The following is a 107,574-nucleotide window of genomic DNA, read 5'->3' as shown; positions in this document are numbered from 1 at the left end:
AGCTCGAGCAGAACCACTTGATGGTCATGAACTGCTGCCAGGCGCTCCCGTGCAAAGGGTGCGGCCAGGCCTTCAGCCTGAACCCCGTCCAGTTCCCCGGGCCACCCTTTACCGAGAAGTTGCCGACCATCATGTAGTCGACCGCATTCAAGAAAACCAGCGGCCTCTCGGTTGTGGTGATCGGCGCCGGGAAGTTGATGTCCGCCCACTGGATGAACTGCGCCTGCTGGCCGGGTATCACCTGCTGGCCGAACTGGAAGCTGCCACTGTGACGAACACTGAGCACTCGATTCACCGCATCGATCTGCATGCGGATGTTGTCGTTCCTGCTCCTGATGCCGTACGAGCCGGTCGCGGTGAACGGCTCTCCGCCCTGAGACAGGATCATCACTTGCCAGGTATTGGTGAGCGGCTGCCTCAGTTGCAGAGTGCCGGCCGAGTACCAGGCGGCAGGGGAATAAGTGAATTCCCCCCGGTCCTCCAGGGAGTCGACAACGACGAATGACTGCGCCTGAATCTCCGGAATCGAGATGTACTGGTCGAAGCTGCCATCACCGGTGACCGTCATCATCTTCAATGACCGAATAGGTGTAACGGAGGTGTCGAAAGTGACCACCCCCGCCGCGTCCTTGGTCCTAAATCCATACAGCGCCATCAGGTCATCCTCCCCACGCCTGCGCGCTCGATGTAGTTCAGGTCGTAGACATACAGGCCGTAGTTGTTGAGCAGCACCGAACCATCTGCCGTCTGTCCGCGCAATGTCAGCGTCCCAGCTGGCACGTTGATCTCCAGCAACGGCAACCCTTGCGAGTTGACCGCAGCAGAGCGCAATGTCATGCCGAGAACGATCTCCTTGATGAACGCCTGACTGATAAACGCCTGGTTGATGAACACCTGGCCGTTCTGCACCACAAACGGCACAGAGACCTGACCAGAAACTTCGTCCACCACCGCGAATCGCTGAGCAAGCGCCAGGATCTCCGATGTTTCCCCGTCGCTGCCAAGCGCCAGCCCGGCCATTACGGTTCTGCCGCCCGTTGTGGTTTGCGCCTTGATGGTCACCTGGGCGCTCACTTTCCCATCCAGGTTCACCACGGCCTGGCTGACCTGCTGAACCGAAGCGCTGGTCTCGCCGATCGAAGCCTCGAGCGTCTCGGACTTGCGAGCCAGGGCCTGATCGGCATCCGCCAGGATGCGAACATCGCTTGAGAACTTGGCCTGCGACTGCCAAGCATCCATTGCGCTCAACAGGTCACCCTCCCCCGTATCGTCCCGGCCGGCGGTGTAAACCGCCTCGACAGAGGTTCGTATCGAAGCCACGGCCTGGTCGGTTGTCACCTGCGCCTCGGACACCTCCTGAATGTCCGCCGCGTTGTCGTCGACCTCGGCCTTCAGTTGATCCAGGCGCGTGGCCGTGGCCTCGTTCTGGGTGGCCACCGCCTTTTCCAGAGTGGAAAGCCCGGCCGCGTTCTGCCCGACCTTGGCGTCAATCGCGATGAAGCGCTCAGCGGATGCCTGCTGCTCAGTTGCAAACACCTTGCGCTGTTCACTGATACCGGCCTGGGCGTCCCAGGCTGCGTTGGCGTCGGACATGCCGCCATCGTCGTCGACGTCAGCGCGCCAAGCTGCCTGCAGCGATTGCAGGCTTGTTGCCTGGGCGGTGACCACGCCACCCAGATCGGACAGGCCGGCAGTATTCTCCTGCACCTGCGCAGCAAGCCCGTTGGCGCTCTGCACCACCTGCCCGATATCCAGCCAGTACAGCGGGTTTGGTGGCGCATTCGCCCCAGAGGGATCTGCCGGTACCGGTTGCTTGGCCTGGTACAGGCGCTGGCCCAGGCGAACAGCGTCATCCTGCAGGTAGGGTTTCGCCGGGTCATACTCCAGAGCGTCAACCAGGTTGCCGATCTGCTCCTGCAGCTGCTCGTTGAGCTCGCCCAGGCGGTCATTCACAGAGCCTGGGCCGTCGCCGGAGATCTTCTCAATCTCCTTCAACAACTCCTGTCCCAGCTCGCTCTCGGTAATCTTGCCTGCCAAGGCCTGCAAGTAGGCGCTAACGTCGTTCGACGTTGATGCAGGGACAAACAGGAACGGACTCTTCCCATAGGCATTGGTTGAGCGGATGTAATAGAAGTAGTTCGTGAAGAACGCGAGGCCAGTATGAGTGAAGCTCAGGCCCTGCCCGAGGTAGACCGCGTCGCTGGAAGGTGCATTCGGGTTGGTCGTGAAGAAGTACTCATAGGTGCCGCCGTTCAAACCTGCCGATGGATTGCTCGGTATCAGCGTGATCGACTCAAGCGAGGACTGCACAGCGCAGAACTCCGGAATAGGAGGACCATTTACGCTGACATTGATGGTCGCCTCGCCTGAGCGGGCCATAGGCCCTATCGCTGCAACACTCATCGTATAGTTGCCAGATGGCAGCCCGCTGATCTGGCAGCGATTACTCGCTGCTTGGATGGTGTGAGACTGCACAACATTCACGCCCTGGCGGACGATCACGGCATATTCCGACACGATTCCGCCGCTTGGCGCCCAGGTCAGTACTCCCTGAACAACCTCGGCCCCCGTTTCTTGGACCCAGGCCAGACCTGTTGGCGACCCCAGCCCTCCAGAAGGCAGATTGATGAAACCAATCGGGTTGTACGGCTCGCCCACGGCGTCGTCGAAGATCGCCGCTTCATACTGCTGCACCTGGACGTTGCAACCCTCTTCGTCCCCCATGGACCAGTTGGTCACGATGAACTCACCGAGGATGTTCAGCGACGGCAGGTTCACGCGCACCACGCGCCCGGGGCGGCAGTTGTAGCCGGCGAAGTTCATCGGAATGGTGATCACCCCGCCAGCACGGCGCCGGCGAAGCTCGATGTTTGCCAGGCGCTGGGCCAGGTAGGGGTCTGTCACATAGGAGAATGTAAGCGTTTCCGCCGCCTCGCCGCCGTCCTGCGCCACCCACTCCGCGATGCTCACCTCTGGGTAATCCGTCTCGGTCCACGACTGAGTAGGGTCAATGAAGGTGCCGCGCACAGTGTTGATGGCAGCGTCGTTTGACGGCTCAGTGCTGCCGCCGATGGTGCCGATCACCATATCCTCGGTGATCTCGAAGTCGTAAGGGCCGTAGTAGGCCCCAGCCTGGAGCATCCACCGACCGCCGACGCGGATCAGCTTCCCGGCGCAGGCCGCCTCAAGCTTCTGCAACACGCCGGACTTCTGCTCGTCGGCACCGATGACGCAGGCAGTTCTGTACCGCGCACTTACCGAGCCGTCAGCATTGCCAACAGATTCATCGCAGACGTTCGCGGCACTGGCGAATGTCTCGAAGACAATCTCATCGTCAGGCACATTGCACCGGGCGCGCAGGTACCACAGCAGGTGCAGCGCGGTGTTGGCCGAGTAGCCGCTCATGCCGGTGCGTGGGTCGTACAGATCGTTTCGGCCGCGGACCACAAAGCGCGCGTCAGGAATGCCGGACGGAAACTTCTCGGCGCTGTACTGCAGAGAAAGCCTGACGTAGGAAAGGCCCCGCCCAATCTGGCTGTCTTTCCAGTCGGGGCAGTTGGCTTTGAGGAAGGCATTGACCTGAGTAGGGTTCACCACCAACTCATAGCTGGCGAACTGACCGTACGAGGCGATCGGCTCTTCGCCCAAGTAGATCTCCTCCAGCGCATCCACCGCACCTTCACACAGCACATACACCAGGTGCAGCCACTCCCCTTCGGACTGGGCACCAGGCTGCTCCTGGGCCCACACCAGCACACCACCGGTGGCAACCCGGCCAAGGATGAAACGGACCGGGGCCTTTGAGGAGCGTACGGTCTGCGCGGAGGGCTCGTTGTCCCGTAGCGGGGACTTGGTGTTCAGCTTCTCCTGCTGCTCGGCAGCGTAGAAGGCCAGGCCGGCACCAATTGCGGCGCCTACAGGACCACCCTGGACAAAGCCAATCACGGCCCCAACCACTACCTGGGCGAGTTTCTTGACGCCACCGCTCATTCAACCCTCCACGCGGCCAGAGGCTCGCACTCAATGCGGAAGACGCCGTCTTCGGTCGTCGACCAGTAGTCACCGGCCCAGAACACAGCCATGCTTCGTCCACCTGGTGCGTCGTACAGCACAACGTCACCGCGCTGGATAAACGCCAGCGACACCCTGGAAAAGCAGGCATCCCAGGCAGCCTCAAGGCTCCCGTGCTGCTTCTTCAGCTGACGCTTAGCACCGGTTTCCGTCTTGTACTTGCCGCGGTACTGCTCGGCTGGATCGACGCCGCAAACGGCGGCAGCGCAGTCCGCCGCAAACAGGCAGCAGTCAAATTCGCCCCATGAAAAAGGCCGCCCTTGGGCAGCCTTTATCACGTCGTTCAGACGGGTAGTCCAGTCTCGATGTCGCATCGCTAATTCCCGTAGGTAAACGCCGGCGCGTCCTTGCTGGAGCCCCAGTAGATTGGCCATTCGGACATTTGCGCAATGGCATAGAAGAACCGGTCATCCTGGTGGCGGGCCCGGTGGTTTTCATCGGTGAAGCGCTCGGTACCGGTTCGGCTCCACTCGGCCATCCGGTCTACGACAGGGACTGTGATTTTGTTGCCGTCCTGGCCGTTGCCGGCGAACGAGAACTTGGCGGCATCCATGCGGCCGGAGAAGAGGATGTCCGCGGCGTAGTTGCCGGCCTCATCGAAGACAATGAACAGGACCTTGGCCGCCCTGCCCCGGCACCCGCGAATATTGGTTTCCGACAGGATGTAGGCATCCAGGCCGCTCAAGGTCAGTTCCACGGACATCGGCGAGCCCGAGTTGTCGCTCTCCTGCGACTGGCTTACCTGGCCGAAGTTGCCCACGCCCTCATAGGTCACGCCGTCAACAACGAGCTGGCCGGTACCGGTATGCGCGAAGACCATGCCGTCGGCAAAATCGAGCTGAACGGCATACACCGGCATGAACTTGCCAGTGGCGATGATGTTCACCACGCTCTGGCTGAAGGGAAATACGGATGGCATCAGAAGGCCTCCCTGAACTGATAGGAACCATTGGCGATTACCGGGCGTACCGACATCGACCAGGTGTCGGAGGTCATGCGCATCTCGGAATATGGATTGAGATATTCGATCGCGGTGCCGGGCGTCAGTGATTTTCGAATGCGCTTGTTCAGCATCAGCGTTGCCTGGCCTTGGGCGTTCGACGACGCTGCATCAGTCACCTCGAACATCTCCCCTGCAATCGTGATGTAGTCGCCAGCGCTGAAAATGGCGGAGCTTGGCGCAGCCCCGGCGACCACCATGCTGCGCGCCTGAGCGTTGCCCGATATCACCGTCAGCGCGCCAATGCTGACCGTGCGCCTCCTGGTGAACGCCGGCATGTTGAACGTCCCAAACATCCCGTCCAGGCGCCCCAGGAACGACGACAGTTCGCGCTCCTGGGCCCTGTCCAGCAACCCGAACGTCAAGGTGCACTGCCAGTACGCCCCCGGGTAGCCCACGATCTGCTGAGCGTTCGACAGCGTTGAAGTAAACGCCCGGCTGTTGTTGACGATGCCCCATGTCATTTCTGACGGGCGCAGCGATGCAGGCCACGTGAGAGCCATGCGTTACTCCTTAAGCACTTAGCGCCGCGCAATAAGCTGGCGGATTGGTCCGTTCTGTTTGAGATCTCGCATGACCATCTCGTACCCGCCCTTTGCGCCCTGGTAGGCGGCATCCTTTACGAGGCTGATGGTTGCGTCGTCAGGCGTGCCCTGGAAATTGAACTGCTGGGTGATGCTCGGCGCAGATCCTCCAGCGGCAACGCTTTGCGTGACGCTACTGGATGCCGCGACTGGGGTTGGTGAGACGTAGCCTCCATCGGCATAGCCATTGGAGTTGGCGTTCATGCGCTCCAAGAACTCCCGAGCGCCTGGTTGACTAACCACCTCCTTGCGCACGACAAACTCACCACCGTGCACGACGCCTTTCGGCTCAAACTTGCCGCCGTCACCGGTGTAGCCCCCTGACGAGAAACCGACCCGAGAGATGGTTTCGCTGGTCCCGGTCATGGTGCCCTGCCCCACAGCTGCGCTCCCGCCGCTCATGAAGCTGAAGGCCGTGCTCAGAAAGCCGGCCGCCGCCTGACGAACCTGGATGCGGATCAGGTCCTCAATGACTCCATTGGCGAAGTCTTTGAAGGACAGCTTCCCGGTCTTCACGAAGTTCACCACCGCGTCTTCCATGTTGCTGAAGGCGCGAGTGAAAAGCTCACGTGTTTGCCCGGCGACGTTTGCAGCTTGCTCGGCATAGGTCTGGAAGGCCGAGAAAGCCCCTACTGACCAATCCGACTGCATCCTGTCCACTTCAATGTAATACTGCCCCTGCATCGCCAGGCGCCGCTCCAGGGCTTGGCGCAAGGCTTCGCTCTCCTGCTCGTATAGCGACTGGCTGATCCGGCCCTCGTTGCGCTGCTGGAGCAGATTATCCATTTGCGTCTGGTACTGCTGCTGGATGCTGAGCTGCTCCTGTAGCCGCGCCCGCTGCTGATCCCCCATGCCCATACCGGCTAGACTGTTGTCGAGACCGGTTTGCGCCTTGGCCAGCTGGCTGTTCAGGTTCTCCTGGAAGGCCAGAAGCTTGCGGGTCTCCTCGGTGGAGATCTTCTTGAGCTGGTTTTCCCGTTCAAGTGCCGCATTTTTCTTCAACTGGGCGGTGATCAGTTCCTGGTTGGCTACCAGCGACTTCTGGTCGGCAGTGAGAGTTTTCTTGCCCTTGATATCGGCGAGCTCCCGCTCCCACTTCACCAGGGCCTGGCCGACGGCGCCGAGCTTGTCGACCTCTCCCTTCTGTGCACCAATCAGCGCGTTCTGCTGCTGCAGGACGGCATACTGCTGTCGAGCCTGATCGAGCGCCTTCACACCGGCATCTTCGGTATAGGCCTTCGGCTTCGCTTGGCTCTTGTCATACTTAGCCTGGAGGCTGGCCACTTCTTTGTCGATCTCAGCCTGAGATCTGCCAGCCTCAACTCCAAGCTTCCTCGCGTCGGCGATATCCTTCGCCAGCTTGGCCTGATCACTCATGTTCTTCTTTGTGAAGTCGTACCACTTCGCATCAGCGGAGACGAGTTCCTTTTTCTCGCGAAGCTCTTGGCCGACTGCCTCATTCTTCTTGTTCTGTGTGTCCACAGTGGCTTGTGCCAGTCGTACCTGATCCTCCAGCCCCGAGATCAGTGCCGGATCACCAATCTCTCTTGCGTCGTCAAGTTGGCTCTGTAGGTGCTGGAGTTTGAACAGCTCAGGGCTTGCCGAGAGCCGTGACTTGATCTGGTTGTAGACCCCAGAAACACTGTTCTTAACCTCGTCCCATGCTTTCGCGAGCCCTCGGGTAGACTCCTGCATTTCCTTGTTTCGTCGGTTCATCTCATCGGCAAGAGTGGTGGCGAGGAGCTTGACCGCTCCCATCTTGTCGCCTTGCTCCTCAAGCGAACGGATCTGTTCGAACGTTGCTTTCGTCATGATCCCGTATTTGTCGCTGTACTCCTGCGCTAGGGAGGTGACGCTTGCCTTGGTGTTGGACAGCTGGTCAGCGACTTCAGACGCGCTCTTTCCTGTCGCCTCGGCAAGTTCTGTCGCTGCTCGAGCAACCTCATAGAAGGTCTCACCTGTAAGCCTGCCATTTCCTGCAAGCTCCATTACGGCCTGATTTGCTTCAGTGAAACTTCGGCCATTGGCAAGGGCATTGGCGAGATTTGCTAGTTGCCCAGCAGCGGAGCCTGCCGCATTCCCGGAGCCGATCAAAGCCTTGTTGAAGGCATTGAATTGGCTATGAGACGCAACAAGCACCACACCTAAAGACGCTACCGCCGCAGCTGCGACAGTAAACGGGTTAACCAGGCCCAGGATGTAACCCCCCATAGCCTGGGCTGCCGGACCAATCCCACCGAACATGTCCTTGAGCTGCCCGCCCTGCTGCAGCAACACCGTAAGAGGCGCCTGCCCACCCTGGAGAGATACGGCAATATCCGTAAACTGAGCAGGAACACCGCGGAGCGCGGCGGCTGTCGCTTTTGCAGACATCCCCGTTTTGCCCAGATCGCCATTCAACTTCGAGAGTGCGGCCCTTTGCGCTGTTATCGCCGTCGATTGGTCGCGGATGATCCCGGAGAACTCCTTGTAACCCGCCTCCCCTATATCGCCGCGCTTGAATGCGGCGGCCAGTTCAGATTGGCTTCTGGCCAGATCCGTCTGTTTTTTTCTTAATGGATCTAATCTGCCAAGCAGATCCTCGACTTCATCACGGTAGTAACGGTACGATTTCCCTGCTCTTTCCGCGCTCTTCCCTGCGCTCTCCATGCCGGCGCCAGCCTTCTCCAGCGAGGGCTTTACACGAATTCCGGCGCTCTCAAGTGCCTCCAGAGCTCTACGAGTGTCAGCCGCCTTCTGCTCCGCGTCTCGGCTATCGATCTCAAGAACTAGCCGTGATGTTTGGGCCATACTTTTCTCCAGGCATAAAAAAACCCGCAAGCGCGGGTTTTATTTGAATCTTCTGGCGTTAGCTGTTGAGGAGCTTGGTCTTTTCAGCCTCAAATTCAGCTTCCGAAAGGACGCCTTTCTCTTTTAGCTCGGCAATTCGCTCAATTTCGGTGTATTTGTCGGTTGGCTGAATTGGGGGCTTTGTAATTGCCTCCACCTTCGCAGGATCAATGCTCGACGCCGACCAGACCAGCGCGGCAACCCACCCTAGGAGGGTCCACCCCAGAAAAGTGTTCAACAACACGACAGGCGTGGTGTTCGGGTGATTGCGAGAGCCGGCAATGAAAGATGGCAGAAAGTAGATAACGAACGCGACTAGAAAGGCCACCACTGCCACTGTGTTTGAATATTCCTGCATTAGCGCTCTCCCTTTAAATTCGCGCGATCAATCATCAATTTCTGTACTTAAACGGCTCTGGAGAGGTAAGCATAGGCTCTGCCTTGTCCCAAGTTCCACGATAGCCGCGCACCTGGTAGGAATACCCAGGTTTCAGGTCCAGCAGCAGCCCTTTCAGATCTCCGCCGGCACAAGCCATCTTGTTCTTGATGCTCAACTGCGTAGGGCCAGGCTTGTGGTAGAGCTTCACGGACTCCCCGCTACTGGTCTCTGCGGCGAGTTTCTCATCGAGGAAAACCTGCATGCCCGCACCAAAGCAGCTCATAGCACCGGCGTCTTGGGTGAAGACGATCCTCGCGTCGTCAGGGCTGGTTGGCCGACTGAAGGCATAAACGTCTTCAGCAGATACCTGGCGCGCATGTTCCGGCGAAACTCTGGTGGTCTCACAACCAGCCACCGTCATGCAGGCCAACCCCAAAATCAGCAATCGTTTCAAATCGCGTCCTCCCTGAAATGATGATCAATCTACCACCGTCTACAGAAGGCGCCAAAGCCGGAGAGAAAACACTCTATGCGAGGGTCCGCAGCAGGTCAGCCACAACCATGAATCGCTTATGCAGGACATCTGGGAAGGCAAGATAGGCGGAGCCAATGATCGTGAGCGCGCCAGCAAGGATGATTGAACCAGACCCCCGCCCAAGTATTTTCGGCAGTGTCACTTCTTCGTGATACCGAATTTGCGCAAAGCAAATATCTACGCGACGGTCAGTGAACTTTTGCAGCATCCGAAGATTTTTCTCATCCTGAACTGCCACCCTTTTTATTTCATCAATCTGATCTTGGATGTGCTTAGTTGGATTCTGCGTATCCACACCCATCAAGCTAGCGGTGAACTTGAAGCTGTGCGATTGACCATCATCGACCTCAGGAAGAAACGACTCGTATTCTACTTTTTCTGCGTCCGCTGCCTTTCGCCCACCAAGGAACGCCAAAATCATCGATGTTGCGGCGGAGAGCACCACAATGACTAGTCCGAATACGAGAAACCAGCTCTCCCCTAAGAAACCAAGGCCAACTGAGACCGCTAAGACCAAGAGCATGGCGAGCGTTGAGATGTATACCAATTGACTTTCTCCATAAAATCGACAGCCAGTATCATAAACGTTATGAGTGCACCATCGAGTTCAATCTTCTTCACTCACCATGCAAACAGCATCTAGCGCGAACATCACATCGTCGACCTCTTCCCTGGCCAGAGGCGATGGGTGTGACTCCAGCCAGTCGGAGATCTCCCGGGCCGCCAGTGGCAGAGGGAAAACTCCAGCCATGCTGGAAGCGAACCGACGCCCGCGGCAGATATTACGGAAGAGGTTCAGCAGGTAGGCCGTGATGGGGTCGTTCGGCGGCTCGTCGGGCACTTGAAGCTTCAGCCTTTGGTAGACCGTGCGCCTTTTTTCCGAGTCGCCGCCCCATTCGCGCTCCCACTCGAAGCGGTCGACGGCTTTCCCACTGTCTCGGCCCGCTCTTGAGCGGTATCAGTCGCCGCCGCGGCGCCTTCACGCAGGACAAACACGAAGAATTCGATGTTGCTCTCGAGCAGCTCGGAAGCCACCGCGGGACTGTATTTGATCGGGTTGCCCTGGGCGTCCAGCACGCCAGACCAGTCCTTCACAATGAAGTGGCTCAGTAGCATGGCGTGGTTCTGGTGCTCGGTCAGCTCGCCGGCCACTACCCCGACCTGGCCCTCTTCGAACCGAGCATCGTTGCGCGCGATCCGGCGGCGCATGCGCTCCAGGCCCACCTGGTACTCGGCATTGTCGATGCCAGCCAGCAGGATCTTGGTGTCCTTATCAAACTCAACCCAGCGCTCGCCAACGGCGGGCTGGTTTTTTGCGGTCAGTTGCAAAGCCATGGTTGTTCCTCAACGCCACGCCAATAAAAGGGCCGCCCCGGCCGGCGTGAGCGCCGGGGAAGCCAAAGGTGATGCAGGGTTAGGCGGTAACCGTAATCGCCGCCGTGCCGGTCTTGGTGGGGTCGGAGACACTGGTGGCGGTAATGGTCGCCGAACCAGCGGAGATGCCCGTAACCAAACCGGAAGCACTGACCGTCGCCACACTCGGCGCCGAGCTGGACCAGGTGACGTTCTGCGCTGCCTCGGCCGGCAAGGCAGACGCTGACAGCTGGCGGGTGGCGGCCACCGCGATCGAAGTCGTCGCTGGGGTTACCGACACGCTGGCCACCGGCACAAACGGAACTCGGGTGATGGTTGGGCTGAGCTTCGCCACGGTGTAGTTGAGCGTCACTTCGATCAGGTCGCGCTTCCCACCGTTCGGCAGCTCACCGTCAACCTCGACGGCCGGGAAGTTGAAGGTGTACTTGTTGCCCAGGCTGTCGGTGATGGGGAAGACCACCGCAATCGGCGCGCGGGAGAAGGTGTTCTTCCAGATCTCCCATGCCCGCTTGGACCAGGCCAGAGTGATGCTGCCGGTGATCGCGGCCTCGGTAGCGATGTGCGCACCAGGGCCCAGGCGCTCAGACCCAAGGCAGCGCTGCGTTTGCAGGCTGTTGTCCAGGTTCACGCTCATCGCCGACACACAGGCCACACCCTCCAGCGACTGGCCATTGACCAGGATCGTGCCGACGTTGTTGTTCGACAGAAATGGCGTGGTGGTCGGGGCATTCGGCGAGACGACGATCGAGGTTTCGCTATCCTCGTAGTCCAGGCACGCCATGTTGAAGGTGGCGGTGATCTTTCCGTCGGACGGGATGTCGAGGGCGAAGGTCGAGACATGCGCGCCTTTGAATACGCCGTAGACACCAATGTCTTCGTAGCCCTTGGCGATACTGAAGGTCCGGCGGGTATCGCCTACGGACAGCACATCGCCGGTCCAAGTGCCGTAAAAAGCGGCTTCGAGCAGCTGATCGAAGGAGCCGAACGAGAGCTCTGCCGTCAGGTCGCCGCCGATATCGATGCTGGTAGCCACGGAGCCCTGGCTTAGCCGGGTATCGGTGATCTCATCGCTGGCCTGGGTGTTGACGGTCGGGGTCAGCGCGTTGCCGGTCAGGCGAAGCGTGTCCCAGGTTCCGGTCGGCGTAACGCCTGGCGCTACCTCTTTGATGATGTGCGAAACGACTTTTGCGCCGGAACTCATGGGTGAGTCTCCTATCTGCGGGCATAAAAAAACCCGCTCAGGGCGGGTGGATGGTGTTGCCTGGCTCAGCCGGCGCGGAACCGGATGTTGACGTTGATCTGGTAGAAGCCTTCGAACTCGCCTGCATCGACCTGAGTGGCTTCCATGCATTCAAGCTGGCCAGTCATCCAGTACGCAAAGTGCACTTCCAGCTCGCCGGCCAGCAGGTTGAGTTCCTTCAATCCCGTCCTGGCCCGGGCGAAGCATTGGATGCTTATCTGCCCTGGCTTGCGGGTATGCGGTCGGTCTGCCATGCCGGCCATGAAGGCCGTGGCGTACTGCAGATTCAGGCGACACCAAAGCCCGGTCGCCGGCGGTTTGAACACGCCGGAAGAGTCGATGTTTTCCGGCGGATACGGCGCATTCGGGTAGAAGATGCGCTTCTGCTCGATACCGCCGAACGACGCCATGCGCCCGACGATGGCCTCGCGAATTTCCTCGAAGGTCATTTGTAGGCCTCGCTTACTCCAATGAAGGCCAGGCCATAGACCCCGTCCGGGGCCTGGGTTGAATGTCCATTTTCCAGCGCCTCGGCGTACGGGAGATTCGTCTGGATGTAGATCACCGGAAAGCGGCCAGCGGACTGGATCACGCTGGTGCCCTCTGAAATGGTCGACAACCCTTCTGCGTCGACGCGCTCGGTGACGCTGAAGTCCGGCGCGCCAACGGAAACAATGTGGCTTCCGCGAAACCTGCCGCCCACATAGCCCTGGCCGGCGGCTTTCGCATCTACGAAGAAGTTTTCTTTGCGCTCGCGCTGGGTGAGCTTCTTGAACCTCTTGCCGGGGTTGCTGGCGTTTCGCGCATCGACGTTTGCGTCATAGGCATCAGCCAGTGCTACGTTCTTGGCGGTCAGTTTGATGTTGGCCTGCCACAGCCCTGGGTTGCCTACTGGCGACTTCAGCACCACCTCCTCCAGCATCTTCTGGGCGATGACTCGGGCCATCTGGCTGATGTCTTCTTCGGCTTGGTCGACGAAGTCCGTCAGGTTGGTGCTCCAGCCATTGGTAGCCATCAGACCTCCCTGAGCTGGATCTCGTAGTGGGCGCCAGCGGGATCGGTTTGCACATTGATCACGTCGAAACCATTGATCTTGTGGCCGACCTGCGGAACGCCGGTGGTCTCGTTGGTGAGGGCGATGAGCAACTGATCTGTGGCCTTGATGTTCATGCCGTCGATCAGTGCAATCTTGAAGGCATCGAACACCCCGCGGCCGGAGTAGCTGATCACCACCGGGTCGCCACCGGTCTCGGTGACTGGATCCCAGGTGCCGGGTAGCGTTATGCCGCCAGTGAACAGCTGCACCGCGTCTGCCAGGTCGGTATCAAAGGCCTCGGCCATGTCGGCTTGTATTTCTTCGCGCAAGCCCATGGCTACCCCCTTTTGACGGCAAAGGCGAACGGGTTACTCCGCCGGGGTGTGAGCAGTGCCAGGGCCAGCTGAACGCAGGAAGGTTGCGCCGCGGCACTGGTACGGTCGATGGCGCCGAAGGTCTTGCTCGTCGAGACCAAGCCGGCCTTGACCGTCTTGGCTTCGATCAAACCCTCGGTCTGCTGCTGGTATAGCTTGCCCTGTGAGGCACACTTGGCTAAGCGGGCGCCGGCCTGCTTCACGTCGTCGGGGATGTCGTCCGTGTCGATGCCCACCAGGTTGAGCGCGGTCAGGTAGGCATTCGCCTCGAAGACCGCCTCCGCCTTGGCCTCGTCAGGCGCCCAGGCTGGCCCGAGGATGCTATCCACGTCGGCCACAGTGATGTAAGTAGCCATCAGGCCTCCGCTTGAATGATTGGGGCCGCAGCCCCGGGTTTACTGGTTATCGAGCTCGGCAACCTGCTTCTGCAGCGACTCTTTCGAGGCATTGGCGCGGTAGTTAACGCCAGCCTTATCCAGGACTGCCTTCAGCGCCTCGATCTCAGGGTCGACAGTTGCAGCCTTGAGTGCCTCGACCTGCTTCAGCAGGTCAGCCTTCTCTTGCTCCAGGTCGATTACCTTCTGGACTTCGCCGTCGCGCTCGCGCTGCAGCCTGGCGATGCCGGCATTGACCGCTTCCAGCACCTGAAGCAGGCGGCCCGCGGTTTCGCCCAGCTCGCCCTCTGGGCAATCCAGGCTCTGCTCGGCAAACGACTCGACAATAACGCCGATGGATGCCAGCTCGGAGGCCAGACGCTTGAGCTCCGCAGGATCCGAGACATCGACGATAGTCACGCGCGTCGGCATATCGATGACGGATACGTCGGCGCCCGCCTTTTCATAGGCATTGACCACCTTCGGCCAGTCCCCGATCACCACGACCGACTCGACACCAGGCTCGGCTTGGTCAAAATGTCGTGGATTACGATAATTCCGGCCTGGCTCGAAGTCGTCACGCTGGGCTGTGTAAATCAATTCCATAGATTGCCTCCAAGGCAGGCCTACTTGACCCGCCTTTGCAGTTGCCAATTAAGGCGCGGACAGGTCGATGAGGACGCCGGCAGTAGCCTTGTCGCTTGTCGCATGCTTGCGCCAGTTCGCACCGGCCCCCAGGGCCGCGAGATTCGGGTTAACGCCAGCAGTGTCCTTCCAGGAATACCCCATGATGTCGACGTTGAAAGCGCCTTCCGCGCGATAGCCGATCGCCAAGTTTTCCTGGTTGTTTACTGGATAAGAGCGCACACCCGGTGCCTGGGACTCAGTTACCGAAACTGCACCCACCTGCAGACCAAAGATGCGCTCTTCGGTAACTTTGTCGGAGACGAGGACCGGTTTGCCCATGGTGCCAGGCGAGCCGCCGTAGATGACCACGCCCGCCTCTTCGTAGATTTTCTGGTCAATGGCGTCGTCGACCAGGTCGAAATAGGTAGCGGAGTCCATGGCAAAGAGCGCGATGCGGTTGAAGCGATCACCGAACTTGCGCATGCCCTTGGTCAGCACTTTCTTGTGGTCGACCGCGAAGGACCCGCTGGCAACCATATTGGCGTTTGCGCCAATAGCAGCGCCGAGGGACGCGAAGGCAGTCTGAATGTAGTAGTCCAAGGCTGCGTCGGCCATGTCCTGACCAACCAGCATGGAGAATTCTTCCGGGCTTCGCGCACGACGCTTGAACGCTTCCTCTGTAGTTTCGTACGGGCCGTACTTCCATGGGGTTTTTACGCCGACCGCTTCATCAGCACCAATCTTGATGCCGGCGACAACGGCGTCGGAGTTGACGTTACGGTGACCCAACGTGCCACCGATCTTGTAGAGCGAACGCTTACGCAGGTCGCCCTCGATCAGTTCGTTGCGCAGAATTAACGCACCGCCCGACGAGGCGTTAAACACTTCCAGTACGTCCTGCAGACGCTCCAGATAAGCGGTTTGGGCAAGATCGTTGTAAATGATCATGTCCGAGTTGACGGTAGTTGGCATGGGTTACTCCATTATTTGGGCAATTTCAGGTAGGCGTCCTGCCCGTGCGCATCAATAAACTCGCGCTTCTGGACAGAGCTCATTTCGGAACGCTTAAGTGCGGCCCCGCCGCCCTTTCCAGCACCACCGGCCCCGCCGCCTGATGCCTTGCTGCCAGCGATCAGCGGACCAAAGGCCGGATCGTTGGTGAATTCTGCTTTCAGCTCGTCCAGCGTTGCCGCCGAGAGCTTGCCGGACACGTCCAGCACGACGACAGTGGGCTTGCCGTCGCGCTGCTCAACGCTCAGCCGGCGTTCGATGTGGGGAAGCAATGCCTTGGCACTGCCCGGGATGGCCAGCGTGGTCGCGATCTCGGTAGCGGTGCGGCCCACGGTCAGATCCCGGATCTGGCCTTGCAGGGTGCTGTTGGTGCTTTCGAGCTGACCGGTAAGCTCTGCCTCGCGGCGCGCGTACTTCTCGGACCAGGACTTCTCGAGTTCCTCGACGTTGCCCGACTTGCGAGCAGCTTCTTCGCGCTCGAGCCGAGCGGTTTCCTCGGCCTCTTTGCGCGCCTTCTCGGCCGCCTTCTTCTCGCCGAGCAGTTCGTCGACCTTGGCCTTCAGGCCGGTGACGTCTTCCTGCTGCGGCAGGCCTTCGATGCCAAGAACGAACTTGCCGTCCTTCTCGGTGTACAGGGTTTTGGTGGAATCATCGAGGCCGTCGAGGCTATCCAGTTGAAATTTCAGCATTGCTGTCTCCCAGAGACGTTGAGCAGGCCCTGCCTGCGGATACAAAAAAGCCCCGGCTCAGCCAGGGCTAGGAAATTGCGCGCCACGAAATGACGGTGCAGTGTTTTGTGGCGCGGATCAGTTCATGCCGGCGCGCTCGAAGGCCATCGGCTCGCGCTCGCGAAGCTGCTTGAGGGTCAAGGTCCGGCCGTCGTCATCGACGAACCTGTCGATGGTCAACTCGCCTTTGCTGAACAGCTCATAGCGCGCCGGGCCGAGCACATCGCGCTGAAACGATGCAGGCTGCCGCGCAAGCCATTCGCTGTAGCTGGTCTTGCTGCTGACCTGCTCGACGCCGTCCGGGCCGATCGAAGGCCGAGTGGAGCCAGGTATCTCCCGGGCGAACTCGTCTTTCAATACCGGAATGATTGTGGTCCGGCACCGCCAGTGATACGGCGGCTTCGGCCCATCCAGCGGGATGATCGTCTGGTCGACGCTCATGCAGAACAGCGTGGTGCGGCTGTCCAGGGTGGCTATCCGGCGCATCCCTTTGAGGATGTCGTCATTATCCTTGAGCACTTCCACACGCGCCGTGGTGGCAATGTGGTTGGTCATGGTGTTGACCAGGGCCTGAGCCTGATCGCGTTGCTGGACGCCCAAAGAGGTCAACCGGCGGCTGATCTGCCCGGAGGTCTCGCCCAGCGCCGACCCCATGCGAATCTCGCTGATGATCTCGGCGCTCTTCTTGGTGCCGTACTGGTCAAGTGCGCCGTTGATGCTGATGCGTTGCCGGCCTTTGCCGACCTCCAGATCGAGCGGGTCGGCCAGCGCCGCGGCGGCGACCTGAGCAACCGACGGCCTGTTCAACTGGACCACGGCCTTCACGACCTTGCCCAGCAGGGTCATGTTGAACTCGGCCTCGTAGCCGCCGAACTCGGTCAGGTCGAGCACCACCTGCTGCTTCATGTCGCCGTAGATCGTCGCCAGATCACCCTGCAGCTCTCGGATCTGCCGCTCGTACCGCTGGGTGCCATACCGGCTCAATCCCTCCGATACGCGCGATTTGGCAGTCCCAATAGCCTTGGTGATGAACTTGGCCAGGCGCTTAAGACTGCCACCGGCGTAGCGCTGGACGTGCACCTGGTGGCGAGTCGCGGCGTCGGACAAGTAGCCATCACTGCTCATCGCCGCCATCTCCAGGGTCGTTGCCGGTCACCGGCGGCTGCTGAGCCAGTTCCTCGTCGATCAACTCGTCGGTACGGTCCGCTTCCAACACGCCGCCCTGGCGCAGGTTGGTGCGCAAGTCGGATTTAGCGATCAAGCCCTGTTGCCAGAGCTGGACCTGGGCCAGGATGTCCTGCGCGGTCATCGACTCATCGAAGAACGACTGGTTGAGCCAGAAGACAGTGCCCTCCTCGTCCGGCTCACCGATCATGAAGCGCTCGGCGTCGAGGATTGCCCGCTTCAGGGCCTCGGACACGTTGCCGGCGATGGTGCCCAGCACGCTGTTGTCAGAGCTGTAGCGGATTCGCACCGCCTCAGCCGTCTCGGCGCCGCCCGCCTTCTGGACGATACGGGCGCCGATCATCAGCATCTGCTCTTCCTTGTCCTTCAGCAGCGTGCGAGCCAGTTGACTCTCGGTTGCCTGGACAAGGGTGGCGGTACCGGACTTGCCGAGGTTGTAGCCCCGCGTCGAGCCGATATGCATGCCGTTCGGGTTCACCTTGGCGAACTCGTCGGCCGTGATATCGGTCGTGATGAACAGCGTCGGTTGGCTGCTGATGAACCCGCTCTCCTCCACCGTGGCGCTGTTGCCGTAATGCAGGATGTTCACGTCCGCCAGATCCTCGAGCGGTGACCGATCGACGCTGGCGTCGTTGTTCTGGGCGCCGTAGAAGCTGAACAGGATGTGCTTGAACGGCTTGCCCGCCTTATCGGTCGGCTCCGTCTCGGTGAAGGTCTTACCGTCTTCGGCATAGACGCGCTGGACGTATCGCCCATCGACCAACAGGAGCACCCGATACTGGGTGCTGGTTGTGCGCTCCAGGCTTTCTGAGCTGAACTCTGAAACGCACTCCAGCAGGCACACATAGACCAGGCGCTTCACGCCGTCGATCACCTGCTCGTCCCAGTCGATAATCGACTCGGCGCCGTAGTGATGGATCAGCGCGCGGCGACCCTGCAGGTCGGCCATCGAGGACACGCCTTCGACCTCGGGGAAGTCCACCAGAAAGCCGCCGCGCCCAGTGTCCAGGCACTCCCCTACGGAATCCTTCGACAGCTGCTCCAGGCTCGTCCCGTCGCCGCTGGCGTTCTCCTTGAGATACTCGACGCCCGTGGGCAACTCCAGCTCGGCAGTCTTGCGGAACACCGCGCCCAGCAGGCCGGTGCGCGTGCGCCCTGTGATATTCAGGAACATCGCCCGCTTCTTGTACTGCTTGTACCGCGCCAGGTTCTCCGGTGATTTGTTCTCCGGATCAGGCATGGGCAGGTAGATATCGTGCTTGCGCACCTCTCGGGCGCCCGCCACGCAGCGCTTGACCAGCAGCCAGCCAGGCAAGGCTTCCGAGTACTCTGCCCGGGGACTGAAATTCGGCATGGGTGGCCTCAGAAAGTGAACGAGATTGGAACGTGCTTGACCACGGATCGCTTGGTCTTGGCCACTGCGAAGTAACGGAAGGCGTCGGCCGGGTGGGATGACCAGTCGTGAAGCGGCTTGTCTTTCCAGCAGCCGCGCTTGTCGTCCCATTCCTTGCGGTAGCTCTCCAGGGCGGTGATCCCCTCCTCGCACTTGGCTTCGTCGAAGGCGCAGTTCGGGAGGATTTCCCGCGCCTGCTCGATGCCTTCGTCCACGCCAAGCTTCGGGACCACCTGGAACGTCATGCGGTACTTCTGCCCGTCGATCTCATAGCCTTCTCGGGCGAGTTCGCGGCGGGTCTTGCCATCGCTACCAAATTCTCGGTTGTCGATGTCATGCGGCCCCCAGTGCTCACCGTAGGTGTAGCCGCGATCCTTCAGCACCTTCATGTAGTGCCGCAGGCCTTCGCCGCTGTTCTGGTAGAAGTCGACTACGTGGTATTCCTCGCCAACGATCCGGACAAACCAGATCGCGGTCGAGTCGCCCACGCCGATATCCCAGAATGTGTGCACCGGCAGATGGCTGTTGTCGGGCAGCTTGCCGATGCGCTGGGCGGCGTAGAGCTTGGTGAACTGCTTGGCGTAGTACGCGCCCTCGATCGTCTGCTGGAATGCTTCGGCAGGGATCGACGGGTACTCACGCTTCATGTCATCGCCGAGGGTCTTCTCCTTGGCGGTGTACCAGGCTCGCTGACCCGGGTTGGTGACGATTCCGTGCTTGGCGGCCAGGTCGTCGAAATACTTTGTCAGCCGATCCGGGATGGTGACATCGGTCGGGTCAAGCCAGTACAGCGGGTTCCGCCACCAGCTGAAGAAGAAGAACTTCCAGTCCAGCAGGCCCAGGGGTACACCGGCCAGCTGTTGCTTCTCAGCGCTCTGCGAGTAATCGAAGAAGTAGCCCGCCCGCCCCTCCGCCGTCGACTCGATCGTGACGAAGCACTCTGCGGCGACAGCCTCAAAGGCGCCGGTGACGATCTCTCGGGCTTTGTGCGGAAACTTGGCGCAGATCTTCCCGAACTCGGATACGTGCAGATACCGTAAAGTCCCGCCCCGAAAGGATGTGGACACGTAGAGCGATCCACCTTTGCTGAACACAAGCTCACCAGCAGCATCATTGCGAGCAGGGTTAGCGGCGCGTATCTCCTTGGGAAGGTTGTCATACGCATATTTGACCTTCTCTCGAAACAGGCGCTTGGCGTCGTTCAGGGTGTGGGCGATAAGGGCGCACTTGGCGGCCTCGAAAAGCGCGGCGTCCAGCTGGACGATGCAGACCAGCGTGGTGAAGCCAAGCTGACGGGCCTTTAGGATGATGTTGCGAGTGTGCATCCCCTGGAAGTAATCGACCTGCTCCTGCGTCATGCGGAAGCGTACCTTCTTCCCCTGCTTGTCGGTGATGAAGTACAGGTTGTTCAGCCGCCAGAACCGGTCCCGGAGCAGTTTGAGGTGCTCGGGTTTCATGGGTCAGGCTTCCTTCGATAGTTCATCCATCAGCTTGGACAGTTCGTCCGCTTCGTCCGTCTTCTCCTTCTCGTCCAGGCCGAATGCCTGGCGCTCGAGCACCTGGAGGTTCTTCATTGCAGCTGACAGCTGGAACAGGGTCTTGGAGTTGCTTGGGAGGGCCACCGCGGCAAGCATCGAGGCGCGGCGCATGCCGTTGCTGTCCTCGGCGGTCTCTACGTCGATTGCCTCCTCAATTTCCTCCCGGCGCTGGATGGTGGTCAGCAGATCATCCATCAGCAGGTTCGCAAGGTTCGTGGCCTTGCGGATGTCGCGGCGGTGGCTGCGAACTACCTGCGCGCCCTCCTCTGCGGCCTCTTCGATGATTTCGGCATCGAGTTCGCGGTTCGCGCCTTGATCGTTGCGAACCTCGCCGCGAACCAGCTTGCTGCGAACCTCTTTACGCACCTGGTCAGAAAGGTCCCGCGTCCAGTTCAAGGCCTTGGCCTTCTTCCTGATCGCGGTGTCGCTCACGCCCTGGCGCTCAGCGATGGTTCTGATGGAAAGCGCCCCGGCCCGGTAGGCTCGTTCGATCGCCTCCCAGTCGGGTTGCTTACTTGTCATGATCACTCTCTGAGTCTTGAAGTAGTGGCGGGTTGCCGGTATTGGTAAGGGTCAACTCACAAGGATGAACCTAATGCCCGACAGATACAGCGTCGTACACTTGCCTCGTGTCGATCTCATCGCTATAGAAATTGGCACCCAAGTACCAGCCACTCCAATGGAGCAACTCTGTTATCAAATTGAAGACTCGCTCGAGGACGACTATGTCGGCGGGCCTTACTCAGACGAGCGCGAGGCAAACTGCGCCTGCGCTCGCCTGAATGCCGGGGTCGATATCCTCTACCTTCCCGGCTTCAATAGGCTGCTACTGGAGAAAAATGGAACAATAATCATTGAGTCTGGCAGGGAGATCTTTGTCGGACTCACCCGCCAGGAATCCGAAGAATATGTATCGCTTCACGGCCCCGTGGTATGCGACAGATTCATTGACCTGAATCGTAAGCATAAGCGCGCCTTGAGTGGAATCGAAGACCTGTAGGAGCCTTTAAGGCATAGCGCGCCTCATTCAATTGGGGTGCGCCCATTTTACTCACAACCCGCAGCGCTCTGATCTTCCCGCCGGTGTAGATGTCCCGCTTCATGGCAGCGCGCACCGCGTCTTCTGCGCTTGCACCCATATCCATTGCAGCCAAGGCATAGGCCGAGCCGCTGCCAATCGCATCGGGATTGGATGGGTCGAGTTCCTGCCGCCAGATACCAGTCTTGTCGTCATGCCCCACCATGAGCAGCCTGCCGCCATCGACGGCATAGCCTGAGCACTCCACAGGCACCGGCGAGGGAGTCCCGAAGTAGGCGGCGATCAGGGCCTTCTCGTCACACACGGCGCCGGACAGGAAGAAGCTGACACCGTCGACGACCTGGCACTTCGGGGAATCATCAGAAACGATTACTTCGCCCCGGGTCTGGCGAGAGTCGTAGGCGATCACGCCGTCTTTGTAGGCGATGGTAGTCATGGATGGATCTCAGTTGAACGGATCAGCAGGCTTGGCAATCGAGCGCACGAACCACATGAAGCCCTGCTGCAGGCTGGTCTTAGCCAGGGCGAGCAGGCGCGGGTCAATCCCCTCGATCTGGCCAATCTGTTTGAACAGCTCGCCGGCATCCGCTTCCAGCGCCTTGATCGAATTCATGCCGTCGATCTCGCTTTGGTTGAGGTCGCGGTAGCCGGTGATTTTTTTGTGCTGGTTATCCATGGGTAGCTCCTTTGCTCGATGACTCCTGGCCAACTCCACCCGTCGCCTATACCGAAGGTTTGTGGCAGCCATCCAAATGAGTGACTAATAGTTAAATCTCTGCCTGGGGAGGCACAAAAAATGCAACCAAGATTCGTTATCGTTCCAGCTGTTCCAATAGCAACGGAGTCGTTTCATTCGGGTGGGCGTTACTACGCCAATACTCTGTCGAGCGGCTTTGATGTTTACGACAACCAGGAAAAGATGCGACTCAAGCCAAGCTATGCAAACAAAGGCCTGGCAGGTGCGGCGTGCGCAAAGATGAACATGGAATCGCGCAATCCCACTGAGTTGTTCCCAGTGTTGAGGAGTGAGTGATCCGCCACGAAATGACGCACCTTGAATTTGTGGCGCGGTTTACTGCTCGGGATTACGTCCCGGCAACTTGAACCCAGTGAAGCGATCGGCGTAGGCGCGGATCTTGTCCACCCCTAGCAGGCCAATCATCCCGCCGACGATTCCAGCAGCCGACTGGGGGATGCCCAGCAACTCAAGCCCTGAAAGCATCGCCAGGGTGATACAGCCGCACAGCAGGCTTTCGAGGAAGGCTGCCTTCTTGGTTCCGCCGCCATAAATGATTCGTAACGCTGAGATCGACACGGCCAGACCGGCCGCATAGAACGCGGGTGCATGCTGGCTTAGCCACGCAAGCATAATGAGCCAGGTATCTGGTTTGTCTGGCATATGGGCCATTCCGGTTCCTCCCTTTCGGGGAGCTATAAATAAAAAAGCCCGCGTAAGGCGAGCATTGGCTACGTACTGTCGTTGTTGACGATGTTTGACCTGACCCCAAGCCAGTGGCAACCTAGACGGCTGCTTTAAAATCAGCGACAGAACTCTCTCTCAAGGCTTGCTTCCCTCGGATATCTGGTATGACTTCACAGCTCGAAATAGTCATCAACGCGACAAAGAAGCTCGAATCACTGCTGACCCTGCTGGGCGCGGACGGCAGAGGCCTTCAAGAAAAATGTGACTCTGTGGCTCACTTGTTACCGCCCGAGATAGTTGGGTCAGTCAAGTACCTCGCTCGAAATCGAAATAAATTGCTGCATGAAGATGGTTTTGAGCTCTCCGACTTGGGAGCCTTCCAGTATCAAGCGAGCTCGGCGATTGCTTATTTAGAAAGAGTTACTGCTCTCGATCAGAAGATCGAGGAGCCAGTAAGCAACGGAATCACGATCAAAATGCCTGACCGCGCTATTCACCCTGTTCCGATCGAGGAGCTGGAGTGGTTTTTAGCTCAGGAGCCAGTGTTCACTGAGCCCCATGAAAAAACCAAGGGCTGAACGAAAAAACTGACCTAATAGTCAGGTCAGTGATGATCCTTTGATGGATGCTTAAGCCTCGTCAGTACGTGGCTCGCCGCGGGGCTTAACTAGCTTCAGCTCACCGACGCCGTGGTCTGCCAGCATAGCCTGCACATCGCGTAGGTTACGAGCCAGCTCACCGTAGAGCGTTACCCCTCCAAGGCGCAGTGGCTCGACGGCAGGCTCAGCATCGATTCGGGCAACAATGTCACCCTTCTCCAAATCGCCGATGACCGTGGTGCCGGACGGCCCCTTGAGGATGAGCGAGCCCGTCTTCAGGTCGATGTCTACTTGCCCCGAGGTGCTCGAGAGCTCGCCTGCAGTCAGGTAGCGTGATTTAGTGGTCATGGGTGCACTCCAGATGCAAAAAGCCCAGCGCGACGGCTGGGCTCAGTGGCTTGTCAAATCTTAAATATTCTCTGCTCTGACTTGGCTATTTCAGCGACTTTGATCAGCGCAGCCTTCAGGCTTTCGTCTTCAATGCCGAGCTTGGCCAGTACGGCATCCGGATCATTCGTAAGAGGCGCCAAGGCCAACAACACATCGTAAGGCACCTGGGCGAGATCTCTGCCGTTCTCGTCTCTGTTCCTGAAACCGTATGTCATAACCATTCCTTGATCGTATCGAAGCGCGGGATTGCGCCCAGCGATTCTACAAAATCAGGAAACGGCGGCCCAGAATGAATGCTTGTAACGATCGCCAAAGCGGCACTTGATTTAAAACGGCCCCAGCAGCACTCCCAGCTTGGAGCAATGGGTGTGGCGGAGCCGAAAACGAAGAGGCCTCGCGCAATGGCGAAGCCTCAAAAGAATGTCTACCGTGCGCCACCGAACATAGCAGCGCACAGTAAATAAAGAGTTAAATGACTCATGTCGCTCAACGGCGAGGAGTTGGAGCTCGTGGCTCTCTTGGATGGGCGAAGTTTTCGTCCCGTTTAACATCGGCAATCGATAAAGCAGTCTCAGAGCACCAAGATCAGAACGCCCAGCTCCAGATATCCTTGGTTTTCCAGTTGCCGTTGTCGACGTTGATCAGTCGGATGTGGCGATAGGTGGGCTTGAAACCGAAGCGAGCCCAAACTGGCTTCTCTTGGAGGATCGCAACACCGCCGTTAGGCTGTAGCCGCAGGACCGCACCCGGTGAGCCTGCAGTGCCCGACTGCCACAGCACTGTGTTGTTTGCGCCATAAACTACGAAGTTACCATCCGCCTGGAAGACAGCGCGTTGGGCGCCGCGATTCTGGGTTTTGGTCGACCACACAAGAGCACCGCCCGGGGCGTAAGCGGCAACGTTGCCGTCCGCCTGGAACGAAATTTTGCTAGCACCAGCTTGGTAAACCTGGCCCTTTACCAATTCCGTACCCGCCGGGAAGACGACCGAATCGATCGATCCCGGAACAAGTGGAATACCACCAGTACCGTTCCAAAGCGCCAGCGAATCGACCAGGACAATGTTGCCGTCGTCTTGGAGGATCAGATGGGTACGGTTCCACTGATCCTTACTGGTAAACGTGCTGTTCTCAGTCAGCCAAACACGCATACGAACACGGTCGTCCAAGAACGCACCATACTGAACGTAGAAGGCTGTGGGGTCCTTCTTCCGTAGGCGAGTAGTCATACTGTATGGCTGACTTTCGTTGGCCACCCAGACGGTGACGCCTTTGTCTTGAATGACCAGGTTCGCATCTTGCTGCAGCAGCAACTTGAAGCGGCCGTTCGGAGAAAGCAGGAACTGGCCTGGGGACATGGTTTGGTAGGCAGGAAGAACCGAGGAACCGCTGCCGGTGAAAGGAACACGTGTACGAGCACCCATAATTTGTCACCTATTAAAGTCGAATGATTTGCGCGGCCTCTGCCGCATTCATGTCGCTCAAAGGCGATAAATCGAGACTCGAGGTCTTTACATGATTCAAGGTCGCGCATCGCGTGCACTTGATCTGGATCTGGCTGAACTCACCCACGCGGGCGAGTAGTCGGTTGCATTTTCCGCAACGAAATTCTTTGAACATCTGCAAGTCCGTTTGATTTTCTGCTAGGCTCCGTCCCGCTCGCGCGAGCAGTGAGGGCCTTGGCTGGCTTGCAGGTACAGTCTGCGATCTGGCGGCTACAGGAAGTGGCCTTAACACCTTCTGGAGTCGCCCTCTCTTTTCCATTCCGCGCAAACGAAAAAGCCCCGAACTGGTCGGGGCTTTTGTGTTTCTGGCGGGCATAAAAAAACCGGCTTGGGGGCCGGTTTCTTTCGAAATTCGCCATAGGCGAAATTATCACGATGGGGAAACTATGCCATCAGCCGCACGGGAACGCAATAGGCCCTCAAGCGGCACTCTTCATTTCGTAGATTGCGGCCGCCACCGGACTCAATGCCATCTTGTCCACGTCCTCGCAGCAGTCGAACGCCAAGCGCACGAAACCACCCCAGTCGCGCTCCCAGTTCGCCGACTCCAGCTTGACGCCGTAGTGAGCATCCAACCAAGCCCGAAACCCCTCCGGCGACGCCAGCGGGTCGTCGTTGGCCGACTGCCCGCCCTGGTGCATGTACCGGTACCGGGTCATTACGCCCTTCACCACGTACTCCAGCTTCTCACGCTTGGCGGCGGTCATGCGCGGCGATTTGCTCTGCACCAGGTTGAAGACCACCTCTTCGGCTGTCTCCCGGGTGTCGTCGGCCAGGCGCGGGTTGTACATGAAGTTGCCGAAGGCACGGACCTGGCTATGCAGCTTGCCGATCGCCGACTGCACTTGCCCGGCCAGTGCCTGGTGGACTGCATGGCTCGCACTTCGCTGCTTATCGGTGGTTTGCACCATGGCGCCCAACAGGCCCAGTTGTTCGATGAAGGAGCCCTGGCTATCCCAGGCCGTGTACAGGCAGTCGTGCCATGCTTGGCGAGCGCTGTTCAGCTGCATGGGCCGCCCTCCTCGCGCTTGCGCTTCATTGCGATCAGCTGGCCGCGCCCGAGGCACCAGGTGGATGCAATAACCATAACCAGCAGCAACATGCCGGCCGTATCAATGATTGTCCATGTCATGCTGCAGCCTCCTTGAGCTGTTTGATCTTTGCCCGGTATTCGGCCTTGATAGCCTTCAGGTCGTCGATGGTGTGCTTGCAGGCCTGATGAGGCCCTTCCAGCCAGGCTACCCGGTCGGCACCGATGCGCTGGACAAGACGGATGCGGTACTCGACCGCGTTGCCGGACAGGTTGCGATTGCACCTCACGCACTGGCGGTGCACGTTGAGCGGCTCGAAGCGCAGCTCAGGGCAGGCGCCCACAGAACGGTAGTGGCCGGCGTCCCAGCGGCTGCCGGTGATCAGGTCGTGATCGCTGGGCAGCGAGTCGCAGCTGATGCACGGCAGGTGCTGGTCGCGCAGACGGATGTAGGTGTTGAACTCAGCCTGGGCCTCGCGCATGTAGTCGCCGCGGCTCTTGAGCTTCTCCTTGCGGACCTTGATCTCGCGGCGTTCGCGCTGGTCGATGGCCTTCCGGGCTTTGTCGTGATTCACCGGCGCCAGGGCCAAGGCACACTTCACGCTGCAGGCCTTCTGGGTCGACAGGCTCGGCCGGAACTTCTCGCCGCAGGACTTGCAGGTCTTCTGCTTCACTTCCTTGAGAGCTGTCCTCACGCGGCCTCCTCCCCCAGCAGATCGTCGAAGAACACACCCTTAGCCGAGAACTCAGCCACAATGCGATCGGTGTAGGCCACTCCCTGAGCACGGTTGAACAGACTGGTGACCGGGAAGCCGTCCGGCCCGAACAGCTTGCAGCCGCCCATCATCGCCAGCTTCTCTTCGTACGGTAGGTGGCGCATGACCCGGTACCAGGCCTCGCGGAACTCCTGGTCATCGTTCAGCAGGATCTGCACGCCGAAGTGCAGCTTGCAGTAGCGACGGGCATCGGCCGGGTCACCGATCTGGGTCATCTCGGCAATGCGCTTGTAGAAAGCGAACCACAGGGCGTTCTGGTCCAACGTGCGGTCCTTGCCCGGGCGCAGGCTCACCACCACGAACTTTTTGTCGCGGTACATGGTGGTCAGGCAGGTGATGGCCTCGGAGAGCTTGGCCTGGCAGTTGACGCTGATGCGGTCAGCCATGGGCCACCTCCTGAAGCTGTTGCTCTGCCGCGCTCGCTCTACGAGTCAACTGCTGGATCTCTTCGAGCAGGCCCAGGGCAACCTCCTCCACTGTCAGCTCGCCGAGAAACTCGTCCAGCGCGTCGGTGTGCACCTGCAGGTCCTGGTCGCCGGCCCTCCAGGCGCCTACCACTGCCCACAGCAGGGGCTGCAGCTTCGATTTGTCGATGAGCACTAGAACCCCTCCTTGCCGCGCTGAGACTCCCAATTGAACGGGAGCACAATCACACCACCCTCACGGAGACGATCGGCAGAACGCTCTCCCATGGCCGCAGGCAGCTCCCGCACATCCAGGTTCGAAATCACAATTGTCGGCAGCATTCGCTCGTAGCGGCCGTTGATGATCGAGAACAGGCGGCTCAGTTCGAAGTCACTCGGGGCTTCCTTGCTTGCACCGACCTCGTCCAGTACCAGCAGAGTGGGACGCACCAAGGCGTCGAGGATGCTGCCTTCGGTCTGGCTGGAGCTGCCGTCGAAGGTTGCGCGGATGGACTGCAGGATTCCGCCCAGTGTGCGGTAGGCAGCGGTATGCTCGGTGGCGGACATAACGGCCTGAGCCATGGAGACGCCGAGGTGGGTCTTCCCGGTGCCGGGGTGACCGACCAGAATCATGCAGCGCCCAGCCGCAAGGTTCTGCTCGAACTGCTCGACGTACTGTCGGCACTTCATCAAGGCCTTGGCTTGGCCCGGATTCACTGCCTGATAGCTGTCGAAGGTCTTACCCTTGAAGCGCTTGGGCACCAGCGCATCACCGAGCTTCCAGGCCGGTTCGTGGCGCTGATGCTCGACAGCTTCCGCCTTCTCCTTCGCGACCTGAGCAGCCTTGCAGTGCGGGCATGGCGAACGGAACGTGCGGCTCAGCACCCGGGCAACAGTGGCCTGGTATTCGCCGTGCTCCTCGCAGACTGCGATCGATGCGACTTGAGGGCTAGCCATGCTGGACAGGTGAACCACTTTCTCAGAACGCATAGGTGCCATCCTCCCGTGGGATCAGCCCGGCTGTGTAGTCACGCTCAGCGAAACCGTGGTGACGACTGGTTGGCAGATGGTGGACGTTTGCTGGCACCGGCAACTCATCCTCCCAGCGCTTGCCGTTTAGCCAGGTAGCCGGGTGCGGAATGAACTGGCCGCCATCCTTCGCCCAATCAGCAGACACACTCCAGGCAGCCAGCGCGTCGGCCATGTGGTCGAACAGCGCCGAGTGGACCTTCAGCTTGGCCCAGGCCTTCTGCGCATTCGCCTTGCCCACCTTCCGCGGGTAGAGCTTCCAGAACCGATCGAACAGGTCCTCCGGTGATTCGCTCGACGGAGTGAGGGAATCAGGAATCAGGTTAAGGGAATCAAGAGAGAGGGAATCAGCAGGGAAAGAACTGTTCTCGCCCGGTGCTTGTCCGGTGCTTTCACCATGCTCACCCTGAACAGGTTGATGCTGGCCTTCTGCTGGAATGGTGCTTGCCGCCTCTTTTACGTGGGGGTTCTGGTGCTTGGACCAGTTCACCACCTGGATTGCCTTGACGCCTGAGGCTTCGTAGCGGCGAATGAAGCCCTTCAGCTCCAGCGCATCAAGCATGCCGTCGATATCGACATTGTCTGCAGGAAAGAGGGCCATCTTCAGGCGCTTTGGACGATCTTCCAGGCGCCCTTCCCGGTCGGCTTCGGTCCACATGCCGATGAACAGGAGGCGCGCGGCGAAGTCCAGGTCTGCCAGGTCTTCGTTGGAGAAGAAGCCCGGTTTGATATTTCTCGATCTGGCCATCATTGGGCCTCCAGGTTGTACTGAGCCCACAGGCCGGCCACCCAGGTGACGCCCTTCGGGGTAAATTTGGTTTGGTTGAATGCGTGACCACCGTCGGTGGTGCCGGTCTTGATATCGAACCGGCCGGCGTCAATGTGCTGCTGGTACGCCTGCCATTCCCCGCCCATGCGGTACATGATCTTCTTGTCGAGCAGGAACTCGCGGAAGCGGGCCTCATTAGCCCGTAGGAGCTTGGCGGTCTGGCGGAAGCCCTTCAGGCCTGTGGCGTCCACATAACGATCAACGAACTCAACCTTGGGCGCGGCAACGGCCAGGGCCTGGTTGGCGGCCTGCTGCAGCTCGTACTGCTCAGCCCACGCGCGGGCGGCGGCTGCCGGGCTGGAGAAGTCCGGCAGTGTTGCAATGACGCGTGGCGCTTCGAGGGACTTGAGCTTGGCCAGGACACTTCGACGGACAGCCTTCGACTCACGCATGCCAACCAGCATGCATTGATCCAGCGTCAGGCTGTAGGTGGCGACTTGGTTGCCGTAAACAGGGGTGTAATATTTTTGCACCCCCTCAAGCTCATCGCCCAGCTCGTCCTCGACCCGTGAAAGGAACTGGTCATTCCTGACTTTTGGCTCGCCAGCGGTAAAGCGTGCATCGTTGATGAGGTCTCGCAGTTCGATGCTGCTCATCGTGCGCGCCACGTTTTCGCCGTTCGCATTTTGAGGCGCGGCCCGCTTGAGGGCCTGTACACTTTGGGTCTGCATATGCATAATTCCCTTCAGAGTTTTGTGTTGCAGAGAGCCGGGGCGGAATCCCGGCTTTTTTGTGTCTGAAATTTGAGGCCCTCTTGAGGCCCGCCTTGAGACCCTCACCTATCCGGTAGAGGGTCTCTTCAGTCCCACCAGCGTCAAAACTGGTGCCTTGCGCCTACCAACGAAGACCGTCGCCCCCGAGGTGATCGCTTCGAGAAGGATCTCGTTTACCGCCTCCTCGAACGTCCACCCTCTAGCCTTCATGAGGCTGTGGATCTTGGCTCTGGTCTCGGGCGGCACGTTTTCTTCTGTAAATTCCATCGTGCCCTCCTGAGGGCCTCTAGCCCGCGATATCCTTCAGGTCGTCGGGCATGAGGGCTTCGATGCCACCATTCACGGCGGCCCACTCGAGCATTTCAAAAAGGTATGTCGCGTACTCGCGGCGGCTTTTGTGAGCTGCGCGCTGAAGCTGCCGATCGAGCAATGGATAAAGGCGAACCTTTCTGGCCAAGTCACGGCGCTGGGTCATTGGGTCTTTGAAGCCCATGAGTTACTGCTCCTTGCGGTTGGATGGATTAGGCGGCGGTTTGCTTGGTCGAGTTGGCAGGGTCGTCGCTACGGCTCGCGGTGAGCATTCCGGCGGACTCCTTCTCCAACACGCATTGCATTGGGTAGGAGAAGCCACCGGCAGATCGGCACTGCGAAACGCGGCTACGGGTGACGCGCAGGGCTTCACCGATGGCGCCTGGCGTGCCGAAGAATTGCAGGGCTTGGTCATAGGTCATTTAAGGTTTCTCCACTTCACTGCTGCCGAGTTTAGAAATATTAACAGAAAAGCGCAAGTTATCTAAACAGACGCTTGTTTAGAATCCTAAATATGAATTTCAGCGAACGATTGAATAGTCGAATGGAGGCCAAGGGCCTGCGCGCGACTGACATAAGCGAAATGACTGGCGTCTCTAGAGCGACAGTCTCTTTCTGGCTGGCTGGCACGAATGGGGCTAAGGGCAAGAACCTGCTCGCCCTGGCAAAAGCCCTGGATTGCTCGCCGGACTGGCTCTCAGATGGGGTGGGGTCTCCAGAGGCACATAAGCAGGTCTCGCTCAGCACTATTGAGACGTGGGACGACGAGACGCCGCTCGGTGAAGATGAGGTGTACGTACCATTCCTGCAGGAGGTTGAGCTGGCAGCCGGATCAGGACGATCTGCGGTTGAGGAAAGCGATACCGCTAAACTGCGGTTCTTCAAGAAGGACCTGCGCAATAATGGCGTTCAGTACGACAACGCCAGGTGCGTGATGATCAGCGGCAACAGCATGATCCCGGTGCTACGCGACGGCGCAACGGTCGGCGTGAATATGGGTAAAAACGCCCTACGAGACATAGTCGACGGGGAAATGTACGCCATCAGCCATAACGGCCAGCTTCGGGTGAAGCAGCTCTACCGCCTCCCTACCGGCATCAGGCTTCGCAGCTTTAATCGTGACGAGCACCCGGACGAGGACTACACCTTCGAACAAATCCAGGAGCAGCAGATTGTGATTCTCGGCCACGTTTTCTGGTGGGCGATGTACTCCCGCTGATCTCTCTTAAGAAAAGGACCTTCTATGAAACACCTCCTGGCTGCATGCTTGATCTCCACTGCTGTACTCAGCGGCTGCGCCGCCACCGTTGAACGCGGCGGCCTAGGTACGCTTGTGATTCCGGAGCCGGCCAAGCAGAACGTAACCGTCGCGTTCAAAGGAAACAGCAAGGTAGAGGCTAACTCTGACTGGTCGCTGCTCCAGCGAACCTGGGCTGAATCCCTGAAAGCTGAAGGCGCTGAAAAGGGATATCGCATTACCCAGACCGACCCTGAAACCACGCCACCTAAGCAAGACGGTGTTCTAGTGCTGGTGAGTGTAAGCAACTTCCGATTCCTCACCACAGGTGCTCGCTACGGCGCTGGCTCGATGACGGGTAACGCCTGGGTCAACTCCAGTGCCGATTTCGTAGACCTCACGACAGGAAGGAAGGTTGGCACGCGTACATACGACACGACCTCTACAGCGTGGGAGGGGGTCATGTCTGCCATGACCGAAAAGCAGGTTCGAGCGATTTCGAAGCAAATCATCGAAGACATCAAAAGCGCTAAGCCTAAATAGGGCAGCCCCGCTCACAAGCAAGCCCGCCTCAGTGCGGGTTTTTTTGTGCCTGAAAATCCCCCCCTTAAACTTTTTGTTAAGTTTTCTAAAAATAGGCCTTGACCGATCTTGTTAAGTTTTCTAAATTTGCCTCAACGCCGAATCAAGAAGGCGCTAGGCCCTCAAGCGGCCCCGTTCTTTAGCGAAACACCTTGCCGGATCACCACCGGCCAGCAACAAAGGCAGCGATGGACAGGCCTCAACAGTCCAGAGGGTTGGCAACTGACCCAGGCGTGCAGCGTAAAGCGCCAAGAACAGTTATCCGGCGGACCAGGGTCGCGGTCGGAGGAACAACGAGCGATGTAAGTCCAGGCTGCCGCCAGTAGCGAGCCTGGGCACTGACCAATCAGTCGCCTCATGCACGAGGTGATGTGAAGCGTCACCAAATAGGTTGGAAAGGGACATAAATAGTCTCCTTTCCCGCAAGCATGACGATTTCACTGGCTGGCCTTGGCGACAGGGCCAGACGGGAAATCAACCGGAGGGATTCACGATGTTCAACATGGCAAACATGGCGGCTGATGAATGCCGCGAAGACGCACAAGAGCGCGCCTACTACCGCTGGATCGACAAGGCATCCAAGTTGCTCGGTCAGCAGGTGACCCTGGGCTCGCAGGAAGAAAGCGACCTGGGCGACTTCTACGCCGATGGCTGCACCCCGGCCGAGGCCGTAACTGAGCTGTTGGCGCAGCAAGCGCTTGAGCGCGCAGCCTGAACAACCAGCGCCACGTCAGCCTGACGTTAACTGCCCGATGCCCTGCTCCCCATCGCAGGCTGCATCGGAGTGTGATCTGAATGCGCAGGCTGATGCGCGAACCACACCTCGTTTGGCAGCTACTGAGGCACATCGAGTTAGGCGCCAATGCCGGAGATCAGCGCCGGCCAGATCACACCCCGATGCAGATCGCATCACCGCAGGCGAATCCGGGGCCTTCCCGGCCAGACCAGATGCTTCCCGGGCAGCGCCGGGCGCCTGCCCCCCTTCCCTTCAAATCGACCGCATCGGCAGGTGCCAGGCCAGTCTCACGGCTGGGTTTGGTCACCCGCGCCTGGCATCTGGCCAATGCGGCCGCACAATCCAACTGGAGACGACCATGGGCGCACTTCGAAAAGCTCAGTTTGAGTACGACAACCGGCAGGCGCCTCCAGTGGTTGATGCCCGCGACTCTGCCCGCCAAGCATGGCTTGAAGAAGCCGGCGAGCAACTGGCCCGGGGCAGCGACATCAAGGTGCAGCGCCGCCTGCGTGCATCGCGCATCGTCACCTTCGCCGAGTTCAAGACCCACATTCAGCTGCTCTTGTTGAAGCGCTGGGAGAATGGCGAGGACAAAGGCGACTGGCTGGCAGAGATCGTCATTCAGGCGGCCTTTGGCGAGCCTTGCAGGACCACGGCAGCGAGCCTGCTGGGCGACGACAAGCCGGATCAGCACCTGATTGACCTGGCCGCAGAGTTCCTTGAGCCGCTGGCTGATGACGCGCTGATCGCCCAGGCCGAGGACGCTGAGTTATGAGCCCACACATCGCCATAGACCGCGCCCTGGACGACCTTGAGCAATCAGGGTCGAGGCTGTAGGAAACCCTAACCGAAGCCCTGATCGTCCGCCACTTCACTGCTGGCGGCATCAACGCCGACGAGTTCAAACACTACTGCGAGCGCGTTCGCCGGGTTGCCGAGCGGCGCAAGGAGGTTGCATGAGCACTGCACCGGTTAAATCGCTCATCGATGAGCAGGTTGAGGAAGTCATGGCTACCCAAGTCCGCGGAACCGTTCGGTTCCCAGTCGGCATGCGCGTTGCGGATCTGCCCTACCCGATCAAGGCTGACTGGCTGAAGCGCCGGCCGATTGCCAGGCCGAGGTCATGCCCATGACCTGCTACCAGCGCGCCAAGCGCATCGCCTTCTGGCGTGGGTCTGCTCTCACCCTCTTCCTTTGCACCGCCTGGATGCTTGCAAGCGCATTCGCCGGGAAGGTCACTCAGTAACTCATCAAACCTACAGCGCTGCTCAAAGCTGCGCATGGAGCTATCAATGTCCAGTACCAACATGCGCATTTGGGACCAGGTCGACAAGACCGATACCCGCTTCACTAAGAGCGCCGAGGTCGGCGGCCAGAAGATCACCAGCCTCAACGGAACGGCGATGATCATGAAGGCGACAGAAATTTTCGGCCCTGTCGGGATCGGGTTCGGCTGGTCGGTCATGGAGGAGCGATTCGACGAGGGCTCTGAAATGGTCAGCGGCGAAGGTGACAAGCGCCTGGTACTCGGTCGCGAGCTAAACCACACCATCAAGATTCGCTTCTGGTTTGAGCTGGATGGCAAACGTGGCGAGATCGAGCAATACGGCTGCACCCGCTACCTCTACAAATCCAAGTACGGCACTACGACCGATGGTGAAGCACCGAAAAAGTCGCTGACCGACGCCATCAAGAAAGCTCTGTCCATGCTGGGCTTCAGTGCCGACGTGTTCTTGGGCATGTTCGACGACCAGAACTACGTCCAGCAGCTGCAGGCCGAACAAGCCATTGAGCAGGCAGAGGATCGCGAAGCCGAAATTGAGCGGCAGAAGCAAGAGCGCCTCGACTACATCAAGTCTGTAGTCGACACCATGCAGGGCGCTCAGTCGCTGCAGGAGCTCAAGAAGCTTCACGACCACGCAGTACGCCGGCTGACCGCGCGCAACGACGACACCGCCATCAAGCGGATTGCCAAGGAACTGCGCGACCTCACGCCTAAGTTCACCCAGGAGAGCGCAGCATGAGCAGCCTCTACCCTCTCACTAAGCAAATGTTGGAGTTGGCCGAAATGGCCGACACCGACGACGAAGGCCTGAAGCAGGCCATCCAAGACACCATGGATGGAATCGAGGGCGAGTTTGGCGACAAGGCGGACAACATCGTCATGCTGCGCCGCAACATCGACGGCGAAATCCTGGCCATTGAAGCCGAGATCGAGCGCCTCGCCGAACTCAAGCGGGTCAAGGAGAACACTGTCTCGCAGATTGGCGACTACCTGCGCCGGAACATGGAGGCGGCTAACATCAAGTCGATCAAGCGCCCGCTGTTCACTATCACGCTCGCCGCGGCACCTGAGAAGGTAATCGTCGACAAGCCGGACGACCTACCCGACGACCTAGTCCGCGTGAAGGTGACGCAGGACCCGGATAAGAAGGCCATCGCCACCAAGCTCAAGGCTGACCGCGAGCATAACGAAGCAGTCCGTAAGCGCATCACCATTGGCGAGGACTGCGAACACGAACTGATCCCTGAGCCGACCTGGGCGCATCTGGAGCGCGGCGAAAGCTCGATCCGCATTAAGTAAGAGGAACCCATGCCAACACTTACCGATATCGGCCGCCTGGGCCGCGACGCTGAACTGCGCTACACGCCTGAAGGGAATGCCGTCTGCAACCTGGCCCTGGCCTGCGAATATGGCCGCAAAGGCCAAGGTGGTAATCGCCCCACCCAGTGGGTCGACGCCACGCTCTGGGGCAAACAGGCCGAAGCCATGGCGCCCTACCTGCTCAAGGGCCAGCAGCTGCACTTCACCATCGACGACGCCCACGTCGAGACCTACACAAAGGCCGACCACTCCCAGGGCGTGAAGCTCACCGGCCGCGTGATCATCATCAAGTTCGCCGGCAGCCCGCCGCAGCCGGTGCAGCAAGGTAGCCAGCAGCAACAGTCTCGGCCCCAGCATCAACGCCAGCAGAGCCGCCCGCAGGCCCAGCCGCAGAACCAGCAAGGCGCCCCGGGCCCCGACTACGACAGCTTCGACGACGACATCCCGTTCGCCCCGCTGCATCACCTGGCCGGGGCGTAGCCATGATCGCCACAATCGCCCAGCCCATCCCCGCAGTGAAGTACGCGGCGGCCATGGCCACGTCCACTGGTCAGCCCTGGGGCGTGTATCGCGGAAACAAGCGTCTACTAGTGGTCATGCCCTCTGGCTCTACGAACAAGAAGCCAATCGAGGTGTGCCACCCATGAGACGCATCCAGAAGATCACCCAGCAGCGCCGCCGGCAGCTGCATGTTCACTTGCCGCCCAGCGGATTAAAGGAGGCGTCATATGGCGATGGACCAGGCCGAGCGCGACCGGCGCAGGCGCGAGAAGTCCGCGAAGGTGCAGGAAGAAGATCTGCGCTTGAAGGTTCGACCAGGGACTAAGCAGGCCCTTCTGGAACTGATGGAGTGGGCCGGGATCGAGGAACAGGGTGAGGCGATGACGTTGATGATTCATCACCTGCATGGGCTTGGGCCGGGTCGAGCACTTACCCTGCTCACTCCGCCGCGCCACAAATACGAGGTCTCGCAATCTGTGGCGCTGGAGTTCAGCCGCAAAAGCATGCTGATGGTTCTACAGGAACCGGGTGATGAGATTATTCCGCCGGTTCATCTTTAGCAGCGGATAAAAGATAAGAGGTCGCTTCTGCAGATTCTAATTTTAGATCATGGTCAGAAACCCAGGTGTACATCGCGTTACCCAAAATACCAATCTTTGCTTTTTCAGCCAGTGCAGAAAGATCTATACCAAGCTTCTCGGCTTCACAGAGCATTGCCACTGCGGCTTGCTCGATAGCTATTTCTCTATTGCTTTGACCAGCCATTTGAATCCTCCTTGACCCGACCCCATGCCGGTCACCCGTAATACCCCATCCCAAACCAAATTGCCACCATGCCGCATCCGGCCACGGAGGGCGGCGCATGCATGGAGAAAGCCATGGCGAAGTTCTACTACCAGATCAAGGGACGCCGCCCGGCAACAAGCGCATACGGCGAGGCTGAGTGGGCCTGGCCACCAGTGTTCAGCGGAATGGTCGAGGCGCCCGACCGAAAGTCGGCTAAGGCAGTGGTCGAGGATCAGTACGAACGCCAGTTCCCATCGCGCGTGCTGCGCAAGGACATGGACGCGCACGAGTATTTGCTGCACATCCAGCCGATCGACGAGAACGACAGCTACCTGCTGGGGCGCTTCGAGAACAGGCCGTGCAAGGAGTGCGGCACCGTTTTCAAGTTGATCGACAAGTACAACGACCCGCACACCGAAACGAAAAGCCACGACTACTGCACCGAGAAGTGCCAGGCGGCCGCTAAGTTTCGTGACCTTTCGGAGTTCCGCCTGGCCAGCGAAGGCCGGTCGCCGCCAGTGATTTACCAGGTGCGGCAGAAGTCCAGCGGTCGGGTCTACGTCGGCCAGACCACTCAGCCGTTCACGCTGCGTTGGTGGCAGCACCTGAGCAACCCAACCAGCTGCAAGTTCCACGCGGCCTTGGGCGGATCGGACATAACCGACTGGGAGTTTTCCGTTATCGAGGTGATCGCTTACCCGGATGGTTGCACAAACCGGGCAGCCTACATCACCGAGCGCGAAAGCCACTGGATCGGGGTTTTATCGGCAGTAGAGACCGGGTTCAACACCGTTCGCCCTGCCGGCTCAGTTGATCCATCTCAGGTTCTGCTGCCTCTCGCGGACCCGGCCTGACCCTCCGGCGCTGCCCGCCTTCACTCGGTGTGCTGATCATCCTCGCTCAAGTCCAAGTCTGACCTGTACCGGGCAATGGCAATGATCTGCCGCAGGCATATGACCACTTCAAGCTTCTGCTTGTCCTCCGGAAGCCCGAGCAGCTTCAGCATTCGCTCGGCTTCCTCCTCGATTGCAGCAAGAGCATCTGTATCGCTTTGCAGGGACATGTCGGGCTCCGGTCAGGTTGCATCGGGAATTAATTGATACCCCTCTTTTATGAATCACGCCACCCCGGCGAGGGCGGCGCCTGCAATGGAGACTGCCATGAGCTGCTACAACTGCGACTACGTTCGCCGCCACTACAATGTGCCGGCCGAGATCGGGCGCCGCGTAATCGCCAACGGCGAGCCTGGCGTGATCATCGCCGACCGCGGCCATTACATCGGCGTCATCCTCGACAGCGACCCGAAGAAGCGCATCCGGAACTACCACCCGACCTGGGAAATGCAGTACGGCGAAATGGCCGAAGAGCTGCCGCTGAAGCAGTTCGAGGTGCTCACCAACGGCATGTATGACTGGGATGATGTGAAGTACATGCTCGGCGATGCGCGCCATTACGTGCGGCGCGTATGGGCGGCCACTCGCAGCCAGGCCAAGTATCGAGCCTACCAAGAACTGGACGAGTGCTTCGAAGACGCCACAGCAATGCTCACCTTCAAAGTCCGCGCGGCCTGATCCTCCGCCGCTGCCGGCGAGTGCCTCAAAGGCTTTTTCAGCGCAAGCTAAATCTTGTCAGCTAGAAGCGAATCAAACGAACTTACAGTGTGTGCATACAGGTCTTTCGCCTCGCTAATAGCTGTCCGCATTAGCGAAATATACTCACGGTTATCACCCGAGTTCAAGCCGGATTGGCAAGCCTCGTAAATATCATCGGGATACTTCAGGTACAAGCTGATAAACGCATCTGGAGTCCCCTTAATGCGGGCTTCCTCTGACTTATTAAGAAAAGCAACTGCGGAAGTCCATGCCTTCCTATAATTAGAGAATGCTTCAAGCAGCCTGTCCCGCCTTTGAGTTATCTCATCTTTAGCTTCAGGGGGGACTGATTCTCCATCGAACATAAAATCGCACGCCCTCCCAATCGCTTGGAGATACCCTCGATACAAATGAAGGTCTGTGGCGGCATCTTTGAGCTTGGATATCCGAGAGAATCGCTCTGTATACCTAAATTGTTTCTTCCAAGAAGACAGTGCAGTTGCTGCCACCCCGCACGCTAAAATAGTCGCAATGTAACTAGTAGCTTCTAGCATGTCTTTTATGTTTGGTGCCCCAGAAAAAGCTGGTGCCCACACGACCCCTGTTACAAAAGACCCAACAACCACCGCTATCGATGCAACGATGTCCGCTCTCTTCATTCCTCTCCACGCTCCTAAATAGACGCATTGATAACTCGACCAACGAGCTTACCCTACAGCGCGAGGTATCCCCATGCCCACAGAAAACCGATCCAGCAACACCGCAGCGAGCGACAAGGTAGCGCTGCGCGATATCGTCACCGACTCGCTTGTCTCTATGGTCGCCGGCGTTACTGGTCTGGCGCCGCCGAAGGGCCTCGAGATTCCAGACTTCATCCAGGGCCAGATCGACCGCGCCACCGATCGCATCCACAAGACCCTGGCCCAGCCGGCCGCCCAGCACCAGGGCGAGCCGGTGGCATATCAGTGGCGGTGCAAGACGGTTAATGAGGGATCGCAATGGAGGCATTGGGTTGACTGCACGGAGGAGGATTACAGAAAGACTCTCGAAAATCCCGGGCCCAATCCGCGCGGGATTATTCGTGAAGCAAGGAAACTGTATACCCACGCCGATGATGGTGAGGTTGAGCGGCTGCAATCCCAATTGATAGACAGCAGGGGTGACTTGAGGGCGGCTATCAGTCGGAACGAGAGCCTGATGCGCCAATTGGCCGAGCGGGATGCGTTGCTGCGTGGAACTAGCCTCATGCTCAAGTCGATAGCTCACAAGTTGGACGGCTTTCATCGAGACTTTCCCGGCCAGTGGTGCGGCTACCTCGATCGCGCCCTTGGCGGCGCTGAGCATCAACACGGTGTAATCGAAGCCGCCCTATCCGACAGCGCAAAGCCGAGCGCGCCGGTTGAGCGTGACACCAGGGCGTCACTTGCACCTCCTTCCAGCGCCTGAACATACTCGCCAATCAGGGTGAACAACAAAGGAGTACATTTGTACTCCCCGCAATGAATCAGGCCTTTCGAGCGCGCATCGGCGCCTGTGCCACACCCTCCTCAGCAATGTGCCGAGCCTTACCCACACCCCAGGCTAAGGCGCGAGTCATTGATTCATTCGAGCGGCAGTCGATGCCCTCTTCATAGAGCGCCATCCCAGATGCTGAATACACCCCTATGAACAACTGGGTAACACCTGCTCGGGACAGCCTGACCTGAACATCGATAGTTGCCCCGCCACTGAGCTCCTCTTCATGAGTTCGGCAGTGAAGCGTTGGGTCTGCCCATTCCCAATAGGCCTTACCTCTGGTGCGCATCTTATTCCCCTTTGTTGACCATTAAGTAAGGCATACGGGGGGGCGAACGGCTACATCGCTATACCGGTTCTTTGAACCAATTCGAAATTACAACACGCAAATCTTGATAGCCGCGGCAGCGCCACTGAAGTTGGCCTCGCACTGACGAAGGCCGGCGAGCTGATCATCAAGCACCGAACCTAACCCCTCCCCACCTCTGCCGCCATGCGCGGCGTGGAGACAATCATGACCACCGAAACAGATGGTGACTTCGACAAGGTCACCGAACAGCGCATGGCCGATCTATTGGGATGCACAAAGCGAACCCTGGAGGGTCGGCGCCTGCGGGGAGTATTCCCCGAGGGCGTCTGGATTAAGCACCAGGGCCGAATCATCTATAGCAAGAAGAGGTATGACGAATGGCTGGAAAGCCAATGGATTTACCCCGAGGGGTCGAAGTCTTCCGCAACTCCCTCCGGATTCGTTTCACATGGGATGGTATCCGTCGATGCGAAACGCTCCCTTACCCCCCGACACAAAAAGGCATCAAGGCTGCATCCCAGCTTCGCGATCAGGTAGTTAGCTTCAACAAACTTGGCCTTCTGGACCAGGACAAGTACGCCGAGCTTTTCCCGGGCTCGCAAACTGTCGCGGGCAGCAAGCCGACGTTTGGTGAGTACGCCCAGCTCTGGCTCGACAGCCGGGAGATTACGCCCGGCACTTACAACAACTACAAAAGCGCGCTGAACAATTACTGGATGCTCCACTTCGCGATGGTTCGTGTGGACCTGATCACCACCACCCAGGTTCGCAAGGTGGTGAGTTCAATCACCTGGAGATCGCCGGGGGTAAAGCGCAACGCCCTGGTGAAGCTGTCAACGATTCTGCGCTCAGCGGTGATCGACGGATTGATCAGCAGAAACCCTGCAGAGGCCCTGCAACTGCCCAAGCGCACCAAGAAAGAGATCGACCCGTTCACTTTAGAGGAGGCGAACCAGATTACTACCAGGCTCTACGAGCACCCGCACTGGCCAAGCCAGATCTACGCGGCGTTCTTCGAGTTCGTGTTCTTCAGCGGCGTACGCTTGTCGGAGGGCCTGGCGCTGCGCTGGGATGCTGTCGACTTGGAGAAGAAGGTTGCCCATGTGAAGCGCACTGTAGCGCTGGGCGAGGTAGTCGAGCGCACCAAAACCGGCAAAGATCGGTTCGTGCTACTCAACGAGAGGGCCTTGCATGCGCTCGAGTTCGCCAGGGAGTACGCCGAGCGACGCAGGAAAGGAAAGGGGCGGGTCACGGAGTCACCGTTCATTTTCCCGCCATCGAAGAACGCAGAGTACGTCCAGCAGACCTCCGATCTGCATCATCAGTGGCGGCCGGTGCTTAAAGAACTGGGGATTCGTTACCGTCCGCCATACAACTGTCGTCACACCTATGCGACAATATGCTTAATGTCTGGCCTCAACCCCGCATTTATCTCCCAACAGCTCGGCCACAGCGTGCAAATGCTGCTGTCGACGTATGCGCGTTGGATAAACTCAAGCTCCGACTGGAGCGAGCTGGAAAAGCTGCAAATTGGTATCAAATCGGTATCAGCCGCAATGCCAGCGACGTAAGCTATTGATAGGTAAGCCCTTTGATCTCCACCGCTAACATCACCATGCAGTTCGGCGCCAAGCCCTTGTTCGAGAACGTCTCGGTCAAGTTCAACAACGGCAACCGCTACGGCCTGATCGGCGCCAACGGCTGCGGCAAGTCGACCTTCATGAAAATCCTCGGCAACGATCTGGAGCCGTCCGCCGGCCAGGTCATGCTCGAGCCGAACGTGCGCCTGGGTAAATTGCGCCAGGATCAGTTCGCCTACGAAGAGTTCACCGTGATCGACACCGTGATCATGGGCCATGAAGAGCTGTGGAAGGTCAAGGCCGAGCGCGATCGCATCTATTCGCTGCCGGAAATGACCGAAGAAGACGGTATGGCCGTCGCCGAGCTGGAAACCGAGTTCGCCGAGATGGACGGCTACACCGCCGAATCCCGCGCCGGTGAGCTGCTGCTGGGCCTGGGTATCCCGCTGGAACAGCATTTCGGCCCGATGACCGAAGTCGCGCCAGGCTGGAAACTGCGTGTATTGCTGGCCCAGGCGCTGTTCTCGGACCCGGAAGTGTTGCTGCTCGACGAGCCAACCAACCACCTGGACATCAACACCATCCGCTGGCTGGAAAACATTCTCACGGCGCGTAACAGCACCATGATCATCATTTCCCACGACCGCCACTTCCTCAACAGCGTCTGCACCCACATGGCCGACCTGGACTACGGCGAACTGCGCCTGTTCCCGGGCAACTACGACGAGTACATGACCGCCGCGACCCAGTCGCGCGAGCAGCTGCTGTCGGACAACGCCAAGAAGAAGGCCCAGATCGCCGAACTGCAGACCTTCGTCAGCCGCTTCTCGGCCAACGCCTCGAAAGCCAAGCAGGCCACCTCGCGCGCCAAACAGATCGACAAGATCCAGCTGGCCGAGGTCAAGCCATCGAGCCGGGTCAGCCCGTTCATCCGCTTCGAGCAGACCAAAAAGCTGCACCGCCAGGCCGTGACCATCGAGAAGATGTCCAAGGGCTTCGACGGCAAGACCCTGTTCGAAAACTTCAGCTTCACCGTCGAAGCCGGCGAACGCGTAGCGATCATCGGCCCCAACGGTATCGGCAAGACTACCCTGCTGCGTACCCTGGTCGGTGAACTGAGCCCGGATGCCGGCGCGGTAAAGTGGACCGAAAGCGCGGAACTGGGCTACTACGCCCAGGACCACGCCCACGACTTCGAAGAGGACCTGAGCCTGTTCGACTGGATGGGCCAGTGGACTCAAGGCGAGCAGGTAATCCGTGGCACCCTGGGGCGCATGCTGTTCTCCAACGACGAGATCCTCAAGTCGGTCAAGGTGATCTCCGGTGGTGAGCAAGGCCGCATGCTGTTCGGCAAGCTGATCCTGCAAAAGCCCAACGTACTGGTGATGGACGAACCGACCAACCACCTGGACATGGAATCGATCGAGGCGCTCAACCTGGCGCTGGAGAACTACCCGGGCACGCTGATCTTCGTCAGCCACGACCGTGAGTTCGTATCGTCGCTGGCCACCCGCATCATCGAGCTGAGCCCGAGCGGTGTGGTGGACTTCAGCGGCACCTACGATGACTACCTGCGCAGCCAGGGTGTGGTGATCTGATCCAGATCTGATCGCGGGGCAAGCCCGCTCCTATAATCCTGTAGGAGCGGGCTTGCCCCGCGATGCTGGAAAATCCGTTAGCCTGCTTCCTTTTCTCTTCGCACCCGGCGATCATGGGCCCTCTCCCACCGCCCGCCAGCGAACGAGCTCATGTCCGCGCAAGCACCCGCCCCCGTCGATACCGGGTCGATCACCCGGCAAATCCTTTCGATTGTCTTTTATACCTTTATCGCCTTCCTCTGCATCGGTTTGCCGATCGCGGTGCTGCCCAGCTATGTGCATGACCAGTTAGGCTTCAGTGCGGTGATCGCCGGTATCACCATCGGCCTGCAATACCTGGCCACCCTGCTCAGCCGGCCGCTGGCCGGACGCGCGGCAGACAGCCTGGGTACCAAGCGGGCAATCATTTACGGCTTGATCGGTATTGCCGCCAGCGGTGTGCTGACCTTTGCTTCAGCGCTGACAGTCGATGTGCCGTTGCTGAGCCTGCTGGCGCTGCTGGGCGGGCGCGTGCTGCTGGGCATCGCCCAGGGTCTGATCGGCGTCGGCACCTTGAGCTGGGGCATCGGTGCGGTGGGCGCCGAGCACACCGCGCGGGTGATTTCCTGGAACGGCATTGCCTCCTACGGGGCCATCGCCATCGGTGCGCCGCTGGGCGTGGCACTGGTCGACCGAGTCAATTTCGCCACCCTGGGCCTGGCCTTGAGCGTCCTGGCAGTGCTGGCCCTGCTGGTAATCCGCAACAAACCGTCGACGCCGGTGGTACGTGGTGAGCGCCTGCCGTTCTGGGCCGCATTCGGCCGGGTTGCGCCGTGCGGGGTCAGCCTGACTCTGGCGTCGATCGGCTACGGCACCCTGACCACTTTCGTCACCCTGTTCTACCTCGAGCAGGGCTGGAGCGGCGCAGCCTGGTGCCTCAGCGCATTCGGCGTGTGTTTCATCCTCTCACGGCTATTGTTCGTCAACGCAGTCAACCGCTTTGGCGGCTATCCCGTGGCGATGGCCTGCATGGCCACCGAAGCCCTGGGCCTGGCCTTATTGTGGCTGGCACCCAGCCCGGTGCTGGCATTGATTGGCGCAGGCTTTGCCGGTTTCGGCCTGTCGCTGGTGTATCCGGCGTTGGGTGTCGAGGCGATCAAACAGGTGCCCAGTTCCAGCCGCGGTGCAGGCCTGGGCGCCTATGCGGTGTTCTTCGACCTGGCCCTGGCGATTGCCGGGCCATTGATGGGTGCGGTGGCCCTGCACCTGGGCTATGCCTGGATTTTTTGCCTGGCTGCTTTGCTTTCGCTGCTTGGCGTCGGCCTCACCCTCCTGCTGTCACGGCGCGCCGGCAACTACTGATCGGCCATGTGCAGGCCGGCCTGATGGCGGTCAGCCAGGGTGTGGTTGAAAAACCGCGCAGCCTCAGCCTGCAACGTCAGGTGAATATCCTCACGGTCGACGCCGTCCGGGTCGTTGCACAAGGCGGCCATTTTCTGGCGCTGCTCGTCGTCGCACGGCGCCATGAACACGAAGTGCCCGGCACCGGCCAGCAGCTTGTAGTTGGGCGTGACCGGCAGCTTGCGCGCCAGGGCCTGGGCATTCTTGTCGATGGCCAGCAACTGGTCCTTGTCGCCGCTGTAGATCAACGCCGGGACCTTGACCTCGGCCAACGCGTGACGGCCGAACATCAGGCTCAGCGGCGCCATCAACATCAGCGCCTTGACCCGCGGATCGGGCGCGGCACGCAGGTCGGCGCGGTCGGCGATCAGCACGCCCTTGGTTTTGCAGGCATCGGCATCCAGCGGCCGCTCCTGGCAGTAGCGCTGCAAACGCTCCAGGTCCGGTTGCGCCCCGGACAGGATCAAGGCGGTCTCACCGCCAGCCGAATAGCCGATCACGCCCACCTGCGGGCCATTGATGTACGGGGCCAGAAAGCTATCGCCGAGGCTGGCGGTGATCGCTGCGCTGATCTGCAACGGCCGCCCGTAAAGGTTGCTCAAGGTGCCCAGGCGGCTGTGGTCGCGGGCATTATCGCCCGGGTGGGTGACGGCAACGACGATAAAGCCGCGCCGCGCCAGGGCGGTGGCCAGATCGTGCAAGGCCAGCGGCGTGCCGGTATTGCCGTGGGACAGCATCAACAGCGGATAACGGCCGATAACCATCGGCGCACCTTCCCAAGCCTGGACCCGGTAGCCGTCGATGCGGCTGCTGCGCTCAACTGCACTGGAAGGATAGAACGCCAGGGCCTGCACCGGCTGCGCATCGAGCGGGTCGGCGAAACTGAGGCGATGCACGCCGACACTCCAGTGCGCAGCCGGCTCGGCCTGCACCATCAGCGGGCTGCCCAACAGGACTAACAGGAGTAATGCGCCAAGACGCCGCATCGTTTTGCACCCTAAGCAACGCTATCGATCAATGCTGATAGTGCGCAGCATAGAACGGGCCAGCCCGGCGCAGATGAAACCTCAATGAAAAAACCGACTGCAGGCGCTGCCGGCAGTCGGTTTGATTACTGGCCCAGAGATCAGGCGGCGACGAACAGGTCGGTGCTGATCTGCACTTGCGCGGCGTTCAGGGCCTTGGCCCGGTGCTCATCGCCATAGGCCAGGCCGTGGGCACGGACGATTTCCAGGTCGGTGATGCCGATGAAACCAAGGAACACCTTGAGGAACTCTTCATGGCCGACCGCGGTAGGCTGGCCGGCGTGCAGGCCGCCTGCGGTCGATACCAGGATCACCTTCTTGTTGCCGCACAGGCCTTCAGGGCCGGCTTCGGTGTAGCGGAAGGTCTTGCCGGCCACTGCGACCCGGTCAATCCAGGCCTTGAGCTGGGTCGGCACGGTGAAGTTGTACATCGGCGCGGCCAGTACCACGGCGTCGGCGTCGAGAAACTCCTGCAGGGTTTCGGCGCTGAGTTTGGCTTCATGCTGCTGGGCGGCGTCGCGCAGTTCTTCCGGGGTGCCGGCGGCGACCAGGGTTGCGGCCGAGAAGTGGCTGATGGCGTCGCCGGCCAGGTCACGGTAAGTCACTTGCAGCGACGGCTCGGCGGCTTTCCAGGCTTCAACCACGCTGCGGCTCAGCTGACGGGAGGCGGAATTATCGCCCAGGATGCTCGAATCGATATGCAACAGTTTCATGGGACTCTCCTGAATGAAGACCGCGAGTGGGCGATCACGATGGGGAGAATCCTACTTGGGTGGCGAATAGCTGATAAGTCAGCAAAAATGCGTTAGTTTGTCCTACTGGCAGGACAATGGTGACGCACATGCAAGACCTCAATGATCTGTTCTATTTCGCCCGGGTGGTCGAAGCTGGTGGTTTTGCCGCCGCTGGCCGTGTGCTCGGGATTCCCAAATCACGCCTGTCGCGACGTATCGCCGAACTCGAAGAGCGCCTGGGCACGCGCCTGCTGCAACGCACCACACGCCAGTTGAAGCTGACGGCCGTGGGTGAACGTTATTTGCGCCACTGCCAGGCCATGCTGCTGGAGGCGGAAATGGCCGACGAAGCGGTGGCGAGCATGACCAGCGAACCGCGCGGGCGCTTGCGGGTGTCGTGCCCGGTGGGCCTGGCCCATGAATTTTTACCGAACGTGATCAGCCGCTTCCTGCAGCAATACCCGCAGGTGCAACTGGACATGATCCTCCTCAACCGTCGCGTCGACCTGATCACCGAAGGTGTCGACGTTGCCCTGCGAGTGCGCGACCTGGGCGATGAAGACCCGGCGCTGGTCACCCGGCGCCTGCGTCAGGCGCAGATGCTGCTGGTGGCCGCCCCGCAGTTTGCCGCCGCGCAGGCGCTCGACCACCCGCAAGACCTGGCCAGCCTGCCGGTACTCGGTGCGGTGGATGCCGACCGCCTGGTGCATCTGCGCCTGCTCGATGGCCAGGGCCACAAGCACGAACTGGCCCTGGAGGCACGCCTGGCGATCGACGACTTTGTCGTGCGCAAAGCCGCCGCTGTCGCCGGCCTTGGCTTTACCACGCTGCCGATCATGCACTGCGAAGAAGAACTCGAACGTGGCGAGCTGGTGCGCCTGCTGCCAGACTGGTCGCTGCCCGGCGGTTATCTGCAGGCGGTCTACCCCCATCGGCGCGGGCTGCTGCCGGCGGTGCGGGTATGGATCGATCACCTGGTCGCGGAATTTGCCCAATGCGGGGAGCGTTATGTCTGACAAGAAAATCAGCGAAGAGCAGGTCGCAGCGTTCTGCCTGAGCCTGCCGGGTGCGCGCGAAGACTACAAATGGGGCGGTATCCGGGTGTTCTCGGTGGCCGGCAACAAGATGTTTGCCGTGCTTGACCTGGGCGGCGCCGGGTTGTCGTTCAAGGTCGATAGCGAGCTGTTTCTCGGCTACGTCGACCGCCCCGGCGTGCGCCCGGCGCCCTACCTTGCGCGGGCGCACTGGGTCAGCATGGCACCGCCCTACCCCATGGGCCGCGCCGAGCTGACCGAACTGCTGCAACGCTCCCATCAACTGGTGGTCCGGCGCCTGCCCAAGCGCCTGCAGCCAGGCTTGCTTATCTGAGGATTGGCGCCAGGGCAGCGCCAAGCCAGCGGCCGCCGAGCAGCAGGTGGTCGATCCAGAACAACTGATGCACGCCGACAATGGCCCAGAAACTGAGCTGAAACGACAGTTTGCGGGTCTTGTGCCGAAAGCGTTGCTGGGCCAGCAAGGCGCCCGGCCAGCCGCCGCACAGCTCACTGGCGTGGAGGACTTTCTCTGGCGTGCGCCAGGCCTGATTGCGGGCCTGCTGCTTGTCGCGCCAATACAGCACGAAGCTCACCAGGCTGGCCAACGGGTAGGCCACGGCCGGTAGCCAGGATTGCCCGCTCAAAAGCATCTGCAAAGCGCCGCCCACCGGCAGCAGGCACAAGCCGACAAAGGCCAGCAATTTGCTGCGGGGGTTTTGCAGGGCGCCGCTGGTTTGGGCTGCGCGGCGTGGCTGGCTTGGGCTACGGCTCATCTCAACCGTGCGCCGTGGTCCAGTCAACCCAGCCGAACAACCAGGTGCCGAGGATGATCAAACCGAACACGATACGGTACCAGGCAAAGGCCGCGTAACTGTGGTTGGCGATGAACTTGAGCAGGCCGCGTACCGCGATCATGGCGAAGATGAACGAGACCACAAAGCCGATGGCAAATACCGGGAAGTCGTCTGGCTGGAACAGATCGCGGTACTTGTAGCCCGAATACACCGCCGCACCGACCATGGTCGGCATGGCCAGGAAGAACGAGAACTCGGTGGCTGCTTTGCGCGACAGGCCGAACAGCAGGCCGCCAATGATGGTCGAGCCGGAGCGCGAAGTACCCGGGATCATCGCCAGGCACTGAGCGCAACCAATCTTCAGGGCGTCGGACCAGCGCATGTCGTCGACCTGGTCAACGCGGATCACATGCTCGCGGCGCTCGGCCCAGAGCATGATCACGCCACCAACCACCAGGGCGGCGGCCACGGTGATGGGGTTGAACAGGTACTCATGGATCAGGTCGGCAAACAGCACCCCCAGCACCACCGCCGGCATGAAGGCGATCAGCAGATTGACCGTAAAGCGCTGGGCCTCACGCTGACGCGGCAGCCCCACCACCACCTCGAAGATCTTGCGGCGAAATTCCCAGACCACCGCCAGGATCGCGCCCAGCTGGATGATGATGTTGAAGGCCATGGCCCGCTCACCACCGAAATTGATCAGGTCGGCCACGACAATCTGGTGGCCGGTACTGGAGATCGGCAAGAACTCCGTCAAGCCTTCGACAATACCTAGAATGACAGCCTGCAGGCCGGTCCAAAGATCCATGCTTCCCCCGTGGGGCAATGCCTGTGGCATGCCCCTTTATAGTCTTTTAGTTGCCAATGGCTGTTCAGCGCCTGGCCGTTTTACAGCGACAGTTGGTCGCAAAGCCAGCAGAAAAGTCCACGCGGCCTTCAGGTTTATCCCGTCGAGGCCGAAATCCTATCAGACCTCTCGGATAAACGCTGCTGGGACGACGCAACAGACCTCAACGAATCAAGCACTTAGTCCTTGGTCGAGTAGGTGGCGGGAGGCAAAGCATGCTTGGATGTGGGCAACAATAAAAAAGAACTCGAGGTAAGCATTCCATGAAGACTCTTCGCAGTATGTCGATCAGCCGGCGTTTGTGGCTGATCCTGGTAGTGGCAGTGGTGATGCTGGTAACCCTCGGTTTGCTGATGCTGCGCCAGATTCATGGCGACCTGTACCAGGCCAAGGCGGAAAAAACCCGCCATGTGGTAGAAACCGCCGCTGGCGTGCTGGCGTATTACCAAGGGCTGGAAGCAGCCGGCACATTGAGCCGCGACGCGGCCCAGCAACAGGCCCTGAGCGCGGTGCGCGGCCTGCGTTACGATCAGAATGACTATTTCTGGATCAACGACCTGGGGCCGAAGATGATCATGCATCCGACCAACCCCAAGCTCGACGGCCAGGACCTTTCGGCAATCCGCGACCCGGACGGCTTTGCCCTGTTCAACGAAATGGCCGCCCTGGCCAAGGCCAAGGGCGCCGGCAGCATCGACTACCGCTGGCCCAAGCCCGGCGCCAGCGAGCCGGTGAAAAAGACCTCCTACGTGCAGCTGTTCAAGCCCTGGGGTTGGGTGATCGGTTCGGGCGTTTACATCGATGACATGCAGGACGAGTTTTTGCGCCAGTTGCGCGATGCCTCGATCCTCGGCCTGGGCATCGCCCTGGTCATGACCCTGCTGGTGGTGCTGATTGCCCGCAGTATCGCCCGGCCGCTGCAGGAAGCTGTCGATGCCATGGCCACCATTGCCAGTGGCGAGAGCGACCTGACCCGGCGCCTGGATACCCACGGCAACGATGAAGTCACCCAGCTGGGCATCCACTTCAACAGCTTTACCGGTAAGTTGCAGGGCGTGATCAGCCAGTTGCAGGGCGCGGTGCATGCCCTGGCGCAATCGGCCAGCGATGTGGGCAACAACGCCGGCCAGGCCCAGCAGCGCAGCGAGCAGCAATCCCAGCAAATGGAGCAGGTGGCCACGGCCATCAACGAAGTGACCTACGCCGTGCAGGATGTGGCGAAGAATGCCGAACAGGCGTCCAGCGAAATGCATGACGCCCAGTTGCGCGCCGAACAGGGGCAACACAGCATCCACGGCAGCCTGCAGCGCATCGACCAACTATCGACGACCATCGATGAAGCGGTGCAGGTGATCCGCGCCCTGGCCGGTCAGAGCACGCGCATCGGCAGCGTACTGGAAGTGATCCGCTCGATTGCCGAACAGACCAACCTGCTGGCCTTGAACGCCGCCATCGAAGCGGCGCGGGCCGGTGAACAGGGCCGCGGTTTTGCCGTGGTGGCCGACGAAGTGCGCCTGCTGGCCCAGCGCACCCAACAGTCCACCGCCGAAATCCAGAGCATGATCGAACACCTGCAAGGCCAGTCCGAGGCGGCCGTGAAAGCCATCGACGCCAGCAGCGAAGCCTCGCGCCAGACCGTCGAACAAGCCAGCGAAGCCGGAGTCAGCCTGGACGCCATCAGCCAGGCGCTGCACAACCTGACCGCGCTCAATGCCTCGATTGCCAGCGCTACCCTGCAGCAGTCCCATGTGGTCGAGGAGATCAACCGTAACGTTACCGAGACGGCCGACCTGTCGCGTCAGACGGCAACGGCCGCACAGCAGTCGAGCAGTGCCGGCGTGGCCTTGAACCGCCTGAGCGAGCAACTGGATCGAACCCTCAGTCAGTTCCGGGTCTGACGGTTGGGCCCCGGGGAGCGTACCTGCGGCTACTTCGCCAGCGCACTAGTGGCGCTTGGCGTGCCACAAGGTACAATCCCCGCCCTACCCTCGAATCCTCCAAGGAACGCCGATGTCCGGCCTCGAACTGTTCGCCGCCGTGCTCGGCGTTATCGCCGTGTGGCTCACGACCAAACAGAACCCCTGGTGCTGGCCGATCGGCCTGGTGATGGTGTTGCTGTACACCTGGGTTTTCTATGACGTGAAGCTGTATTCGGACATGCTCCTGCAACTGGTGTATGCCGTGCTGCAACTTTATGGCTGGTGGCAATGGACGCGGCCGGGCAGCACGCGCGAAGCTCGCCAGGTCAGCCTGTTGCCGGCGCATTCGGTTGCCTTTGGCCTGGGCATTGGCTTGCTCGGCAGCCTCGGCCTGGGCGCGGCCATGGCCACCTGGACAGACGCCGCCCACCCCTGGCTGGACGCCGCGCTGACCGGGTTCAGCCTGGTGGCGCAATGGTGGATGGCGCAAAAGCGCCTGCAGTGCTGGCCGCTGTGGGTGGTGCTTGATGTTATTTTCGTCGGCCTGTTCCTGTCCAAGGCCATGTACCTGACCGCCGCGCTCTATGCCCTGTTCACCTTGATCGCGGTACAGGGCTGGCGCGACTGGCGACGCGATCCGGCGTTGACCTACGCATGAAGGTAGTGGTACTCACCGGCCCTGAATCCAGCGGTAAAAGCTGGCTCAGCTCCGAAATCCAGGCGCACTTCGGTGGCGAACGGGTGGGCGAGTACGTGCGCCACTTCATTGACGAGCAGGCGCGTGACACCTGCTATGCCGACATCCCGGCCATTGCCCGCGGGCAGTTGGCCTGGGAAGACGCCGCACGTGCGCGGCAACCGGCGCTGCTGATCCTCGACACCCACCTGCTGAGCAACATGCTCTGGAGCCGCACGCTGTTCGGCGATTGCCCGGCGTGGCTGGAACAGGCGCTGCTGGCCCGTCACTACGACCTGCACTTGCTGCTCAGCCCCGAGGCCGTTGCCTGGCACGACGATGGCCAGCGTTGCCAGCCGCTGCTGGCCGAACGTATGGCGTTTTTCAATGCCACGGGCGAGTGGCTGGCGCAGCACCAGCAAGCGTTCCAGGTCGTGCAAGGCGACTGGGCGCAGCGCCGGCGCGCAGCCTTTGCCGCAGTTGCGCAGTTGCTCAAGACCTGAGCAGCTGCGCGCTGCACAGTGTCCATTCCTGAAACACTCTCACCTGCGCAAAGCCGCGAGCTAAAGCGGCCAGCCCGTGCCCGGAGAAAAGTGTTAAGCCGCTGAAACAATCCCCGGGCATGCCTGTTGCCGGGCCGTGGCGCCCGCAGTATCAGGTGCTGAACAGCGCCGGTGTCTCAGCGGCGTTACAACATTTTTTTGACCCTGGCCAAGCATAAAACCAAGCCATTGTTTTCGCTTGATAAATAAAAACCGGCACACCTTCTGCTCTCTTCTTCGCAACGCTGAACAGGGCCAGCGCACCATAAGAAGGAATTGCCATCGTGGGAAAGATTGATAAAGGCATCTACCGCCTCCTGCTGCTTGCCTGTGCAGTGAGTTCAAGCCTGAGCTTGAGCCTGCCGGCCCAGGCCGAAAACGGCATCGTCGTCATCACCCGCGATGTGCAGCCGCGCAACGCCATGCGCCCACCGCTGGCGCCCGACCCTTATCCGACCACGGTCAACACCAACCCGTCGGCGCAGATCCTCAAGCAAACCAACGAGCTGAGCGACGGCGATTTTGCCTCGATCACCAGCGGCTCGGGAATCGGCGCCATGGTCACCCAGCAGACCAATAACCTGGGCAGCAACATCAATAACCAGACGCAACTGCCGAACCTGGCCGGTGGACGTTCCGGCAACTCCGGCAACGGCATCTCCAACATGGTCAATTCCAGCGTGCAGAAAGGCCTCGCGCCCCTGCAGATCCTCACCGGAGGCAAGTGAGATGAAGCACTCGTTGCTGATTCTGGCCATGTTCTGCAGTGTACCGGCCTTCGCCCAGCCCCCCGTCGTCAATAACGCCAACATCGACAATTCCGGTGCCCAGTACCAGGGCAACCTCACGGTCAACCAGGCTGCCGGCGATCAGCAGCAACAGGCCAACGCCCGGGCCATCGCGGTGGGCCATGGCGCCAGCGCCAGCACCCAGATCCGCCAGCGCCTGCGCACGACAGTAGACCCAAGCATCGATGCCCAGTCGAACATCCAGGGCAACTCTTTCAGCCACGGCAGCGGCGCCCTGGGCGTCAACCAGAGTGCCGGGGCCAGCAACCAGCAAGCCAACGCCATGCGGATCAGCATCAGTTCCGGTCCGCAAAGTATCGACGACAGCGTCCTCATGCAACAGAACGTGGCGCTGCTCAACAACTCCGACTCAGCTGACTCCGCACCCGGCTTTCGCCAGGTCACTACCAGTGACCAGGCCTTCACCGGTAGCCGTGGGGTGATTCAGCTGAATCAGAGTGCCGGGGTGGGAAACCGAACGGCCAACACCCTGAGCATCCGGGTCGCGGACTGACCCAAATAGTTAGGAACAACACTTAACCTAAAATAAAGTACGGAGAATCACCATGAAACCTTCGATGGCACTCAAGCCTCTGGTTTTCGCAATTGCTGCGGTCATGGCTGTTGCTGTACAAGCTGGGCAGAACGAACCACGTGGCCATGGCCATAACGGTCATCACAACAATGGCCACCACACCCCTCCTCCTCCCACCAAAATCTCGATCAACGCGACCGCCAACGCGTGGGACAAGCAAAGCAGCACCAACAACCGCATCCGCAACGAAGGCACTGTGAACGAAGCCGAAATGAGCAGCTCGGCCACCGGCACCAGCGGTAACGTCGGCGTCAACGTGGCTGCCGGTGCCGGCAACCAGCAAGACAACGCCGCCGCCATCGCCAACGCCGCCACCGACAACTCGGAAATCGACAACACCTTCGTGTTCGGCAACGCAACGGCGACCGCCAAGGTCTCGCAATACAGCAACAACAACCGGGTCGACAACTACGGCAGCACCAACTCGGCGGTCATGGGCGGTTCGGGCAACAACGGCAGCGGCAACATGGGCATCAACATTGCCGGTGGCGACCTGAACCAACAGAAAAACACCATGGCAATTGCCAATACCAACGCTGCACTGGGTAACGCAACCGCCACCGCCTCTGCCGAGCAAAGCGGCCCTGGCCTGACCGTCAACAACAACGCTGACCGTACCTATCGTGTCGATACCCTGACGGTGACGAAAACCGCCAGTGGCAGCGCTTCCTACGACAAGTCCATGGAAGCCAGCGGCAGCAAGAGCAACTCTTCGAGCTTCGAGCTCGCCGGCGCCAACAGCTTCAATGCCAGCGGCTCGCACAACTCCGAAGCTAGCGGTTCTAAAAACCATGAAGCCAGCGGCTCGAGCAGTGCTTCTCTGACCGCTTCGCTGGATGCATCGGTTGAAGCCAGCAGAAACTCGTCCTATGACTATGGCCGTCATCACAGCGGCAGCAGCTCGCAGTCGGCCGATGCTTCGCTGACTGCCTCGCTGGATGTTGATATCGACAAGTCGTGGAACAAAGAGTCCAGCTCTTCGTACGATAAGTCCAAGAGCTCTTCGTTCGAAAAAGCCTTCGATTCTTCGTTCGAAAAATCGGGCAGCAAATCCTCCGAGTCTGAGTACAACAAAGCGAAAAGCTACAGTGAAAGCAGCTCTTATGATTTGAGCAATACTTTCTCTTATCAAGTGCTGACTCCAACCGGCTGGGCCAACCCTGTAACCAACACTGCAACCCTGAGCGGTTCGGTGAACGGCGGCAGCGGCAACCTGGGCGTCAACGTAGCAGCCGGTGTGGGCAACCAGCAAAGCAACTCGCTGGCCATCTCCAACACCTCGATGTAAATGCTGTGATCTGGAGGCCCCCTTCGGGGGGCCTTTTTCAACACCATCAGGGGGGCGTCGGACATGCGCGTTATCGCCTTGGCATTTTTGCTCTGCCTGAGCAGCATCAGCGAAGCGGCGCAATTGCCGCTTTCGGTATTACCGGGTGGTGCGGTGGTGTTCAAGCCCATCCAGAGCGTGCGTGAACGCAAATTCGCCGACCTGGTGCAACAGAAAACCGATTTCAGCTGTGGCGCCGCGGCATTGGCGACCATCTTGCGCCAGGCCTACTGGCTGGACGTCAGCGAAGAACAGATCATCGAAGGCATGCTCGCCCACTCCGACCATGATGTGGTGCGGGTCCAGGGCTTTTCCATGCTCGACATGAAGCGCTACGTCGAAAGCCTCGGGATGCGCGCCCGCGGTTACCGGGTACAACTGGACGCCTTGCAGAGCGTGCGCATTCCGGTGGTGGTGCTGATGGACGTGCGCGGCTACAAGCACTTCGTGGTCATGCAGAAAGTCCACAACGGCTGGGTGTACATCGGCGACCCGGTGCTCGGCCATAAACGCTACAAGATCGAAGACTTCGTCAAAGGCTGGAACGGCATTCTCTTCGCCGTCATCGGCCGGGGCTACGACAAGGCCAACGCCTTGCTCGACCCACCACTGCCGCTCACGGCCAAGAACCGCATCAATACCTTCACCCCGGTGCAAGACGCTGAGTTGATGGATTTCGGCTTCATCCAAAGCGACTTCTTCTAATGACAAGGGAGCATGAGGCTCCGGGAGCATCCCATGAAGACTTCTATCTGGCTCGCCGTGCTTTGCCTGGCCGCCAGCCTGCCAACCCAGGCCCAGACGCTCAAGCCCATTGAACTGAAGGATCAGGAACTGGCCAACCTGCGCGGCCGCTTTGTCATGCCCGGGCGGATCATCAGCTTTGGCATTGTCATGAGCAGCACCTGGCAAAACGCCAATGGCGAAGTGATTGGCGCCAGGTCTTCGATGCAAATCCAGCAAACGACGATCAAGCCGCAGTTCTACGTGTCGATGATCGACGAGAAAGGCAGCGGCGCGGCGCGCTCGCAGAGTGTCGGCAGCGGTAGCGTCACCGGTGGCAGTGGCCTCAACAGCACCGAGGGCGTGACCCAGGTGGTGCGCGCCGCCGGCGACAACAACAGCGCCTACAACAACGTCGATATCAACGTCACCAAGGCCAACCAGGCGCCCGCAGCAGCCACGCAGCCACAGGGCGAGGCCCTGGCCGCAGGTTCCACCCTGGTCGGCGCCAACGGCGCGGGTTCGCTGAGTGTGTCCTCGACCGGCAGCGGCGTGCAATTCAACATCATCGCCAACAACAACCAGGGCAGCACCGTGCAGCGCCTGGCCCAGGGTGGGCTGATGCAGAACACCACCTTGCTCGGCGCTGGCAACAAGGTCAGCAACCTCACCTCCCTGAACGTCGTGCTGCGTGACAACGTGCCGAGCGCCGGGGCGCTGAACGGTAACCTGGACCAGCTCAAAGGCCTTCGCACTCTCGGTTTCTGATCTACGCTCTGTCTCATCACTTGTAGTCAGAAGGGACGGCTAACCCATGCACCGATCGTTAACCTTCAGAGCTATTGTCTGTTTGAGTAGCCTGACCCCGGCCACATTGCTCTACGCAGCAGCCGACCCCCAGGTCGAAGCACTAAAACAAGAACTCATGGAGTTGAAACAACGCTACGAAGCCCAGCAGAACGCGTTGATGGTCCTTGAACAGCGCGTTCGCCAGGTCGAAACAGCACCGGCAGCACCCGCGCCCAGACGCCTGACCAAATCCCCCGCCGAAACCGTCAAGGGCGGCCAGACCGTGGCCACCGGTGCGCCGGGAACCACCGGCAGCTCTTATGGGCAGTCGCTCAAAGACGACTCGGAACCGGCGCAAAGCGTTTCCAACCTGTATGACGAAGCCAGCGGCTTTTTTGGTGGCGGCAGGTTCAGCGTCGAAACCGGCCTGACCTACACCCACTACGACACCCGCGCCCTGGTCCTCAACGGTTTTCTGGCGCTGGACTCGATCTTCCTCGGCAACATCAACCTCGACCGCATCAAGGCCGACAACTGGACCCTGGACCTGACCGCCCGCTACAACCTCGATCAGCGTTGGCAGTTCGATATCAACGTCCCGGTGATCTACCGTGAATCCACCTATTCCTCCGGCGGTGCCGGCGGTGCCGGCCCGGTTACTTCCGATGCGACCGTCAGGCGCGATCCAACCATTGGCGATGTCAACGTCGGCATTGCCTACAAGTTCCTCGATGAGTCGGAAAACTGGCCCGACGCGGTCGCCACCCTGCGGGTCAAGGCCCCCACCGGCAAAGACCCCTACGGCATCAAGCTGGTCAACGACCCGACCAACGACAACCTCTCGGTACCTGAGAGCTTGCCCACCGGCAACGGCGTCTGGGCGATTACACCGGGTATCTCGCTGGTCAAGACCTTCGACCCGGCGGTGCTGTTCGGCAGCCTGTCGTATACCTACAACATGCAGGACTCGTTCAGCGACATCAGCCCGACGATCAACACCAAGGTCGCAGGTGACGTGAAACTGGGCGACTCCTGGCAGATTGGCGCCGGTATCGCCTTTGCCCTTAACGAGAAGATGAGTATGTCGTTCTCGTTCACTGACCAGTTTGCCAGCAAGAGCAAGATCAAACCCGATGGCGGTGACTGGCAATCGGTGCCCAGCAGCGACTACAACGCGGCCAACTTCAACATCGGCATGACCCTGGCCGCCACCGACAACCTGACCATCGTCCCCAACCTGTCCATTGGCCTGACCGACGACTCGCCGGATTTCTCCTTCAGTCTGAAATTCCCTTACTACTTCTAAGGTTCACAGCCATGAAAAAGCCCGCTTCGGCGGGCTTTTTCCTGTGCATTGGCCAAGACTCAGCGAATCTGGTGCTTGTGCAGCAGCCGGTAAAAGGTCGGCCGGGAAACCCCCAGCACCTTGGCTGCGATGCTCAGGTTGTCGCTGTGGCGGTTGAGCACGTCGCACAAGGCCTGGCGCTCGGCCCGGTGCTTGTAGTCTTCAAGGGTGCCCATGCTCGGGGCGAACTCGTGCTGGCCCAGCAAGCCCAGATCCTGTGCCTCGATCTGCCGGCCTTCGGCCAGAACCAGGCCGCGGCGCACGCGGTTGGCCAGCTCACGGACGTTGCCGGGCCAGTCGTGCTTGCCCATGGCCACCAGGGCGTCTTCGCTGAAGGAGCGGGGCCGGCGGCCGGTTTCCAGGCTGTAGAAGTGCGAGAAATGACTGGCCAGCATCGACAGGTCACCATGGCGGTCGCGCAGCGGCGCGGTGACCACCTGCAGGACATTCAGGCGGTAATACAGGTCTTCGCGAAAGCGCCCGCTGTCGATGGCTTTTTCCAGGTCGACGTGGGTCGCTGCCAGTACCCGCACATCGACGGCTATCGGCTGGCTGCCGCCGACCCGCTCGATGTGTTTTTCCTGCAAAAAGCGCAGCAGATTGGCCTGCAGCTCCAGCGGCAGGTCACCAATTTCATCGAGAAACAGCGTGCCACCGTGGGCGGCTTCGATACGGCCGATCTTGCGTTGATGGGCGCCGGTGAAGGCGCCTTTCTCGTGGCCGAACAACTCGGACTGGATCAGGTGCTCGGGGATGGCGCCGCAGTTGATCGGCACGAAGGGTTTGTCACGGCGCTGAGACTGGCGATGCAAGGTGCGCGCCACCAGCTCCTTGCCGGTGCCGCTCTCGCCGCGAATCAGCACCGGCGACTCGGTGGGCGCCAGCTTGCTCAGCAGCTTGCGCAGTTCGCGAATCGGCCGGCTGTCACCGAGCAGTTCGTGCTCCGGTTCATCGACATGCACATAGCCCTTGCCGCGCAGGCGCGCCATGCCGAACGCGCGGCCAAGGGTAACCTGTACCCGCGAGACATCAAAGGGCAAGGTATGAAAGTCAAAAAACCATTCGCAGACAAAATCGCCGACATTCTGCGCCCGCAGCTCCTGCGGACTGAGTACGGCGATCCATTCAGTATTGCTGCGGCTGATCAAATCCTTGACCGCATCCGGGTGCTGCAGGTGCGAGGCCTGCAAACGCAGCAACCCGACGTCGCAGGGATGTTCCAGGGCCGAGTTCAAGGTGCAGCTGTGTACATCCCAGCCCACACTGCGCAAGCCAGGCAATAGACGATGGCAGTCATCGCAAGGATCGACGATCAGCAGGCGGCGGTTGGATGCAGGCTCTAGCATGACCTATTCCTTGGCGCCAATAGTTGGAATTTTAAATAGAAACAGTGTGTTGGCAGGCCCGTTTTAACAGTAGCAACGATGCGTCAATCGCCCACTACCGTCTGTCTGCTGGAAGGGAGTATTTGTCGAGCAATTGCGGTCAAAGGCGGCGCCGCAACGAGCTGGATACCGGGTCGGTACCCCTGCGGCAACCTTGAAATTTTGCTGACGCTAGAACGCCTGGATCCTCAGTATTCAGCGTACCAGCTGGCGGCGTTCGGGCAAGCCCGGGTCGAGCTGGCCGGTGGCGGGTTGAGCGGCACTCGGGCAACTGCTGGCCGTCACGCATCGCTGGGTCGACGGGGAATAGAAGCTGCCGGCCGGGCAGCTGTAGGCAAAGCGATACCACTGCCCACTTATTAGCTGACACCTGAAATAGCTCGTGCAATCGCTGGGGTCTGGATGATAACCCGCCCCGACCGCCGCACAGTTAACCTGAACCTCTTCGTTGCTGACGCCTCCGGATGAGCTGCAGCCTGCTAACAAGGTGAATGCTGATGCGACTACCAGACGCCCCAAGGTACGACGTGAACGGTATGACATGATGCACCTCTTTGCTTGGTGGAGAATCGTTTTAATGCCCCATACCAGAGTCAGTTGGCGGGCCTTGTGTTTGTCAGAAACCAACCGCCCGCATTGGTAGTGCGGGAATTACAGCGAAACGTGTTAGCCGAGCCCACTTCATAGACGCGCTCGGCTCCGGGGCATTGACCGTTGGTAAACATGAAGAAGTAACGCCGCATCAGCGATGGGAATGGCTGCGCATAGTGAGCCAGCAGCAGCGCTTCATCGGCCGCCTGCACCGGGCTTCCCCCGCGGCTCTGCATCAGCTGAAAACCGGTAGCATAAGACGTTGAGTGCTCGTCGACGTTGAGCCAGCGTATGTTCGATACCTGTACCGAGTATTGGACACTGCGCTGGTTAGTATCGCGAACCGTGATGGTGGTTGTACCGTTGCCCATACCGGTAACCTTGCCCTGCTGACTTACGGTAGCGATCGCCGGATTGGCAACGGCATAGGTATACGGCGGTTGGCCGCCAGTGGCCTGGCGCTGCGCTGTATTGGCAGGAAAATCCCTGATCTGCTGCCAGTTTTTTGTCACGCGGATCGCCGGCCCGTCCAGCACGAGGGCCCCCGGGGCGATGCTAAGGCCCGTACGCAGGGTCAGGCGAAGCAAGGGGAAGGTAACCGCGTCGGTTTCTTGCTGCGTGCGCGCGAAGCTGACTTTGAATTCCACCCGTAGTTCGGAGTTATCCCGCAGAAGCTGCAGACGGTCGCGCGCGATCGCCCTGCTCAGGCCATTTGCGACTTCGGCTTCATTCACCTCGGCGGCGCTGCCCAACTCGATGATATCGGCATCACCGTTAAGCTTGGTGCCATGACAACGCAGCCACACGCGTTGCCCTGCGCGGGCGAAATTCCACCGCACTATCGATACCAGGGGATTGCCGGTTACTCGATCAAGGTCCAGTGTCGTTCCAATCACATCGGCGACGGCGGGCTGCGCCAGCCCTGCCAGGGGCCGTATGCCCAGACTCAACAGCGGCGACCGCTGTGCCCCGCCGCCCACGCGCTCGACGTCATAGCGGACCTGTACCGTACGCAAGCCGGGCCCTATGTTTGCGCCCACAAGCTCAGGGGCAAGGGTAAATTCGACTTCACCGCGAGGATCTCCCCTGAGCAGTTCACTAACGGTCGATCCCGTGGCCGAGCCGGTCCAGTGCAAGATAATGTTTTCCTGCACGGTCATGTGCGGGTAACCAACCTTGATGTTTACCCCGGATAACGCTTGCAAAGGATCAAGCTGTCCCGCAGCGGCCTGAGAAACGCAGGGCAGCTGTAGTTCCAGGGTCTGGAGCCTGATCCATAACGACAGCAACCGCGAGTGCCGGGTTCGTACACCTGGCTCCACCACCCAGTATTGGAAGAGGATATTCTGGCTGATGGCCGGAATAATGAATTCGACCGGCAGTTCAAAGGTCAGGTCCGTCAAGGCAGTCACCTCGATTTCCCCGAGATAGCTGCCCCCGCCACCTGTTCGAAGGCACTCCAGATAAACCTTTTGCCCAACCTGCATGCCATCGTAGATTGCCACGCGCACGGTAGCGGTTGTCAGACCGACTGGATCAAGCCTGCCCTCCTTGGCTTCGTCTACCCAAGGAGGAGGCAGCACCAGGTCTGTGCGCCCGACTTCCAGATCCAGCTGGTCAGATTCGTGCCAGTCGGTTTCAAAATCAAATACACGATACCGCACCATCAATAGGCCCTTGTTGAGCGGGGCGATATGTTCGGCCAGCACGAGGAAATCGATAGGCTCTCCCACCCTGTCGGCGTCAACGATCCGATCCTCGGTATGCAAATAGTGCTGATTGTTTTCCCGCCGCCCATCCCAGATCATTCGCACCAGCTGGTTGGCGGCCATTTGCGCATACACCGGGATTTGTACCGTCGCACGCTCAAGGGTATCGACGAGGTTGTTGCCAACGGCTTCAAGTACGACCGGCGCCGGCAAAAGTTGCTGGGTTACTACACCTTGGCGCATCCCATCCTCCCGTCATTGGCGCATAAGCGCTGTGGCTGGCCCTATTCAACGCCGCTCCTGACATGGCCGCTACTGACAAAAATGCCAGGTGCCCCGTCATCAACCGATGAGCGGTATTCAACTATTTTTAAAAGAAGTGTGACTTACCCCCCGGTCGGGTGCATCAGTACAAGTAACTCACCGCTGCGCAAACAGGCGCGCGGGTTTATTCCATGTTTGGGCCCACAGAGAGACCGAACCCATGAACGCCCCGCTGCGTATCAACGATGCCCTGCTGATTGCCGACCACGCCTTTGAACCTTTCCAGTGTGTTGCCTGGGATGTACCCAACGGTACCGGTGAGTTGAGCCTGGCAGTCATCGACCGGACCAGCACCCGAATTGGCAGCAAGCAAGTCCCTTGCAGCACCTACTCCGACCCTGCGCAACTGGCTAATTTGATTGAAGAAGTTCGCGCCGAGTTGAGCGAGAAAGGTTATGCGTTGCAGCCTTGGTCGATGCCCAAGTAATAGCGGTTAATTGCCAAAGGCGCTGTATTCGCGCACGCCTTTGGCAACTTTGCTATAACTCGCTGGACAAACTGCGACACTTGGCCGCAGTTGTTTTTATTGATACCAGGTTATCCGCCGAGCAGTGCCAGTGTCTCCAGGTGCTGGTAATCGGCATGCAGTTGTTGCGCAAGTAACTGTGCCCTTCCCAGCTTGACCGGCGAACTTTCGATATCCACCAACAGCGATTGGCAAGGCAGCGGCTGCAGCGCCTGCCAAGCCTTGAGCCGGCCATCGGTCACGATCAGGCATCGCTGCAGTTCTGCCGGATAGCGTCGTTGACGCTCCTGCAGCCAACTCCGTGCCTGCTCCAGTGCCGCCAGCAATGGCGTACCGCCCCCCGCCCCCAACGCCTCCAGCCACGGCTGCAAGCTCGCCGAGGCTTTTAGCCCGTGACGTTGCCAGCGCGGCGCATTGCCGCTGGCGGTGAGAAGGGTCAGTCGCGCGCGGTTGCGGTAGGCCTGATCGAAAAACCCCGCCAGCATGCCCTTGGCCCGGCTCAGGGCCTGGTGACGGCGGGTTGACGCCGAAGCATCGACAATCACCAGCCACAGCTCTTGGGCGCTGGCCGTGCGCTGCTGCCAGCGCAGGTCGTTGCGCGTGCGCGGGCGGCCCTTGAGCAAGGTCGCCGGCCAGGCCACCGCGCCGGATGCAGCCTGCTTGCCACGCCCACGCGGGCCCGCAGTCAGTGCACCGGGTCGGGGTCTGGCATCCGCGCTGGTGTGCCGGCGGATGCTCAGGGCTTTTTTGCCCAGCTCGGTACCTCGCGCCGGGCGCCGCTCGGGGTGGCTTGTGGCGGCAGTTCGCCCCATTGACCCTGGCCTTGCTGGCCGGCCGATGGCGGCATCGCCGCACCGTTGTCTGGCGCTTGCGATTGTGGCGCCGGGGCTTCACGGCGGCGATGGCGCAAGGCGAATTCGGCCACGGCATCGATATCCTCAGCTTCGATCGCCAGCGCTCCGCGCCAGGCCGCGTGGGCCCGGGCCGCACGCAGCCAGACCAGGTCGGCACGCAGGCCATCGACGCCAGCGGCAAAGCAGCGCTCGGTAATCTGCGCCAGGGCCAGGTCGTCCAGGGCAATCTGCGCCAAGCACTCGCGAGCGCCATGGCAACGCTCGCGCAGGGCCGCCTGAGCGGGTGCCCACTGGGCACAGAACGCCTCGGGATCACTGTCGAAATCCAGGCGCCTGCGAATGATCTGGCCACGGGCTTCGGGCAACGGCTGGCCCTCGAGCAGCACATTGAGGCCGAAGCGGTCGAGCAATTGCGGGCGCAACTCGCCCTCTTCCGGGTTCATGGTGCCAATCAGCACGAAACGGGCACTGTGGCGGTGGGAAATGCCGTCGCGCTCGACCCGGTTGGTGCCACTGGCGGCGACGTCCAGCAACAGGTCGACCAGATGATCCGCCAGAAGATTGACTTCATCCACATAGAGCACGCCGCCGTCGGCCTTGGCCAGCACCCCGGGGGAAAACTGCGCCTTGCCCTGGCCCAGCGCCGCATCCAGGTCGAGGGTACCGACCAGGCGCTCTTCACTGGCACCCAGCGGCAGGGTCACGAACGGCCCTTCGCCGAGCAAATCAGCCAGGCCCCGGGCCAGGGTGCTTTTGGCCATGCCGCGCGGGCCTTCGATCAGCACGCCGCCGATCTTCGGGTCGATGGCGGTCAGGCACAGCGCCAGTTTCAGCTCATCGGCGCCGACCACGGCGGCCAGGGGAAAATGTGCAGGTTCGCTCATCTCAATTCTCTTCTTCGCCGGCCAGCAGCTGTTCTTCCAACGCTTCACGGTAGTCGCCCGGCTCCTGCCAGAGCCCGCGCTGCTGGGCTTCGAGCAGGCGCTCGGTGATGTCGCGCAAGGCCTCGGGGTTGTGCTGGCGGATAAAGTCGCGGGTCGCATCGTCGAGCACATAGGCGTCGGCCAGCGACTGGTAATGGTGGTCGTCGATCAACTGCGTGGTGGCATCGAAAGCGAACAGGTTATCGACGGTGGCAGCCAGCTCGAAGGCACCTTTATAGCCGTGACGCTTGACCCCGTCGATCCACTTGGGGTTCAGCGCCCGGGCGCGGATCACCCGGTTCAGCTCTTCTTTCAGGGTGCGGATGCGCGGCCGGTCCGGCTGGCTGTGGTCGCCGTGGTAACTGGCCACACTGCTGCCGCCCAGGCTCTCCACGGCGGCGAGCATGCCGCCCTGGAACTGGTAGTAGTCATTGGAATCGAGCAGGTCGTGCTCGTGGTTGTCCTGATTTTGCACCACCGCCTGCACCTGGCTCAGGCGCCGGGCAAAATCGGCGCGCGCCGGCGTGCCGTCATCGGCGGTGCCATAGGCATAGCCACCGTGATTCAAGTAGACCTCGGCGAGGTCCTGGCGGTCATTCCACAACCGTCCGTCGATAGCATTCTGCACGCCGGCGCCATAAGCGCCCGGTTTGGCCCCGAACACCCGCCAGCCGGCCTGGCGAGCGGCCTGTTCGGCGTCCAGGCCCTGGGCCAGCAGTTCTGCGCGCTCGCTACGGACCTTGGCCGCCAGCGGATTGAGCTCATCCGGCTCATCCAGCGCCGCCACCGCTTGCACCGCCGCATCGAACAGCTTGATCAGGTTGCCAAAAGCATCGCGGAAGAACCCCGAGACGCGCAAGGTGACATCCACCCGTGGCCGGTCGAGCAGGCTCAAGGGCAGGATTTCGAAGTCGTCGACGCGCTGGCTGCCGCTGGCCCACACCGGCCGCACGCCAAGCAGGGCCATGGCCTGGGCGATATCGTCGCCGCCGGTGCGCATGGTCGCCGTGCCCCACACCGACAGGCCGAGCTGGCGCAGGTGATCGCCATGGTCTTGCAAATGGCGTTCGAGGATCAGGTTGGCCGAGGCAAAACCGATGCGCCAGGCGGTGGTGGTCGGCAGGTTGCGCACATCGACGGTATAGAAGTTGCGCCCGGTCGGCAGTACGTCCAGGCGCCCGCGGCTTGGCGCACCACTGGGGCCGGCAGGCACGAAGCGACCGTCGAGGGCAGCCAGCAAGCCGTGCATTTCTGCCGGGCCGCAGCTGTCCAGTTGCGGCGCGACCTGCTGCGCCAGCGCGTCGAGAATCGCCTGTACCTGTGCCCATTCAGGGCCGCCGACCAGCTGCACGCTGCCATCGAGGGTCTGCTCGATCAGTTGGCTGGCGTACAGCTCAAGGCGCTCGCGGGTATCGCCGGCGGTGCGCCAGGCTTCGTCCAATGTCGCCAAGAGTGCGGGCCGAGGGCCTTGCCAGGGCTGGCCGAGGTCGCAATCGAGCGGGTCGAAGCCCAGGTTCAGCGCCTTGGCCAGGGCCCGCAACAAACTGCCGTTGGCCCCGCGCCCATCACCGCGTTCCACCCGCAATAGCGCCAGCAAGGTGTCGATACGCAGGCGCCCGGCCGGCGACTCGCCGAACACGTGCAGGCCATCGCGGATCTGCGATTCCTTGAGGTCGCACAGGTAGGTGTCCAGGCGTGGCAGCCAGATCGCGGCATCGTCCAGGGCGCCTTCGATCTGCAGTTCGCGATCGATATGGTTGTCGCGCACCAGCGCCAGGATGTCGCGCTGCAGCTCGCGGGCCCGGCGCGGATCGAGCAACTGCGCCTCGTAGTACTCGTCGGCGAGCAGCTCCAGGTGGCGCAACGGCCCGTAGGTTTCGGCGCGGGTCAGCGGCGGCATCAGGTGGTCGATGATCACCGCCTGGGTGCGGCGCTTGGCCTGGGCGCCCTCGCCCGGGTCGTTGACGATAAACGGATAAATGTTCGGCAGCGGCCCGAGCAAGGCGTCCGGCCAGCAGCTATCGGACAGCCCGACACCCTTGCCCGGCAGCCATTCGAGGTTGCCGTGCTTGCCGACATGGATCAGCGCATCGGCGGCAAAGCCATGGCGCAGCCAGAAGTAGAACGCCAGGTAGCCATGCGGCGGCACCAGGTCCGGGTCGTGATAGACCGCGCTCTGGTCCAGCTGGTAACCCCGTGCCGGCTGGATGCCGACAAAAGTCAGGCCGTAGCGCAGGCCGGCGATCATCATCCGCCCGCTGCGCCACATCGGGTCCTGGCTCGGTTCGCCCCAGCGCTCGCGCACAGCGAGCTGATTGGCCTCGGGCAAGGTAGCAAAGGCCGCCAGGTAGTCCTCCAGGGCCATGCTCTGCATGCACGGGCGCAGGTCGAGGCTGTCCAGGTCGTTGCTGACGCCACCGAGCAAAGCCTGGATCAGCGCCGTGCCGCTGTCGGGCAAGGGCGCCAGCGGATAGCCCTGGGCCTGCAAGGCGCGCAGGATGTTCAGCGCCGCCGCCGGCGTATCGAGGCCCACGCCATTGCCGATGCGACCATCGCGGGTCGGGTAGTTGGCGAGGATCAGCGCCACGCGCTTCTGCCCGTTGGGTATCTGCGCCAGCGCACACCAGCGCCGCGCCAGCTCGGCGACAAAGTCCATGCGTTCGGGCTGGGCGCGGTAGCAGACCACATCGGACTGGCTGCGCTCGCTGCGCCAGGCCAGGTCCTTGAAGCTGACCGGGCGGGTGATGATGCGCCCGTCCAGCTCCGGCAAGGCGATGTGCATGGCCAGGTCACGGGCACCCAGGCCCTGCTCGCTGGCCTGCCAGGCCGGTTCGTTGTCCTGGGCGCAGATCGCTTGTAACACCGGGATGTCGCGGCGAAACGGGCGCAGGTGCGGCTGCTCGGGGCTGGACTGGGCAAAGCCTGTGGTGTTGATGATCAGCGCAGCGTCGACCTGGTCCAGCCAGTCTTCGACCTGCTGCAGGCAACCGGCCTCCTTGAGGCTGGCCACGGCAATCGGCAAGGGGTTGAGCCCGGCCAGTTGCAAACGCTCGCAAAAGGTGTCGATAAAGGCCGTGTTGGCCGCCTGCAGGTGCGAGCGGTAGAACAGGATCGGCACCACCGGCTGCTCGACCTGCCACTCGCCGAACCAGTCCTGCAGCGCCGCAGCGGCCTTGCGCGGGTGGTACACCGCGGTGCGCGGCAATTGCTGCGGCGCGCTCCACGGGTAGTCGCGCTGCAGGTACTGGCTGGCCAGGCAGTTGAACAGGTTCAGGGCATTGGCCTTGCCGCCCTGGCGCAAAAAGTGCCAGAGCCGTTCGGCCTGCTCGGCCGGCACCGTGCTCAGGCGGGTCAGTTCCGGGTCAGGGCGGTCGTCGCCGGGCACCAGGATCAGCTGCACGCCACGGGCGGCCAGTTCCAGCAGTTGCTCCACACCATAGCGCCAGTAACCGACGCCGCCGTGCAGCGACACCAGGATGACCTTGGCATGGCGCAGCACCTGGTCGACATACAGGTCGACCGAGGCATGATTCTGTACCTGCATGGGGTTGGCCAGACGCAGGCTGGGGAAATCCTCGGGCAGCTGCTGGGCGGTTTCGGCCAGCAGCGCCAGGTGCGAGTCACCGCTGCAGAGGATTACCAGCTCGGCCGGGGTCTGGCCGAGGTCGGCAATGCTGTCGTCCGGTACAAAACCACCGGGCTGGGTCCGCAGCAGGTGCATGGGTCAAGCGCCCAGGGCGGCGCGCAGGCTCGCTTGCAGCTGCGGCGCATCCAGCTCCTGGCCGATCAGCACCAGGCGCGTGGTGCGCGGCTCTTCGCTGCGCCAGGCGCGGTCGAAGTGCTTGTCGAAACGGGTGCCTACGCCCTGGATCAGCAGGCGCATCGGCTTGCCCGGGATCGCCGCAAAACCTTTGACCCGCAGGATGCCATGTTGCACCACCAGTTGGGTCAGGGCGTCGAGCAGCAGGCTTTCGTCGGCTTGCGGCAGCTCGATGGAGATCGAGTCGAAGGCGTCGTGGTCATGGTCGTCGTGATCGTCACCGTCGTGGTGCGAGTCGTGGTGGGTGCGGCGGCCATCGATGTGCGCCTCGGATTCGGCACCCAGGCCCAGCAACACTTCCAGCGGCAGGCGGCCGCTGCTGGCTTCGATCACCTTGACCGCCGGCGGCAGCTCTTCTTCGACTTCGGCGCGAACCTTGGCCAGATCGTCGGCGGCGATCAGGTCGGCCTTGTTCAGCACCACCAGGTCGGCGCTGGCCAGCTGGTCGGCGAACAGCTCGTGCAGTGGCGATTCGTGGTCAAGGTTGGGGTCGAGCTTGCGCTGCGCATCGACCTGCTCCGGGTAGGCGGCAAAGGTGCCGGCGGCGACGGCCGGGCTGTCGACCACGGTGATCACTGCATCAACGGTGCAGGCGTTACGGATTTCTGGCCACTGAAAGGCTTGTACCAAGGGCTTGGGCAGGGCCAGGCCGCTGGTTTCGATGAGGATGTGGTCGAGGTCGCCGCGACGCGCCACCAGCTCGCGCATCACCGGGAAGAACTCTTCCTGCACGGTGCAGCACAGGCAGCCGTTGGCCAGCTCATAGACGCGGCCGCTGGCCTCTTCTTCAGTGCAGCCGATGCTGCATTGCTTGAGGATTTCGCCGTCGATGCCCAGCTCGCCAAACTCGTTGACGATCACCGCGATGCGCCGCCCCTGGGCGTTGTCGAGCATGTGCCGCAGCAGCGTGGTCTTGCCCGAGCCGAGGAAGCCGGTAACGATGGTGACGGGGAGTTTGGCCAGTGTTTTCATTTCGATGCCCTTGGCAGGATGGCGGGCATGCGGGACGAGCGCCAAAGGTGTTGTGCACCTGGCCTGTTCGCCACCGGATCACCCCGCCCGGTTGAATGTCGGAAACTGTTCGAGGCAGGTCTCCTGGCTTGCATTGCACCGGCGCCGTGGCCAGTCGAACGACGCCTTCCCGCACGTGCTGCAGTGGCTGTGTCGAACCCTTCAATGCTTACAGTTGCGGGGGCAGCCGCGGCTTGAACCGCGTTCCCGTCTTAGCTTCGGCCAGCGCCGAAGAACCTCGAAGCGGCTAGGCTACGCAGTGCCCGGTGAGCGGTCAACTGCTGTCACGATTGACGCCTGCCCGCGCCCGTGATTTGCTAACGCCATTCGTTTGGGTGCCCCTTGAGGGTGAAACTGGGAAACCGGTGCGTCGTACGCTCTTTATAGGGTGTATGGCAAGTCCGGTGCTGCCCCCGCAACGGTAAGTGAGAAAAGCGTCAGAGCCACTGTGCCCGCTGTCTGGCATGGGAAGGTGACGCCTGTGGTGTGGCCTGCGGCCAACCCTCACCAGCCCGGAGACCGGCCCAACGCTTGACCGAACAAACCCGCGGTGGGCGGGCGCTGTTACAACCCCTGGGCGAACGCCGCGCAGGGGTTTGCTGCGCTTGCCTGTTGCCGACAACACCAAGAGGAAAGCGCCATGCGTACCAGTACCGCCATTAACCAAGCCGTTACCCCGTCAAGCCTCAGCCAGCGCCTGCTGGTTGCTGTCGGCGCCTCGCTGCTGGGCCTGTGCCTGGTGTACTTCGCCGGTTTCTCACACATCGAAGCGGTGCACAACGCTGCCCACGATACCCGCCACAGCGCCGCCTTCCCTTGCCACTGAGTGCTGCCCCGATGATCAAGCGTATAGCCAGTACCGCAGGCTTTACCGGCCTGCTGGCCGCCCTGCTGCTGACCCTGCTGCAAAGCTTCTGGGTCGCGCCGCTGATTCTCCAGGCGGAAACCTATGAAAGCGCCGCGCCTGCGCTCGAAGCGCCCCATGAACATGCCGCCGGCACCGCCGAGCATCATCACGACAGCGAAGCCTGGTCGCCGCAAGACGGCTGGCAGCGTGTGCTGTCGACCACCGGTGGCAATCTGGTGGTGGCGGTCGGTTTCGCCCTGATCCTCGCCGCGCTCTACACCCTGCGCGCACCGAAAACCGTGATCAGCGGCGCGCTCTGGGGCCTGGGCGGCTTTGCCGTGTTCTGCCTGGCGCCGACCCTGGGCCTGCCACCGGAACTGCCGGGTACCGCTGCCGCCGACCTGGCCCAGCGCCAGGCCTGGTGGGTTGGCACCGCTGCCGCCACCGCCGTGGGCCTGGCCTTGATCGTGTTTGCCCACAACTGGCTGCTGAAGATAGTCGGCGCAGTCTTGCTGGTAGTGCCGCATGTGATTGGCGCGCCACAGCCGGAGGTGCACCAGATGCTTGCGCCAGAAGCCCTGGAAGCCGAGTTCAAGGTCGCCTCGCTGCTGACCAACGCCGCATTCTGGCTGGCCCTGGGGCTGATCAGCGCCTGGCTGTACCGCCGTTCGAGCCAGGCCTGAACTATGCAGCTGTACCTCGGCCTGGGTTGCCGTCGCGGCTGCCCGGCCGATGCCCTGAGCGAGCTGCTCACCCGCACCCTGCTCGCCCATGACCTGCCGCCCGGCGCGGTCATGGGCCTTGCCAGCATCGACCTCAAGCACGACGAAACCGGCCTGCATGAACTTGCCCGGCGCCTGGGCGTGCCGCTGCGGTTCTACAGTGCGGCGCAGCTGGCCGCTTTCGAATCACAGCTGAGCCATCGCTCTGCGGTAGCCTTCCAGCACAGCGGCTGTTATGGCGTGGCCGAGAGCGCCGCCCTGGCCCTGGCCGAGCAGCTCGGCGGCCCGGCCCGGCTGCTGGTCACTCGCACCTTGCAGGCCGACGCCAGCCTGGCATTGGCCTGCACCAGCGGTTTTCGCTGATAATCAGCCCTTTACCCGCAAGGACACCCCATGACCGTCTATTTCATCGGCGCCGGCCCCGGCGATCCGCAGCTGATCACCGTCAAGGGCCAGCGCCTGATCCAGCGCTGCCCGGTGATCATCTACGCCGGCTCCCTGGTGCCGCCCGCAGTGCTGGAAGGTCACCGCGCCGAAATCCTGATCAACAGCGCCGAACTGCACCTGGCGCAGATCATCGAAGCCATCAAAAGCGCCCACGACAATGGCCAGGACGTCGCCCGGGTGCACAGTGGCGACCCCAGCCTGTATGGCGCCATCGGCGAGCAGATCCGCTACCTGCGCGAGCTGGGCATCCCCTACGAGATCGTCCCCGGCGTCACCGCCGTGGCCGCCAGCGCCGCCCTGCTCGGCTGCGAGCTGACCCTGCCGGACATCGCCCAAAGTGTGATCCTCACCCGCTACGCCGACAAATCACCCATGCCGGCTGGCGAGCAACTGGCCGACCTGGCCCGCCACCAGACCACCCTGGCAGTGCACCTGGGGGTCAAGCACCTGGCTAAAATCGTCGAAGAGCTGCGCCCGCACTATGGCGGCGACTGCCCGATTGCCGTGGTGCACCGCGCAACCTGGCCGGACCAGGACTGGGTGCTGGGCACCCTGGAGACGATTGTCGAGCTAGCGGCAGCCAAGGATTTTCGCCGTACCGCGCTGATTCTGGTAGGCCGGGTGCTGGGCAACGACAGCTTCAGCGAGTCGGCGCTGTACCGCGCTGGCCACGCCCACCTGTTTCGGCCCTGAGCGTATACACTGACGATTCCGTTCCGCCTGCGAGGACCTGACCATGCTCGAATTGCGCCCCAACTGTGAATGCTGTGGCAGCGACCTGCCCGGAGATAGCGCGGATGCGTTGATCTGCTCGTTCGAATGCACCTTTTGCCGTGTCTGCAACGAACGTCAGCTCAAGGGCCAGTGCCCCAATTGCGGCGGTGAGCTGGTCAAACGCCCGGCACGCTCGGCGGCCAAGCTGGTCAACAACCCGGCCTCGACCCAGCGGATCGTCAAGGAACAGGGCTGCCCCAGCCACTGACACACTCACTCAGGGCTCTGGTACTGGCTCAGGTATTTGTCCAGTACCGCCTTGTCGCCGCTGCCATCCCCCGCCACCTGCCACAGGCGCCGTTCAATGCCCTGGGCCAGCAAGTGCCCCACCGCCGCCTCGATCGCCGACAGCACGCACAGCTGCGCCGGTTCGTTGGTGGTGTAGCCGACCTCGGCTTCCAGCAGTTTCTTGAATTCGATGAACTTGAACACCCCGGCGCTGCGCCCGACCGAGTAGATGGTCTTGCTGGTCATGACGTTGGCCAGCACCTGGCCGCTGCGCACGTCCACCGCCCGCAGGTTGACCGAGACCTGGTCGACCCGGTACTCGCGCGACAGGTCGATACCCAGGTAGCGCGCGCCCTCGCCGCCGCTGCGCACGTTGGTGTCGTAGGCGATGATGCCGCCTTCGAGCATCAGGTTGGCCGCCTGCAGCGGCGGCAGCTCGCCCTGGATATTCACCGGGGTGTCGGGCTTTTTCTGCGAGGCGCGAATGATCTTGCGTTCGGTCAGCAGGTTCTGCAGCCCTTCGCGCTCAAGCACCACGAACCAGCCGCTGGCCTGCAGGGCATCCATCAGCATGCTCGCCGCGCCCTGGGTGACGCTGGTGGAAAACGAGCTGGCCGGGGTCGGCTTGTATTGCCCGGTCTGGTCGCGAAAACCATACACCACCGCCATCAGCCGGCCCTTGGGCCGCGGCATGTTGAGCAGGTCGTAGTAGGTCGAGGCCCGTGGCGTCAGGGTCGGGCTTTCGCTGTCCTGTTCGGCCGGCATCGGTTCGCGCAGGCTGCAGCCTTGCAAGGCGGCCAGGATCAGCAGTGTGCTCAGAAATCGTTTCATCGCTGTTTCTCCCCGTTGTCCTGGCCCTTCAAGGGTTCAGGCCGTTGACCTGAATTTCCGAGATTTCCCCGGTTACCCGGTCGGTCACCTGAATGCTCAGGGCCCCCGAGTCGTCGATGACGTTGATGATGAAGGCGTCGGTCTGCAGGCTGCCGGTGTTGCCGTTGTTGATGTTGGTCAGCAGTTGCGAGAGCAGGCGCGACTCCAGCTGGCTGGTGAAGCGCTCCAGTGCCGAGGTGCTGGCAAAGGCCGAGGTGCGGTCCTTGATAGCCGGGTCTTCGTGATCGTTCTGCGCCTGGGCGTTGTTGAGCAGCCAGGTGCCGTTCAGCGGGTTGCCGCCAAACGCCGGGTTGACCGGGGTGTAGACCAGTTCCGTGGCGCTGGCTGTACTGGCGAGGCTCGCCAGCAATACCAGCGAGGCCAGGCTGCAGGTTTTGTTGTTCATAGCTCGTCCCTCTCCAGATCAGTGGTGTCCTGCAGCAGCATCTGCAGCTTGCGCTGGATGATCTGCGCCTTGACCAGGTCCGCAGCCTCGTAGGCGGCGTCCTTAAGCTCAGTGGTGTTGGGTGGCAGAAAACGCCGGTACAGCACGCGTTGCTCGTACTCGACCGTCACCAGGCTGCCCCAGCGCGGGTCGGGTCGTTCACGTACCACCAGGTTGAAATCCAGGCGACTGGTGGCACGCAGCCGCTCGGCAAAGCTGTAATAGAAGTCGTGGCCGATGTGCGAGATGGTGTTGTCGACGATAAAGCCCATCATCTCGTCCTCGGCGCCGCCCCGGGCGGTGCCGGCCAGCAGCACCAGGGCCAGGGCCAGGGCACTGAGGCGGCGGTTCATTGCCCGGCTCCCTGGGCCAGGCCCTTGCGTGCGCCGGCGGCGCTTTCGTTGAAGGCCTTTTCGGCGACGAACTGCCAGTCGCTGTAGTGCTCCAGGCCGTCGAACTCCGACCATTGCCCGGCAAAGCCGGTGCGTTTGAGCGGCAGGGCCTGGGAGCGGCTGTAGACGCCGGTGATGCGCCCGTCGATCGAGCGCAGCAGGCCCCAGTCATCGCTGGCGGTGATCGGGTCCGGGTACAACTTGCGCAGGTGCCGCTTGGGGTTGGGGTAACGGCTATCCTCCAGCAGCTCCTCAAGGCTCTGCGGGTATTGGGCCAGGCCAGGTGAGGCGCGAAAGTAGCTGCGCAGGGCCTGGGCATACTGGCCGCCGACCCACAGCAGCTCGCGTTCGCGCTCGCGCTGGGCGACGGTCGACCACAGCGTGCCGGTGGCCGCCAGGGCCATGCCGGTGACGGCGATCAGCAACAGCACGCCCAGGTAGGAGAAGCCTGCCTGCCCGGCATTACCACTCGGCATAAAGGCTGCCATCACGGGCCCTCCCGGTTGAACCGCTTTTGATGTCGGCAACGGCGCCGGCGACGCCTTCAGGCGGTGCCACCAGCAGCCAGCCGTCACGGCGTTCGGTGATCGGGTCCAGCGGCGCGCCGCGCAGGTAGCGCTGCTCGACCAACTGTTCCAGCGACTCGGGGTAGCGGCCGGTGTCGCCGTAGTAGTGGTCCAGCGCCTCGCGCATCACCGCCAGGCTCTGGCGCAGGGTGGCCTCGCGCGAGGTCTCGAGGCTGTTGAAGTAGCGCGGCATGGCGATGGTCATCAGCGTGGCGATGATCGCCATCACCACCAGCAATTCGATCAAGGTAAAGCCCTGGTTGCGTTTCATGCTGCTCACCACTGCCCGTAGGCGATGCCGTTGAGGCCCTTGCCGCGGGCCCGGGAGTACACATCAAAAACGTCTTCACCATCACGCGGGCTCTGCGCCGGGCTGTCGTAGGCGCGCAGGCCCCACCCGCCCTGCTCGTCGTCCTTGCGCGCGGCCAGCAGCGGGTCCTGGGGAATGCGCCGCAGAAAGTAGAACTTTGCGCCCTTGGCACTGCGCACATCGCGCACGCCATCGACCAGCACCTGCAGGTTCGGCGGGTAGCCGCTGGCGTCGAGGGACTTCTCGATATAGCCGGCGTCGAAGGCGCGCTTGTAGGCGTCGATGGCATCGCGCAGTTGGTACAGCGCGGTGCGCAGCTCCTGCTCCTTGTTGCGCCGCACCAGGGTTTCGGTCAGCGGCGCGGCAATCGAGGCGAGCAACCCGAGCAGTGCCAGGGTCAGCATCACTTCGATCAGGCTGAAACCTGCCATCGGGCGTTTCATGATTTACGGCCTCACCGCGGTCGGTACCGCCGCAATGGGTTGTTCGTCGTCGACCTCGATGCTGCGGTTGCGGTTGAGGTTGCGGATCTGCATGCTGGTTTCGGTGCCGGTGGCAAACTCCATGTCCGACGGGCTCTGGTACGGCAGGTTGCGGATGATCCGCGGGGTGATCGACAGCACCAGCTCCGACTGGCTGTTGTCGCTGCGGTTGCTGCCGAACAGCCGGCCCAGGCCGGGAATGTCGCCAAGCCCCGGGATCTTGTTGCCGCTGCCACCCTGGTCGTTGCGCATCAACCCGGCCAGCACCTGGGTTTCGCCGTCGTGCAGGCGCAGGCTGGTCTGGGCGTTGCGGGTGTCGACCTGAACCGGGATGGTGCCCTGGCGGGTCGGCTCCAGCGGCTTGGCGTTGCTGACTTCCAGGGCCACCTTGATCGCCACCTCGTTGTTCAGGTGCACCACCGGGGTCACTTCGAGCTTGAGGCCGACGTCCAGGTAGGTGACGCTTTCGGTGATCACCGGGCCCTGGGTCGAGGGCACCGAGGTGGCGCTGATGATCGGCACCCGCTGGCCAATGTGGATGCGTGCCTGCTCTCGGTTGCTGACGCGGATCACCGGGCTTGCCAGGGTGTTGATGTCGTTGTCCTGGGCGTTGATCTTGGCTTGCGGTGCCGGGGCGATGCTGATGCGCGAGGAGTTGATGCCGCGCAACTGGTCGAGGGTGCCCACCGGGTTGCCATCGGCGTTGAGGATGCCAAAGGTGTTGGGCCACTGCAGGCCGAGTTCGAGGATCCGCGAACGGGCAACCTCCATCACTTCCACCTCCAGCACCACTTCCGGGTTGGACTGGTCCTGGGACTGCAGCAGTTTCTCGGCCATGCGCACGGCGTCGGGGGTGTCGCGCATGGTCAGGGTGTTGAGGCGCTCGTCGACGAACACGTCGCGGGTCTTGAGCATGGTCTTGACCATGTTCAGCGCGGTGTTGGCGTCGATGCTGGTCAGGTAGAAGGTGCGCATCACCAGTTCCTGGTAATCCTTGATCTTCTGCGGCGAGTCCGGGTAAATCAGCAGCGTGTTGTCGTTCACCACCTTCTGGTGCAGCTGGTTCTGTTCCAGCAGCAGGGCCACGGCGTCTTCGATGCGCACGTCACGCACGAAGATGGTCGCCTTCATGTCCGGGCGCAGGTCCTTGTCGAAGATGAAGTTCAGCCCCGCCACCTGCGACAGCACCTCGAAGATGGTCTTCAGGTTGGCGTCGCGAAACTCCAGGGTCACCGGCCGTTCGAGCTTGCTGCGCAGTTGCGGGTTGGGCTGGGCGGTGCGGCTTTGCACCAGCTCGATGTCCTTGCGCAGGGCCAGGCCACCTTCGTTCTGCGGGTCGAGCAGCAGCACTTCGCGCATGTGCCGCTCGGCGCCGAACAGGTCGCCGCTGCGCAACGCCGCCTGGCCCAGGGCAATGCGCTCGCCAAGGTTGCGCATCTGCTCGATCTGGCGCACCGCATCCAGGGCCCGGCGGTTGTTCGGCTCCAGGGTCAGCACCCGCCCGTAACCTGTGCGCGCACCGCCGAAGTCATGGCGGCTGCGGTCGCTGTCGGCCTGGGTCAGCAGCGCCTCCACCGCCTGGCGCCGGCCCTGGATCAAGGCGATGTTCAGTTCGGTGTCGCGCGGGTGTTCCTTGAGCGCGTCTTCAAGCTGGGCGATTCCGGCCTCGTACTGGCCCTCACCGATCAGGGCCTGGGCGTCCTTGCGCACACCCGAAGTGCCGCATCCGGCCAGGGCGACACACAGGGCAAGCATCAGGTACGGCGCTTTGTGGCTGAGCCTTGGCGAATTCATGGTGCGCTCCCTACAGACAAGGTCTGGGACAGGTGCAATGGCAGGTAGACCAGGCTCAGCTCCGTAGCGGAGATCTGCTCGATCCGGTAGGTGTCATCGATCACGTCGCCGCGGCGCACGACGTAGAGTTTTTCGCCGCTTTGCAGGAACACCTGCTGGTCGTCGCGATCATCCAGGCGGCCAACGAACTGGAATGGCAGTGCCGGGGCGACAGGCGCCACGGCCACCGGAGCGATGACCACCGGTTGTTCGGTGACGGTGGTGACCTGCACCGCAGGCTTCCAGCTCTTGCTCGGGAACAGGTCGCGCGGCTGCAGGGCTGCCGGCCTTGCCGCCGTCTGCGCGGTCGGCGTCAGCGGTGCAGAAGCCTTGCCGGCGACCTCAACAGCCGCCTCGGCGTCTTCAGCTACGTCGTCGAAGAAATACCCCGGCGCCCAGGCCAGCACCGCGGCGGTGCCGAGAAAAGCCAGCCAGGCCAGGCTGCGTTGAGTGTTCATCATGACCTCGACAGGTAAAGGGTCATACGGATGCGCCCGGTCAGCTCGCGGTCGCCGATCTTCTTGCGCTGCAGGTCAATGTCTTCGAGCACCAGTGCCGGCAACTGGCCGAGCAAGGCATGCACATAGCGGCGGATTTGCGGGTAGCTGCCGCGCACCGGCAGGAGGATCTGGTAACGCGCCAGCTGAGTCTTGGGATCGACCCCCAGGGCGTACTCGCCGCGGGCCAGGGTGATCTGCTCGGCCTTGGCCAGGGCGTAGATGCGGTCGATGGCCACAGTGGCCTGAGGCTGGGCCGGCAGCTGTTTGTGAAAGTCTTCCAGCTCGTGCCTGGGCACCTGCGCCAGCTTCAGCGTGCCCTGCTTGAACTGCGCGACCTGGGCCAGGGCCTGATCACGCTGCTGCTCCAGCTGTTGCAACTGCTGCCATTGGCCGAGCAAGGCAGTAACGCCATACAGCAGGGCCAGGGCCAGCAACCCGGCACCGGCCAGGCCCACTACGCCGAGCTGGCGGGCGCGTTCATGGAGGATCAGGCTAGGGATGCGCATTGCCGTTCTCCCAGGTGGCCGACAGGTTGAACTGCACCGGATGCTCGGCCTGCTTGGCGATGATTTCGTGGTTGAGCAGCGACACATCGCGCAGCTCGTCGCTGGCTTCCAGGCGCTTGTGGAAGGCCAGCATGGCCTCCAGGTCGCGGGCCTCGGCGCTGATGCGCAGTTGGCCCTTGCGCGCATCGGGGGTCAGGGTGAGCAAGGAAACGTCGTCTTGCGGCAGCCCTTCAAGCATGTTGAACAGGCGCTCCCACGGCCGTTGCAGTTGCTGCGAGACGCTGCGCATCTGTGCCAGTTTCTCGGCCTGCTCGCGGCTTTGCGCGGCATTGAGCGCTGGCTCGGCCTGGGGCCGTTTGCCCAGTTGCCGGTCGAGCTGTTCAAGTTGCTGTTCAAGCCCGGCCTGTTGTTGATCGAAGCCCTGCTGCAGCAGCGCAGTGCCGAGCAGCAGGCTCAGTGCGCATGCCAGCAGCGCCCAGGCGGTCCAACCTGTGCGGGCGGGCTGCAGGTCCAGCATCAGGCGGCGCATTTCAGGCCACCGCCCGTGACATGCTGCACAGCACGTCGCGTACCGCCAGCGGCGCTGGCGCCAGCTCGCACAGTTGCACGCCCGCCAGCGCCGGTACTGGCTCAAGGCGCCCGGGCGCATGCAGGTACACCGGCAGTTGCCCCTCGCCCTGGTGCAACTCGCTGTGGCGGGCGATCAAGGCTTGCAGGGCCTGGTCACTGTCGCTGCAGCCCTGGGCACTGACGTGCTGCCAGGCGCCGTTTTGCGCCAGCAGGCAGACGCTGCGTTGCGGCTCGGCCAGGACGAAGAGAAAGTCGCCCTGCCCCAGTTGCTCGGCAAAGTGGTTGTAGGCCGCCATCAGGTAAGGCCGCGTCGAGCGCAGGCGTAGCCCGAGATTGCGGCACAGGGCCTCAAGCTGATCGAGCAAGGCCTGCGGCGTGGCGCTGGCGATGCGCGGGCAACCGCCGGCTTCGGGGGATACGACAATGCGCCAGCCTTCCAGGCTCTGCCCGTAATGCGCCTCGAAACAGGCGCGGGCGTACTGCTGCAACTCATCCGGGCGGCTGATGGCGGCGCTCCAGGGCACCAGGCAGAAGCGGCTGTACTGGGCCGAGAGCAACACCTGCAACTGCGCACCCTTGCCGGCATGTTCAACCAGCAGGTGCTGCAGCGACTCCAGGGCCACGGCCCAGGCCAGGCTGCGCTCGGCGATAAAGTCCAGGCTGGCGAGCCAGCGTTGCTGTTGACCCTGGCGTTGGCACAGGCCCACACCCTGGGCGCCGAGCACGGCGATAAAGCGATCAGGCGATAAAAGTGACACGATTGATCTCCTCCAGGGTGGTCCGGCCATCACGCACCAGCTCCAGCGCCGAGCTGCGCAGCAGGCGCAGGCCGCGTTGGCAGGCCAGGGTCTTGATTTGCGCCAGGGGCTTGCGCTCGACGATCATCTGGCGCAGGTCGTCATCCAGGTGCAGCAGCTCGGCAATCGCCGTGCGTCCGCGATAACCGCTGCCCCGGCACTGGCCGCAGCCACTGCCGTGAACGAAGCGGTAATGGCCGACCTGGCCGGGCTCCAGGCCCGAGGCGACGAGTTCTTCATCACTGGGTTGCTGGGCAGCGGCGCAGTGCGGGCAAACCAGGCGAATCAGGCGCTGGGCCAGCACGGCGTTGAGCGCCGAGACAAAGCTGTAGGGGTCGACCTGCATCTGGCTGAAGCGGCCGATCACATCGAAGACGTTGTTGGCGTGGATGGTGGTGAACACCAGGTGCCCGGTGAGTGCCGACTGCACGGCGATTTGCGCGGTGTCCGGGTCGCGGATTTCGCCGACCATGATCTTGTCCGGGTCGTGGCGCAGGATCGAGCGCAGGCCGCGGGCGAAGGTCAGGCCTTTCTTTTCATTGACCGGGATCTGCAGCACCCCCGGCAACTGGTACTCCACCGGGTCTTCGATGGTGATGATCTTGTCTACGCCGTGGTTGATCTCGCTGATCATGGCGTAAAGGGTGGTGGTCTTGCCGCTGCCGGTGGGGCCGGTGACCAGGATCATCCCGTAGGGTTCGCTGGCCAGCCGGCGCAGGCTGCGCAGGGTCTGCTGTTCAAAGCCCAGGGCCTGCAACTGCACGCCGCTGACGCGATCGGCCAGGTCCTGTTTGTCGAGCACCCGCAACACCGCGTCTTCGCCGAAAATGCTCGGCATGATCGAGACTCGGAAATCGATCTGCCGGGCGCTGATGCCGATCTTGAAGCGGCCGTCCTGGGGCACGCGTTTCTCGCCGATGTCAAGCTCAGCCATGACCTTGATCCGCGAGATCACCTGGTCGGCGAACTCGCTGCCACTGACCTTGCTGATGCTGTTGAGTACGCCGTCGATGCGGTACTTGATCACCAGGCCGCTGCCGGTCACGCCCAGGTGAATGTCGCTGGCGTGCATCTTCAGGGCATCGTAGAGGGTCGAGTTGACCAGCTTGACCACCCGGCTCTGGTCTTCGCTGATGCTGGCCAATGACAGGCTCTGCAGGCTGTCGAGCTCGTTGGCGGTTTCGTTCTCGGTGTCCAGCGAATCGACCGCGTGGAAGCTCTCTTCGTGGCGGGCCAGAAAGCCCGTGAGCTCGGCGGCTTGCACCAGGTACAGCGGTGCGCCTTGCAGGCAGTCGTCGATCCAGGCCAGGCGGGCGTCGTCGAAGGGGTCGGCGAACACCCCGAGGGTCTGGCCGTCATGCTGGAGGAGGATGAATTCGCGTTTCAGGCACTGGGCCAGGCTGACCCGCTCGAACAGCGGCGTGGCGGCGAACAGCGCCGGGCCGTCGAGCAGCGGGTAATGCAGGGTGGCGCCCAGGCACTGGACAAACGCTGCCGGCTCAAGGCCGCTGAGCGATTGCAGGGTATCGAGCAGGCGCTCGCCGCTGAGTTCGGCACTGGCCCTGGCCTGGGCCAGCAGCGCGCGGCCAAGGGGCGCCGGGGTGCTGGCTAGAACGGGAGGAACGAGCGACAACGGTTCCATGGCATGCTCTCCGACGCGGGGCGCGGAGAGCCTGGTTCAGCCCTGCTCGCGCGTTATTCCCCGGTGAGCAGCTGGTCGTCGTCGGGCCCCGGCGGCCGTGCGCCATTACGTCGGCGATCGGCCAGGACCCAGCTACCGTCGAACAACTGCAGGGGGAAACTCTCACTCCTGCTCTGGCGTCGTTCGACGAACCCTGTGTCCTTGTCGGCTGCGCGCCGGCTTTCTCGCTTGATGCCCATCAGGTCGAGGACTGCGCGGGCCAGTTCCGCCAGCGGAAAAGGCTTGAACAGGATATGGCTGACACCCAGTTGGCTGGCCCGCTCACGGACCTCGGCGGTCGGGTGGGCGGTGATCAGCACGAAATGACAGCGCGTACCTTGTTGGCGCACAGTCTCCAGAACCTGAAACCCCTCCATATCGGGCAAGCGATAATCCAGCACTACCACTTCGGGCCGGGTGCGTTCGGCAGCGCCGATGGCACTGGCTCCGTCGTGGGCAACATGGACGTCGAGGCCTTGCAGAACCAGGTAATCCTGGATATTGCCGGCAAGGGTCTGTTCGTCATCGACTACCAATACTCTGTTCACCAAGGTCCACTCCCTGAAGCATCGCTGGCCCGGTTTCCCGGCCCGGCACGAGTGCGGCCTTGTAGAGGCTTACGCATGCTTCGTGCCAGACGTGATACGGCGCAAATCAATATGCTATGTCGTTGATTCTGTAAGCATAGACGCAAACGGGTGCTAGCCCCTTCCCCAATCCCGGGGGACAGATGGCGTTTTGCCCCTAGTGCTGCCCCCAATAGTGGGGGCGGCGCTGCGCTCAGTCGATACGCTGCAGTTGACCGCTGTCGCGCAAGCGTTGCAACAACGCCTGACGCGCCTGCGTCTGCAGTTGATCGATAAGAAGGGTTTTAGCCATTGCAAGTCCTTGCTCCCGTTGGACAGGGTCGCCCTGGCTTTGGTTCTGCCCACCCGCAAAGGTTTTCGCGTTGGCTTGATAGAACGCCGACACCTGCGCCGCGCTTGGCTCCGGCACGCGGCTGGCAGCCACGAACACCTGCTGCGCGGCCATCTCCTGTCGGGTGTAAGCGGCAAAGCTCTGGGGGTCGAAACCGGCATCGGCCAGGCGCCGCTCGAACACTTCATTGCTGCCGAACGCCTGGCGCAGGTGGCCGATGCGCGCCTCGACCTCGGCATCACTGACCGCCACGCCCTGGCGCTGGGCCTCCTGCCACAGCAGCTCGTGGTCGATCAGGTCGTTCAGCGCCTGTTCGCGCAGGCGCTTGTACACGCTGGGGTTGCGGATACTGGTCAGCGCCCTGCCCTGGTCCTCAAGATACTCGGCAAAATAGCGCTCCAGGCGCATCTGGCTGATCTCCACGCCGTTGACCCGCGCCGCCGGCGGCCCGTCCGCGGCGTGCAGCGATACAGCCAACAGGCACAGCAGCAACGGCATCAGGCGGTTCATGGCGACCTCGTCTCAAGGACACTCTGGTAGGCGGCAACCGGATAGAACACCGGGCCGGGCATTTCAACGGTGACCACATGCGCACCGTTCAGGCCCTGGCGCCGGCCCGGGCCAAAGCCCAGGGCCGGGGTCAGCCCGGTGTGCACGTCGTGCAGGCCTTCCAGGGCCTGGGTGAGTTTCTCGCGGCTGGCGTCACGCCCGGCGCGCTTGAGCGCTTCTTCAAGCAATTGCATGGCGCACCAGGTACTGACCTGCAACAAGCCTTGGCGGCCATCCAGGCCCTGGCGCTGGCGCAGGGCGGTGAGCGCCTCGCGGCCCTGGGCGGTCCAGTCGCTGGGGATGAACGGATAGGCCAGGAACACCCGCCGCGACCACGCTTGTGGTACCAGCAGCAGCTCGCTGGCGACCTGGCTTGAGGCGGCGAACAGGTAAGGCGTGCGCCCGGCCTGCTGCAAGGCTTCGGTCAGGCGGCTGAAAGCCGAGGCCTTGCCGAGATAGAACAGTGCCTGCCCGGTCGGCGCCTGCTGCTCGAAGGCCTCGACCTTGACCTGGCTCCAGCCGCGCGCCAGCAAGGCCTCGCGTAAACTGGCCGCCAGCGCGGCCTGGTTGGCCTCGGCATAAACGATAGTCACCTGGGCCTGCTGCAACGACAGGCTGCCCTGGGCGTAGTCGGCCAGGCTCAGCAGCTGCTCACGCAACCCGGGCAAGGGGTCGAACACCTGGCGGCTGCCGGCCAGCTGCGGGGCGGCGCCGATCAACGGCAGGCGCGCCTGCTCCAGGCGCGCGGCCAGCGTGGTATCAAGGGCCGGCGCCATCGGCGCGACCAGGGCGAATACCCGCTGCTGGTCGATCAGTTGCGCCAGCGCCTGCTCGGCACTGGCCTGGTCGGGGCCGGGGTCGAGGTTGACCAGCTGCAAGCTGCGGCCATGAATGCCGCCCTGGCGGTTGATCTGCTCGATACGGTCAGCCAACACCGCCGCCACCACCCGCGCAGGCGCGGCCAGGGCGCCCTGGGTCGGCAGCAAAGTGCCCAGGCGCAGGGTCTGTTCCTCCAGCCCCGGGTCGCGGTCATCGGCCAGGCGCTTGAGGTAGGCACTGAGGTTGCGCTGGTCGGCCATGCTCAGGACAAAGCGCGGCATCGCCGGGTCCAGACGGTTGCCGGCCGGGTCGCGGCCCTCCTGAATGGCGCGGGCCAGGCTCGCCTCGGTGTAGACCGGATAGCGGCGGCCATTGACCTCGCGCATGCCCTGCCCGCCGGCCAGGCGCTGCCAGTTCAGCGACGGCGGACGCACTCCGCCCTCGGCCCGGCCCAGGCCATCGCTGCCGTGGCAGCTGGCACAGGGTACGACGCTGGCCGGCACCAGCATGTCGGCGGCACCAACCCGCGCCGACACCTGGGCATCGCTGCTCGACAGGCCTTCGCGGTACAGGCGCTTGCCCGCCAGCTCCTGCGGGCTGAGCTCGAGGGCGCAAGCCAGCGGGCTGACCAGCAGCACGCTCAGCAGCACGCCGATAGCCAGGCGCGCGGCCATGGCTCAGCGCCCCGCCAAGGGTTGCGACAGCAGTTGCAGACGCTGGGCGATGGCTTGCGCCGGCGCGTCCGGGCGGATCTTGCTCCAGCGCTTGTTGGCCACGTCGCCGGCAATCAACTGGGTCGAATGCTGCTCGGGGCTTGGAATCAGGTGGCCCAGGCGCGCCAAGACTAGGTCCATCTGCGCCTTGTCACCGGTGAGGAACAGCCAGTTGGCGCTGTCCACCCCCTGTTTTTCGGCAAAGGCCTTAAGCACCGCCGGGGTGTCGTTCTGCGGGTCGCTGCTCAGGGAAATGAAGGTGACCTTGCTGGCTGCGTCTTCGCCCAGGGCTTCGCGCACCTCGCGCAGCTTGCGGGTAATCAGCGGGCAGGCGTCATTGCAGTGGGTGAAGATCACATTGAGCAGCACCACGCGGTCTTTCAGGACGTCTTGGTAAAAGCGCAGGTTGCGACCATTCTGGTCCTGCAGCACGGTGTCGGTGAAGTACGTGCGGGCGTCGCGGGTCCCGCCCTCGGCCGTCGCCGGGGTGGCGTTGGGCGGTGGTGCGCCATGGCCTTCATGGGCCAGGGCCACTGCGCTGAGGATCCACAGGCACAGCGCCAGGGCCAGCCAGTCGGTGCTGCGCATGCCACGGCTGAAGGCGCTCATGGTTGCACCTCCTGGGCAATGGCGGTGTGCTTGGCGTGCACCCGGCGGGCGCTGAGGCGGTCGATCTCGCTGATCAGCAGCTGTGGGTCGGTAAAGCCGTAATAGCGCGTCCAGTGGCCGCTGTGGCCGTCACCGACAAGGATCAGCGGCGGATGCTGGCCAAGGTCGGCGCTGAAGCTGCCCAGGCCCTTGAGGGTTTCGTTGATGGCATACGGGGTGCCGGTCAGCCAGCTCCAGCCCGGGCCGTTCTGGAACGCCTGGGCGTAGCCGAGCAGGCGCTTGGGATCATCGCGCTGCGGATCGACGCTGATCGACACCAGTTGCACCTCGGTGCCGACCCGGCCGCCCAGCTGCTTCTGCACCTTGGCCATGATCGAGGAAACCACCGGGCACACCGTGGTGCAACTGGTGTAGATAAAGCCCATGACCACCAGGTGATCGGCCACCAGGTCCTTTTCCAGGCGCACCGGCATGCCGTTCTGGTCGAGCAACGAGACATCGGCAAAGCGCACCGAGGTCTTTTCCTGGTGGGCGGCGGGCGCGCCATGGCCGCTGTGGTCGACACCGTTGTGGGCCTGGGCGATACCGCAACTGGCGGCGAGCAGGCAGAGGCTGAACAGTCTGCAGCGATCGAGCAGTTTCATTGCACACTCCTTGGTCCGGCGTCGGATGCTTGCTGTGCGCCGGCGGGCATTACCCGCAGGCTGGTGTAGTTGTACTCGGCAAAGCGCTTGCCCAGCGACGGCGCCTGCACGTGCAGGTACCAGGCACCGGCTTCAAGTTGTTCCAGCGGCGCCTCGTAGATGCCCTCGCCCACTTCGCGGACCACGCTGGTCCGGGCCCGCGAGGTGGGCGCGAGAAAGTAGCGCAGGCTCAGGTCCTTGATTCCGGTGCGCGGCGTGCCGTTGCCCTCGCTGATGCGAAAGCGCGCGATCAGCGGCCGGCCCTGGTCGACCACCGAGGGGCCGATAAGGAACTCCACCCGTGGCGTCTGCCGGTGCGGAGCGCTGCTGGAAGCCGCCACTTCGGTACTGAAGCAGTGAATGATCTGCGGCTGGTTGAGCAAAAAGGCGACATCGAAGGTACCGGCGGCCGGCAGCTTAATGGTCGAGCTGTACACCCCCGGCGCCACCTCGCGCAGGCTGCGGTCGATGACCAGCGCGGCGCGGGCGCTGTGGCCACGGTTGGCGTAGCCGGACATCGGCGCGTTCATGCCTTCGGCGTAGAAGTAGGTGGTGTTGTCCACCGGGTTGACCACAAACACCGAGTTCTCGTCGCGGGCCACAGTCAGGCCCTGGGCCAGCGGCAGGTCACCGGCCTGGCGCGGCGCCGCGGGCCCGGCTTCGAAGCCCTGGACGATCGGCTGGCGGCCTTCGCCGAGGCTGCTGAGGTTGATCATGCTGACCTTGGGCGAGGCCAGGCCGCGGACATAGGCATAGGCCTGGGTGAAGGTCAGCTGGTAGGGTTCGGCGGCCACCGGCAGGCTGTGGATCAGCCGGTCGCTGCTGGCATCGATGACCATGGCCTGGCTTTGCAGGGTGTTGAGGACGATGCCGAAGCGCCCGTCATTGCTGAAGCGCATCGGCCCCAGGCCCTGCTTGCCTTCGATCAGGTGGCGCTGAGTGTGGCTGCGGGCATCGATGACGCTGATGCTGCCGTCGCGGCCATCGGCCACGTACACCGCCTGGGACAGCGGCGAATAAGCCACCGACAAAGGGTGCGAGCCGACCTTGAGGGTTTTCACCAGGCGCATCTCACTGGCGTCGATCACGCTCAGGGTGCCGCTGTCGCGGTTGCTGACAAAGGCGTAGCGCGAATCGCTGCTAAAGGCGATTTCGTGGTGACCGGCGCCGGTGGCGAAAAACTTCAGAGTCTTGCGGCTGGGCACGTCGATCACTGTCACCCCGCTGCTCTGGGCGTCGCGGGCATTGTTGCCGACCCACAGCAGGCGCTGGTCGGGCTGCATCGCCAGGCGCAGCGGCTGCTTGCCGGCCGGCAGGTTGGCGACGCGCTGGAAGGTCTCGGTGTCGATAAGCGCCACTTCGCCGCGCTCCGGCATCGACACGTAGACCTGCTTGTCATCCTTGCTCGCCACCCAGTCCATCGGTGTGCCCGGCAGTTCGATGCGCGCCAGGGTGCTGGTGACCCCGCCCACCGACACCGACGGATCAATCACCGTGAGGCTGGCGTCCTTGTTCAGCACCAGCAGGAAGTAGCTGTTCAAATCGAGCAAGGGCCGTGCGCCGATGCTGCTTTTGAGAAACAGCGCCACCCGTGCCTTGCAACTGGTGCTGCGGTCCTTGGCCGCTTCGCCGGTCAGCGCCGGGTCCAGCCAGGCGCCGGGGGATACCCCCGACAATGGCTGGCCGCTGTTCTGGTCGGTGATCTTGAAGCGTACATTGGCGAAGCTGCCTTCGGTCAAGGTCCCGCCGCTGCCCAGCGGCCGCGCTTCGAACTCGACGCTGACGCCGTCGCGGCTGAAGCTATGCAGGCCCTGGGGGTCACCTTCGACCTGCTCGCTGCGCGGGTCGCACCACAGGCTTTCGTAACTCACCCCCAGGCCGATCAGGGTCAGGCCCACCAGCAGGCCCAGGTACAGCGGTCGATTCTTGTTGTTCATGACCTTCCCCTCACTCACTGTGCTGGCGGCGTGGCCGGTGGTGTTTCGTTGGTCACCCGCAGGATCCCCCACAACCCGGAGGCGTTGCCGTAGGCGGCGTAGTCGCGGAACAGGTAGTCACCCGGCACCGCGTTGCTGCCGCCGGCGCTAGGCAGCATGAAACTGAAGTGCGCGGCCGGCAGCACGCTCTCCTGGGCGCCGATGTACATGGCCTGCGGGTTGTAGCCAAAGCGCACCGAACCGATACCGGGCTGGTACATCGGGTAGCCACCGGGGTCGGCCTTCTCCGGCTGGTAGGCGTGCAGCGGCCACAGGTGCCCGTCGAGCTGGTAGGTAATGCCGCGGCTGCCGCCGGTGGGCATCAGCACGTGGTTGCGCAGTGGCTGGCCAGGCTTGGCCCAGAGCACCGGGGTTTGCGGATCGCCGCCGACCAGGGCGTTGCTGTAGGCCATGTGGGCATTGGCTACATCGGCCCAGCCATTGCCATCGGCATGGCCGAACGGCGCATCCGGGGCCAGGCCGAAGCGGAACCACAACGGCTCGGTCTTGTAGTTGATGGCCATGTTCGAGTTGTCCTTCGGATCGCCCGGCACGCCGTTGCCTTCAGTGGCAATGCCCTCCACCGGCCGGCCATCGGCCCAGCGCATGTTCAGCGAGCGCTGCCAGAGGGTGGCGAAGTCGCGGTAGGCGGTTTGCCCCGGCACCTGCACGGTGGCCGAGGCGCGGCTGGCCGTGTCTTCGCTCCAGGTGGCACCCAGCGGCAGGATGCTCATGGCGCCGATCAAGCCCTTTTGCCCCTGCTTGATGACATCGGCCGGGGTGATGTTCAGGCCGCCGAACTCGATGGCGGTGGTGTTGATGTTGTCCACCGCACGGCCCATCTGCAGCACCGGCTTGCCTTCGCGCTCCAGGTGCCCGGCGTAGTACTGGTAGACTTTGCTCGGGTAGGCGCCGCTGTTGCCGGCCCGTGGCGGCACGGTCTGCACCGGGTTCTGGCCGACGTTGGCGCCGTCCGACTTGGTGATGTCGTAGGCCAGCAACTGGGCATGCAGGCCGACATGGCTGGAGGGCCGCATGAGGTTGTTGTTGAAGGCGGTGGAGCCTTCACTGCCATTGCGGTCGCGCTTGACCACGTTCTGCATCACGGCGGTACTCGGCAGGTCGGGCATGACCTGCGGCAGGCGGTTCTCCAGGGTGACCTTCAGGCACTCGCCGGCAGCGGCGCGCAGCACCAGCGGCTCGATCGGCACACCGGGCTTGAGCTTGCCGGTGCCCGGGTCGAGGTCGGCCTTGCGCACATAGAGGATTGCCGTCGGGTCGTGCAGCGGGCCGCTGTGGCCGCCGATGGTGAACGTCTCGCCATCTTCGGGGTCGGTCACCGTCACCTGCGGGATGCTGGTGCGCCGGCTGTTGTACACCAGGGTGCCGCCGTTGGCCTTGAGCGGGCCGCCGACGTGCTGGCCGGCGCCGGCCGGGTCGGTGATGCTCACACCCAGCGAGTTGCCGAGGATATCGTTGGCCAGGGCGGCGACGACTTCATAGCTGCGCTGCACCGTTGGCCGGGTGCCGATGCCATTGGTGTTGGCGGTAAAGCGCGGGCAGATGCCGTCGAATGCCACGGTATTGCGCGCCGCCATCGGCAACGGGTTGTTGGGCAGGGCAAACAGGTCGTTGCGGCTGTTGCTGTAGTTGCGCATAACGCCCCAGATGCCATTCCAGTAGCCTTCGTGGGCGGCGTCCAGCGAATACAGGTAGTCACCGTTGGGCGCCGACGCGCTGGAGATCATCGACACCGGTGCCATGAAGCCCAGTTGCTCGGAGATCCCGACCATCTGCGAGGCCTTCCAGCCGGAGTTCGAGCTGTTGCCGAAGCCCGAGCCGTTCTGCAGCCATTTGACGCCATGCAGGGTCACGTTGTGTTCCTCTTCATGGCCACCGGCATGCATGCGCAGGCGCACGTTGTCGCCAGAGTAGGTGCGCAGCATCGGCGTGAACGGGTCGCCCGGCTCGGCCCCGGCGGCGTTGATGTGCGGCGGGAACAAGGTGGTGCCACCGGTTGGCCCCACAGCCGAGGTAACAGCCGCCGGCGACAGGTTCATCGCCGGGATGGCGCGGTCGGTGCGGCTCTGCATGGCATAGGCGAGATCGCCGGCCAGGCCGTCGGCCTGCATGCCGCGCTTGCCGTCGGGGGCGACCTTGTTGGGGTCGTAGACACGCAGGGCCAGCGGCTCGTTGCGGTAGTTGACGACGAACATCCCCGGGTCATCCACCGAGATTGCCTGCGGGCAAGGCCGGCTCGGGCAGCCCGGGTTGAGCCCGCCGCGCGACTCGACCACCGATTCCAGCAGGTTCGAAGCCTTCTGCCGCACCGGCGGGTTGATCGCATAGCGGAAGCTGTCGGCGCTGGCCGGGTAAGCCTGGGCATTGGGGATGCCGTCCGGGCCGGCACCCACGTAAACGCCGGCCTCATAGGCATGCTGGAAGTCGCTGTACTCGAGGAAAAACTCGCGGTAGCTGTCGTTGCGACCGTCACCGTCAAGGTCGCCGGTTTTCACCACCGCCTGCCACGAGGTCGGCCCGCCGTCTTCGCGCAGGGCACTGTTATACAGCAGCTCGCCGGTTTCGGCGTGGTACCAGGTAGAGCCGGCAGGCTCGGCCAGCACGGTGGCGTACAGGCCCAGTTGCTGGTGGGTCGATGGGCCGAGGTGGTCGTGGGTAAAGATGGTGCCCAGGCCACGGTCGACGTTATGCACGTTGACCACCGGGTCGACGAACCAGCGCTGCATGGCCGTGCGTGCGCCCAGCCAGTCGGCGCGCCCGTAGCGGCCGAAGAACGGGTGCGCCTTGGCCACCGGGCACTCGGCCGTGCCTTCGCGCGGGTCGCCGGCGCGGCACTCGTTGAACTCGCGAATCGCGTGGATACGCTCGACCACGGTGCCAGGGGAAAGGATACCGTCCTCGTAGTTCCAGCCGTTGGCCGAACCATCGGCGGCGGTCAGGTCCCATTTGGGCAGGTGGATGTGCTGGCCGATAACGTCGGTTGGCGTACGCACCTGGTAGTCGTCCATTTCATAGTACGAGGGGATCAGGTTGGTGTGCTGGTACATCACGCAGTCGAAGGTGTTCATGCGCATCACCAGCGGCTCCGGCGGGCGCTGCTTGTTGATCACCGCCCAGGCGTCTTCCCAGAGGCTGATGATCCGCGCCTGCGGAAAGTGGTAGCCAACCTTGTTGTACACCGCGTCGAACTGGATGTTGGCGCCCTTGTAGATGCGCGGGCGGTCGGCGGTGAAAGTCGAGCTGCCGGTAAAGCTCATGCCGTCCAGGCGCTCGCCGCTGTTGAACTCACCGGCGCCGGACAGTTGGGTCAGGCGCTTGGCGCGATCATCCATGCACGGCTCGTAGTACGGCGCACCGGCGGTGGGTGCGGCGCCGTTGGTGCGAAAGTTGCGCGCCACGGTCTGCTTGCCAGGCAGTACGGCATAGCTTGGGTGCTCCAGTTTGGAATGGAAGCTCATCGCCGCCTGTTCGACGTCGGTACCCTCCTCGGGCAGGAACACCGCCTTGGCCTTGGTGATGGCCTTGGTGAAGTCCAGCGCAGTGGTGGTCACCAGCGCCTCGCCGCCGGCCGACAGACCGTCCAGGGCATGGCGTGGCAGGCCGCCGTCCCAGCCACCGACCTGGGCCGGGTCGAGGTTGGCCCACAGGGCGTTGCCGGAGTTTTTCAACTGTTGTGCCTTGGCTGGGTCGAGCATGTCCAGCGGCGGGGTTGGCGGGCGCTGGCCGACGGTGTTTTCCATGCCGCCGATCCAGAACGGGAAGCCCGGGTTCTTCAGGCTGCCGTCGGCGTTGCGGTTGGCCTCGCTGCGATCGACCAGGGCCAGCGAGCCGACTGCGCGCGGCGCGGCGTCGTCATGGCCAGCGTCATCATCGCCCTCTTCTTGCTCATCGTCGTCATGGTTTGCGGCAACCAGGGTTTGCGCCAGCTTGGGAATCACCGCGACCTTGCCGGGCATCGGCGCCATGGCCTTGCCGGGCAACGGCACGATGGCCGGGATTGGCGTACCGGCGACGATCTCGCCGTCCGGCAAGGCCCGGGCGCCCGCGGCCGGCTTGCCGCTGCGCAAGGCGAACGGCACGCTGTGATAGCCGTTTTCGCTCTGCCCGGAGACTTCCAGGCGGGTGCCTTCTTCGAACACATCGTGGACCCGCCACATGCTCCACATACCCTGGGCAAAGTGCGGGTAGAAGTGGCAGTGATAGATCGCATCGCCGGCCACGCGGTTACGGTTGCCCGAGCCGCCGTTGGCGATTTCGTAGGTGTAGCCAACACCCGGGCCGATGCCCTGGGCGTCGACATAGTCGGAGTTGTCGTCATTGGGGTTGAACAGCCACTGGTGGCCGTGCAGGTGAAAGATGTGCTGCTCGTGGCCGTTGTGGGTGTTGCGGAACTTGACCATGTCACCGATGTAGCTGTGGTTGACGTTGGCCGGTTCCGCCGGGTACAGGGCCATGGTCGCCTTGACCCCGACCTGCTCGGCGCTCGGGGTCTGGCCCGGGCGGATGTTCTCCAGGCCGACGTTGGCCGGTACGTCCACCAGCATCGCCACGTCGCCGACGGTGTGCGAACTCAAGAAGAACTCTTCATAGGCGCATGACAGGCAGTCATGCATCGGCCCCACGCCCAGGCGGTTGGCCACAACCTCGGCGCCCATGCCGCCGGAGCCATAGTTGATCATGAACGAGTCGCGGGTCGGCTCCAGCACATGGCCCATTACCGGGTCTGCCCAGTAACCGGGGAAGGCCTGGGTCGAGGCGGCTTCGTCGGTGAACTGCGCGGCGAAATCACGGAACGGCTCCAGGCGGTTGGGGATCGCCGGGTTGCGTTTGCCGATGCTTTCCAGCGGGTAGGTCGAGGCCGGGAAACTGCCATCGGCGTTGGGGCCCATGACAATTGCGTCGGATTCGCTGGAGATGATCTCGTTGCCATCGGTCATGGCAATGATCGGCGAACCGGCCTTGCCTTCGCGGATCCACGGCTCCTGCTGCGGGTAGCGCGCCTGGTAGTCGACGATCGGCTGGCCGGTGGGGGTGCGGCCGCTGCTGCTCAGGCGCATCTCTTCTTCGGTCAGGGTATTACGGAAGGTGCGCCCACCTTTGGGCACCACCACCACCTGGCCGAACAGGCCATTGGCGACGTTGCCGGCACCGCCCTCGCCGCCAAAGGTCGCGCCCTGGCTGGTGGCGGCAAACGCGCCTTCACGCTCGGCGTAAAGGGTGTAGGAACGGCTGGCGCCGGGGGCGATCAGGAAGTTGCCGTTGCGCCCGGTATTGGCGGCGATATCGCCGATGCTGTTGACCGCCTGCATGCCGTTGACCTGAAAACCGACATGACGGTCGCTGACCTGCTCGTCGGCGACAAAATGCTCGTCGCCCTGCTCGTTGCCCTCGCCGGCTTCGTTCTCAGCGCCTTCGTTTTCCTCGCCTTCGACCTCGTTCTCTTGCTCGTGGTCGATGCCGTGCTTGTTCGGGTTGGCCTGGTAGGCCAGCAGGTTTTGCAGGTTGATGGTCAGGCAGTCGCCCGCCGCCACCCGCAGCACGATCGGCCGCGGGCGTTTGTCCGGGCGCAAGCTGACCTTGCCCGGTACCGCGGCGCCGCCAGTGGCCAGCGACACCTGGTGCTCGTCGACCACGTCGCGGCGCAGGGCGAACATCATGCCGTTGGCATTCTGCGCACCGAGGCGGTTGAACATCAGTGGCTGATCGAGCGCCACCACATTGGCCACCAAGTTGCGCTCGCAGCGCACGGCAGCTTCGCTGAGCGGTTGCCAGGCAAGGCTGGCGGCCGCAAGCAGCAGGGAAGTCAGGACTGAGCCTTTGATTGGAGTCATCATGGCGTGCCTCGGTGGTGCAAGGGGACTCTGGAGGGGCCGGAGCAAGGCCCATGCCAAATTTTTTATTGTTGTTTTTCAGTAGCTTATAAAGCTGAATGAATCTTGATTGGGGGTGATTCCCCGGTATTCCCCACTAATCGGGGGTTGCCTCATCGCGGGGCAAGCCCGCTCCCACAGGTTTTGCGATTACAAAGGAGCATCCACCGCCAGGCCCTGCAGCCGCCGGTACTGGCGCAGCACCTTGGGCACGTAGCGCCGGGTTTCGGCAAACGGCGGTACTACCCGACCGCGACGCAGCACCGCATCTGGCCCGGCGTTGTAGGCGGCCACGGCCAGGGTGATGTCGTTGTCGAACAGGGTCAGCATGCGCTTGAGGTAGCGCGCCCCGCCCTGCACGTTGGCGGCCGGGTCGAGGACATTCTTCACGCCCATTTCCTTGGCGGTGTCGGGCATCAGCTGCATCAGCCCGGCCGCGCCGCTGGTCGAGCGGGCGTTGGGGTCGTAGCGCGATTCGGCCTGGATCACTGCGTGCAGCAAGGCCGCCGGCAGGTCGTTGGCCTGCGCCGCTGCCGCCACCACTTCGGCGTAGGGCATGCCGGTGATCAGTTGCGGGCCGTTGCTGGCCAGGCTCACGGCCTCGCTGATGACCCGCTGGTAGGTTCGCCCCGGCCGGTGGACGTTGCTCAACACATAACTGCCATCGGCCTTGATCGAGATGTACACATCGGCCTGAGCCGGATTGCCTGTGGCCAGCCAGGCCAGGATTGCCGCAGTGAGCCAGCGCATCGTGCCACCCTCCCCGTTGCGTCCCCCAGAAAGTGGGGCATATGCCCCGATTGCCAGGGCGTTACCCTTCTGACGCAAGCACTGTGCCGCCTTGCCAGGCCCGTGCGGCAAAGGCCCGGCGCAGGCGCGCACGGCAATTGCATAAGGCCTTGCAGCGCACCTGTGGAGGGCCTGGCTATGAACAACAACCATCGCGCGCAACGCGGCTTCACCCTGCTCGAACTGCTGGTAGTCCTGGTAGTGCTGGGCCTCTTGGCCGGCATCGTTGCCCCCAAGTACTTCAGCCAGTTGGGGCGCTCGGAGGCCAAGGTCGCCCGGGCGCAGATCGAAGGCCTGAGCAAGGCCCTGGACCTGTACCGGCTGGAAGTGGGGCATTACCCCAATTCCGAGCAAGGCCTGCAGGCACTGGTGGCGGCACCCAGCGACGAAACCCGCTGGTCGGGCCCGTACCTGCAGAAAAAGGTCCCGCAAGACCCCTGGGGGCGTAACTACATCTACCGCCAGCCCGGTGAAAACGGTGAGTACGACCTGCTGTCGATGGGCAAGGACGGCCAGCCCGGCGGCGATGGCGAAAATGCCGAGATCACCAGTTGGCAATAACCGGAGGGCTTGCGCATGCGCTATGAACTCAAGGCCCTGGGCAAGGCCGGGGTGGTCTTGCTCCAGGTCGACGCCCAAGACCCGGGCCAGGCCCGCGAACAGGTCGAGCAACAAGGCTTGCGGGTGGTCAGCGTGCGCAGTTGCCAGCGCCTGGCCGGTCTGCGCTGGCGGCGTGGCGAGGTGTTCAACCTGGTGCTGTTCAGCCAGGAGCTGACCACCCTGCTCAATGCCGGCCTGCCGCTGATCGACGCCCTCGAGAGCCTGGCCGAAAAAGAGACCGCGCCCCAGGCACGCAAGACCCTCGGCGAACTGGTGCGCCTGCTGTATGAAGGCAAGTCGTTCTCCCAGGCCCTGGCGCAGTTGCCCAGCGTGTTCCCGCCGCTGTACGTGGCGCTGGTGCAATCGAGCGAGAAGACCGGCGCCCTGGGCGATGCCCTCGGCCGCTATGTTGCCTACCGCCAGCGCATGGACGAAGTGCGCCAGAAGATCATCAGCGCCTCGATCTACCCGCTGCTGCTGTTGCTGGTCGGCGGCGGCGTGGTGCTGTTTCTGCTCGGCTATGTGGTACCGCGTTTCAGCCTGGTGTTCGAAGGCCTGGGCACCGAGCTGCCATGGATGTCGCGCTGGCTGATGCAGGCCGGGATGTTCCTGCACGCGCATCAGCTGGCCATGGCCAGCAGCTTTGGGCTACTCATGGCGCTGCTGTTCATGCTGCGTCGCGAGCCGCGGGTGCGGCGCTGGCTGAACCGCCAGCTGGAACGCCTGCCGGCCCTGCACAAACGCCTGGTGATGTATGAGCTGGCGCGGTTCTACCGCTCGCTGGGGATCCTCCTGCAGGGCGGCATCCCGATTCTCACCGCCATGGCCATGGCCCGCGGCCTGCTCGGCGCGGCCAGTGGCCTGCGGCTGGAGCAGGCCTGTGAACGGGTCAAGGAAGGCCAGTCGCTGTCGGCGGCGCTGGAGGCCGGGCACCTGGTGACGCCAGTGTCGTTGCGCCTGCTGCGCGCTGGCGAGCAGTCGGGCAACCTCGGGCAGATGATGGAGCGCAGCGCCGACTTCTACGACGAGGAGATTAGCCGCTGGATCGAGTGGTTCGTGCGCCTGTTCGAGCCGCTGCTGATGACCTTCATCGGCCTGCTGATCGGCCTGATCGTGATCCTCATGTACATGCCGATCTTCGAGCTGGCCTCGAGCATCCACTAGCGCAACGCGTGACAATCCAGGGCCCTTGCTGTATAGATTCGGCCACCAAGGGGAGCCCGGCAACGGGCTGAGAAACCGCTGGCATGTGCAGCGCGGTGACCCTTCGAACCTGATCCGGATCATGCCGGCGAAGGGATGGGTATTGTGCACCTGCCTTTTTGCCGGCCTCACTGCGGGGCCGACCATGCCAGACATCACCGGCCCCGCTGTCGTCACAATAAAAAGGACAACAGCATGACCGCGCGCTTCACCGACAGCCTTCGCCAGCAAAGCGAGCCGAGCTGGACCCAGTGCATCGAACACCGCTTCGTCAATGAACTGCTCGACGGCAGTCTGGCCGACCCTGTGCTGGTCAACTACCTGATCCAGGATCACCGTTTCATCGATGCGTTCCTGACCCTGCTCGGCGCCGCCATCGCCAGCGCCGATACCTTCGAGGCGCGGATTCGCCTGGGGCGCTTTACCGGGGTGATCGCCGGTGAAGAGAACACCTACTTCCTGCGCGCTTTCGAAGCCCTGGGCGTCAGCGAGGCGCAGCGCCTTGAGGCACCGGACTCAGCGCCGACCGCAGGCTTCAAGGCGATCATGCGCGAAGCCGCGGCCACCCGCTCCTACGCCGCCGCCCTGGCGGTGCTCAACGTCGCCGAGGGCCTGTACCTGGACTGGGCGCTGCGGGCCAACAAGCAACTGCCGCCGCGCTTCGAGCACGCCGAGTGGATCACCCTGCACGACAACCCGGCGTTCCAGGACTTTGTCGCCTTTCTGCGCGCCGAGCTGGACCGCGTCGGGCCTGCACACGCACAGGTCAGCCGCGACTTCTTCCTGCGCAGCGTGGCGCTGGAACAGGCGTTTTTCGACGCCGCCTACGACATTGAGGGCTAAGCCATGGATATCTTCGAGCGCCTGAAACAGGCCGCCAGCGCCGACTGGCACAGCTACGTCGAGCACGACTTCGTTCGCCAGATGGGCGCCGGCACCCTGGCGCAACCGGCGTTTCGCAAGTACCTGGTGCAGGACTACCTGTTCTTGATCCAGTTCGCCCGCTCCTGGGCCCTGGCCGCCTACAAGAGCCGCACCCTCAGCGACATCCGCGCCGCCCAGGCGGGGCTGGCGGCGATTCTCGACGAAACCGAGCTGCACGTGCGCCTGTGCGAGCGTTGGGGGCTGTCGGCCGACGACCTCGCGGCGACACCGGAGCACCAGGCCACTGTCGCCTACACCCGCTTCGTGCTGGACTGCGGCGCCGCCGGCGACCTGCTGGACCTGCACGTGGCCCTGGCGCCGTGCGTGATCGGCTACGCCGAAATCGGCCGCAACCTGACCCCCGACGGCGTTCAGGCACTGGGCGATCATCCTTACCGCGAGTGGATTGGCGAATACGCAGGCGCCGGCTACCAGGGCGTGGCCACGGCTGCCCGCGCGCACCTGGATGACCTGGCCGCGCGAACCATGACCGAGCGCCGCTTCGAGGAACTGGTCAAGGTCTTCGCCCAGGCCTCGCGGCTGGAAGCCGACTTCTGGCAGATGGGGCTGGATGCGGCTGGACAGTAAGGGTTAAAGATTCCACAGGTCAGTAATCGTAGCGATCCACCGCCCGCCGCCGCTCGTTGTCATCGCGCATGTCGTAGTTGGCGGTGGTCTGGATGTTGGTGTGGTGGGCCAGCTTTTGCGCGATCGACAGGTCATGCTCTTCGATCACCCGGGTGATGAACGAGCGGCGAAAATCGTGGGGCATGATCTTTACCCCTACTTGAGTGCCACGCTGGCGGGCGATGTAGTAGATCGCGTGCTTGGTGATGCGCTCGCGGGTGATGTGGCTGCCACGGCGGATGCGGTTGAACAGGAACTCGTCGTCGGCCTGCCCTTCAGGCAACTGCTCGCGGCGAAACGCCAGCCAGGCGTTGAGCTTTGCAAACGCCCAGGGCGGCGCGTACTTGATCAGTTGCTTGTTACCCTTGCCCAGCACCTGCAGGCTGCGTTCGCTGAAGTCGACCTGGCTGAGGGTCAGGTTGACCGACTCGGACTTGCGCATGCCGGTGCCGTACAGCAAGGCGATCACCGCCGCATCGCGCAACCCCTGCGGGCGCGGGTCGGCAGCGCAGGCGTCCATCAGCTCGCGAATCAGGCTGCGCTTGAGGTTGCGCCCGGCCGGCAGGCGCGTGCCCTGGGTCGGCTTGACCGTGCGGATCTTGAGCAACTGCTCCTGGCTGATCAGGCTCAGGCGCCAGGCCTCGTTCATTACCCCGCGTACCGCGTTGACGTACAGCGACGAGGTGTTCGGCGCATAGCCATCGGCGCGCAAGGCCGCCACCAGGGCGGTGACATGCCCGGGCTCGAGCTGGTGCCAGGGCACCTCGGCGATGTCGCAATCCTCGAAGCCCAGGCGGTCGGCAGCATCCTGGAGGATGTACTTCATGGTCAGCTGGCTGGACGGCGCCAGGCGGGCGAGGTATTGCAGCAAGGGGTTTTGCAGTGAATCGGACAAACCGGGAATCCTGTAGAGCGCAGCTGAGGTCAGGGGCCTGCAACGGGCCAGTCTGACTCGTGACAACACCGTGGCCACTGACCTGCATCACAATCAGGTCATTGATTGGCAAGTCTTTTTAGCCACGGCAAGAATCCCGATAGTACCTCATCGTCGCCCCCGGAATCGATTGAGGGCATTTTCATGGCACCGAGTCATCCAGGTACAGCTTCACGGTTTCGCGGGTCAGCGACATGACTTCATGGGTCAAACCGTTGAAATCCGTCTCGCCATGCTCCAGGTAGCCGTCACTGCGCTTGACCACATAGGCCACGTAGCCGCGTGGGCGGCCGGTGTCGTTATCGATGATTTGCAGGCGGTCGCTGTACAGCGGCAACGGCTCGATCCGCGGCACCAGGGGCGAACGACCGATGACAATCGGCTCGGGCTGCCACTGCACCAGGCGCTCGCGGTGCCGGGCCACTTCGGTGAGCACCTGGTCGACCGGCAACTGCAGGGTTTTCGAATAGTAGGCATCGTAAAGAAACGCGGTAATACTCAGTTTGCAGGGGACATGCGCCTTGTCCGCCAGCAGGCGCTGGATCGCCGGCTTGAGCAGTTCGGTCTGCGTGCTGCGGTCCGGGGTGGTCTTGTAGAAATGCGCGTTGACCACGTAGTTGTAGCCCTTGATTTCGGAGATGCCCTCGAAATCGACACCGCCAACCAGGCTGTAGATCATCGCATGGCCAACGGTGAAATCCTGGTCATCGTCCAGGGCGCAGGTAAACCACTCGCCGATCTGCCCGTCGCCGGTATGCCGTTCGAACAGGCTGATAATCTCTTCGTCGCTGCGAAAGCGCAGGGAGTAAGAGCCATCGTGATAGGTGAACGAGGTGAATTCCAGCGGCATCGACTCGATACCGTGGCTGCAACCGCCAAGCGCTAGCGCAGCGCCCAGGGCGCACGCGGCGAGGCGTAAAGAGGGGGCGAACAAAGGGGCGTCATCCATGAGCAAGCGAGGCGCGCAAGAATGCCCAAGGCCGCGCCCGCCAGCAAGCATTTCCGCGCCCGCAGGCGGCAACGATGGGCTACAGTTGCGGAGGAACCCCCTGCCCCGAGGCCCCATGGCTTTCCATCGACTGACCCGCACCCACCCGCGCCTGAGTTTTTCTGCCGTTGCCGGCTGCCTGGGCGGCTGGCTGATTCCCGCCGACAATCTGGTGCAGCACATCCTCACTGGCTGGAACATCGGCGTCTGGCTGTACCTGCTGCTGGTGCTGTGGCTGACCCTGCGCGCCAGCCCCGAGAAGGTACGCGAAGTGGCCTGTGTCGAAGATGAAAACGCCGGCCTGGTGCTGCTCACCGTCAGCATCGCAGCGATCGCCAGCCTTGCCGCAGTGACCCTGCAACTGGCCGCCAGCCGCGGCCTTGGCGGTGGCCCGCAACTGCTGCACTACGCCTACACCGGCTTTACCATTGCCGGCTCCTGGCTGATGATCGGCACCATCTTCAGCCTGCACTACGCCAGGCTGTTCTACACCGCCGGCAGCAAGGAGCCTTTGCTGCGCTTTGCCGATGGCGAGCTGAACCCCGACTATTGGGACTTCCACTATTTCTCGTTCACCCTCAACGTCGCCGTGCAGACCTCGGACGTGGGCGTTGCCGACCGGCAGATGCGCCGTATCGTCCTCGCCCACTCATTGGTGGGTTTCGTGTTCAACACCGCGATTCTGGGCTTTACCATCAACATCGCCGCCGGCCTGTTGAACTGACGGCACGCCTTCAAGCACCTGCATGGCGCAACGGGCGATGCGCTGGCAGGCCTGCTCCAAACGGTCGCTGTCGAGCACCAGGCCAAAACGCAGGTGGCCGGCGGCGCTGGGGCCGAAGGCGTCGCCAGCGAGCACCGACACCCCATGCTCCTCCAGCAGACGCTCGGCAAAGGCCTGGGCGCCAATGCCGGTCTCGCGGATATCGATCATCACGAACATGCCGCCATCGGGCTTGTGCACGCGGATGCCCGGGCAGCCGTCAAGGCTTGCGCAAACCCGGTCGCGCCGCTCGCGGTAGCGCTCGCGCATCTGCCGCACCTGGGGCAGGTCTTGCTCCAGGGCCACCTGGGCGGCGTCCTGGATAAAATCCGGCAGGCCGTACAGCATGCACAGCGCCAGGTTGCTCAAGTGCTCGGTCAACTGCTGCGGGCCGATCACCCAGCCGACCCGCCAGCCCGACATGGCATGGGACTTGGACAGACTATTGATGGTCGCGCTGCGTTCGGCCATGCCCGGCAGGCTGGCCGGGCTGAAATGCTCGCCCTCGTACAACAACTCGCTGTAGACCTCATCGGAAATCAGCCACAGGTCGTGGTCGATGCACAGCTGCGCCAGGCGCTGCCAGGTAGCCTTGGGCAGGCTGGCGCCAGAGGGGTTGTGCGGGCTGTTGAGCAGCAAGGCGCGGGTGCGCGGGTTAATACGCCGGGCGATGTCGTCAGGGTCGACCCTGAAGCCCTGCTCGGGGCGTACCGGCACCGGCACCAGCCTTGCGGCGCAGGCACCGAACACCGCTTCGTAGGTGACATACATGGGCTCGGCGACGATCACCTCGTCGCCCGGGTCGAACAGGCACTGGGCCACGCCATACAGCGCGCATTGCGCTCCGGCCAGCACCACCACTTCCAGCGGGTCGACCGGCTGGCCGCTGTGGCGGGTGTGATGGGCGGCGATGGCGCGGCGCAGGGCCTCGCTGCCGCGCACATCGGAATAGTGGGTGTGGCCACCGCGCAGGCTGTCGATGGCGGCGTCGACTATTGGTTGCGGGGTGTCGAAGTCCGGGTCGCCAATCGACAACAGGATGATATCCCGGCCCTGGCCTTGCAGTTCGACGGCGCGGTAGTGGATGTTCCAGGCAGCAGCACCGTCACCGGCGATACGTTGGGTGAGCGCGGAATAACGCATTGACGGTCTCCTTGACTGAACCTGGACGCGCCATTGGTCTGAAACTCCCAGGCAAGCATCCCAGCCGACTGTCGGTAAAAATAGCAGAGCGGCGCCATAGCAGGCGGGGAAATATTGCCAGCAAACGTTTGCCGCCAACACCAAAGTGGTCGCCGCGCCTGCCGGGGAACGTGAGCTGGGTCAAACTCTCGACAAACCGTCATCATCCTGGGCCGACACTGGCGCCATCAATGCTATGTTTAGGTTTCCCGCCGGGTCGCACCGACCCGCCCATTCTTGCGTGAGGTTCACCGTACAAGGAGGCCGGCATGAACAAGCTGACGTTCCCCAACGCCTGCCAGATGATGCGCTGGCATTTTCATCCGCTGGGCTTCGAGGCCAGCATGGACGCCCCGCGCAGCATGGTGGCGCGCCTGTTCGACCGGGCCACCGGCGAAACCCTGCTGGCGATTGCCGGCATTCCCTGCGCCACGCTGATGCACGCGGCGGACGTCGAGCGCATCATCGAAGCGGTTGAGGCCGAACTCGACGCCTTCGAACCGTCCTGCAACCTGCGTGCGGTCGGCTGATCAGCTGACAACCCGGGGCTCGCGCCCGCGCTCGATATCGGCAATGAAGCGCTCGGCCGGCTGTGGCTGGCCGAGCAGATAACCTTGCAACGAGTCACATCCCAGGCGGGTCAGGAAGCTCTGCTGGCGGTCGGTCTCGACCCCTTCGGCGACAATCCGCAAGCCCAGGGCCTGGCCCAGCGCGACGATGGCCGAAACGATGGCAGCGTCGTCGCTGTCCTGCTCCAGGTCTCGCACGAAGCCGCGGTCAATCTTCAATTCGTTGGCCGGCAGGCGCTTCAAGTACATCAGGCTCGAATAGCCGGTACCGAAGTCATCGATAGACAGGTCCACACCCATGTCCGAAAGCCGCTGCAGCACCTGCATGCTGGCGTCGGCATCGCGCATGGCGGTGGTTTCGGTGATTTCCAGGGTCAGGCTGTTGGCCGGCAACTGATGACGCGCCAGCACCCTGGCAACGCTCTCGACCAGCCCGGTGTGGCAGAACTGGATGGCCGACAGGTTAACGGCGATGCGCCAGTTGCTGTGGCCCCGGTCGATCCAGATGCGCATCTGCCGGCACGCCTCGTCCAGCACCCACTCGCCGATGGGGATGATCAGGCCGGTTTTTTCCGCCTGGATGATGAACCGGTCGGGCAGCAGCAGGCCATGTTGCGGGTGTTCCCAGCGCAGCAAGGCCTCGGCGCCGATCGGCTGGCACTCGAGGGCGTCGAACTTGGGCTGGTAGTACAGGCGGAACTGGCCCTGCTCCAGGGCCACGCGCAAATCCTGCAGCAGTTGCAGTTGCAGGCGGGCGTTGCTGTTCATCGACACGTCGAAGAAGCTGTAGCCGTTCTTGCCGGCGCTCTTGGCGTGGTACATGGCCGCATCGGCGTTGCGCAGCAGTTCGTGCTGGTCGATACCATTGCCCGGGTAGAGGACGATGCCGATACTCGCCGAGATCTGCAGGTTCTGTTCAGCAACGCGGAAGCTGCGCGAGATCAGGTTGACCTGCTTGGCCGCCACGCCCACGGCGTCGTCGGCTTCCTGCAGCTCGACCAGCAGCACGAACTCATCGCCGCCGATCCGCGCCAGGGTGTCCTGGCTGTGCAGGTGGCCGCGCAGGCGCAGGGCGACTTCCTTGAGCAACTGGTCGCCCATGTGGTGACCGAAGGCATCGTTGACCGGCTTGAAGCCGTCCAGGTCGATGAACATCAGCGCAAAACAACCGCCCTGCTCGGCCACCTTGCTGATCGCCTGGTCGATACGGTCGGCCAGCAGCGTACGGTTGGGCAGGCTGGTGAGGGTGTCGTGCAGGGCCAGTTGGGTCAGTTCCTGGTTGGCCAGGGTCAGCGAGCGGGCAAGCTCGGCGGTGCGCGCTTCCAGGCGCGCATCCAGCACCGAGGTCAGCAAGGCTGCGGCCAGCACTGCCAGGGTGGTGATCAGCACCAGGTAATCCAGGCCGTTGCCGCTCAGGCCGCCGCCCAGGGCGCCGCAGTAACTGCCTTCGGGGAAGTTCGCCGCGGCCATGCCGGTGTAATGCATGCCGACGATCGCCACGCCCATGATGATCGCCGCGCCGCCACGCAAGTGGCGCACGTACAGGGTTTGCTGGCGCAGGCGGAAGGCGATCCACAACGCCGCTGCCGAGGCGCCGACAGCGATCAGCAGCGAGGCGCTGAACAGCGCGGGGTCGTAGTCGATGCCCGGGGTCATGCGCAGCGCGGCCATGCCGGTGTAGTGCATGCTGCTGATGCCGGTGCCCATGATCAACGCGCCAGCGCCCAGTTGCAGCCACGGCAAGGTCGGCTGGCTGACCAGCCACAGGGCGAAACCCGACGACAGCCCGGCGATCAGCAGCGACAGCAGGGTCAGGGTAATGTCATAACCGAGCTCGATCGGCAGGTTCAGGGCGAGCATGCCGATAAAGTGCATCGACCAGATCCCGATGCCCATGGCCAGCGCCCCGCCACCGATCCACAGGTACACCGCACGGCCCTTGGCGGTGTTGATCCGGCCGGCGAGGTCGAGGGCGGTATACGAAGCAAGGATGGCCACACACAGCGAAATCAATACCAGCGACGAAGAGTAACTACCGATCAGCATGAGGCCTTCCACAACCCGTAGACCGGGCACTGGCGAGGCCCGGATAAAAGCCGATGATTGTACTCAACCTTTGGCGAAACGCACGGAGTTTTCGGTGGGTTGGAAAACCAGACCCAGCCAGTAAAAGACAGCGGATAACCTTTGGATTTCCCTCACTAACGCGGGTGACTCAAGGCCAAAGACGGTTGCGCAGCGCCCGTCTCGCCCTTAATGCTGACATTTGCTGGAAAACGCTAACTCGACCTCAGGAACCAACAGGTCAATGTGGTACCCAGACGCTCCGTCGCCAATGGCAACATGAATGCCCTCGACACCTTCATTGAGCTGAGAGTTGAGCTTATAGTCGATAAAACGAGCAATCGATTAATTCACACCGATAGCAAACTCGGTAAGTGGTAGACCTCTTTTGCCTGCGGCAACTGCCAATAAATCAGAACACTCTTCCCCCGCCACTAAAAAAGATACAATAGCATTGTCCATAACTTTCAGAATCGCACCACATTCAGCCACCGAGCGAGCAAGACCCTCGAGTTCACCTTTGAGTTCGGAGCGTAGCGCCCAGCCCTCATTCCTTATGACACTCAACATTCCTGTCACTTGCAACTGCCCAGTAAAACTAAATGGGCAAGGCGCTTCCGCTTGCATATGAGCGTAGTGAACCTCAAAAAACTCAGCGACAGAATGAATGTAGTCCCCTTCTGCATCATCCCTTATCATGGCGTAAGGCACAGCGTCTGAATGGATCAATGCTTGCCCTGTGTTAAAGCCGCCTGAAACAACAATGACATTCGCATCGTCGAGCTTGGCCAAGAGCTTTTCTTGTTGAGCCAACGAAGAACTGAAATCACTTCCAACGATTGCTTTGATCGCATATTCCGCATGCTGCACAGACGCCTCAAAAACATGCAACGCACAAAAAATGCACTTCCTGCCGACCCCGTGTGTGGCAATTTCAAAGGTATGCCTGGATGCCTCTTTCGAAAACGAGAGCACCAGGCTTCTTGGCGGCAACTCGGCCAGTTCCAGCAGGCTCTGTGCGGCGACCCCTCGCCGTTGCAAAATTGATTGAAGCTCAGACGAGTCGGTAACGATGACTGCCTCGCCATTGCGAACCCAGTCAAACCCGGTTAGATCAGCAGACATCTGTCACCTCCTTTGTTTCATGGTAGAGAGGCGCGCCTCTCTACCATGACTCACGGTTTAGTCTTCAACATGAGCCCAGGCAAGTGGTGCCCAACCGAAATTGTCAGGACCCGGCGCCATGCGCTTTAACGTGGACGTTGTAGCTTTCATCGCATTCTCCTTCAGTAAGTTCCGATGGCACCCCTCCAAATGAGGAGCGATCTATTCTTAGGCCTTCAATAAAGCCGATGCAATTATTTTCATCAACTTCTTTAGATTAATTTCAACTACGCCTTCCAGCAGATGTTTGCCCAGCCGTTTAACACCCAACGCCACGTGTAGCCGAACACCGAAAGAAACTTCCTTTTTTCCGATAACCACTTGCCGAAGAAAAAAACCAAGAGTACGTTTTTTGATCTCCCGATGAAAAACAGTTAAACATTACGCCACTCTTAGCCCAGGAACTACAGCGCATGCCTACAAACCGTACAATTCCGACAGAAAAACTAAAATATTCTTTAGAACTAAAAGACCTATCGGAAAAGTCATCGCCTTCTCACGCAATTCATTTGCTGCAGCAGGAAATAATTTCAGGCCTGCGCCACAAAGGATGGCCAGAGGCTCAACTTGTTACCGGGCCCAGGGTCGTGACCGCAGAGGAAAACTACGGCTTGCTGGGATACAGCCCTGACGAAATAACGCTTGGTAGTGCGCACACTCGCTGGGTAGATGAATTGACCTTGTTGCGAACTCAGACCACCAGCCAGATTCCCGCAGCGCTGCAGGCCGCAGCGAGATGCCGGGGCCCTGAAGAACTCATCATGATTGCTGCGCCCGGCATTACCTTCCGGCGCGACACGCGCGATCGCTGGCATTGCGCAGAACCCCATCAGATGGACATTTGGGTCCTCGGCGACCCTGCCCTGTCATCCCGAACCGAACTCCTGCGACTGGTCCGCGATATCCTTCACATTGCGGTGCCGGACATGGCCTGGATTTACAGCGACAGTCCGCATCACTACACCGAAGGCGGAATCGAGGTGAACCTTCTTGCAGAAGAACAGCCGGTAGAAGTGCTTGAATGCGGATGCATCGCCACATCGCTTCTTCAACGCCTGGGTATCGACCCGAATCAACATGGCGGACTGGCACTGGGCATGGGCCTGGATCGCCTGACCATGCTGCGTAAAGGGATTCCCGATATACGACTGCTCAGAGACGAGCATCCCCGCGTGCAAGCGCAGATGCACGACCTTCTTCCCTGGAGCCCCGTCTCCCGCCTGCCTTCCATCACGCGTGATATTTCCCTTGCCGTATCGCCCGGCCAAAGTGAAGAAGAGCTCACTGAAAAAATGCTGGTGGCTGCTGCGGACAGGGCAAACTGGATCGAAGAAATGCAAGTAAAAGGACGCTGGGCGGCAAGCGACTTGCCAACTCAGGCAATCGATCGTCTCGGCCTGTTGCCGGGGCAAGAAAACGTATTACTCAGCGTAGTGCTAAGGGACAGCTCACGATCTATCGCAACCGAAGAGGCCAATGCGCTTTACGAACGCATTCAGGCGGCGCTGCATGAAGGTACACCCGGCGGCGGATACCGGATGAACCATTGAGCGAGTTTTGTTGCGAGCCAAGCGTAATTGCAGGGCGGCTCAGGCCCCCAGCAGTATTTCAGCTGAAGCCTTCTGGCTGAGTGCTCGCGCTTTACTGCTCGGCAAACGCCGCCTGCGCCTCCCAGCCCCCACCCAGCGCCGCGATCAACTGCACGCTCGCCACCAACCGCCCCTGCAGCAGGTTGAGCACGCTGCGCTCGTTGCTCAGGGCGGTGGTCTGCACGTTGACCACGTCCAGGTAGGCGATCAGCCCGGCCTTGTACTGGTTGTTGGTCAGACGCAGGGATTCGCGGGCCGAGGCCAGGGCTTCGCTGCGCACCCGCGCTTCGTCTTCATAGACCTTGAGCTGTACCAGGTAGTTTTCCACTTCCTTGAAGCCGTCGAGCACGGTCTGCCGGTACTGGGCCACGGTCTGGTCGTAGACCGCTTCGCTGCGGTCGACTTCTGCCGCGCGCTGGCCGGCGTCGAACAGGGTCATGGCCAGTTGCGGGCCAACCGACCAGAAGCGGTTCGGCAGGCTGATCCAGTCGCTGAAGCTGCTACTGCTGTAGCCGCCGCTCATGCTCAGGGTCAGGTCCGGGAAGTAGGCGGCGCGGGCCACGCCGATGCTGGCGTTGGCCGACATCACGTTACGCTCGGCCTTGGCGATGTCCGGGCGGCGCTCCAGCAGTTGCGAAGGCAAGGCCAGCGGCACTTGCGGCAGGGCCGGGATGTCCTTGCTGTCGGCCAGGGCGAACTCGGCCGGGGCCTTGCCGAGCAGCACGGCAATGGCGTTTTCCAGCTGCGCGCGCTGCCACACCAGGTCGATCAGGTCGGCCTGGGTGCTTTTCAGCTGGGTCTGCGCCTGGGCCACGGCGTCCTTGCCCGAGACCCCGGCACGGTACTGGTTCTCGGTCATTTTCAGCGAACGCTCATAGGCCTCGACGGTGGCCTCGAGCAGGCGCTTCTGTTCGTCGATCACCCGCAGTTGCAGGTAGTTCTGCACCAGTTCCGACTGCAGGCTCAGGCGGATCGCCGCCATGTCGGCGAGGCTGGCCTCGGCGCTGGCCTGGTTGGCGGCCAGGCCGTCACGCAGTTTGCCCCACAGGTCGGCCTCCCAGCTCACCCCCAGCTGGGTGTTG

124 protein-coding genes, 2 pseudogenes and 3 riboswitches (2 of these 129 cut by a window edge) are annotated in these 107,574 nt (G+C 62.1%); of the genes and pseudogenes, 43 read left to right on the top strand and 83 right to left on the bottom strand.

Features of this window, described 5'->3' with window-relative positions; all coding sequences use genetic code 11:
• The 23 genes from BLR26_RS16295 to BLR26_RS16185 all read right to left on the bottom strand — a co-directional run.
• Positions 1-655, bottom strand: the 5' portion of a protein-coding gene (locus BLR26_RS16295; protein ID WP_256326732.1) for a hypothetical protein. 401 nt of this gene lie to the left of the window's left edge; 655 of the gene's 1,056 nt are visible here — the first part of the coding sequence; it begins with the start codon at positions 653-655; the stop codon falls past the left edge of the window.
• Positions 655-3,990: a phage tail protein gene (locus tag BLR26_RS16290; protein ID WP_093382564.1), complete on the bottom strand. Its 3,336-nt coding sequence runs from the start codon at positions 3,988-3,990 to the stop codon at positions 655-657. Before BLR26_RS16290 ends, BLR26_RS16295 begins: the two co-directional genes overlap by 1 nt.
• Positions 3,987-4,385, bottom strand: coding sequence for a DUF6950 family protein (locus BLR26_RS16285; RefSeq protein WP_093382559.1), 399 nt, complete (start codon positions 4,383-4,385; stop codon positions 3,987-3,989). Before BLR26_RS16285 ends, BLR26_RS16290 begins: the two co-directional genes overlap by 4 nt.
• 2 nt (positions 4,386-4,387) lie before the next feature.
• Complete coding sequence (locus BLR26_RS16280) at positions 4,388-4,990, bottom strand: hypothetical protein (protein ID WP_093382554.1); 603 nt, start codon at positions 4,988-4,990, stop codon at positions 4,388-4,390.
• On the bottom strand, positions 4,990-5,574 hold the full coding sequence (locus BLR26_RS16275) for a hypothetical protein (RefSeq protein ID WP_093382550.1): 585 nt from the start codon (positions 5,572-5,574) through the stop codon (positions 4,990-4,992). Before BLR26_RS16275 ends, BLR26_RS16280 begins: the two co-directional genes overlap by 1 nt.
• 18 nt (positions 5,575-5,592) lie before the next feature.
• Positions 5,593-8,445: a phage tail tape measure protein gene (locus tag BLR26_RS16270; protein WP_093382546.1), complete on the bottom strand. Its 2,853-nt coding sequence runs from the start codon at positions 8,443-8,445 to the stop codon at positions 5,593-5,595.
• A 58-nt stretch (positions 8,446-8,503) separates the two neighbouring features.
• Positions 8,504-8,842 carry a superinfection immunity protein gene (locus BLR26_RS16265; RefSeq protein ID WP_093382542.1) on the bottom strand — a complete coding sequence of 113 codons (339 nt, stop codon included), beginning with the start codon at positions 8,840-8,842 and terminating at the stop codon, positions 8,504-8,506.
• Between the two features lie 34 nt (positions 8,843-8,876).
• Positions 8,877-9,317, bottom strand: a complete 441-nt coding sequence (locus tag BLR26_RS16260; protein ID WP_093382539.1) for a hypothetical protein — start codon at positions 9,315-9,317, stop codon at positions 8,877-8,879.
• A gap of 73 nt (positions 9,318-9,390) precedes the next feature.
• Entirely contained in the window at positions 9,391-9,945 is a 555-nt protein-coding gene (locus BLR26_RS16255; RefSeq protein WP_093382536.1) for a hypothetical protein, read from the bottom strand.
• A 60-nt stretch (positions 9,946-10,005) separates the two neighbouring features.
• Positions 10,006-10,239, bottom strand: coding sequence for a hypothetical protein (locus tag BLR26_RS16250; protein WP_256326731.1), 234 nt, complete (start codon positions 10,237-10,239; stop codon positions 10,006-10,008).
• 8 nt (positions 10,240-10,247) lie between these two features.
• On the bottom strand, positions 10,248-10,733 hold the full coding sequence (locus BLR26_RS16245; protein ID WP_093382530.1) for a hypothetical protein: 486 nt from the start codon (positions 10,731-10,733) through the stop codon (positions 10,248-10,250).
• Positions 10,734-10,812: 79 nt separating this feature from the next.
• A complete protein-coding gene (locus BLR26_RS16240; RefSeq protein ID WP_093382527.1) occupies positions 10,813-11,973 on the bottom strand; it encodes a phage tail tube protein in 1,161 nt (386 codons plus the stop codon).
• Between the two features lie 65 nt (positions 11,974-12,038).
• Positions 12,039-12,461, bottom strand: a complete 423-nt coding sequence (locus BLR26_RS16235; protein WP_093382524.1) for a hypothetical protein — start codon at positions 12,459-12,461, stop codon at positions 12,039-12,041.
• Positions 12,458-13,027 (bottom strand): hypothetical protein, encoded by a 570-nt coding sequence (locus BLR26_RS16230; protein ID WP_093382521.1) that lies wholly within the window; start codon positions 13,025-13,027, stop codon positions 12,458-12,460. The genes BLR26_RS16235 and BLR26_RS16230 overlap by 4 nt, the downstream gene beginning before the upstream one ends.
• Positions 13,027-13,383, bottom strand: coding sequence for a hypothetical protein (locus BLR26_RS16225; RefSeq protein WP_093382518.1), 357 nt, complete (start codon positions 13,381-13,383; stop codon positions 13,027-13,029). Before BLR26_RS16225 ends, BLR26_RS16230 begins: the two co-directional genes overlap by 1 nt.
• A 2-nt stretch (positions 13,384-13,385) precedes the next feature.
• The gene (locus tag BLR26_RS16220; protein WP_093382515.1) at positions 13,386-13,778 is read right to left on the bottom strand and encodes a protein singed; all 393 of its coding nucleotides are present in this window, start codon (positions 13,776-13,778) and stop codon (positions 13,386-13,388) included.
• Between the two features lie 39 nt (positions 13,779-13,817).
• Positions 13,818-14,402 carry a hypothetical protein gene (locus BLR26_RS16215; RefSeq protein ID WP_093382512.1) on the bottom strand — a complete coding sequence of 195 codons (585 nt, stop codon included), beginning with the start codon at positions 14,400-14,402 and terminating at the stop codon, positions 13,818-13,820.
• A gap of 48 nt (positions 14,403-14,450) precedes the next feature.
• On the bottom strand, positions 14,451-15,395 hold the full coding sequence (locus BLR26_RS16210; protein WP_093382509.1) for a major capsid protein: 945 nt from the start codon (positions 15,393-15,395) through the stop codon (positions 14,451-14,453).
• Between the two features lie 11 nt (positions 15,396-15,406).
• The gene (locus tag BLR26_RS16205) at positions 15,407-16,123 is read right to left on the bottom strand and encodes a hypothetical protein (protein WP_093382506.1); all 717 of its coding nucleotides are present in this window, start codon (positions 16,121-16,123) and stop codon (positions 15,407-15,409) included.
• Positions 16,124-16,240: 117 nt separating this feature from the next.
• A complete protein-coding gene (locus BLR26_RS16200; RefSeq protein ID WP_093382503.1) occupies positions 16,241-17,287 on the bottom strand; it encodes a structural protein in 1,047 nt (348 codons plus the stop codon).
• A complete protein-coding gene (locus BLR26_RS16195; RefSeq protein WP_093382500.1) occupies positions 17,277-18,701 on the bottom strand; it encodes a DUF4055 domain-containing protein in 1,425 nt (474 codons plus the stop codon). The genes BLR26_RS16200 and BLR26_RS16195 overlap by 11 nt, the downstream gene beginning before the upstream one ends.
• An 8-nt stretch (positions 18,702-18,709) precedes the next feature.
• Entirely contained in the window at positions 18,710-20,197 is a 1,488-nt protein-coding gene (locus tag BLR26_RS16190; protein WP_093382497.1) for a terminase large subunit, read from the bottom strand.
• A 3-nt stretch (positions 20,198-20,200) separates the two neighbouring features.
• Positions 20,201-20,800 carry a hypothetical protein gene (locus BLR26_RS16185; protein ID WP_093387525.1) on the bottom strand — a complete coding sequence of 200 codons (600 nt, stop codon included), beginning with the start codon at positions 20,798-20,800 and terminating at the stop codon, positions 20,201-20,203.
• Between the two features lie 73 nt (positions 20,801-20,873).
• Here BLR26_RS16185 and BLR26_RS16180 point away from each other — a divergent pair, with 73 nt between their 5' ends.
• Positions 20,874-21,278: a hypothetical protein gene (locus tag BLR26_RS16180; RefSeq protein WP_093382494.1), complete on the top strand. Its 405-nt coding sequence runs from the start codon at positions 20,874-20,876 to the stop codon at positions 21,276-21,278.
• A 55-nt stretch (positions 21,279-21,333) separates the two neighbouring features.
• Here the strand turns inward: BLR26_RS16180 and BLR26_RS16175 are convergent.
• A pseudogene (locus BLR26_RS16175) lies at positions 21,334-21,753 on the bottom strand (proteasome subunit beta); the annotation flags it as partial.
• Between the two features lie 9 nt (positions 21,754-21,762).
• Positions 21,763-21,993: an Acb2/Tad1 domain-containing protein gene (locus BLR26_RS16170; RefSeq protein WP_093382491.1), complete on the bottom strand. Its 231-nt coding sequence runs from the start codon at positions 21,991-21,993 to the stop codon at positions 21,763-21,765.
• Between the two features lie 120 nt (positions 21,994-22,113).
• Between BLR26_RS16170 and BLR26_RS27520 the strand changes: the two genes are divergently transcribed.
• Complete coding sequence (locus BLR26_RS27520) at positions 22,114-22,350, top strand: hypothetical protein (protein WP_093382488.1); 237 nt, start codon at positions 22,114-22,116, stop codon at positions 22,348-22,350.
• A gap of 39 nt (positions 22,351-22,389) precedes the next feature.
• Here BLR26_RS27520 and BLR26_RS16160 read toward each other — a convergent pair whose 3' ends face one another.
• The gene (locus BLR26_RS16160; protein ID WP_093382485.1) at positions 22,390-22,725 is read right to left on the bottom strand and encodes a phage holin, lambda family; all 336 of its coding nucleotides are present in this window, start codon (positions 22,723-22,725) and stop codon (positions 22,390-22,392) included.
• 179 nt (positions 22,726-22,904) lie between these two features.
• On the opposite strand from BLR26_RS16160, the gene BLR26_RS16155 reads away from it, so the two are divergent.
• A complete protein-coding gene (locus tag BLR26_RS16155) occupies positions 22,905-23,318 on the top strand; it encodes a hypothetical protein (RefSeq protein ID WP_093382482.1) in 414 nt (137 codons plus the stop codon).
• A 51-nt stretch (positions 23,319-23,369) separates the two neighbouring features.
• Here BLR26_RS16155 and BLR26_RS16150 read toward each other — a convergent pair whose 3' ends face one another.
• The 15 genes from BLR26_RS16150 to BLR26_RS16085 form a co-directional block, all read right to left on the bottom strand.
• Positions 23,370-23,687 (bottom strand): hypothetical protein, encoded by a 318-nt coding sequence (locus BLR26_RS16150; protein ID WP_093382479.1) that lies wholly within the window; start codon positions 23,685-23,687, stop codon positions 23,370-23,372.
• Positions 23,688-23,740: 53 nt separating this feature from the next.
• Positions 23,741-23,944: a hypothetical protein gene (locus BLR26_RS16145; protein ID WP_093382476.1), complete on the bottom strand. Its 204-nt coding sequence runs from the start codon at positions 23,942-23,944 to the stop codon at positions 23,741-23,743.
• Positions 23,945-24,314: 370 nt separating this feature from the next.
• Positions 24,315-25,151: a putidacin L1 family lectin-like bacteriocin gene (locus BLR26_RS16140; RefSeq protein WP_093382473.1), complete on the bottom strand. Its 837-nt coding sequence runs from the start codon at positions 25,149-25,151 to the stop codon at positions 24,315-24,317.
• A gap of 13 nt (positions 25,152-25,164) precedes the next feature.
• On the bottom strand, positions 25,165-25,347 hold the full coding sequence (locus BLR26_RS16135) for a Com family DNA-binding transcriptional regulator (RefSeq protein WP_093382470.1): 183 nt from the start codon (positions 25,345-25,347) through the stop codon (positions 25,165-25,167).
• 304 nt (positions 25,348-25,651) lie between these two features.
• Entirely contained in the window at positions 25,652-26,242 is a 591-nt protein-coding gene (locus BLR26_RS16130; RefSeq protein WP_093382467.1) for a hypothetical protein, read from the bottom strand.
• Positions 26,233-26,364 (bottom strand): hypothetical protein, encoded by a 132-nt coding sequence (locus tag BLR26_RS27515; protein WP_256326730.1) that lies wholly within the window; start codon positions 26,362-26,364, stop codon positions 26,233-26,235. Before BLR26_RS27515 ends, BLR26_RS16130 begins: the two co-directional genes overlap by 10 nt.
• Positions 26,361-26,957 (bottom strand): recombination protein NinG, encoded by a 597-nt coding sequence (locus BLR26_RS16125; RefSeq protein WP_093382464.1) that lies wholly within the window; start codon positions 26,955-26,957, stop codon positions 26,361-26,363. The genes BLR26_RS27515 and BLR26_RS16125 overlap by 4 nt, the downstream gene beginning before the upstream one ends.
• On the bottom strand, positions 26,954-27,424 hold the full coding sequence (locus tag BLR26_RS16120; RefSeq protein ID WP_093382460.1) for a hypothetical protein: 471 nt from the start codon (positions 27,422-27,424) through the stop codon (positions 26,954-26,956). Before BLR26_RS16120 ends, BLR26_RS16125 begins: the two co-directional genes overlap by 4 nt.
• Complete coding sequence (locus tag BLR26_RS16115) at positions 27,417-27,638, bottom strand: hypothetical protein (RefSeq protein ID WP_093382455.1); 222 nt, start codon at positions 27,636-27,638, stop codon at positions 27,417-27,419. The genes BLR26_RS16120 and BLR26_RS16115 overlap by 8 nt, the downstream gene beginning before the upstream one ends.
• Positions 27,638-28,432 (bottom strand): ATP-binding protein, encoded by a 795-nt coding sequence (locus BLR26_RS16110; protein ID WP_093382450.1) that lies wholly within the window; start codon positions 28,430-28,432, stop codon positions 27,638-27,640. Before BLR26_RS16110 ends, BLR26_RS16115 begins: the two co-directional genes overlap by 1 nt.
• Positions 28,422-29,219, bottom strand: coding sequence for a hypothetical protein (locus tag BLR26_RS16105; protein WP_093387522.1), 798 nt, complete (start codon positions 29,217-29,219; stop codon positions 28,422-28,424). The genes BLR26_RS16110 and BLR26_RS16105 overlap by 11 nt, the downstream gene beginning before the upstream one ends.
• Entirely contained in the window at positions 29,219-29,977 is a 759-nt protein-coding gene (locus BLR26_RS16100) for a phage antirepressor KilAC domain-containing protein (protein WP_093382445.1), read from the bottom strand. Before BLR26_RS16100 ends, BLR26_RS16105 begins: the two co-directional genes overlap by 1 nt.
• Positions 29,978-30,079: 102 nt before the next feature.
• Positions 30,080-30,280 (bottom strand): hypothetical protein, encoded by a 201-nt coding sequence (locus tag BLR26_RS16095; RefSeq protein WP_093382440.1) that lies wholly within the window; start codon positions 30,278-30,280, stop codon positions 30,080-30,082.
• Between the two features lie 19 nt (positions 30,281-30,299).
• A complete protein-coding gene (locus BLR26_RS16090) occupies positions 30,300-30,506 on the bottom strand; it encodes a hypothetical protein (protein WP_093382436.1) in 207 nt (68 codons plus the stop codon).
• A gap of 28 nt (positions 30,507-30,534) precedes the next feature.
• A complete protein-coding gene (locus tag BLR26_RS16085; RefSeq protein WP_093382431.1) occupies positions 30,535-30,744 on the bottom strand; it encodes a hypothetical protein in 210 nt (69 codons plus the stop codon).
• A gap of 92 nt (positions 30,745-30,836) precedes the next feature.
• Between BLR26_RS16085 and BLR26_RS16080 the strand changes: the two genes are divergently transcribed.
• From BLR26_RS16080 to BLR26_RS16035, 9 genes are all read left to right on the top strand, one after another.
• Complete coding sequence (locus BLR26_RS16080; protein ID WP_093382426.1) at positions 30,837-31,541, top strand: XRE family transcriptional regulator; 705 nt, start codon at positions 30,837-30,839, stop codon at positions 31,539-31,541.
• A gap of 24 nt (positions 31,542-31,565) precedes the next feature.
• A complete protein-coding gene (locus BLR26_RS16075) occupies positions 31,566-32,102 on the top strand; it encodes a YajG family lipoprotein (protein ID WP_093382423.1) in 537 nt (178 codons plus the stop codon).
• A gap of 532 nt (positions 32,103-32,634) precedes the next feature.
• Positions 32,635-32,856 (top strand): hypothetical protein, encoded by a 222-nt coding sequence (locus tag BLR26_RS16070; protein WP_093382420.1) that lies wholly within the window; start codon positions 32,635-32,637, stop codon positions 32,854-32,856.
• A gap of 379 nt (positions 32,857-33,235) precedes the next feature.
• The gene (locus BLR26_RS27325; protein WP_176794254.1) at positions 33,236-33,652 is read left to right on the top strand and encodes a hypothetical protein; all 417 of its coding nucleotides are present in this window, start codon (positions 33,236-33,238) and stop codon (positions 33,650-33,652) included.
• 181 nt (positions 33,653-33,833) lie between these two features.
• Positions 33,834-34,010, top strand: coding sequence for a hypothetical protein (locus BLR26_RS27320; protein WP_176794253.1), 177 nt, complete (start codon positions 33,834-33,836; stop codon positions 34,008-34,010).
• Between the two features lie 159 nt (positions 34,011-34,169).
• Positions 34,170-34,901 carry a hypothetical protein gene (locus BLR26_RS16050; protein WP_093382408.1) on the top strand — a complete coding sequence of 244 codons (732 nt, stop codon included), beginning with the start codon at positions 34,170-34,172 and terminating at the stop codon, positions 34,899-34,901.
• A complete protein-coding gene (locus BLR26_RS16045) occupies positions 34,898-35,461 on the top strand; it encodes a siphovirus Gp157 family protein (RefSeq protein WP_093382405.1) in 564 nt (187 codons plus the stop codon). The genes BLR26_RS16050 and BLR26_RS16045 overlap by 4 nt, the downstream gene beginning before the upstream one ends.
• Before the next feature lie 9 nt (positions 35,462-35,470).
• Entirely contained in the window at positions 35,471-35,962 is a 492-nt protein-coding gene (ssb, locus tag BLR26_RS16040) for a single-stranded DNA-binding protein (protein ID WP_093382400.1), read from the top strand.
• 248 nt (positions 35,963-36,210) lie between these two features.
• On the top strand, positions 36,211-36,543 hold the full coding sequence (locus tag BLR26_RS16035) for a hypothetical protein (protein ID WP_093382394.1): 333 nt from the start codon (positions 36,211-36,213) through the stop codon (positions 36,541-36,543).
• Here BLR26_RS16035 and BLR26_RS27150 read toward each other — a convergent pair.
• Entirely contained in the window at positions 36,521-36,748 is a 228-nt protein-coding gene (locus BLR26_RS27150; protein ID WP_143013279.1) for a hypothetical protein, read from the bottom strand. The two genes, BLR26_RS16035 and BLR26_RS27150, sit on opposite strands and share 23 nt — an antisense overlap.
• 113 nt (positions 36,749-36,861) lie before the next feature.
• Here BLR26_RS27150 and BLR26_RS16030 point away from each other — a divergent pair, with 113 nt between their 5' ends.
• Positions 36,862-37,623 (top strand): GIY-YIG nuclease family protein, encoded by a 762-nt coding sequence (locus BLR26_RS16030; protein ID WP_093382390.1) that lies wholly within the window; start codon positions 36,862-36,864, stop codon positions 37,621-37,623.
• Positions 37,624-37,643: 20 nt separating this feature from the next.
• Here the strand turns inward: BLR26_RS16030 and BLR26_RS16025 are convergent, their stop codons facing one another.
• The gene (locus BLR26_RS16025) at positions 37,644-37,832 is read right to left on the bottom strand and encodes a hypothetical protein (RefSeq protein ID WP_093382387.1); all 189 of its coding nucleotides are present in this window, start codon (positions 37,830-37,832) and stop codon (positions 37,644-37,646) included.
• 97 nt (positions 37,833-37,929) lie between these two features.
• Between BLR26_RS16025 and BLR26_RS16020 the strand changes: the two genes are divergently transcribed.
• Positions 37,930-38,340, top strand: a complete 411-nt coding sequence (locus tag BLR26_RS16020; protein WP_093382384.1) for a hypothetical protein — start codon at positions 37,930-37,932, stop codon at positions 38,338-38,340.
• Positions 38,341-38,387: 47 nt separating this feature from the next.
• Here BLR26_RS16020 and BLR26_RS27145 read toward each other — a convergent pair whose 3' ends face one another.
• Positions 38,388-39,020: a hypothetical protein gene (locus BLR26_RS27145; RefSeq protein ID WP_143013278.1), complete on the bottom strand. Its 633-nt coding sequence runs from the start codon at positions 39,018-39,020 to the stop codon at positions 38,388-38,390.
• A 73-nt stretch (positions 39,021-39,093) separates the two neighbouring features.
• Here BLR26_RS27145 and BLR26_RS16015 point away from each other — a divergent pair, with 73 nt between their 5' ends.
• Positions 39,094-39,807, top strand: a complete 714-nt coding sequence (locus BLR26_RS16015; RefSeq protein ID WP_093382379.1) for a hypothetical protein — start codon at positions 39,094-39,096, stop codon at positions 39,805-39,807.
• A gap of 58 nt (positions 39,808-39,865) precedes the next feature.
• Here BLR26_RS16015 and BLR26_RS27510 read toward each other — a convergent pair whose 3' ends face one another.
• Positions 39,866-40,165, bottom strand: a complete 300-nt coding sequence (locus tag BLR26_RS27510) for a hypothetical protein (protein ID WP_093382374.1) — start codon at positions 40,163-40,165, stop codon at positions 39,866-39,868.
• 398 nt (positions 40,166-40,563) lie between these two features.
• On the opposite strand from BLR26_RS27510, the gene BLR26_RS16005 reads away from it, so the two are divergent.
• The 3 genes from BLR26_RS16005 to BLR26_RS15995 all read left to right on the top strand — a co-directional run bounded on the left by BLR26_RS16005 (position 40,564) and on the right by BLR26_RS15995 (position 44,705).
• Positions 40,564-41,757: a tyrosine-type recombinase/integrase gene (locus tag BLR26_RS16005; protein ID WP_093382369.1), complete on the top strand. Its 1,194-nt coding sequence runs from the start codon at positions 40,564-40,566 to the stop codon at positions 41,755-41,757.
• Between the two features lie 20 nt (positions 41,758-41,777).
• The gene (locus BLR26_RS16000) at positions 41,778-43,364 is read left to right on the top strand and encodes an ABC-F family ATPase (RefSeq protein ID WP_010226270.1); all 1,587 of its coding nucleotides are present in this window, start codon (positions 41,778-41,780) and stop codon (positions 43,362-43,364) included.
• 150 nt (positions 43,365-43,514) lie between these two features.
• Positions 43,515-44,705, top strand: a complete 1,191-nt coding sequence (locus BLR26_RS15995) for an MFS transporter (protein WP_093382364.1) — start codon at positions 43,515-43,517, stop codon at positions 44,703-44,705.
• On the opposite strand, the gene BLR26_RS15990 is transcribed toward BLR26_RS15995, so the two are convergent.
• Together BLR26_RS15990 and BLR26_RS15985 are read right to left on the bottom strand one after the other, a co-directional pair.
• Positions 44,699-45,730, bottom strand: a complete 1,032-nt coding sequence (locus tag BLR26_RS15990) for an alpha/beta hydrolase family protein (protein ID WP_093382359.1) — start codon at positions 45,728-45,730, stop codon at positions 44,699-44,701. The two genes, BLR26_RS15995 and BLR26_RS15990, sit on opposite strands and share 7 nt — an antisense overlap.
• A 140-nt stretch (positions 45,731-45,870) precedes the next feature.
• Positions 45,871-46,482 (bottom strand): FMN-dependent NADH-azoreductase, encoded by a 612-nt coding sequence (locus BLR26_RS15985; protein WP_093382354.1) that lies wholly within the window; start codon positions 46,480-46,482, stop codon positions 45,871-45,873.
• A gap of 128 nt (positions 46,483-46,610) precedes the next feature.
• Here BLR26_RS15985 and BLR26_RS15980 point away from each other — a divergent pair, with 128 nt between their 5' ends.
• The gene (locus tag BLR26_RS15980) at positions 46,611-47,519 is read left to right on the top strand and encodes a LysR substrate-binding domain-containing protein (RefSeq protein ID WP_093382349.1); all 909 of its coding nucleotides are present in this window, start codon (positions 46,611-46,613) and stop codon (positions 47,517-47,519) included.
• Positions 47,512-47,871, top strand: coding sequence for an MmcQ/YjbR family DNA-binding protein (locus BLR26_RS15975; protein ID WP_093382345.1), 360 nt, complete (start codon positions 47,512-47,514; stop codon positions 47,869-47,871). Before BLR26_RS15980 ends, BLR26_RS15975 begins: the two co-directional genes overlap by 8 nt.
• On the opposite strand, the gene BLR26_RS15970 is transcribed toward BLR26_RS15975, so the two are convergent.
• Together BLR26_RS15970 and BLR26_RS15965 are read right to left on the bottom strand one after the other, a co-directional pair.
• On the bottom strand, positions 47,864-48,310 hold the full coding sequence (locus BLR26_RS15970) for a DUF1294 domain-containing protein (protein WP_093382340.1): 447 nt from the start codon (positions 48,308-48,310) through the stop codon (positions 47,864-47,866). The genes BLR26_RS15975 and BLR26_RS15970 overlap by 8 nt on opposite strands.
• A 1-nt stretch (position 48,311) precedes the next feature.
• Entirely contained in the window at positions 48,312-49,142 is an 831-nt protein-coding gene (locus BLR26_RS15965; RefSeq protein WP_093382336.1) for an undecaprenyl-diphosphate phosphatase, read from the bottom strand.
• Positions 49,143-49,444: 302 nt separating this feature from the next.
• Here BLR26_RS15965 and BLR26_RS27760 point away from each other — a divergent pair.
• The 4 genes and pseudogenes from BLR26_RS27760 to BLR26_RS15950 all read left to right on the top strand — a co-directional run.
• Positions 49,445-50,221: pseudogene (locus BLR26_RS27760) on the top strand (cache domain-containing protein); the annotation flags it as partial.
• Positions 50,222-50,344: 123 nt separating this feature from the next.
• Positions 50,345-51,079 (top strand): methyl-accepting chemotaxis protein, encoded by a 735-nt coding sequence (locus BLR26_RS27755; protein ID WP_371128679.1) that lies wholly within the window; start codon positions 50,345-50,347, stop codon positions 51,077-51,079.
• Positions 51,080-51,191: 112 nt separating this feature from the next.
• On the top strand, positions 51,192-51,758 hold the full coding sequence (gene pnuC / locus BLR26_RS15955; RefSeq protein ID WP_045198353.1) for a nicotinamide riboside transporter PnuC: 567 nt from the start codon (positions 51,192-51,194) through the stop codon (positions 51,756-51,758).
• The gene (locus BLR26_RS15950; RefSeq protein ID WP_093382326.1) at positions 51,755-52,279 is read left to right on the top strand and encodes an AAA family ATPase; all 525 of its coding nucleotides are present in this window, start codon (positions 51,755-51,757) and stop codon (positions 52,277-52,279) included. Before pnuC ends, BLR26_RS15950 begins: the two co-directional genes overlap by 4 nt.
• 151 nt (positions 52,280-52,430) lie before the next feature.
• Here the strand turns inward: BLR26_RS15950 and BLR26_RS27140 are convergent, their stop codons facing one another.
• Positions 52,431-52,625 carry a hypothetical protein gene (locus tag BLR26_RS27140; RefSeq protein ID WP_143013277.1) on the bottom strand — a complete coding sequence of 65 codons (195 nt, stop codon included), beginning with the start codon at positions 52,623-52,625 and terminating at the stop codon, positions 52,431-52,433.
• Between BLR26_RS27140 and BLR26_RS15945 the strand changes: the two genes are divergently transcribed.
• The 6 genes from BLR26_RS15945 to BLR26_RS15920 all read left to right on the top strand — a co-directional run bounded on the left by BLR26_RS15945 (position 52,603) and on the right by BLR26_RS15920 (position 57,846).
• Positions 52,603-53,046: a hypothetical protein gene (locus BLR26_RS15945; RefSeq protein WP_093382321.1), complete on the top strand. Its 444-nt coding sequence runs from the start codon at positions 52,603-52,605 to the stop codon at positions 53,044-53,046. The genes BLR26_RS27140 and BLR26_RS15945 overlap by 23 nt on opposite strands.
• Before the next feature lies 1 nt (position 53,047).
• Positions 53,048-53,620 carry a hypothetical protein gene (locus BLR26_RS15940; RefSeq protein ID WP_045198343.1) on the top strand — a complete coding sequence of 191 codons (573 nt, stop codon included), beginning with the start codon at positions 53,048-53,050 and terminating at the stop codon, positions 53,618-53,620.
• 52 nt (positions 53,621-53,672) lie between these two features.
• Positions 53,673-54,989, top strand: a complete 1,317-nt coding sequence (locus tag BLR26_RS15935) for a heme utilization protein (RefSeq protein ID WP_093382316.1) — start codon at positions 53,673-53,675, stop codon at positions 54,987-54,989.
• 63 nt (positions 54,990-55,052) lie between these two features.
• Positions 55,053-55,733: a C39 family peptidase gene (locus BLR26_RS15930; RefSeq protein ID WP_045198341.1), complete on the top strand. Its 681-nt coding sequence runs from the start codon at positions 55,053-55,055 to the stop codon at positions 55,731-55,733.
• Positions 55,734-55,766: 33 nt separating this feature from the next.
• Complete coding sequence (locus BLR26_RS15925) at positions 55,767-56,519, top strand: hypothetical protein (protein WP_045198340.1); 753 nt, start codon at positions 55,767-55,769, stop codon at positions 56,517-56,519.
• 46 nt (positions 56,520-56,565) lie between these two features.
• Positions 56,566-57,846: a coiled-coil domain-containing protein gene (locus BLR26_RS15920; RefSeq protein ID WP_045198339.1), complete on the top strand. Its 1,281-nt coding sequence runs from the start codon at positions 56,566-56,568 to the stop codon at positions 57,844-57,846.
• A 59-nt stretch (positions 57,847-57,905) separates the two neighbouring features.
• On the opposite strand, the gene BLR26_RS15915 is transcribed toward BLR26_RS15920, so the two are convergent.
• From BLR26_RS15915 to BLR26_RS15905, 3 genes are all read right to left on the bottom strand, one after another.
• Positions 57,906-59,231, bottom strand: a complete 1,326-nt coding sequence (locus BLR26_RS15915; RefSeq protein WP_045198338.1) for a sigma-54 dependent transcriptional regulator — start codon at positions 59,229-59,231, stop codon at positions 57,906-57,908.
• Between the two features lie 234 nt (positions 59,232-59,465).
• Complete coding sequence (locus BLR26_RS27750; protein WP_093382312.1) at positions 59,466-59,813, bottom strand: chitin binding peritrophin-A domain-containing protein; 348 nt, start codon at positions 59,811-59,813, stop codon at positions 59,466-59,468.
• A 50-nt stretch (positions 59,814-59,863) separates the two neighbouring features.
• Positions 59,864-61,813: an Ig-like domain-containing protein gene (locus BLR26_RS15905; RefSeq protein WP_093382308.1), complete on the bottom strand. Its 1,950-nt coding sequence runs from the start codon at positions 61,811-61,813 to the stop codon at positions 59,864-59,866.
• A 241-nt stretch (positions 61,814-62,054) separates the two neighbouring features.
• On the opposite strand from BLR26_RS15905, the gene BLR26_RS15900 reads away from it, so the two are divergent.
• The gene (locus tag BLR26_RS15900; protein ID WP_093382303.1) at positions 62,055-62,321 is read left to right on the top strand and encodes a hypothetical protein; all 267 of its coding nucleotides are present in this window, start codon (positions 62,055-62,057) and stop codon (positions 62,319-62,321) included.
• A gap of 110 nt (positions 62,322-62,431) precedes the next feature.
• On the opposite strand, the gene BLR26_RS15895 is transcribed toward BLR26_RS15900, so the two are convergent.
• The 4 genes from BLR26_RS15895 to cobW are packed head-to-tail and all read right to left on the bottom strand — an operon-like array spanning position 62,432 to position 68,929.
• Positions 62,432-63,172, bottom strand: coding sequence for a vWA domain-containing protein (locus BLR26_RS15895; protein ID WP_093382298.1), 741 nt, complete (start codon positions 63,170-63,172; stop codon positions 62,432-62,434).
• Positions 63,097-64,098, bottom strand: a complete 1,002-nt coding sequence (locus BLR26_RS15890; protein ID WP_093382295.1) for a magnesium chelatase ATPase subunit I — start codon at positions 64,096-64,098, stop codon at positions 63,097-63,099. Before BLR26_RS15890 ends, BLR26_RS15895 begins: the two co-directional genes overlap by 76 nt.
• 1 nt (position 64,099) lies before the next feature.
• Entirely contained in the window at positions 64,100-67,858 is a 3,759-nt protein-coding gene (gene cobN / locus BLR26_RS15885; protein ID WP_093382292.1) for a cobaltochelatase subunit CobN, read from the bottom strand.
• A 3-nt stretch (positions 67,859-67,861) separates the two neighbouring features.
• Positions 67,862-68,929: a cobalamin biosynthesis protein CobW gene (gene cobW / locus BLR26_RS15880; RefSeq protein WP_045198466.1), complete on the bottom strand. Its 1,068-nt coding sequence runs from the start codon at positions 68,927-68,929 to the stop codon at positions 67,862-67,864.
• A gap of 95 nt (positions 68,930-69,024) precedes the next feature.
• A riboswitch (cobalamin riboswitch) is annotated at positions 69,025-69,224 on the bottom strand.
• A 60-nt stretch (positions 69,225-69,284) separates the two neighbouring features.
• A riboswitch (cobalamin riboswitch) is annotated at positions 69,285-69,511 on the top strand.
• 97 nt (positions 69,512-69,608) lie between these two features.
• On the opposite strand from cobW, the gene BLR26_RS15875 reads away from it, so the two are divergent.
• From BLR26_RS15875 to BLR26_RS15855, 5 genes are read left to right on the top strand one after another with little or no spacing between them, the layout of a single operon-like run.
• A complete protein-coding gene (locus tag BLR26_RS15875; protein WP_036995824.1) occupies positions 69,609-69,794 on the top strand; it encodes a CbtB domain-containing protein in 186 nt (61 codons plus the stop codon).
• Positions 69,795-69,805: 11 nt separating this feature from the next.
• The gene (locus tag BLR26_RS15870; RefSeq protein WP_045198325.1) at positions 69,806-70,498 is read left to right on the top strand and encodes a CbtA family protein; all 693 of its coding nucleotides are present in this window, start codon (positions 69,806-69,808) and stop codon (positions 70,496-70,498) included.
• A gap of 3 nt (positions 70,499-70,501) precedes the next feature.
• Positions 70,502-70,900, top strand: coding sequence for a cobalamin biosynthesis protein (locus tag BLR26_RS15865; protein WP_093382287.1), 399 nt, complete (start codon positions 70,502-70,504; stop codon positions 70,898-70,900).
• A gap of 30 nt (positions 70,901-70,930) precedes the next feature.
• A complete protein-coding gene (cobM, locus tag BLR26_RS15860; protein WP_093382283.1) occupies positions 70,931-71,677 on the top strand; it encodes a precorrin-4 C(11)-methyltransferase in 747 nt (248 codons plus the stop codon).
• A gap of 43 nt (positions 71,678-71,720) precedes the next feature.
• Positions 71,721-71,966, top strand: coding sequence for a DUF1272 domain-containing protein (locus tag BLR26_RS15855; RefSeq protein ID WP_093382280.1), 246 nt, complete (start codon positions 71,721-71,723; stop codon positions 71,964-71,966).
• Positions 71,967-71,971: 5 nt separating this feature from the next.
• On the opposite strand, the gene BLR26_RS15850 is transcribed toward BLR26_RS15855, so the two are convergent.
• The 20 genes from BLR26_RS15850 to BLR26_RS15755 form a co-directional block, all read right to left on the bottom strand.
• Entirely contained in the window at positions 71,972-72,817 is an 846-nt protein-coding gene (locus BLR26_RS15850) for a CsgG/HfaB family protein (protein ID WP_093382277.1), read from the bottom strand.
• Positions 72,818-72,845: 28 nt separating this feature from the next.
• A complete protein-coding gene (locus tag BLR26_RS15845) occupies positions 72,846-73,262 on the bottom strand; it encodes a curli assembly protein CsgF (protein WP_093382274.1) in 417 nt (138 codons plus the stop codon).
• On the bottom strand, positions 73,259-73,654 hold the full coding sequence (csgE, locus tag BLR26_RS15840; protein WP_045198315.1) for a curli production assembly/transport protein CsgE: 396 nt from the start codon (positions 73,652-73,654) through the stop codon (positions 73,259-73,261). Before csgE ends, BLR26_RS15845 begins: the two co-directional genes overlap by 4 nt.
• Positions 73,651-74,181: a type II secretion system protein gene (locus BLR26_RS15835; protein ID WP_093382271.1), complete on the bottom strand. Its 531-nt coding sequence runs from the start codon at positions 74,179-74,181 to the stop codon at positions 73,651-73,653. The genes csgE and BLR26_RS15835 overlap by 4 nt, the downstream gene beginning before the upstream one ends.
• Positions 74,156-74,530 carry a type II secretion system protein gene (locus BLR26_RS15830; RefSeq protein WP_093382267.1) on the bottom strand — a complete coding sequence of 125 codons (375 nt, stop codon included), beginning with the start codon at positions 74,528-74,530 and terminating at the stop codon, positions 74,156-74,158. Before BLR26_RS15830 ends, BLR26_RS15835 begins: the two co-directional genes overlap by 26 nt.
• Positions 74,531-74,535: 5 nt before the next feature.
• Positions 74,536-75,012 (bottom strand): prepilin-type N-terminal cleavage/methylation domain-containing protein, encoded by a 477-nt coding sequence (locus tag BLR26_RS15825; RefSeq protein ID WP_045198311.1) that lies wholly within the window; start codon positions 75,010-75,012, stop codon positions 74,536-74,538.
• A gap of 3 nt (positions 75,013-75,015) precedes the next feature.
• On the bottom strand, positions 75,016-76,845 hold the full coding sequence (locus BLR26_RS15820) for a secretin N-terminal domain-containing protein (RefSeq protein WP_093382264.1): 1,830 nt from the start codon (positions 76,843-76,845) through the stop codon (positions 75,016-75,018).
• A complete protein-coding gene (locus BLR26_RS15815) occupies positions 76,842-77,342 on the bottom strand; it encodes a hypothetical protein (protein WP_093382261.1) in 501 nt (166 codons plus the stop codon). The genes BLR26_RS15820 and BLR26_RS15815 overlap by 4 nt, the downstream gene beginning before the upstream one ends.
• The gene (locus tag BLR26_RS15810; protein ID WP_093382258.1) at positions 77,342-77,890 is read right to left on the bottom strand and encodes a type 4a pilus biogenesis protein PilO; all 549 of its coding nucleotides are present in this window, start codon (positions 77,888-77,890) and stop codon (positions 77,342-77,344) included. Before BLR26_RS15810 ends, BLR26_RS15815 begins: the two co-directional genes overlap by 1 nt.
• The gene (locus BLR26_RS15805) at positions 77,877-78,419 is read right to left on the bottom strand and encodes a pilus assembly protein (protein WP_093382255.1); all 543 of its coding nucleotides are present in this window, start codon (positions 78,417-78,419) and stop codon (positions 77,877-77,879) included. The genes BLR26_RS15810 and BLR26_RS15805 overlap by 14 nt, the downstream gene beginning before the upstream one ends.
• A gap of 1 nt (position 78,420) precedes the next feature.
• The gene (locus BLR26_RS15800; protein ID WP_093382252.1) at positions 78,421-79,248 is read right to left on the bottom strand and encodes a hypothetical protein; all 828 of its coding nucleotides are present in this window, start codon (positions 79,246-79,248) and stop codon (positions 78,421-78,423) included.
• Positions 79,199-80,899 (bottom strand): GspE/PulE family protein, encoded by a 1,701-nt coding sequence (locus BLR26_RS15795; protein ID WP_093382249.1) that lies wholly within the window; start codon positions 80,897-80,899, stop codon positions 79,199-79,201. The genes BLR26_RS15800 and BLR26_RS15795 overlap by 50 nt, the downstream gene beginning before the upstream one ends.
• A gap of 53 nt (positions 80,900-80,952) precedes the next feature.
• Positions 80,953-81,489: a response regulator gene (locus BLR26_RS15790; RefSeq protein ID WP_093382246.1), complete on the bottom strand. Its 537-nt coding sequence runs from the start codon at positions 81,487-81,489 to the stop codon at positions 80,953-80,955.
• A gap of 229 nt (positions 81,490-81,718) precedes the next feature.
• On the bottom strand, positions 81,719-82,366 hold the full coding sequence (locus tag BLR26_RS15785) for a SurA N-terminal domain-containing protein (protein ID WP_093382243.1): 648 nt from the start codon (positions 82,364-82,366) through the stop codon (positions 81,719-81,721).
• Positions 82,363-83,898: a cytochrome c/ABC transporter substrate-binding protein gene (locus BLR26_RS15780; protein WP_093382239.1), complete on the bottom strand. Its 1,536-nt coding sequence runs from the start codon at positions 83,896-83,898 to the stop codon at positions 82,363-82,365. The genes BLR26_RS15785 and BLR26_RS15780 overlap by 4 nt, the downstream gene beginning before the upstream one ends.
• Before the next feature lie 3 nt (positions 83,899-83,901).
• A complete protein-coding gene (locus BLR26_RS15775) occupies positions 83,902-84,546 on the bottom strand; it encodes an SCO family protein (protein WP_371128647.1) in 645 nt (214 codons plus the stop codon).
• Positions 84,543-85,190 carry an SCO family protein gene (locus BLR26_RS15770; RefSeq protein WP_093382236.1) on the bottom strand — a complete coding sequence of 216 codons (648 nt, stop codon included), beginning with the start codon at positions 85,188-85,190 and terminating at the stop codon, positions 84,543-84,545. Before BLR26_RS15770 ends, BLR26_RS15775 begins: the two co-directional genes overlap by 4 nt.
• Positions 85,187-87,166 (bottom strand): YncE family protein, encoded by a 1,980-nt coding sequence (locus BLR26_RS15765; RefSeq protein WP_093382233.1) that lies wholly within the window; start codon positions 87,164-87,166, stop codon positions 85,187-85,189. Before BLR26_RS15765 ends, BLR26_RS15770 begins: the two co-directional genes overlap by 4 nt.
• 14 nt (positions 87,167-87,180) lie before the next feature.
• Positions 87,181-93,060: a manganese-oxidizing multicopper oxidase MnxG gene (gene mnxG, locus BLR26_RS15760; RefSeq protein WP_093382228.1), complete on the bottom strand. Its 5,880-nt coding sequence runs from the start codon at positions 93,058-93,060 to the stop codon at positions 87,181-87,183.
• Between the two features lie 186 nt (positions 93,061-93,246).
• Complete coding sequence (locus BLR26_RS15755; protein ID WP_093382223.1) at positions 93,247-93,846, bottom strand: lytic transglycosylase domain-containing protein; 600 nt, start codon at positions 93,844-93,846, stop codon at positions 93,247-93,249.
• 177 nt (positions 93,847-94,023) lie between these two features.
• On the opposite strand from BLR26_RS15755, the gene gspG reads away from it, so the two are divergent.
• The 4 genes from gspG (at position 94,024) to BLR26_RS15735 (ending at position 97,200) form a co-directional block, all read left to right on the top strand.
• Positions 94,024-94,446, top strand: coding sequence for a type II secretion system major pseudopilin GspG (gene gspG / locus BLR26_RS15750; protein WP_045198278.1), 423 nt, complete (start codon positions 94,024-94,026; stop codon positions 94,444-94,446).
• Positions 94,447-94,461: 15 nt separating this feature from the next.
• Positions 94,462-95,649: a type II secretion system F family protein gene (locus tag BLR26_RS15745; protein ID WP_093382220.1), complete on the top strand. Its 1,188-nt coding sequence runs from the start codon at positions 94,462-94,464 to the stop codon at positions 95,647-95,649.
• A 38-nt stretch (positions 95,650-95,687) separates the two neighbouring features.
• Positions 95,688-95,802: riboswitch (TPP riboswitch) on the top strand.
• A gap of 81 nt (positions 95,803-95,883) precedes the next feature.
• Positions 95,884-96,531, top strand: coding sequence for a TenA family protein (locus tag BLR26_RS15740; RefSeq protein ID WP_093382217.1), 648 nt, complete (start codon positions 95,884-95,886; stop codon positions 96,529-96,531).
• A 3-nt stretch (positions 96,532-96,534) separates the two neighbouring features.
• The gene (locus BLR26_RS15735; protein WP_093382213.1) at positions 96,535-97,200 is read left to right on the top strand and encodes a TenA family protein; all 666 of its coding nucleotides are present in this window, start codon (positions 96,535-96,537) and stop codon (positions 97,198-97,200) included.
• 19 nt (positions 97,201-97,219) lie between these two features.
• On the opposite strand, the gene xerC is transcribed toward BLR26_RS15735, so the two are convergent.
• Together xerC and BLR26_RS15725 are read right to left on the bottom strand one after the other, a co-directional pair.
• Positions 97,220-98,134, bottom strand: a complete 915-nt coding sequence (gene xerC, locus BLR26_RS15730; protein ID WP_093382210.1) for a site-specific integrase — start codon at positions 98,132-98,134, stop codon at positions 97,220-97,222.
• Positions 98,135-98,315: 181 nt separating this feature from the next.
• The gene (locus tag BLR26_RS15725) at positions 98,316-99,122 is read right to left on the bottom strand and encodes a hypothetical protein (protein ID WP_176794252.1); all 807 of its coding nucleotides are present in this window, start codon (positions 99,120-99,122) and stop codon (positions 98,316-98,318) included.
• Between the two features lie 115 nt (positions 99,123-99,237).
• Between BLR26_RS15725 and BLR26_RS15720 the strand changes: the two genes are divergently transcribed.
• Positions 99,238-99,885 carry a DUF1345 domain-containing protein gene (locus tag BLR26_RS15720; protein ID WP_093382204.1) on the top strand — a complete coding sequence of 216 codons (648 nt, stop codon included), beginning with the start codon at positions 99,238-99,240 and terminating at the stop codon, positions 99,883-99,885.
• Here BLR26_RS15720 and BLR26_RS15715 read toward each other — a convergent pair.
• Positions 99,811-101,067 (bottom strand): pyridoxal phosphate-dependent aminotransferase, encoded by a 1,257-nt coding sequence (locus tag BLR26_RS15715; protein WP_093382201.1) that lies wholly within the window; start codon positions 101,065-101,067, stop codon positions 99,811-99,813. The two genes, BLR26_RS15720 and BLR26_RS15715, sit on opposite strands and share 75 nt — an antisense overlap.
• 308 nt (positions 101,068-101,375) lie before the next feature.
• Between BLR26_RS15715 and BLR26_RS15710 the strand changes: the two genes are divergently transcribed.
• The gene (locus tag BLR26_RS15710; RefSeq protein ID WP_045198261.1) at positions 101,376-101,636 is read left to right on the top strand and encodes a DUF1652 domain-containing protein; all 261 of its coding nucleotides are present in this window, start codon (positions 101,376-101,378) and stop codon (positions 101,634-101,636) included.
• On the opposite strand, the gene BLR26_RS15705 is transcribed toward BLR26_RS15710, so the two are convergent.
• Entirely contained in the window at positions 101,637-103,721 is a 2,085-nt protein-coding gene (locus BLR26_RS15705; protein ID WP_093382198.1) for a putative bifunctional diguanylate cyclase/phosphodiesterase, read from the bottom strand.
• Positions 103,722-104,084: 363 nt separating this feature from the next.
• The gene (locus BLR26_RS15700; RefSeq protein ID WP_093382194.1) at positions 104,085-104,864 is read right to left on the bottom strand and encodes a CgnE/CgnB domain-containing protein; all 780 of its coding nucleotides are present in this window, start codon (positions 104,862-104,864) and stop codon (positions 104,085-104,087) included.
• A 452-nt stretch (positions 104,865-105,316) separates the two neighbouring features.
• Here BLR26_RS15700 and BLR26_RS15695 point away from each other — a divergent pair, with 452 nt between their 5' ends.
• Positions 105,317-106,453, top strand: coding sequence for a PheS-related mystery ligase SrmL (locus tag BLR26_RS15695; RefSeq protein ID WP_093382190.1), 1,137 nt, complete (start codon positions 105,317-105,319; stop codon positions 106,451-106,453).
• 91 nt (positions 106,454-106,544) lie between these two features.
• Here the strand turns inward: BLR26_RS15695 and BLR26_RS15690 are convergent, their stop codons facing one another.
• Positions 106,545-107,574, bottom strand: the 3' portion of a protein-coding gene (locus tag BLR26_RS15690; protein WP_093382187.1) for an efflux transporter outer membrane subunit. The gene runs 455 nt beyond the window's last position; 1,030 of the gene's 1,485 nt are visible here — the last part of the coding sequence; the start codon falls outside the window, past its right edge — the gene reads right to left on this strand; the stop codon is at positions 106,545-106,547.

This window comes from Pseudomonas sp. UC 17F4 (assembly GCF_900101695.1).
Classification (GTDB): domain Bacteria; phylum Pseudomonadota; class Gammaproteobacteria; order Pseudomonadales; family Pseudomonadaceae; genus Aquipseudomonas.
The sequence above is the reverse complement of the archived record's forward strand: the minus strand, read 5'-3'. Positions and strand labels throughout refer to the sequence as shown.

Excerpts from the sequence above, each read along its gene's own strand:
- BLR26_RS16290 (WP_093382564.1), bottom strand. The coding sequence starts at position 3,990 with ATGAGCGGTGGCGTCAAGAAACTCGCCCAGGTAGTGGTTGGGGCCGTG.
- BLR26_RS16285 (WP_093382559.1), bottom strand. The coding sequence starts at position 4,385 with ATGCGACATCGAGACTGGACTACCCGTCTGAACGACGTGATAAAGGCT.
- BLR26_RS16280 (WP_093382554.1), bottom strand. The coding sequence starts at position 4,990 with ATGCCATCCGTATTTCCCTTCAGCCAGAGCGTGGTGAACATCATCGCC.
- BLR26_RS16275 (WP_093382550.1), bottom strand. The coding sequence starts at position 5,574 with ATGGCTCTCACGTGGCCTGCATCGCTGCGCCCGTCAGAAATGACATGG.
- BLR26_RS16270 (WP_093382546.1), bottom strand. The coding sequence starts at position 8,445 with ATGGCCCAAACATCACGGCTAGTTCTTGAGATCGATAGCCGAGACGCG.
- BLR26_RS16265 (WP_093382542.1), bottom strand. The coding sequence starts at position 8,842 with ATGCAGGAATATTCAAACACAGTGGCAGTGGTGGCCTTTCTAGTCGCG.
- BLR26_RS16245 (WP_093382530.1), bottom strand. The coding sequence starts at position 10,733 with ATGGCTTTGCAACTGACCGCAAAAAACCAGCCCGCCGTTGGCGAGCGC.
- BLR26_RS16240 (WP_093382527.1), bottom strand. The coding sequence starts at position 11,973 with ATGAGTTCCGGCGCAAAAGTCGTTTCGCACATCATCAAAGAGGTAGCG.
- BLR26_RS16235 (WP_093382524.1), bottom strand. The coding sequence starts at position 12,461 with ATGACCTTCGAGGAAATTCGCGAGGCCATCGTCGGGCGCATGGCGTCG.
- BLR26_RS16230 (WP_093382521.1), bottom strand. The coding sequence starts at position 13,027 with ATGGCTACCAATGGCTGGAGCACCAACCTGACGGACTTCGTCGACCAA.
- BLR26_RS16225 (WP_093382518.1), bottom strand. The coding sequence starts at position 13,383 with ATGGGCTTGCGCGAAGAAATACAAGCCGACATGGCCGAGGCCTTTGAT.
- BLR26_RS16220 (WP_093382515.1), bottom strand. The coding sequence starts at position 13,778 with ATGGCTACTTACATCACTGTGGCCGACGTGGATAGCATCCTCGGGCCA.
- BLR26_RS16215 (WP_093382512.1), bottom strand. The coding sequence starts at position 14,402 with ATGGAATTGATTTACACAGCCCAGCGTGACGACTTCGAGCCAGGCCGG.
- BLR26_RS16210 (WP_093382509.1), bottom strand. The coding sequence starts at position 15,395 with ATGCCAACTACCGTCAACTCGGACATGATCATTTACAACGATCTTGCC.
- BLR26_RS16205 (WP_093382506.1), bottom strand. The coding sequence starts at position 16,123 with ATGCTGAAATTTCAACTGGATAGCCTCGACGGCCTCGATGATTCCACC.
- BLR26_RS16200 (WP_093382503.1), bottom strand. The coding sequence starts at position 17,287 with ATGAGCAGTGATGGCTACTTGTCCGACGCCGCGACTCGCCACCAGGTG.
- BLR26_RS16195 (WP_093382500.1), bottom strand. The coding sequence starts at position 18,701 with ATGCCGAATTTCAGTCCCCGGGCAGAGTACTCGGAAGCCTTGCCTGGC.
- BLR26_RS16190 (WP_093382497.1), bottom strand. The coding sequence starts at position 20,197 with ATGAAACCCGAGCACCTCAAACTGCTCCGGGACCGGTTCTGGCGGCTG.
- BLR26_RS16185 (WP_093387525.1), bottom strand. The coding sequence starts at position 20,800 with ATGACAAGTAAGCAACCCGACTGGGAGGCGATCGAACGAGCCTACCGG.
- BLR26_RS16180 (WP_093382494.1), top strand. The coding sequence starts at position 20,874 with ATGCCCGACAGATACAGCGTCGTACACTTGCCTCGTGTCGATCTCATC.
- BLR26_RS16170 (WP_093382491.1), bottom strand. The coding sequence starts at position 21,993 with ATGGATAACCAGCACAAAAAAATCACCGGCTACCGCGACCTCAACCAA.
- BLR26_RS27520 (WP_093382488.1), top strand. The coding sequence starts at position 22,114 with ATGCAACCAAGATTCGTTATCGTTCCAGCTGTTCCAATAGCAACGGAG.
- BLR26_RS16160 (WP_093382485.1), bottom strand. The coding sequence starts at position 22,725 with ATGGCCCATATGCCAGACAAACCAGATACCTGGCTCATTATGCTTGCG.
- BLR26_RS16155 (WP_093382482.1), top strand. The coding sequence starts at position 22,905 with ATGACTTCACAGCTCGAAATAGTCATCAACGCGACAAAGAAGCTCGAA.
- BLR26_RS16150 (WP_093382479.1), bottom strand. The coding sequence starts at position 23,687 with ATGACCACTAAATCACGCTACCTGACTGCAGGCGAGCTCTCGAGCACC.
- BLR26_RS16145 (WP_093382476.1), bottom strand. The coding sequence starts at position 23,944 with ATGACATACGGTTTCAGGAACAGAGACGAGAACGGCAGAGATCTCGCC.
- BLR26_RS16140 (WP_093382473.1), bottom strand. The coding sequence starts at position 25,151 with ATGGGTGCTCGTACACGTGTTCCTTTCACCGGCAGCGGTTCCTCGGTT.
- BLR26_RS16135 (WP_093382470.1), bottom strand. The coding sequence starts at position 25,347 with ATGTTCAAAGAATTTCGTTGCGGAAAATGCAACCGACTACTCGCCCGC.
- BLR26_RS16130 (WP_093382467.1), bottom strand. The coding sequence starts at position 26,242 with ATGCAGCTGAACAGCGCTCGCCAAGCATGGCACGACTGCCTGTACACG.
- BLR26_RS27515 (WP_256326730.1), bottom strand. The coding sequence starts at position 26,364 with ATGACATGGACAATCATTGATACGGCCGGCATGTTGCTGCTGGTTATG.
- BLR26_RS16120 (WP_093382460.1), bottom strand. The coding sequence starts at position 27,424 with ATGGCTGACCGCATCAGCGTCAACTGCCAGGCCAAGCTCTCCGAGGCC.
- BLR26_RS16110 (WP_093382450.1), bottom strand. The coding sequence starts at position 28,432 with ATGCGTTCTGAGAAAGTGGTTCACCTGTCCAGCATGGCTAGCCCTCAA.
- BLR26_RS16105 (WP_093387522.1), bottom strand. The coding sequence starts at position 29,219 with ATGGCCAGATCGAGAAATATCAAACCGGGCTTCTTCTCCAACGAAGAC.
- BLR26_RS16100 (WP_093382445.1), bottom strand. The coding sequence starts at position 29,977 with ATGCATATGCAGACCCAAAGTGTACAGGCCCTCAAGCGGGCCGCGCCT.
- BLR26_RS16095 (WP_093382440.1), bottom strand. The coding sequence starts at position 30,280 with ATGGAATTTACAGAAGAAAACGTGCCGCCCGAGACCAGAGCCAAGATC.
- BLR26_RS16090 (WP_093382436.1), bottom strand. The coding sequence starts at position 30,506 with ATGGGCTTCAAAGACCCAATGACCCAGCGCCGTGACTTGGCCAGAAAG.
- BLR26_RS16085 (WP_093382431.1), bottom strand. The coding sequence starts at position 30,744 with ATGACCTATGACCAAGCCCTGCAATTCTTCGGCACGCCAGGCGCCATC.
- BLR26_RS16080 (WP_093382426.1), top strand. The coding sequence starts at position 30,837 with ATGAATTTCAGCGAACGATTGAATAGTCGAATGGAGGCCAAGGGCCTG.
- BLR26_RS16075 (WP_093382423.1), top strand. The coding sequence starts at position 31,566 with ATGAAACACCTCCTGGCTGCATGCTTGATCTCCACTGCTGTACTCAGC.
- BLR26_RS16070 (WP_093382420.1), top strand. The coding sequence starts at position 32,635 with ATGTTCAACATGGCAAACATGGCGGCTGATGAATGCCGCGAAGACGCA.
- BLR26_RS27325 (WP_176794254.1), top strand. The coding sequence starts at position 33,236 with ATGGGCGCACTTCGAAAAGCTCAGTTTGAGTACGACAACCGGCAGGCG.
- BLR26_RS27320 (WP_176794253.1), top strand. The coding sequence starts at position 33,834 with ATGAGCACTGCACCGGTTAAATCGCTCATCGATGAGCAGGTTGAGGAA.
- BLR26_RS16050 (WP_093382408.1), top strand. The coding sequence starts at position 34,170 with ATGTCCAGTACCAACATGCGCATTTGGGACCAGGTCGACAAGACCGAT.
- BLR26_RS16045 (WP_093382405.1), top strand. The coding sequence starts at position 34,898 with ATGAGCAGCCTCTACCCTCTCACTAAGCAAATGTTGGAGTTGGCCGAA.
- ssb (WP_093382400.1), top strand. The coding sequence starts at position 35,471 with ATGCCAACACTTACCGATATCGGCCGCCTGGGCCGCGACGCTGAACTG.
- BLR26_RS16035 (WP_093382394.1), top strand. The coding sequence starts at position 36,211 with ATGGCGATGGACCAGGCCGAGCGCGACCGGCGCAGGCGCGAGAAGTCC.
- BLR26_RS27150 (WP_143013279.1), bottom strand. The coding sequence starts at position 36,748 with ATGGCTGGTCAAAGCAATAGAGAAATAGCTATCGAGCAAGCCGCAGTG.
- BLR26_RS16030 (WP_093382390.1), top strand. The coding sequence starts at position 36,862 with ATGGCGAAGTTCTACTACCAGATCAAGGGACGCCGCCCGGCAACAAGC.
- BLR26_RS16025 (WP_093382387.1), bottom strand. The coding sequence starts at position 37,832 with ATGTCCCTGCAAAGCGATACAGATGCTCTTGCTGCAATCGAGGAGGAA.
- BLR26_RS16020 (WP_093382384.1), top strand. The coding sequence starts at position 37,930 with ATGAGCTGCTACAACTGCGACTACGTTCGCCGCCACTACAATGTGCCG.
- BLR26_RS27145 (WP_143013278.1), bottom strand. The coding sequence starts at position 39,020 with ATGAAGAGAGCGGACATCGTTGCATCGATAGCGGTGGTTGTTGGGTCT.
- BLR26_RS16015 (WP_093382379.1), top strand. The coding sequence starts at position 39,094 with ATGCCCACAGAAAACCGATCCAGCAACACCGCAGCGAGCGACAAGGTA.
- BLR26_RS27510 (WP_093382374.1), bottom strand. The coding sequence starts at position 40,165 with ATGCGCACCAGAGGTAAGGCCTATTGGGAATGGGCAGACCCAACGCTT.
- BLR26_RS16005 (WP_093382369.1), top strand. The coding sequence starts at position 40,564 with ATGGCTGGAAAGCCAATGGATTTACCCCGAGGGGTCGAAGTCTTCCGC.
- BLR26_RS15995 (WP_093382364.1), top strand. The coding sequence starts at position 43,515 with ATGTCCGCGCAAGCACCCGCCCCCGTCGATACCGGGTCGATCACCCGG.
- BLR26_RS15990 (WP_093382359.1), bottom strand. The coding sequence starts at position 45,730 with ATGCGGCGTCTTGGCGCATTACTCCTGTTAGTCCTGTTGGGCAGCCCG.
- BLR26_RS15985 (WP_093382354.1), bottom strand. The coding sequence starts at position 46,482 with ATGAAACTGTTGCATATCGATTCGAGCATCCTGGGCGATAATTCCGCC.
- BLR26_RS15980 (WP_093382349.1), top strand. The coding sequence starts at position 46,611 with ATGCAAGACCTCAATGATCTGTTCTATTTCGCCCGGGTGGTCGAAGCT.
- BLR26_RS15975 (WP_093382345.1), top strand. The coding sequence starts at position 47,512 with ATGTCTGACAAGAAAATCAGCGAAGAGCAGGTCGCAGCGTTCTGCCTG.
- BLR26_RS15970 (WP_093382340.1), bottom strand. The coding sequence starts at position 48,310 with ATGAGCCGTAGCCCAAGCCAGCCACGCCGCGCAGCCCAAACCAGCGGC.
- BLR26_RS15965 (WP_093382336.1), bottom strand. The coding sequence starts at position 49,142 with ATGGATCTTTGGACCGGCCTGCAGGCTGTCATTCTAGGTATTGTCGAA.
- BLR26_RS27755 (WP_371128679.1), top strand. The coding sequence starts at position 50,345 with ATGGAGCAGGTGGCCACGGCCATCAACGAAGTGACCTACGCCGTGCAG.
- pnuC (WP_045198353.1), top strand. The coding sequence starts at position 51,192 with ATGTCCGGCCTCGAACTGTTCGCCGCCGTGCTCGGCGTTATCGCCGTG.
- BLR26_RS15950 (WP_093382326.1), top strand. The coding sequence starts at position 51,755 with ATGAAGGTAGTGGTACTCACCGGCCCTGAATCCAGCGGTAAAAGCTGG.
- BLR26_RS27140 (WP_143013277.1), bottom strand. The coding sequence starts at position 52,625 with ATGCCTTTATCAATCTTTCCCACGATGGCAATTCCTTCTTATGGTGCG.
- BLR26_RS15940 (WP_045198343.1), top strand. The coding sequence starts at position 53,048 with ATGAAGCACTCGTTGCTGATTCTGGCCATGTTCTGCAGTGTACCGGCC.
- BLR26_RS15935 (WP_093382316.1), top strand. The coding sequence starts at position 53,673 with ATGAAACCTTCGATGGCACTCAAGCCTCTGGTTTTCGCAATTGCTGCG.
- BLR26_RS15930 (WP_045198341.1), top strand. The coding sequence starts at position 55,053 with ATGCGCGTTATCGCCTTGGCATTTTTGCTCTGCCTGAGCAGCATCAGC.
- BLR26_RS15925 (WP_045198340.1), top strand. The coding sequence starts at position 55,767 with ATGAAGACTTCTATCTGGCTCGCCGTGCTTTGCCTGGCCGCCAGCCTG.
- BLR26_RS15920 (WP_045198339.1), top strand. The coding sequence starts at position 56,566 with ATGCACCGATCGTTAACCTTCAGAGCTATTGTCTGTTTGAGTAGCCTG.
- BLR26_RS15915 (WP_045198338.1), bottom strand. The coding sequence starts at position 59,231 with ATGCTAGAGCCTGCATCCAACCGCCGCCTGCTGATCGTCGATCCTTGC.
- BLR26_RS27750 (WP_093382312.1), bottom strand. The coding sequence starts at position 59,813 with ATGTCATACCGTTCACGTCGTACCTTGGGGCGTCTGGTAGTCGCATCA.
- BLR26_RS15905 (WP_093382308.1), bottom strand. The coding sequence starts at position 61,813 with ATGCGCCAAGGTGTAGTAACCCAGCAACTTTTGCCGGCGCCGGTCGTA.
- BLR26_RS15900 (WP_093382303.1), top strand. The coding sequence starts at position 62,055 with ATGAACGCCCCGCTGCGTATCAACGATGCCCTGCTGATTGCCGACCAC.
- BLR26_RS15895 (WP_093382298.1), bottom strand. The coding sequence starts at position 63,172 with ATGGGGCGAACTGCCGCCACAAGCCACCCCGAGCGGCGCCCGGCGCGA.
- BLR26_RS15890 (WP_093382295.1), bottom strand. The coding sequence starts at position 64,098 with ATGAGCGAACCTGCACATTTTCCCCTGGCCGCCGTGGTCGGCGCCGAT.
- cobN (WP_093382292.1), bottom strand. The coding sequence starts at position 67,858 with ATGCACCTGCTGCGGACCCAGCCCGGTGGTTTTGTACCGGACGACAGC.
- cobW (WP_045198466.1), bottom strand. The coding sequence starts at position 68,929 with ATGAAAACACTGGCCAAACTCCCCGTCACCATCGTTACCGGCTTCCTC.
- BLR26_RS15875 (WP_036995824.1), top strand. The coding sequence starts at position 69,609 with ATGCGTACCAGTACCGCCATTAACCAAGCCGTTACCCCGTCAAGCCTC.
- BLR26_RS15870 (WP_045198325.1), top strand. The coding sequence starts at position 69,806 with ATGATCAAGCGTATAGCCAGTACCGCAGGCTTTACCGGCCTGCTGGCC.
- BLR26_RS15865 (WP_093382287.1), top strand. The coding sequence starts at position 70,502 with ATGCAGCTGTACCTCGGCCTGGGTTGCCGTCGCGGCTGCCCGGCCGAT.
- cobM (WP_093382283.1), top strand. The coding sequence starts at position 70,931 with ATGACCGTCTATTTCATCGGCGCCGGCCCCGGCGATCCGCAGCTGATC.
- BLR26_RS15855 (WP_093382280.1), top strand. The coding sequence starts at position 71,721 with ATGCTCGAATTGCGCCCCAACTGTGAATGCTGTGGCAGCGACCTGCCC.
- BLR26_RS15850 (WP_093382277.1), bottom strand. The coding sequence starts at position 72,817 with ATGAAACGATTTCTGAGCACACTGCTGATCCTGGCCGCCTTGCAAGGC.
- BLR26_RS15845 (WP_093382274.1), bottom strand. The coding sequence starts at position 73,262 with ATGAACAACAAAACCTGCAGCCTGGCCTCGCTGGTATTGCTGGCGAGC.
- csgE (WP_045198315.1), bottom strand. The coding sequence starts at position 73,654 with ATGAACCGCCGCCTCAGTGCCCTGGCCCTGGCCCTGGTGCTGCTGGCC.
- BLR26_RS15835 (WP_093382271.1), bottom strand. The coding sequence starts at position 74,181 with ATGGCAGCCTTTATGCCGAGTGGTAATGCCGGGCAGGCAGGCTTCTCC.
- BLR26_RS15830 (WP_093382267.1), bottom strand. The coding sequence starts at position 74,530 with ATGAAACGCAACCAGGGCTTTACCTTGATCGAATTGCTGGTGGTGATG.
- BLR26_RS15825 (WP_045198311.1), bottom strand. The coding sequence starts at position 75,012 with ATGAAACGCCCGATGGCAGGTTTCAGCCTGATCGAAGTGATGCTGACC.
- BLR26_RS15820 (WP_093382264.1), bottom strand. The coding sequence starts at position 76,845 with ATGAATTCGCCAAGGCTCAGCCACAAAGCGCCGTACCTGATGCTTGCC.
- BLR26_RS15815 (WP_093382261.1), bottom strand. The coding sequence starts at position 77,342 with ATGAACACTCAACGCAGCCTGGCCTGGCTGGCTTTTCTCGGCACCGCC.
- BLR26_RS15810 (WP_093382258.1), bottom strand. The coding sequence starts at position 77,890 with ATGCGCATCCCTAGCCTGATCCTCCATGAACGCGCCCGCCAGCTCGGC.
- BLR26_RS15805 (WP_093382255.1), bottom strand. The coding sequence starts at position 78,419 with ATGCGCCGCCTGATGCTGGACCTGCAGCCCGCCCGCACAGGTTGGACC.
- BLR26_RS15800 (WP_093382252.1), bottom strand. The coding sequence starts at position 79,248 with ATGGCCGGACCACCCTGGAGGAGATCAATCGTGTCACTTTTATCGCCT.
- BLR26_RS15795 (WP_093382249.1), bottom strand. The coding sequence starts at position 80,899 with ATGGAACCGTTGTCGCTCGTTCCTCCCGTTCTAGCCAGCACCCCGGCG.
- BLR26_RS15785 (WP_093382243.1), bottom strand. The coding sequence starts at position 82,366 with ATGAACCGCCTGATGCCGTTGCTGCTGTGCCTGTTGGCTGTATCGCTG.
- BLR26_RS15780 (WP_093382239.1), bottom strand. The coding sequence starts at position 83,898 with ATGGCCGCGCGCCTGGCTATCGGCGTGCTGCTGAGCGTGCTGCTGGTC.
- BLR26_RS15775 (WP_371128647.1), bottom strand. The coding sequence starts at position 84,546 with ATGAGCGCCTTCAGCCGTGGCATGCGCAGCACCGACTGGCTGGCCCTG.
- BLR26_RS15770 (WP_093382236.1), bottom strand. The coding sequence starts at position 85,190 with ATGAAACTGCTCGATCGCTGCAGACTGTTCAGCCTCTGCCTGCTCGCC.
- BLR26_RS15765 (WP_093382233.1), bottom strand. The coding sequence starts at position 87,166 with ATGAACAACAAGAATCGACCGCTGTACCTGGGCCTGCTGGTGGGCCTG.
- mnxG (WP_093382228.1), bottom strand. The coding sequence starts at position 93,060 with ATGATGACTCCAATCAAAGGCTCAGTCCTGACTTCCCTGCTGCTTGCG.
- BLR26_RS15755 (WP_093382223.1), bottom strand. The coding sequence starts at position 93,846 with ATGCGCTGGCTCACTGCGGCAATCCTGGCCTGGCTGGCCACAGGCAAT.
- gspG (WP_045198278.1), top strand. The coding sequence starts at position 94,024 with ATGAACAACAACCATCGCGCGCAACGCGGCTTCACCCTGCTCGAACTG.
- BLR26_RS15745 (WP_093382220.1), top strand. The coding sequence starts at position 94,462 with ATGCGCTATGAACTCAAGGCCCTGGGCAAGGCCGGGGTGGTCTTGCTC.
- BLR26_RS15740 (WP_093382217.1), top strand. The coding sequence starts at position 95,884 with ATGACCGCGCGCTTCACCGACAGCCTTCGCCAGCAAAGCGAGCCGAGC.
- BLR26_RS15735 (WP_093382213.1), top strand. The coding sequence starts at position 96,535 with ATGGATATCTTCGAGCGCCTGAAACAGGCCGCCAGCGCCGACTGGCAC.
- BLR26_RS15725 (WP_176794252.1), bottom strand. The coding sequence starts at position 99,122 with ATGGATGACGCCCCTTTGTTCGCCCCCTCTTTACGCCTCGCCGCGTGC.
- BLR26_RS15720 (WP_093382204.1), top strand. The coding sequence starts at position 99,238 with ATGGCTTTCCATCGACTGACCCGCACCCACCCGCGCCTGAGTTTTTCT.
- BLR26_RS15715 (WP_093382201.1), bottom strand. The coding sequence starts at position 101,067 with ATGCGTTATTCCGCGCTCACCCAACGTATCGCCGGTGACGGTGCTGCT.
- BLR26_RS15710 (WP_045198261.1), top strand. The coding sequence starts at position 101,376 with ATGAACAAGCTGACGTTCCCCAACGCCTGCCAGATGATGCGCTGGCAT.
- BLR26_RS15705 (WP_093382198.1), bottom strand. The coding sequence starts at position 103,721 with ATGCTGATCGGTAGTTACTCTTCGTCGCTGGTATTGATTTCGCTGTGT.
- BLR26_RS15700 (WP_093382194.1), bottom strand. The coding sequence starts at position 104,864 with ATGTCTGCTGATCTAACCGGGTTTGACTGGGTTCGCAATGGCGAGGCA.
- BLR26_RS15695 (WP_093382190.1), top strand. The coding sequence starts at position 105,317 with ATGCCTACAAACCGTACAATTCCGACAGAAAAACTAAAATATTCTTTA.